This window comes from Chryseobacterium sp. R2A-55 (assembly GCF_021401085.1).
Classification (GTDB): domain Bacteria; phylum Bacteroidota; class Bacteroidia; order Flavobacteriales; family Weeksellaceae; genus Kaistella.
This window is the reverse complement of record NZ_JACBFP010000006.1, coordinates 1-115343: the sequence shown is the minus strand read 5'-3', so window position 1 is coordinate 115343 and position 115343 is coordinate 1. Positions and strand designations below refer to the sequence as shown.

General features: G+C 40.8%; 107 protein-coding genes, 2 tRNA genes, 1 pseudogene and 1 riboswitch (1 of these 111 running past the window's edge). Of the genes and pseudogenes, 68 read left to right on the top strand and 42 right to left on the bottom strand.

Annotation, left to right across the window (positions count from 1 at the left end):
* On the bottom strand, positions 1–760 hold the 5' end (the start) of the coding sequence (locus L0951_RS08495) for a putative LPS assembly protein LptD (protein WP_234110803.1). The gene continues 1832 nt to the left of window position 1, outside the view; the window shows 760 of its 2592 coding nt (coding positions 1–760); the start codon lies at positions 758–760; its stop codon lies beyond the left edge, outside the window.
* Between the two features lie 55 nt (positions 761–815).
* On the opposite strand from L0951_RS08495, the gene L0951_RS08490 reads away from it, so the two are divergent.
* The 7 genes from L0951_RS08490 (at position 816) to L0951_RS08460 (ending at position 5254) form a co-directional block, all read left to right on the top strand.
* Complete coding sequence (locus tag L0951_RS08490) at positions 816–2093, top strand: N-acetylmuramoyl-L-alanine amidase (protein ID WP_234110802.1); 1278 nt, start codon at positions 816–818, stop codon at positions 2091–2093.
* Between the two features lie 52 nt (positions 2094–2145).
* Positions 2146–2217: transfer RNA gene (locus L0951_RS08485), tRNA-Glu, on the top strand.
* Positions 2218–2473: 256 nt separating this feature from the next.
* A complete protein-coding gene (gene rpsT, locus L0951_RS08480) occupies positions 2474–2728 on the top strand; it encodes a 30S ribosomal protein S20 (RefSeq protein ID WP_234110801.1) in 255 nt (84 codons plus the stop codon).
* A 17-nt stretch (positions 2729–2745) separates the two neighbouring features.
* Positions 2746–2817 (top strand) — tRNA-Glu (locus L0951_RS08475).
* 62 nt (positions 2818–2879) lie between these two features.
* Entirely contained in the window at positions 2880–3290 is a 411-nt protein-coding gene (gene aroQ / locus L0951_RS08470) for a type II 3-dehydroquinate dehydratase (RefSeq protein WP_234110800.1), read from the top strand.
* Between the two features lie 56 nt (positions 3291–3346).
* Positions 3347–4723 (top strand): alpha-amylase family glycosyl hydrolase, encoded by a 1377-nt coding sequence (locus L0951_RS08465; protein WP_234110799.1) that lies wholly within the window; start codon positions 3347–3349, stop codon positions 4721–4723.
* A 42-nt stretch (positions 4724–4765) separates the two neighbouring features.
* On the top strand, positions 4766–5254 hold the full coding sequence (locus L0951_RS08460) for a hypothetical protein (RefSeq protein ID WP_234110798.1): 489 nt from the start codon (positions 4766–4768) through the stop codon (positions 5252–5254).
* A gap of 58 nt (positions 5255–5312) precedes the next feature.
* Here the strand turns inward: L0951_RS08460 and L0951_RS08455 are convergent, their stop codons facing one another.
* Together L0951_RS08455 and L0951_RS08450 are read right to left on the bottom strand one after the other, a co-directional pair.
* A complete protein-coding gene (locus tag L0951_RS08455; protein ID WP_234110797.1) occupies positions 5313–7154 on the bottom strand; it encodes a monovalent cation:proton antiporter-2 (CPA2) family protein in 1842 nt (613 codons plus the stop codon).
* On the bottom strand, positions 7151–7672 hold the full coding sequence (locus L0951_RS08450; protein ID WP_234110796.1) for an NAD(P)H-dependent oxidoreductase: 522 nt from the start codon (positions 7670–7672) through the stop codon (positions 7151–7153). Before L0951_RS08450 ends, L0951_RS08455 begins: the two co-directional genes overlap by 4 nt.
* Before the next feature lie 79 nt (positions 7673–7751).
* On the opposite strand from L0951_RS08450, the gene L0951_RS08445 reads away from it, so the two are divergent.
* Positions 7752–8903 carry a hypothetical protein gene (locus tag L0951_RS08445; protein WP_234110795.1) on the top strand — a complete coding sequence of 384 codons (1152 nt, stop codon included), beginning with the start codon at positions 7752–7754 and terminating at the stop codon, positions 8901–8903.
* A gap of 37 nt (positions 8904–8940) precedes the next feature.
* On the opposite strand, the gene recJ is transcribed toward L0951_RS08445, so the two are convergent.
* The gene (recJ, locus tag L0951_RS08440) at positions 8941–10692 is read right to left on the bottom strand and encodes a single-stranded-DNA-specific exonuclease RecJ (protein ID WP_234110794.1); all 1752 of its coding nucleotides are present in this window, start codon (positions 10690–10692) and stop codon (positions 8941–8943) included.
* A 115-nt stretch (positions 10693–10807) separates the two neighbouring features.
* Entirely contained in the window at positions 10808–12430 is a 1623-nt protein-coding gene (locus L0951_RS08435; RefSeq protein ID WP_234110793.1) for an ABC-F family ATP-binding cassette domain-containing protein, read from the bottom strand.
* A 183-nt stretch (positions 12431–12613) separates the two neighbouring features.
* On the opposite strand from L0951_RS08435, the gene smpB reads away from it, so the two are divergent.
* From smpB to L0951_RS08420, 3 genes are all read left to right on the top strand, one after another.
* Positions 12614–13072 carry an SsrA-binding protein SmpB gene (gene smpB, locus L0951_RS08430; RefSeq protein WP_234110792.1) on the top strand — a complete coding sequence of 153 codons (459 nt, stop codon included), beginning with the start codon at positions 12614–12616 and terminating at the stop codon, positions 13070–13072.
* Positions 13073–13149: 77 nt separating this feature from the next.
* Entirely contained in the window at positions 13150–14655 is a 1506-nt protein-coding gene (locus tag L0951_RS08425; protein WP_234110791.1) for an OmpA family protein, read from the top strand.
* A 97-nt stretch (positions 14656–14752) separates the two neighbouring features.
* The gene (locus L0951_RS08420) at positions 14753–15493 is read left to right on the top strand and encodes a YebC/PmpR family DNA-binding transcriptional regulator (protein ID WP_234110790.1); all 741 of its coding nucleotides are present in this window, start codon (positions 14753–14755) and stop codon (positions 15491–15493) included.
* 36 nt (positions 15494–15529) lie between these two features.
* Here L0951_RS08420 and L0951_RS08415 read toward each other — a convergent pair whose 3' ends face one another.
* Complete coding sequence (locus tag L0951_RS08415) at positions 15530–15820, bottom strand: GNAT family N-acetyltransferase (protein WP_234110789.1); 291 nt, start codon at positions 15818–15820, stop codon at positions 15530–15532.
* A 66-nt stretch (positions 15821–15886) separates the two neighbouring features.
* Complete coding sequence (locus L0951_RS08410) at positions 15887–16636, bottom strand: RDD family protein (RefSeq protein ID WP_234110788.1); 750 nt, start codon at positions 16634–16636, stop codon at positions 15887–15889.
* A gap of 22 nt (positions 16637–16658) precedes the next feature.
* Between L0951_RS08410 and L0951_RS08405 the strand changes: the two genes are divergently transcribed.
* From L0951_RS08405 to L0951_RS08380, 6 genes are all read left to right on the top strand, one after another.
* Positions 16659–17636, top strand: a complete 978-nt coding sequence (locus tag L0951_RS08405) for a stage II sporulation protein M (protein WP_234110787.1) — start codon at positions 16659–16661, stop codon at positions 17634–17636.
* Positions 17637–17644: 8 nt separating this feature from the next.
* Positions 17645–18430 (top strand): DUF4129 domain-containing protein, encoded by a 786-nt coding sequence (locus L0951_RS08400; protein WP_234110786.1) that lies wholly within the window; start codon positions 17645–17647, stop codon positions 18428–18430.
* 8 nt (positions 18431–18438) lie between these two features.
* Positions 18439–19596, top strand: coding sequence for a DUF4350 domain-containing protein (locus L0951_RS08395; protein ID WP_234110785.1), 1158 nt, complete (start codon positions 18439–18441; stop codon positions 19594–19596).
* 17 nt (positions 19597–19613) lie between these two features.
* The gene (locus tag L0951_RS08390; RefSeq protein ID WP_234110784.1) at positions 19614–20642 is read left to right on the top strand and encodes an AAA family ATPase; all 1029 of its coding nucleotides are present in this window, start codon (positions 19614–19616) and stop codon (positions 20640–20642) included.
* An 82-nt stretch (positions 20643–20724) separates the two neighbouring features.
* Positions 20725–22047 carry a DUF58 domain-containing protein gene (locus L0951_RS08385; RefSeq protein WP_234110783.1) on the top strand — a complete coding sequence of 441 codons (1323 nt, stop codon included), beginning with the start codon at positions 20725–20727 and terminating at the stop codon, positions 22045–22047.
* A 41-nt stretch (positions 22048–22088) separates the two neighbouring features.
* Complete coding sequence (locus tag L0951_RS08380) at positions 22089–22508, top strand: OsmC family protein (RefSeq protein ID WP_234110782.1); 420 nt, start codon at positions 22089–22091, stop codon at positions 22506–22508.
* Positions 22509–22538: 30 nt separating this feature from the next.
* Here the strand turns inward: L0951_RS08380 and L0951_RS08375 are convergent, their stop codons facing one another.
* Positions 22539–25151 carry an MGH1-like glycoside hydrolase domain-containing protein gene (locus tag L0951_RS08375; RefSeq protein ID WP_234110781.1) on the bottom strand — a complete coding sequence of 871 codons (2613 nt, stop codon included), beginning with the start codon at positions 25149–25151 and terminating at the stop codon, positions 22539–22541.
* A gap of 109 nt (positions 25152–25260) precedes the next feature.
* Positions 25261–25367: riboswitch (SAM riboswitch) on the top strand.
* Positions 25368–25425: 58 nt separating this feature from the next.
* Between L0951_RS08375 and L0951_RS08370 the strand changes: the two genes are divergently transcribed.
* The 4 genes from L0951_RS08370 to L0951_RS08355 all read left to right on the top strand — a co-directional run bounded on the left by L0951_RS08370 (position 25426) and on the right by L0951_RS08355 (position 31783).
* Positions 25426–26430, top strand: a complete 1005-nt coding sequence (locus L0951_RS08370; RefSeq protein ID WP_234110780.1) for a homocysteine S-methyltransferase family protein — start codon at positions 25426–25428, stop codon at positions 26428–26430.
* Positions 26431–26924: 494 nt separating this feature from the next.
* The gene (locus tag L0951_RS08365) at positions 26925–30047 is read left to right on the top strand and encodes a vitamin B12 dependent-methionine synthase activation domain-containing protein (RefSeq protein ID WP_234110779.1); all 3123 of its coding nucleotides are present in this window, start codon (positions 26925–26927) and stop codon (positions 30045–30047) included.
* A 283-nt stretch (positions 30048–30330) separates the two neighbouring features.
* Complete coding sequence (gene metF, locus L0951_RS08360; RefSeq protein ID WP_234110778.1) at positions 30331–31287, top strand: methylenetetrahydrofolate reductase [NAD(P)H]; 957 nt, start codon at positions 30331–30333, stop codon at positions 31285–31287.
* Between the two features lie 52 nt (positions 31288–31339).
* On the top strand, positions 31340–31783 hold the full coding sequence (locus L0951_RS08355; RefSeq protein ID WP_234110777.1) for a hypothetical protein: 444 nt from the start codon (positions 31340–31342) through the stop codon (positions 31781–31783).
* A 123-nt stretch (positions 31784–31906) separates the two neighbouring features.
* On the opposite strand, the gene L0951_RS08350 is transcribed toward L0951_RS08355, so the two are convergent.
* The 6 genes from L0951_RS08350 to L0951_RS08325 all read right to left on the bottom strand — a co-directional run bounded on the left by L0951_RS08350 (position 31907) and on the right by L0951_RS08325 (position 37340).
* Complete coding sequence (locus tag L0951_RS08350; RefSeq protein WP_234110776.1) at positions 31907–32584, bottom strand: hypothetical protein; 678 nt, start codon at positions 32582–32584, stop codon at positions 31907–31909.
* 85 nt (positions 32585–32669) lie between these two features.
* A complete protein-coding gene (locus tag L0951_RS08345; protein WP_234110775.1) occupies positions 32670–33461 on the bottom strand; it encodes an SDR family oxidoreductase in 792 nt (263 codons plus the stop codon).
* 44 nt (positions 33462–33505) lie between these two features.
* A complete protein-coding gene (locus L0951_RS08340) occupies positions 33506–34738 on the bottom strand; it encodes a 3-phosphoshikimate 1-carboxyvinyltransferase (RefSeq protein WP_234110849.1) in 1233 nt (410 codons plus the stop codon).
* A 26-nt stretch (positions 34739–34764) separates the two neighbouring features.
* A complete protein-coding gene (locus tag L0951_RS08335; RefSeq protein ID WP_234110774.1) occupies positions 34765–35097 on the bottom strand; it encodes a nucleotide pyrophosphohydrolase in 333 nt (110 codons plus the stop codon).
* Positions 35094–35915 (bottom strand): alpha/beta hydrolase, encoded by an 822-nt coding sequence (locus tag L0951_RS08330; protein ID WP_234110773.1) that lies wholly within the window; start codon positions 35913–35915, stop codon positions 35094–35096. The genes L0951_RS08335 and L0951_RS08330 overlap by 4 nt, the downstream gene beginning before the upstream one ends.
* A 39-nt stretch (positions 35916–35954) precedes the next feature.
* A complete protein-coding gene (locus tag L0951_RS08325) occupies positions 35955–37340 on the bottom strand; it encodes a hypothetical protein (RefSeq protein WP_234110772.1) in 1386 nt (461 codons plus the stop codon).
* A 184-nt stretch (positions 37341–37524) separates the two neighbouring features.
* Between L0951_RS08325 and L0951_RS08320 the strand changes: the two genes are divergently transcribed.
* The 11 genes from L0951_RS08320 (at position 37525) to L0951_RS08270 (ending at position 46790) form a co-directional block, all read left to right on the top strand.
* Complete coding sequence (locus L0951_RS08320) at positions 37525–37776, top strand: type B 50S ribosomal protein L31 (RefSeq protein ID WP_048499968.1); 252 nt, start codon at positions 37525–37527, stop codon at positions 37774–37776.
* A gap of 91 nt (positions 37777–37867) precedes the next feature.
* The gene (locus L0951_RS08315; protein ID WP_234110771.1) at positions 37868–39028 is read left to right on the top strand and encodes a GlmU family protein; all 1161 of its coding nucleotides are present in this window, start codon (positions 37868–37870) and stop codon (positions 39026–39028) included.
* 157 nt (positions 39029–39185) lie between these two features.
* Positions 39186–39590, top strand: a complete 405-nt coding sequence (locus tag L0951_RS08310; RefSeq protein ID WP_234110770.1) for a hypothetical protein — start codon at positions 39186–39188, stop codon at positions 39588–39590.
* 4 nt (positions 39591–39594) lie between these two features.
* Positions 39595–40860 carry a hypothetical protein gene (locus tag L0951_RS08305; protein WP_234110769.1) on the top strand — a complete coding sequence of 422 codons (1266 nt, stop codon included), beginning with the start codon at positions 39595–39597 and terminating at the stop codon, positions 40858–40860.
* 5 nt (positions 40861–40865) lie between these two features.
* Complete coding sequence (locus tag L0951_RS08300; protein WP_234110768.1) at positions 40866–41756, top strand: hypothetical protein; 891 nt, start codon at positions 40866–40868, stop codon at positions 41754–41756.
* 4 nt (positions 41757–41760) lie between these two features.
* Positions 41761–42393 carry a hypothetical protein gene (locus L0951_RS08295; protein ID WP_234110767.1) on the top strand — a complete coding sequence of 211 codons (633 nt, stop codon included), beginning with the start codon at positions 41761–41763 and terminating at the stop codon, positions 42391–42393.
* Between the two features lie 383 nt (positions 42394–42776).
* Positions 42777–43064, top strand: a complete 288-nt coding sequence (locus L0951_RS08290; protein WP_234110766.1) for a DUF6804 family protein — start codon at positions 42777–42779, stop codon at positions 43062–43064.
* A gap of 157 nt (positions 43065–43221) precedes the next feature.
* Positions 43222–44580 (top strand): rhodanese-related sulfurtransferase, encoded by a 1359-nt coding sequence (locus L0951_RS08285; RefSeq protein WP_234110765.1) that lies wholly within the window; start codon positions 43222–43224, stop codon positions 44578–44580.
* The gene (locus L0951_RS08280; RefSeq protein WP_234110764.1) at positions 44577–45824 is read left to right on the top strand and encodes a peptidase U32 family protein; all 1248 of its coding nucleotides are present in this window, start codon (positions 44577–44579) and stop codon (positions 45822–45824) included. The genes L0951_RS08285 and L0951_RS08280 overlap by 4 nt, the downstream gene beginning before the upstream one ends.
* Positions 45824–46054 (top strand): ferredoxin, encoded by a 231-nt coding sequence (locus L0951_RS08275; RefSeq protein ID WP_234110763.1) that lies wholly within the window; start codon positions 45824–45826, stop codon positions 46052–46054. The genes L0951_RS08280 and L0951_RS08275 overlap by 1 nt, the downstream gene beginning before the upstream one ends.
* 148 nt (positions 46055–46202) lie before the next feature.
* The gene (locus L0951_RS08270) at positions 46203–46790 is read left to right on the top strand and encodes a 5-formyltetrahydrofolate cyclo-ligase (protein WP_234110762.1); all 588 of its coding nucleotides are present in this window, start codon (positions 46203–46205) and stop codon (positions 46788–46790) included.
* On the opposite strand, the gene L0951_RS08265 is transcribed toward L0951_RS08270, so the two are convergent.
* Together L0951_RS08265 and L0951_RS08260 are read right to left on the bottom strand one after the other, a co-directional pair.
* Entirely contained in the window at positions 46727–47308 is a 582-nt protein-coding gene (locus tag L0951_RS08265) for a hypothetical protein (RefSeq protein ID WP_234110761.1), read from the bottom strand. The two genes, L0951_RS08270 and L0951_RS08265, sit on opposite strands and share 64 nt — an antisense overlap.
* Entirely contained in the window at positions 47295–48461 is a 1167-nt protein-coding gene (locus L0951_RS08260; protein ID WP_234110760.1) for a hypothetical protein, read from the bottom strand. Before L0951_RS08260 ends, L0951_RS08265 begins: the two co-directional genes overlap by 14 nt.
* Positions 48462–48641: 180 nt before the next feature.
* On the opposite strand from L0951_RS08260, the gene L0951_RS08255 reads away from it, so the two are divergent.
* Entirely contained in the window at positions 48642–48923 is a 282-nt protein-coding gene (locus L0951_RS08255; RefSeq protein ID WP_048500743.1) for a hypothetical protein, read from the top strand.
* A 51-nt stretch (positions 48924–48974) separates the two neighbouring features.
* Here L0951_RS08255 and L0951_RS08250 read toward each other — a convergent pair whose 3' ends face one another.
* The 10 genes from L0951_RS08250 to L0951_RS08205 all read right to left on the bottom strand — a co-directional run bounded on the left by L0951_RS08250 (position 48975) and on the right by L0951_RS08205 (position 57706).
* On the bottom strand, positions 48975–49742 hold the full coding sequence (locus L0951_RS08250; protein WP_234110759.1) for a TrmH family RNA methyltransferase: 768 nt from the start codon (positions 49740–49742) through the stop codon (positions 48975–48977).
* The gene (gene rmuC, locus L0951_RS08245) at positions 49739–51253 is read right to left on the bottom strand and encodes a DNA recombination protein RmuC (RefSeq protein ID WP_234110758.1); all 1515 of its coding nucleotides are present in this window, start codon (positions 51251–51253) and stop codon (positions 49739–49741) included. Before rmuC ends, L0951_RS08250 begins: the two co-directional genes overlap by 4 nt.
* Positions 51254–51318: 65 nt before the next feature.
* Positions 51319–52170 (bottom strand): hypothetical protein, encoded by an 852-nt coding sequence (locus L0951_RS08240; protein ID WP_234110757.1) that lies wholly within the window; start codon positions 52168–52170, stop codon positions 51319–51321.
* An 87-nt stretch (positions 52171–52257) separates the two neighbouring features.
* Positions 52258–53436: a nicotinate phosphoribosyltransferase gene (gene pncB / locus L0951_RS08235; protein ID WP_234110756.1), complete on the bottom strand. Its 1179-nt coding sequence runs from the start codon at positions 53434–53436 to the stop codon at positions 52258–52260.
* Positions 53437–53958: 522 nt separating this feature from the next.
* A complete protein-coding gene (locus L0951_RS08230; RefSeq protein ID WP_234110755.1) occupies positions 53959–54141 on the bottom strand; it encodes a hypothetical protein in 183 nt (60 codons plus the stop codon).
* A gap of 63 nt (positions 54142–54204) precedes the next feature.
* A complete protein-coding gene (locus tag L0951_RS08225) occupies positions 54205–54654 on the bottom strand; it encodes a transposase (RefSeq protein WP_234110754.1) in 450 nt (149 codons plus the stop codon).
* 269 nt (positions 54655–54923) lie between these two features.
* Positions 54924–55691, bottom strand: a complete 768-nt coding sequence (rpsB, locus tag L0951_RS08220; protein WP_234110753.1) for a 30S ribosomal protein S2 — start codon at positions 55689–55691, stop codon at positions 54924–54926.
* A 176-nt stretch (positions 55692–55867) separates the two neighbouring features.
* Complete coding sequence (gene rpsI, locus L0951_RS08215; RefSeq protein WP_234110752.1) at positions 55868–56254, bottom strand: 30S ribosomal protein S9; 387 nt, start codon at positions 56252–56254, stop codon at positions 55868–55870.
* Between the two features lie 5 nt (positions 56255–56259).
* Positions 56260–56715 (bottom strand): 50S ribosomal protein L13, encoded by a 456-nt coding sequence (gene rplM, locus L0951_RS08210; RefSeq protein WP_048500806.1) that lies wholly within the window; start codon positions 56713–56715, stop codon positions 56260–56262.
* A gap of 658 nt (positions 56716–57373) precedes the next feature.
* On the bottom strand, positions 57374–57706 hold the full coding sequence (locus L0951_RS08205) for a hypothetical protein (protein WP_234110751.1): 333 nt from the start codon (positions 57704–57706) through the stop codon (positions 57374–57376).
* Between the two features lie 219 nt (positions 57707–57925).
* Between L0951_RS08205 and L0951_RS08200 the strand changes: the two genes are divergently transcribed.
* The 27 genes and pseudogenes from L0951_RS08200 to L0951_RS08075 all read left to right on the top strand — a co-directional run bounded on the left by L0951_RS08200 (position 57926) and on the right by L0951_RS08075 (position 84950).
* Entirely contained in the window at positions 57926–58396 is a 471-nt protein-coding gene (locus L0951_RS08200; RefSeq protein ID WP_234110750.1) for a regulatory protein RecX, read from the top strand.
* Positions 58397–59269: 873 nt separating this feature from the next.
* On the top strand, positions 59270–59911 hold the full coding sequence (locus L0951_RS08195) for an outer membrane beta-barrel protein (protein WP_234110749.1): 642 nt from the start codon (positions 59270–59272) through the stop codon (positions 59909–59911).
* A gap of 75 nt (positions 59912–59986) precedes the next feature.
* On the top strand, positions 59987–60802 hold the full coding sequence (locus tag L0951_RS08190; protein ID WP_234110748.1) for a polysaccharide biosynthesis/export family protein: 816 nt from the start codon (positions 59987–59989) through the stop codon (positions 60800–60802).
* A 2-nt stretch (positions 60803–60804) separates the two neighbouring features.
* Complete coding sequence (locus L0951_RS08185; RefSeq protein WP_234110747.1) at positions 60805–63129, top strand: GumC family protein; 2325 nt, start codon at positions 60805–60807, stop codon at positions 63127–63129.
* A gap of 183 nt (positions 63130–63312) precedes the next feature.
* Entirely contained in the window at positions 63313–64278 is a 966-nt protein-coding gene (locus L0951_RS08180) for an SDR family oxidoreductase (protein ID WP_234110746.1), read from the top strand.
* Positions 64279–64293: 15 nt separating this feature from the next.
* Positions 64294–64416 (top strand): hypothetical protein, encoded by a 123-nt coding sequence (locus L0951_RS13695; RefSeq protein WP_262908468.1) that lies wholly within the window; start codon positions 64294–64296, stop codon positions 64414–64416.
* The gene (locus L0951_RS08175; RefSeq protein WP_234110745.1) at positions 64403–65764 is read left to right on the top strand and encodes a nucleotide sugar dehydrogenase; all 1362 of its coding nucleotides are present in this window, start codon (positions 64403–64405) and stop codon (positions 65762–65764) included. Before L0951_RS13695 ends, L0951_RS08175 begins: the two co-directional genes overlap by 14 nt.
* A gap of 69 nt (positions 65765–65833) precedes the next feature.
* Positions 65834–66169, top strand: a complete 336-nt coding sequence (locus tag L0951_RS08170; protein ID WP_234110744.1) for a DUF1016 N-terminal domain-containing protein — start codon at positions 65834–65836, stop codon at positions 66167–66169.
* Positions 66170–66187: 18 nt separating this feature from the next.
* Positions 66188–67183: a glycosyltransferase family 2 protein gene (locus L0951_RS08165; RefSeq protein ID WP_234110743.1), complete on the top strand. Its 996-nt coding sequence runs from the start codon at positions 66188–66190 to the stop codon at positions 67181–67183.
* Positions 67180–68340, top strand: a complete 1161-nt coding sequence (locus tag L0951_RS08160; protein ID WP_234110742.1) for a polysaccharide pyruvyl transferase family protein — start codon at positions 67180–67182, stop codon at positions 68338–68340. The genes L0951_RS08165 and L0951_RS08160 overlap by 4 nt, the downstream gene beginning before the upstream one ends.
* A complete protein-coding gene (locus L0951_RS08155; RefSeq protein ID WP_234110741.1) occupies positions 68337–69521 on the top strand; it encodes a glycosyltransferase in 1185 nt (394 codons plus the stop codon). The genes L0951_RS08160 and L0951_RS08155 overlap by 4 nt, the downstream gene beginning before the upstream one ends.
* A gap of 3 nt (positions 69522–69524) precedes the next feature.
* Entirely contained in the window at positions 69525–70715 is a 1191-nt protein-coding gene (locus L0951_RS08150) for a glycosyltransferase (RefSeq protein WP_234110740.1), read from the top strand.
* The gene (locus L0951_RS08145; protein WP_234110739.1) at positions 70715–71872 is read left to right on the top strand and encodes a glycoside hydrolase family 88 protein; all 1158 of its coding nucleotides are present in this window, start codon (positions 70715–70717) and stop codon (positions 71870–71872) included. Before L0951_RS08150 ends, L0951_RS08145 begins: the two co-directional genes overlap by 1 nt.
* A gap of 481 nt (positions 71873–72353) precedes the next feature.
* Positions 72354–72503, top strand: a pseudogene (locus L0951_RS13790) (DapH/DapD/GlmU-related protein); the annotation flags it as partial.
* Between the two features lie 51 nt (positions 72504–72554).
* On the top strand, positions 72555–74078 hold the full coding sequence (locus tag L0951_RS08135; protein WP_234110737.1) for a lipopolysaccharide biosynthesis protein: 1524 nt from the start codon (positions 72555–72557) through the stop codon (positions 74076–74078).
* Positions 74079–74081: 3 nt separating this feature from the next.
* Positions 74082–74285, top strand: coding sequence for a hypothetical protein (locus L0951_RS08130; protein ID WP_234110736.1), 204 nt, complete (start codon positions 74082–74084; stop codon positions 74283–74285).
* Positions 74275–75711 (top strand): MBOAT family O-acyltransferase, encoded by a 1437-nt coding sequence (locus L0951_RS08125; RefSeq protein WP_234110735.1) that lies wholly within the window; start codon positions 74275–74277, stop codon positions 75709–75711. Before L0951_RS08130 ends, L0951_RS08125 begins: the two co-directional genes overlap by 11 nt.
* On the top strand, positions 75711–76622 hold the full coding sequence (locus L0951_RS08120; protein ID WP_234110734.1) for a hypothetical protein: 912 nt from the start codon (positions 75711–75713) through the stop codon (positions 76620–76622). Before L0951_RS08125 ends, L0951_RS08120 begins: the two co-directional genes overlap by 1 nt.
* Positions 76623–76797: 175 nt before the next feature.
* Complete coding sequence (locus tag L0951_RS08115; RefSeq protein ID WP_234110733.1) at positions 76798–77193, top strand: hypothetical protein; 396 nt, start codon at positions 76798–76800, stop codon at positions 77191–77193.
* Positions 77194–77196: 3 nt separating this feature from the next.
* Entirely contained in the window at positions 77197–77337 is a 141-nt protein-coding gene (locus L0951_RS08110; protein ID WP_234110732.1) for a hypothetical protein, read from the top strand.
* A 337-nt stretch (positions 77338–77674) separates the two neighbouring features.
* On the top strand, positions 77675–78451 hold the full coding sequence (locus tag L0951_RS08105) for a glycosyltransferase family 32 protein (RefSeq protein WP_234110731.1): 777 nt from the start codon (positions 77675–77677) through the stop codon (positions 78449–78451).
* On the top strand, positions 78451–79560 hold the full coding sequence (locus tag L0951_RS08100; RefSeq protein WP_234110730.1) for a glycosyltransferase family 4 protein: 1110 nt from the start codon (positions 78451–78453) through the stop codon (positions 79558–79560). Before L0951_RS08105 ends, L0951_RS08100 begins: the two co-directional genes overlap by 1 nt.
* Before the next feature lie 126 nt (positions 79561–79686).
* Positions 79687–80730: an EpsG family protein gene (locus tag L0951_RS08095; RefSeq protein WP_234110729.1), complete on the top strand. Its 1044-nt coding sequence runs from the start codon at positions 79687–79689 to the stop codon at positions 80728–80730.
* A complete protein-coding gene (locus L0951_RS08090; protein WP_234110728.1) occupies positions 80727–81866 on the top strand; it encodes an acyltransferase family protein in 1140 nt (379 codons plus the stop codon). The genes L0951_RS08095 and L0951_RS08090 overlap by 4 nt, the downstream gene beginning before the upstream one ends.
* 20 nt (positions 81867–81886) lie before the next feature.
* On the top strand, positions 81887–82777 hold the full coding sequence (locus tag L0951_RS08085) for a glycosyltransferase family 2 protein (RefSeq protein ID WP_234110727.1): 891 nt from the start codon (positions 81887–81889) through the stop codon (positions 82775–82777).
* Positions 82774–83898, top strand: coding sequence for a glycosyltransferase (locus tag L0951_RS08080; protein ID WP_234110726.1), 1125 nt, complete (start codon positions 82774–82776; stop codon positions 83896–83898). Before L0951_RS08085 ends, L0951_RS08080 begins: the two co-directional genes overlap by 4 nt.
* Before the next feature lie 413 nt (positions 83899–84311).
* Positions 84312–84950, top strand: coding sequence for an acetyltransferase (locus L0951_RS08075; RefSeq protein ID WP_234110725.1), 639 nt, complete (start codon positions 84312–84314; stop codon positions 84948–84950).
* Positions 84951–85417: 467 nt separating this feature from the next.
* Here the strand turns inward: L0951_RS08075 and L0951_RS08070 are convergent, their stop codons facing one another.
* Positions 85418–85840: a helix-turn-helix domain-containing protein gene (locus tag L0951_RS08070; protein WP_234110724.1), complete on the bottom strand. Its 423-nt coding sequence runs from the start codon at positions 85838–85840 to the stop codon at positions 85418–85420.
* A 144-nt stretch (positions 85841–85984) separates the two neighbouring features.
* On the opposite strand from L0951_RS08070, the gene L0951_RS08065 reads away from it, so the two are divergent.
* The 5 genes from L0951_RS08065 to L0951_RS08045 all read left to right on the top strand — a co-directional run bounded on the left by L0951_RS08065 (position 85985) and on the right by L0951_RS08045 (position 90650).
* Positions 85985–87550: a hypothetical protein gene (locus L0951_RS08065; RefSeq protein WP_234110723.1), complete on the top strand. Its 1566-nt coding sequence runs from the start codon at positions 85985–85987 to the stop codon at positions 87548–87550.
* A 685-nt stretch (positions 87551–88235) separates the two neighbouring features.
* Positions 88236–88391 (top strand): hypothetical protein, encoded by a 156-nt coding sequence (locus L0951_RS08060; protein WP_234110722.1) that lies wholly within the window; start codon positions 88236–88238, stop codon positions 88389–88391.
* A gap of 921 nt (positions 88392–89312) precedes the next feature.
* Positions 89313–90071, top strand: coding sequence for a hypothetical protein (locus L0951_RS08055; RefSeq protein ID WP_234110721.1), 759 nt, complete (start codon positions 89313–89315; stop codon positions 90069–90071).
* A gap of 166 nt (positions 90072–90237) precedes the next feature.
* A complete protein-coding gene (locus L0951_RS08050; protein ID WP_234110720.1) occupies positions 90238–90456 on the top strand; it encodes a hypothetical protein in 219 nt (72 codons plus the stop codon).
* Positions 90453–90650: a hypothetical protein gene (locus tag L0951_RS08045; protein ID WP_234110719.1), complete on the top strand. Its 198-nt coding sequence runs from the start codon at positions 90453–90455 to the stop codon at positions 90648–90650. Before L0951_RS08050 ends, L0951_RS08045 begins: the two co-directional genes overlap by 4 nt.
* A gap of 430 nt (positions 90651–91080) precedes the next feature.
* Here L0951_RS08045 and L0951_RS08040 read toward each other — a convergent pair whose 3' ends face one another.
* The 11 genes from L0951_RS08040 to L0951_RS07990 all read right to left on the bottom strand — a co-directional run bounded on the left by L0951_RS08040 (position 91081) and on the right by L0951_RS07990 (position 105079).
* Positions 91081–91326, bottom strand: coding sequence for a hypothetical protein (locus L0951_RS08040; RefSeq protein WP_234110718.1), 246 nt, complete (start codon positions 91324–91326; stop codon positions 91081–91083).
* 4 nt (positions 91327–91330) lie between these two features.
* Positions 91331–98236 (bottom strand): RHS repeat-associated core domain-containing protein, encoded by a 6906-nt coding sequence (locus L0951_RS08035; RefSeq protein ID WP_262908467.1) that lies wholly within the window; start codon positions 98234–98236, stop codon positions 91331–91333.
* 85 nt (positions 98237–98321) lie between these two features.
* Positions 98322–98807 carry a hypothetical protein gene (locus tag L0951_RS08030; protein ID WP_234110716.1) on the bottom strand — a complete coding sequence of 162 codons (486 nt, stop codon included), beginning with the start codon at positions 98805–98807 and terminating at the stop codon, positions 98322–98324.
* 3 nt (positions 98808–98810) lie between these two features.
* Positions 98811–99905, bottom strand: coding sequence for a hypothetical protein (locus L0951_RS08025; RefSeq protein ID WP_234110715.1), 1095 nt, complete (start codon positions 99903–99905; stop codon positions 98811–98813).
* 758 nt (positions 99906–100663) lie between these two features.
* A complete protein-coding gene (locus L0951_RS08020) occupies positions 100664–100867 on the bottom strand; it encodes a hypothetical protein (RefSeq protein WP_234110714.1) in 204 nt (67 codons plus the stop codon).
* A gap of 210 nt (positions 100868–101077) precedes the next feature.
* Positions 101078–101725 carry an SOS response-associated peptidase gene (locus L0951_RS08015; RefSeq protein ID WP_234110713.1) on the bottom strand — a complete coding sequence of 216 codons (648 nt, stop codon included), beginning with the start codon at positions 101723–101725 and terminating at the stop codon, positions 101078–101080.
* Between the two features lie 434 nt (positions 101726–102159).
* The gene (locus tag L0951_RS08010) at positions 102160–102453 is read right to left on the bottom strand and encodes a helix-turn-helix transcriptional regulator (protein WP_234110712.1); all 294 of its coding nucleotides are present in this window, start codon (positions 102451–102453) and stop codon (positions 102160–102162) included.
* Positions 102454–102624: 171 nt separating this feature from the next.
* On the bottom strand, positions 102625–103122 hold the full coding sequence (locus L0951_RS08005; protein WP_317207199.1) for an ATP-binding protein: 498 nt from the start codon (positions 103120–103122) through the stop codon (positions 102625–102627).
* A 51-nt stretch (positions 103123–103173) separates the two neighbouring features.
* Positions 103174–103659 carry a type II toxin-antitoxin system VapC family toxin gene (locus tag L0951_RS08000; protein ID WP_234110711.1) on the bottom strand — a complete coding sequence of 162 codons (486 nt, stop codon included), beginning with the start codon at positions 103657–103659 and terminating at the stop codon, positions 103174–103176.
* Positions 103649–104431 carry a hypothetical protein gene (locus L0951_RS07995; protein ID WP_234110710.1) on the bottom strand — a complete coding sequence of 261 codons (783 nt, stop codon included), beginning with the start codon at positions 104429–104431 and terminating at the stop codon, positions 103649–103651. The genes L0951_RS08000 and L0951_RS07995 overlap by 11 nt, the downstream gene beginning before the upstream one ends.
* Positions 104432–104791: 360 nt before the next feature.
* Positions 104792–105079: a helix-turn-helix domain-containing protein gene (locus L0951_RS07990; RefSeq protein WP_234110709.1), complete on the bottom strand. Its 288-nt coding sequence runs from the start codon at positions 105077–105079 to the stop codon at positions 104792–104794.
* A gap of 670 nt (positions 105080–105749) precedes the next feature.
* On the opposite strand from L0951_RS07990, the gene L0951_RS07985 reads away from it, so the two are divergent.
* From L0951_RS07985 to L0951_RS07975, 3 genes are read left to right on the top strand one after another with little or no spacing between them, the layout of a single operon-like run.
* A complete protein-coding gene (locus L0951_RS07985) occupies positions 105750–108749 on the top strand; it encodes a SusC/RagA family TonB-linked outer membrane protein (RefSeq protein ID WP_234110708.1) in 3000 nt (999 codons plus the stop codon).
* A 10-nt stretch (positions 108750–108759) separates the two neighbouring features.
* Positions 108760–110130 (top strand): RagB/SusD family nutrient uptake outer membrane protein, encoded by a 1371-nt coding sequence (locus tag L0951_RS07980; protein WP_234110707.1) that lies wholly within the window; start codon positions 108760–108762, stop codon positions 110128–110130.
* Positions 110131–110132: 2 nt separating this feature from the next.
* Positions 110133–112631 (top strand): alpha/beta hydrolase family protein, encoded by a 2499-nt coding sequence (locus L0951_RS07975; RefSeq protein WP_234110706.1) that lies wholly within the window; start codon positions 110133–110135, stop codon positions 112629–112631.
* Positions 112632–112737: 106 nt separating this feature from the next.
* Here L0951_RS07975 and L0951_RS07970 read toward each other — a convergent pair whose 3' ends face one another.
* From L0951_RS07970 to L0951_RS07955, 4 genes are read right to left on the bottom strand one after another with little or no spacing between them, the layout of a single operon-like run.
* Entirely contained in the window at positions 112738–113007 is a 270-nt protein-coding gene (locus L0951_RS07970) for a DUF6520 family protein (RefSeq protein ID WP_234110705.1), read from the bottom strand.
* 28 nt (positions 113008–113035) lie between these two features.
* Positions 113036–114541 carry a DoxX family protein gene (locus L0951_RS07965; protein WP_234110704.1) on the bottom strand — a complete coding sequence of 502 codons (1506 nt, stop codon included), beginning with the start codon at positions 114539–114541 and terminating at the stop codon, positions 113036–113038.
* A gap of 17 nt (positions 114542–114558) precedes the next feature.
* Positions 114559–114717 carry a hypothetical protein gene (locus tag L0951_RS07960; protein ID WP_234110703.1) on the bottom strand — a complete coding sequence of 53 codons (159 nt, stop codon included), beginning with the start codon at positions 114715–114717 and terminating at the stop codon, positions 114559–114561.
* Between the two features lie 7 nt (positions 114718–114724).
* Positions 114725–114937, bottom strand: a complete 213-nt coding sequence (locus L0951_RS07955; RefSeq protein ID WP_234110702.1) for a hypothetical protein — start codon at positions 114935–114937, stop codon at positions 114725–114727.
* Positions 114938–115343 lie beyond the last annotated feature (406 nt).

Here is a 115343-nt window from a genome sequence, read left to right as displayed (position 1 = left end):
CCACATCTTCTCTTTCCCCGAAACTTGGAATCAGGATTCCCGCACTTCTTTTGTCGGAAAACGGCAGGATTGCAAAAGGCATGATCAAAGGTGTGGGAACCTGCTCAATATACATCTGAATTGGTCCGGTGATCACCTGCGATTTGTTTTTGCCTTTAATGAGTTTAATGTTTGGCGCCAACAAATAATAATCGGCAATGGTGTCCTTTTTCTGGATGAAGTATTCGTCTGTGGTATATTTCCCGCGGCGCATAAAGAAAACCGAGTCGTTGTATTTTTTGGTCTTTTCTGCCACGATAACTCCCTCGCTTTCTTCCGTTCTGGCGTTGATTGCGATGGCCTGTCTGGTTTTGATGTTGTACGTAAATTCGTCGTATTCGTATTTTTTACCACCTTGAGTGGCGAGCGCCGGAATTTTGATTTTCCCTAAAGAATCCAGTTCGCCTCTTGCATAGATCAGTGACTTGCTCCAGTCTATGGAGATATAGTCTGCGTCAATCTGCATGTCCTGGTATTTCACTTGAGCCTTTTTGTTCAGGAAGGTCATCTTTTTCGGGATGTCGTTTCGGATGTTGTCGGCTTTGGTTTGCACCACATCTTCCAGTTGCTCCTTGTTCACCGCTATAGTGTCTGATTTGGGAACACCCTCATTAATCCTCTTATTTTCAGGCAATTTCTGAGCGTTTAAAACTGCTAAAAAACTGTTAAAAATTAGGATAATTAAAATAGGTATTATATTTTTGAAGCCGGTTTTGAGCAATACAGTATTGTATGTAATTTGGGCTCAAAATTACTATAATTTTTAAAATTTAAAGATGAATCAAAGTTTTTCTTTTAAAAAATATCTTCACTTCATTTTCTTTTTTCTGTTTGTTTTTTCTGGTGCTCAAAAGAAGTTTACCGTGGTTTTGGATGCGGGTCATGGCGGTTCCAATTTTGGGGCAAACCGATTTTACAGCGAAACAGGAAGGCTCAATGAAAAAGATGTTACCCTTGCCATTGTGCTCAAACTTGGAAGAATGCTCGAAAAAGACAAAGACTTCAAAGTTATTTATACCAGAAAAATTGATGAGTACCCGTCGCTATTAGACAGAACGAATCTTGCCAACAGAAGCAAGGCCGATCTGTTCATCTCTGTGCACTGCAACGCCAACACCCGTTCCGCTCCCTATGGAACGGAAACTTTCGTGCAGGGACCCGATCAAAATAAAACCAACCTTGAAGTTGCCAAAGCTGAAAACGACGTGATTTTTCTAGACGAAAAAGACCGGGAAATGTTTGCGTCTTATGACCCCAAATCACCTGAATCCCTGATTGCCTTAAAGATCCAGCAAAGTAAATATTTGGAGAGCAGTCTGTTGTTCGGAAGCTTTGTGGAAGAAAATTTTGAAAAGAAAGACAAACGGTTTTCACGCGGGGTGAAGCAGCAAAACCTGCACGTTTTAAGACTGAATGCAATGCCTTCAGTGTTGATTGAAACAGGATTCATCAGTAATTATGATGATGCGATGTATCTGGCTTCCGAAAAAGGACAGTCCGAAATTGCAAACAGTATCTACGACGCAATCATCAGCTACAAAAAAACGCGGGAGCGAAACGCTGTGAAAAATGCGGAGCCCGAAAAACCGGTGGAGCAGCCTTTGAAAAATGATTTCAGGATTTTACTGATGTCGTCTCCTTCAAAATATGTAGCCGGAGATCCCGCTCTGAAGGGATTAAATTATATTCTCACGATTAAGGAAGGCGGGTTTTATCGCTATTATTATGCGGTGACCAACATGGCGTCCGTTCGTGACAATAATCTCAAGACGGCTAGAGAAGCAGGTTTTAATAATGCAACTTCGATTTCCTTCGTCCCGAACCAGAAACTGGGAATTGGCTATTACAATATCGAACTTGCGGTGACCGATCAGAAATTAAGTTCAAATTCGCCGATTCTGAATACGTTGAAGGATGTGGAACGAGACAAAGTGAATGGTAAGTTTTATTACACGTATGGCAAGTTTTCCAGTCTTGAAGAAGCAGTAGCGGCACAGAAAGAGCTTGAGGAAAAAGGGGTTAAAAATACCGTCATTCAAAAAGTGACAAAATAGAGTATCGTTTTGTGGAATAAAAGATAATTGATAATTTTGCAGTCCCAAAAACGGCCTATTCGTCTAGTGGTTAGGACTCAAGATTTTCATTCTTGCAACAGAGGTTCGATTCCTTTATAGGCTACATTTTATGGAGAATACAACTTTGCAGAAGTGCACTAATATTCCGATTGTGGCTTGCAGATTCTTAAGAGTGGTATTTTTTCCATAATTTTGCAAAAGCGATTTTAATGGAGTAATACCATGCTTTAGCAGAAGTTCATGAGTTTGAACGCGGTGCCATTTGAAAAATCAGTGACAACTTTTTTTAGAAATTTTTAAAAAATATTTGTGGGAATAAAAATAATTTATATCTTTGCACCCACATTTCAGAAACAGTTATGGCAAATCATAAATCAGCACTAAAAAGAATAAGACAAAACGCGGTAAAAAGAGCGCGTAACAGATACTATCACAAAACTGCTAGAACAGCTGTGAAAGTACTGAGAAATGAAGAAGACAAAAAAGTTGCGACTGAGCAATTGCCAAAAGTGATCTCTTTGTTGGACAAATTGGTGAAGAAAAACATCATCCACAAAAACAAGGCGGCAAACCTTAAAAGCAAATTAGCTAAGCACGTGAACAAACTTGCTTAATTAGATAAAAAGCGTCCGGCCCGTTCGTCTATCGGTTAGGACCTCAGATTTTCATTCTGGTAAGAGGGGTTCGATTCCCCTACGGGCTACTTAAACTTCCGAATTTTTTCGGAAGTTTTTTTATGTGTACCTTTAATGACTCTTAAAAGCTATGAAAATCCTTATCCTCAACGGACCCAATCTCAACCTTCTCGGAACACGCGAACCTGAAATCTATGGAAATATCTCCATGGAAAACTTTTTGGAATCTTTGAAAAACAAATTTCCACAGCATGAAATCCGGCATTACCAATCCAATGTGGAAGGCGAAATCATCAACAGAATACAGGAAGATGATTTTGATGCACTGATTATTAATCCTGGTGCTTTTACTCATTATTCTTACGCAATTGCAGATTGCCTGAAAAATATTTTAAAACCAAAAATAGAGGTCCATATTTCGAATATTTACAAAAGGGAAGAATTCAGACAGAAGTCGGTCACCGCTCCAAATACGGATGGAGTATTGAGCGGGTTTGGTTTAAATGGCTATCAGCTTGCGATTCAAAGTTTAGATTTTTAAAGTCGATTCCTGTGGAATGAACTCGTTTTTTTCCTAATTTTGAGGAAACAATAAGAATGAGACCTTCCTTTTTTTTAATCGTTTTTTTTCTGTTCGGATTCGTCACGCTTTCTTCGCAAACCAAAGATCCGCGTTATCAACCTAAGGATTATGTGGAAATCAAGCATCCGGAATGGAGCAAAAATGCCACAATCTACGAAGTAAACATTCGCCAATACACCAAAGAGGGAACTTTCAAAGCATTTGAAAATCATCTGCCCCGACTCAAAAAAATGGGTGTGGACATTCTTTGGTTGATGCCGATTCATCCGATTGGCGAAAAAAACCGAAAAGGCCGTCTGGGAAGTTATTATTCAGTCAAGGATTTCAGGGGAATCAATCCGGAGTTCGGGACGATGCAGGATTTTAAAGATCTGGTACAAAAAATCCATTCGATGGGAATGTATGTGATCATCGATTGGGTTGGAAACCACTCTGCATGGGACAATCCGCTTGCGAAGGAACATCCGGATTGGTACACCAAGACACGTTCTGGAAATTTCCAGCCGACTCCGTGGTACGATTGGGATGATGTGATTGACTTTGATTATGACAATCCTGATTTCAGAAAATACATGACCGAATCACTTAAGTATTGGCTGAAAGAAACCGATATCGACGGTTATAGAGCAGATGTTGCCGGATTTATTCCCATTGATTTCTGGGAAAATGCAAGAGCCGAAATGGATCAAATCAAACCCGTTTTCATGCTTGCCGAATGGGAAAGCAGGGACCTTTACAAAAAATCTTTTGACATGACTTATTCCTGGACTTTGTGGGATCACCTTCGCGAAGCGGTCAATCATCAGAAATTGGGCGGATTGGTGGAATATCTTGCACACGATGTGAATTCGGTCCCCAGAAACGCGTACCGGATGACTTTCACCGATAATCATGACAAAAATTCCTGGGAAGGAAATCCATACCTCAATTTTGGTGATGGACTGAAAACGGCAATCGTGATGACCGGAGTGGTGAATGGAATGATGCTTTGCTACAGTGGTCAAGAGGCGGGCTTAAACAGAAGTCTAAAGTTTTTCGACAAAGATCCAATTGAGTGGAGACATGATGAAAACGAAATCCTCTTCACCAAACTTTTCCACCTCAAACATGAAAACCAGGCACTTTGGAACGGGAAATATGGCGGCGAAATGATTCGGGTAGTCAATAATGATCCAGGCAAAATCATTTCTTTTTACCGCGAGCAAAATAAGGACGCTGTTTTTCCGATTTTGAATTTTTCCGATAAAGAAGTGGATGTGGAGTTAGATACCAAATATTTTCAGGGAAATTACAGGGAGCTTTTTACGGACCAAGTTCTTAAGCTTAAAGAAAAAACCAACCTGAAATTAAAACCATGGTCCTATTTGGTTTTGGTAAAACAGAAATTTTGAAGGCAGAGTAATTGTTGCACAAGGACTTTTAACAAAAGAACAATGAAAAATTTACTTGCAGTTGTGCTGATTTTCTCGATGGTGGTTTGCTGTACGAAAGATAATGAAGCTGGTTCCGCAAACAGCACCTCAGAGAGCTCCATGATCACAAAAAGTGATCGTTTGCAAATTCCCACCATTGAAAATCCAGATTCACCAGCGGTTTTTGAGATCAATCCGCAGGATATTTCTGCGGGAAGAGCTCGTTCCATTTTCACCAAAGATGGATTGACCTTGTTTTATTTTGACCAAAATTCAAACAGGGGAAATATCAGAATTGACGGGCGCAATTATCTGCTGACCGGTTACGATTTCAACGAAAATAACTACAAGCTTTCCGGGAACGAGGTGAAAATTGAAGCATCAAACGGTGATTTCAACGACCAAACCGGAGATTGCATGGAAGGAACTTTTCCTGATGTGAAAGTCACCTTGAAAGATAAAACCTTAATCCTTTCGAACGTTCAACTAAAAGATTGCCCGGATTACTAAAGCTTTTTTCATATAAATAATTCCATTTTGTTGGAAATGAAGAAATGGGAGTCTCTTCTCAATTCATATACTCTTCATTATCATTCCATTGCGTTTCGTCAAAAGAATGGCTGTCTTCTGCGAGGAGTTCTGCTTCTTTTTCCAGGGATTTCTTCATGGTAAAGGTCACTTTGTCTTTAAGTTGCTCTTTAGCCAGTTTTCGCACCATCGCTTTATCGATCAGCATGAATCTTCTTCCCAGTCTTCGGGCAGCATAAGCACGCATTCCTGTTGCCTTTAACACGTCTACCGCCATATCAACTGCCGTTCCCAAAGTTTCCCGGTAGATGTTTTCCACATTGTTGTTGATGAAATCGTAAGCGTCGAGCCGGTTTTTGGCGCGCACGAAAATCTTCAGCTGCGGAAAATGTTGTTTGGCGTATTCGGTAATGAACTTATTGCTTTCAATATCGTCTAAACAAAGAATCAGCAAATCTGCTGTTTCAGCACCTGCCGAACGAAGGGTTTCAGGTTTTGTCGCATCACCGTAATAGACCTTGAATCCATTTGACCGTAACAGATTTATCCTTTCAGGATCATTATCCAAAATGGTTGGCTTGATTCCGTTTACTCTAAGCAATCTTCCCACCGTGCTGCCAAAATGCCCGAAACCCACGAGTATGATTTTCTGTTGAGCGACGTGAAGCTCAGGATAATCATTTAAATCATTTATCTTTAAAGTCCTGGGTTCAATGAATTTTTCATTGATGATCAGAAGAATGGGAGTGATACACATGGTGATTGCGGTCACCGCCATGAGTTGTGCATTTAATTTTGGACTCAAAAGATAGAGCTTTGTGGAATAGTTCACCAGAACGAAGGAAAATTCTCCCACCTGCGAAAGCGCAAATGCAAGCAAAAAATTCTGATCGATTCTCAGTTTCGAAAATTTCCCAATTCCAAAGAGTACCAGAAATTTTACAACTAAAACCACCAGTACCAAGGTGAAAATAAACATCGGATCCTGTCCGATTACTGAAAAGTTGATGGTGGAGCCCACACTCACGAAGAATACCGCTAGAAGCAGTCCTTTGAATGGATTGATTTGGCTTTCCAGTTCATGGCGGAACTCACTGTTTGCCAACATTACACCGGCGATGAATGCCCCCAAAGCTGGGCTCAAACCAACCGCATACATCAGTTCAGAAACGCCGACGACCAAAAACAGAGATGAAGCGGTGAGCAGTTCCGGCATTCCCGACTTCGAGACGTAGCGTAAGAAGGGGACGAAAATATACCGCCCCAAGAAAATCAGTACCGCCACACCCAGTATGATTGAAAATGGCTGCAGCCAGTCGGGAAGATATTGCAGTAAAATCTGATTCTCATCCTCTGGCGACTTTTTGGCTAAAATCGGCAACAAAGCCAGAATGGGAATCACAGAAATATCCTGGAACAGCAGAATTGAAAAGGAGGCAGTTCCCGCATCTGTTCTGAAAATGTTTTTTTCCTTCAAAGTCTGCAGAACAATCGCCGTGGAAGAAAGCGCAAAACACAGTGCCGCTACAAAAGCCTGGTCAGTCCGCCATTGGGCAAGATAGAAAATGAGGAACAGAACTGCGGATGTGATCACCATTTGGCTCAGTCCCATTCCGATAATTTTTTGTCTGATCATCCAGAATTTTTTTGGTGCAATTTCCAGACCCACCAAAAAAAGAAGCATGATTACCCCGAATTCTGCAGCATGCATGATATCGTCTGTATCTTTACCGGTTAATTTCAGACCAAAAGGACCGATGATCATTCCACCTATGATATACCCAATAACAGAGCTGAGTCCCAACCTGCGAACCAGCGGAACCATGATGATTGCGGCACCCAAAAAAATCAGCGTGGTGTATGCAAGTGAGGTATCATTCATCCTGTGTTTAGCTTTCTCCTTATTTGTTCGGTTATTTCTTGTAGGGCATGTTGCGTTAAATCATCTGCGTTGTGAACGGCGATGATCTCCTTTACCTCAATGTTGTTCACTTTCAGGGCAAGTCGGAGCGGAAGCATCAGTTGGGAAATCGTGGCGCCGTAAAGACCTTTTTCCGTGTAGTTCTGTTCTTTTCCTCCGGTGGTTACAATGATGAAGGCATCTTTGTTGGATAATGGGTCATTTTCTTTCGCGATCCAGTTCATATCAAAAACTTCATCAATCCAAAGCCGCAAAAGTGGTGGCATTCCGAACCAAATCAATGGAAAGTGAAAAATCAAACGGTCATAGTTCACGATCCTTTTTCTTTCCCGAAAGGTGGCGATATGGAAATCGGGGTACTCTTCGTATAAATCTTTGAACTCAAAATCGGCAGAATCTTTGTAAACCTTTATCAGTTCCACATTGGTGGTGGAATACTCAAAATAAGGGTGTGCAAAAATAACTAGCGTCTTTTTCAAGGGTCTGAAGTTTCAATAAAGTTAATGAAAAATGTGTTTCCATTTTTATTCCCATAGAAATATTTTTTATTTTTGAAAAATGAGGGCTATACATGTTGTTTCCGATCTGCACAGGAAAGAATTTCTCGATTTTCCGGCGAGGATATTTTTGGGGGATAAAAATTATATCCGCCCTTTAGATAAAGACGTGGAAGCAGTTTTTGACCCACGTAAGAATAAGAATTTCCGGCACGGCGAATGTGCACGTTTTCTCTTTGTCAATGACCAAAATGTGACCGTTGGTAAGATAGCGGTCTTCATTAACAAAAAATACAAGCAGAAACAACCAACCGGCGGAATCGGTTTTTTTGATTGTGTCGATGATCAGAAAACGGCAGATTTCATTTTTGATTTTGCAAAAAATTGGCTTCAGCAGAGAGGAATGGAGGCGATGGACGGACCCATCAATTTTGGGGAGCGGGACAAATTCTGGGGACTTTTGACCGAGGGATTTTTTGAACCGCTGTTCTGCATGAATTACAATCCACCATACTACAAAATGCTTTTTGAGAATTATGGTTTTCAGGTTTATTTTAATCAGCTCTGTTTCGGGAGAAAAGTTCACGCCTCGGTTGCAGAGAATTTCCTGGAAATGCACCGAAGAGTTTCAGAGAATAAAAATATTTCAGCAAAAAGGATGAAGGTGAAAAAGCTGGAAAAATTCGCAAAAGATTTCACCGAGATTTATAACAAAGCCTGGGCAAATCACGGCGAAGGAAAACAGTTGACAGAAACTCAAACCTTGAAACTGTTCCATACCTTAAAGCCAATTATCAATGAGCATATATCCTGGTTTATTTATGAAAATGAAAAACCAATTGCGATGTGGATGAATATTCCCGACCTGAACCAATGGTTTAAATATCTGGATGGGAAATTCGGATTTTGGGAAAAACTGAAATTTGTTTTGGCTAAAAAATTTAAAAAAAACAAAAAAATGGTGGGTTTGGTTTTCGGAATCGTTCCGGAATGGCAAAAAAAGGGAATCGACGGATACATGATTTGGGAAGGAACAAAACATTTTAGAAAAACCACCGATTTCGAAGATTATGAAATGCAGTGGATCGGCGATTTCAACCCTAAAATGCTGAAGATTGCCGAAAACCTTGAAACGGAAGTTACGCGGAAATTAGCGACTTACCGCTACCTTTTTGACCGAACTAAAACTTTTGAAAGGCATAAAATAGTGTGATCCGCCCCAAAATATTGGTCGTGAACCTCCAATCAAATTAACTGGTGATTTCTTTAAAATCTACATGGTCACTTTCCTTTTCGTGAAATCTCACATCGCGAATGTTCAGGTAGTAGGTGACATTGCCTTTCCAGTGATTTTCTTCTGCAGTAAAAGCAATATCGAAGGTTTTTTCCCTGAAATCATCCGCAAATTTCCCCAATTTGAAACCGACACATTCTATATTTCTTCCGGTGGATTCCTGTTTGATGTAGAATTTCAAGTGGCTACCGTCTTTTCCCATTGTTTTTACATAGCCTGAAACTTTTTGGTTTTTCAATACCAAAATCGGTTTCATATTGTGTGGTCCGAATGGTGCCAGTTTTCTGTGGAAATTGAAGAACTCCTTATTCAGCTCGTCAATCTGCACATCTGAATCTATTTTTACGCTCGGTTCTTTTTGGTGTTCCTGAATTTTTTCGGCAACTACTTTTTCAAACTTTTCCTTGAAAAGATCAAATTTGTCTTTCTCCATGGAAAGTCCTGCGGCAGCTGGGTGACCCCCAAATTTCAGGAACAGGTCCGAACAGTATTCCAAAGCATCATGCACATCAAAATCTGAAACTGAACGGGCAGAAGCTACCAGTTCTCCGTTGTTCCCATCAGTGAAAACCAGGGTAGGTTTATAATACGTCTCTGTCAATCTGGACGCCACAATTCCAATCACTCCTTTATTCCAGTCAGGCCCATAAACCACAGTAGTGAAATTGGAGATTTGATTTGTGGAAATGATTTGTTCCAAAGCTTCTGTGGTAGAGCTCATATCCATTTCTCTGCGCGAATCGTTCAGGTTCACGATCTCGTCTACAATTTGGTGCGCCTGCTTCAGATTGTCGGAAACCATCAATTCCACTGCCGCCTTTCCGTGCGAGATTCTTCCTGCCGCATTAATTTTAGGGGCGATTTCAAAAACGATATTGGAAATTTCGAAGGTGGCCAATTTGTCTTCGGGAATCAGTAATCGCAATCCGAGGTTTCTGGTTTTTCTTAAAATCTTCAATCCCATTTTTGCTAAAACCCTGTTTTCACCGGTCATCGAAACAATGTCTGCCGCAATGGAAATCGCGAGTAAATCGGTAAGCTCAAAGAGTTCAGACTCCGGGATTTTGTAGATGGTATTGAGACCTTGACAAAGTTTAAAACCGACTCCACAGCCGGAAAGTTCTTTGAAAGGATATCTGCAGTCAACTCTTTTCGGATCCAAGACGGCTACAGCTTTCGGAATTTCTTCGCCAGGTAAATGGTGGTCACAAATGATGAAATCGATTCCCAGCCGAGTGGCATAGTCAATCTTGTCTAAGGCCTTAATTCCGCAGTCCAAAGCGATAATCAGCGAAAAATCATTTTCTTTGGCAAAGTCTATCCCTTCCGTGGAGATTCCGTAACCTTCTGAATTTCTGTCGGGTATGTAAAAATCGAGATACTTTTTATCAACAATTTTGCTGAGGTACAGGTACATCAAAGCGACTGCGGTAGTTCCATCTACGTCATAATCGCCATACACCAAAATTTTCTCGCCGTTTTCGATAGCGGTTGCAATCCGGTCGACCGCAATCTGCATGTCTTTCATCAGAAATGGACTGTGAATGTCTTCGATTTTTGGTTTGAAGAATTCTCTGGCCTTCTGATAATTGTCGATTCCGCGCAGAACGAGGATTTTTGATTCGAACGTTCCAAATCCAAGTGACGAACTGAGCGCGTCTACTACGTCTTCATCAGGTTCCGGTTTGTAAATCCATTTTTGGTTCATAGTTTACAAATTTAATGAAAAAAGTCCGAAGTCCGATTTCGGCAGAATAAAAGGGGAATCAAAAAACCGCCCAATTTCTGGAGCGGTTCTTTTCTTGGTTCTTCCAATTTGGGACTTAAGAATACATTTGCTGCTGCAGTTCTTTGATTTTTTTGTCCTGCAGGTATTCGTCATAGGTCATTTCCCGGTCTATAATTCCTTTCGGGGTCAGTTCGATCACTCTATTACAGACTGTTTCCAGCATTTCGTGGTCATGGGAAGCGAGCAGGATCGTGCCTTTGAAACTGGAAAGTGAGTTGTTCAAGGTGGTGATGCTCTCCAGGTCTAAGTGGTTGGTCGGTTCATCCATCAAAAGAATATTTGCTTTTTGAAGCATCATTCTGGAAAACATGCAACGCATTTTTTCACCTCCGGAAAGCACGGTGCAGGATTTTAAAGCCTCATCACCTGAAAAGAGCATTCTTCCCAAGAATCCACGCATGAACTCTTCATGTCTTTCTTCGTCGTTTTTTGTAAACTGTCTGAGCCAATCCACCAAATTGATGTCTTCTTTGAAGAAATCGGAGTTGTCGAGTGGCATATAGGATTGTGTGGTGGTAACACCCCAGTTAAAAGTTCCTTGGTCTGCGTTTGAATTTCCGGAGAGGATTTGGAAAAACTCAGTGACTGCCAAAGAGTTTTTTGAAAGTACGGCCACCTTGTCTCCCTTCTTCAAATTCAAATCTATGTTCGAAAAAAGAAGTTCGCCATCTTTTGTTTTTTCAAGTCCTTTGACTTCCAAAATCTGGTCACCAGCTTCTCTTTCGGTATCGAAAATAATGGCCGGGTATCTTCTGGAAGTTGGTTTGATATCTTCAATATTAAGTTTGTCGATCATCTTTTTACGTGCGGTTGCCTGTTTTGCCTTTGCCACGTTTGAAGAGAATCTTGCGATGAATTCTTGAAGTTCCTTTTTCTTTTCCTCGGCTTTTTTATTCTGTTGCTGTCTTTGTCTTGTTGCCAATTGGGAAGCTTGATACCAGAACGAATAGTTTCCAGTATAAAGGTTCAGTTTCGAATAATCGAGGTCGCCGATATGGGTACAAACGGCATCCAGAAAGTGACGGTCGTGGGAAACCACAATGACCGTGTTTTCGTAATCGGCCAGGAAGTCTTCTAGCCAGGAAATGGTTTCTATATCGAGGTCGTTCGTAGGTTCGTCCAAAATAAGTACATCGGGATTTCCGAACAATGCTTGAGCCAATAGGACTTTTACCTTGTCTTTGTTTTCCAGCTCGCCCATCATTTGGTAATGCATGCTGTCTTTTATGCCTACATTTGAAAGCATGGTCATGGCATCGGATTCGGAGTTCCATCCACCCATTTCGTCATAGATTACGCCCAGTTCTCCAGCTTTGATTCCGTCTGCATCTGAGAAGTCCTCCTTTGCGTAGAGTGCATCCATTTCCTCTTTGATTTCGAAAAGTTTTTTGTTTCCGCGCAAAACGGTTTCTAAGACGGTGAAATTGTCATAAGCAAAGTGGTCCTGCTCCAAAACCGACATTCTTTTTCCGGGTTCTAAAGAGACGTTTCCGGAGGTGGCTTCTTGTTTGCCGGTTAATATTTTGAGGAAAGTGGATTTTCCGGCACCATTTGCCCCGATAATTCCGTAGCAGTTTCCTTTGGTAAACATGATGTTTACTTCATCGAAAAGCACTCTTTTCCCGAATTGTAGGGATAGATTAGATACTGTTAACATATAGTTTTGTAAATTTGCGGCAAAAATACGAAAAGAAATCGGGTTTTTCTGTTCAGAAGATCAGCTCTATTTTTTGCGGTTTTAAAAAACGGCATCAAATTTGTGTACCAGAAAAATTGTGACGAAAAAGTTAAAATTTAATAATTTTTAACAATAAAATAATCATTTGTTTAAAGGCAGCCCATGAAGTTTGAAAAATCAATCAACATCCTCAACAAACGTGCAAGATTTGAGTATGAAATTTTGGACGAAATTGAAGCTGGAATGGTTTTGACAGGCACCGAGATCAAGTCACTTCGTTCTTCCAAAGCAAGTATTACGGAATCTTTCTGTCAGTTTATTGATGGAGAATTATACCTCATTAACATGATGATAGACGAATACAAATTAGGGACATTTTATAACCATAAAACTAAAAGGGAACGGAAATTGCTCTTGCACAAAAGAGAATTGCAAAAGTTTGAAAAGAAACTTAAAGATGTCGGCAATACAATCATCCCTCTGAAACTTTATATTAACGATAAGGGGAAAGCCAAAATTCTCATTGCACTTGGTCGTGGCAAAAAACTCTTTGATAAGCGGGAGAGCATAAAAGAGAGAGATACCAAAAGAAATCTCGACAGAATATTAAAGAAAAGTTAAAAAAACTCGGAAAATCTTTGTTTATAAAGAAAAATTATATTTATTTTGCATTATCAATTATTTAATCATTTAATTCTATGAAAAATCTAAAATTAGGAATTTCAGCATTGGCACTCACTGTAGCCTCTACTGTTTTCGCTCAAACGACCAGCAATCCGTGGTTAATCGGAGTTGGTGCGCATGGAGTAAATCACGTTGCTGTAGGAGGTGGTAACGCATTCAAAGTTGCTTCCAGTGCATTCGGTGGTGATGACGCTAACAGATTGTATAGTATTAACAACTTTACAATTACTCCACCATTATCTAAATTAACTGTTGCAAGAAACATCAACAAGTATTTGGTTCTTGACTGGCAGACTACTGTTGGAAATATTGACAACAAGAGAATCGGAATGGATAAGCAATTCTTCCTGCAAACAGGTTTAGGTTTGCAGTTCAAATTCAACGGACTTTGGAACGAAGAATCTTGGTTTGATCCATACGTAAGAGTTGGGGCAAACTACTTGAGACATGATTATTCTGGCGTTACTTTCCCAGTTACTGATCATTATCATAATGTTAATTATCCAGGTTTTTCAGATGGTCAAGCTTTTACGCAAAGAAAAAAAGACCACTTCACAGTTGCAACTGGTTTAGGGTCTAACTTCTGGTTTACTAAAAACTTCGGTTTGGGAATCCAGGGGGATTATGTAGCAACTCCAATCGACAAGTCAGATGTTGCTAACTTCTGGCAAGCTTCTGCATCGATCTTGTTTAGATTCGGAAATACGGATAGAGACAAAGACGGAATTCCTGATAAAGATGACAGATGTCCTGATACCCCAGGTTTGGCAGAGTTCCAAGGATGTCCTGATACGGACGGAGATGGAATCCCAGATATCGATGATCAATGTCCAGATGTTGCCGGTCCAAAAGAAAACAATGGTTGTCCTTGGCCAGATACAGACGGTGACGGTGTAATCGATAAAGATGACGCTTGTCCTACAGTTCCTGGTCCAGCTGAAAATAAAGGTTGTCCTTGGCCAGATACTGACGGAGACGGAATCCTTGACAAAGACGATGCTTGTCCTACAGTTTTCGGATTGAAAGAATACAACGGATGTCCAAAACCTAAATCTGTAACTGCCTCTGAAGTGGAAGGAGTATTGAAAAATATCTATTTCGATTTCAACAAAGCAACGATCACTAAAGAATCTTCTGAAAAATTAGACGAAGCTGCTAAAATCATCAAAACTGATGGTGGTAACTACCTACTTGAAGGTCAAACTGACAAAAAAGGTACTGAAGCTTACAACTTGAACTTGTCACAAAGAAGAGCAAAAGCTGTAGTAGATGCTCTAGATGCTAGAGGAGTAGATCCAACTGCATTGAAATCAATCGGTGTTGGTGAGTCTAAAGCTGTAGTTGATGAAAAAGCAAGTGATGCTGAAAGACAAAAAGATAGAAAAGTTGTTGTAACTGCTATCGAAGATGCTTCAGTTTGGGCTACTTATAAGAAAACTGACGTTGTAGAGCCTGTGAAAAAAGCTCCGGCGAAAAAAGCTCCAGCTAAGAAAAAAGCTCCAGCTAAAAAGAAAAAATAATTAAAAAGTTTTTCTAAATATTGAACACCTCCGGTTTTGGAGGTGTTTTTTTTATGCGCAAATTCGTATTTTTGCATACACAAATTAGCATAACATTATGGGACGCGCATTCGAATACAGGAAGGCAACAAAAATGGCTCGTTGGGATAAAATGGCCAAAACATTCTCCAAAATTGGAAAAGACATCGCACTCGCGGTTAAAGCAGGAGGTTCTGATCCCGAATCCAATCCTGCACTCAGAAGGTGCATCCAGAATGCGAAAGGAGCAAACATGCCAAAAGACAATGTGGAAAGAGCAATCAAGAAGGCGAGTGGAGCAGATGCAGACAACTTTGAGGAAATTACCTATGAAGGTTATGGACAAGGAGGTGTGGCTTTCTTTGTGGAGTGTACTACCAATAACCCAACGAGAACCGTGGCAAATGTACGTGCGGTTTTCAACAAGTTTGATGGAAACCTGGGAAAGAATGGGGAATTAGCCTTTATCTTTGACAGAAAGGGGATTTTTTCGATAGACAAATCCTTGATTACCATGGATTGGGACGATTTCGAAATGGAAATGATCGATGGCGGAGCCGAAGAAATAGACAGTGACGACGAGGAAGTACTTATTACGACAGCATTTGAGGATTTCGGCCATCTTTCGCACAAACTGGATGAATTAGGCATAGAAGTAAAAAGCGCAGAGCTCCAAAGAATTCCAAACATTACGAAGGAAGTCTCCACAGACCAATTCAGAATCAATATGAAAATGTTGGAAAGATTTGAAGAAGATGACGATGTGCAGAACGTCTATCATAATATGGAAATCACCGACGAGTTGATGGAGTCCATCTAGAAAAAAAACTCAGGAAATGCTCCTGAGTTTTTTCATTTAGCTTTGCAGCAAGATGTCTTTAGCGTCTTCCATCCGGTGCATTACGGAGCGAGCATAGGAGCAATGCGGATAGATCTTCCAGTGGTTTTCTCTGGCAAACCTGATTCCTTCTTCAACCAAAAATTTCCCCATTCCTCGCCCCTCAAATTTTGGGTGCACTAATACAAATGATATAATAAGCTTGTGATCCTCGGGAAAAATCGTGTAGGTTAACCGGCCAATTTCCTCACTCTCGTTATTCAATGTGATCACGCCGCCATTTCCTGATTTATTGTTTTCGAATTTCATTATAGTACTTTTTAAGGATATTAAATATACTGAAAAAAATCCATATCATGCACCATCGAATTTCGATTATTGTTCTCTGCCGGTAAAATAATTATAATCTTTAATAACCCGGCCTATGAACTGTTTTTCGGTAATTTTGGTCGGATCTGTTTCCGCTTTGATAATTTCCTTGATTTTACTCGCGAGGCGGCTGATGATTTGTCGGTCACCACTCTTGATGGCTTTCAAATAATTCTCTTTGATAATTCGCATATCATTATCGGTCAGCAAAATGACTTGTGGAAAAAGGGGAACGTAATCCTGGTTCAGGTTTTCAATTATGGTGTGGGAAATATTGACTTTGTTTTTAAGCGATATCACGGCGGTTCCGGAAGCCATGTCACCAAATCTCTGATGATTTTTGGAGATCATCACCGTGATGAGGCCAATGAGAAAAGTGATATAAATATCGACCAGCCGGAAAAGCCAGCGTATTAAATAGTCACCAAAGCTTGCTTGGTAACCGTCAATTTTTACCACCTTTATTTTGAGCAGTTTCTTTCCAAAAGTCTGTCCCTCCATCAGACTTTCGCAAACCAGAGTATAAACATAAACCGGAAATGTTACCACGATCAGGAATGCGCCTTTGGACCAACTGTCCCAAGTTCCAAAAACCTGCTGCATATTGATTACTTTAAACAGAACATAGAAAACAGCGACCAAATAAGCAATCTGAAGCAAACGGTCCACTAAGAATGCGAGAATCCGCTCACCGATATTGGCAATTGTGAAATTTATTTCCACATTTTGTGAGGTATTGATAGCAATTTGAGACATTTTTTTATTACTTTCGCTTGGTATGAGGGAAGTTGCATTTATTAAGCAAAATAAAGAAAAATGGTTGGAAGTAGAGCGCGTGATCGATGGAAAAATAAAAAAAAATCCAGATGAACTGTCGTCGCTTTATATTGATCTGATCAATGATTTGTCTTTTGCGCAAACGTATTATCCCAAAAGTAAGGTGACAGTCTTTCTTAATCATTTGGCAAGCCGTATTTTTCAGAAAATTTATAAAACCAGAAGGTTGGAACAGAACCGGCTGATGGCGTTTTTCAAAAGCGAGGTTCCGCTCCTGATATATCAGTATCGGAATTTTTTGCTTTATTCTTTCTTATTTTTTACGCTGTTCACCATCATCGGATTTGTTTCGTCTTACTATGACAAGGGATTTGTGAGCATGTTCTTCGGTGATGAATATGTCAACAAGACCCTTGAAAACATAAAGAACAGGAACGCCGTCGGTGTTTACCAGGAAGGTTCCAATTGGGGCTCTACCATTTCTATTGTGTTCAATAATCTGCTGGTGGGCGCCAAACTCTATATTTATGGTGTTTTTGGCGGTTTGGGAACGCTTTTCGTGCTGCTGCAGAACAGCATTATGTTGGGTGCTTTTCAATATTTTTTTCATGAGCATGGTGCTTTGAAAGACAGTTTGAAGGGGATTTGGCTTCATGGAGTTTTCGAGATTTTTGCAATGGGTATTGAAGCCATGGCGGGATTGATCTTAGGCGCATCCATCCTGCTTCCCAAAAGCTTTTCCAGATTGAATTCTTTCAAAATTGGTTTTAAAGACAGTTTCAAGATTTTTCTCAGCACGGTTCCTTTTACCATCATGGCGGGAATCATTGAAGGTTTCGTGACCAGATACGCCCTTAAAATGCCGATTTTGATTAATCTCATGATTATATTGGGAACACTTTCCATGATCGTCTATTACTATTTGATTTATCCTTTTATTTTGGCGAAAAAATCAAACAGAATAAAGTCACAGACCTGAAAAAAGCTATGATCAAGAGAACTTTTGCCATATTGGTCTTGTTGCATTTCCTTTTTGGGTTTTGCCAAAGCAATCATCGTGTGGATTTCAATCTTCCGAGCCATGAATTGCAAGAGGTGGTGACCACGGAACCAAAAGACAGCTCACAAGCAAAACATCCTGAAGATACCGAAATTTTTTACCCGAGATCTCTGCAGCAGAATTTTCGGGAAAAGTACAAAGGTCCCGAATTTCATTATCATACCGTGAAACCCAGTGAATCGTTTGGGGAAAGGCTGCAAAAGAGATTGATTCAGTTGATTCAATCCATTTTTGGCAAGATGGATCCCAATTCCGCAGGCAGTTTTGCAGCAAATTTCATACGTTTTTTGGCGATCCTGATTGCGGGTTTTGTGATTTATCTGGTCATCCGTTTTCTGACCCGGAAAAATGGAAATCTATTTTTCAGCAAGAAAAATACGACTTTGGATATCGATTCCGATGAATTGCATGAAAACATCCACGAAATTAATTTTATAGAGCGCATTGCTGATTTCGAATTGCAGAAAGATTACCGTTCCGCGGTGCGTTACCAGTTCCTTTCCGTCTTAAAAAAATTGAACGATCAGAAAATACTGGAATGGAACCCGGAAAAAACCAATAAAGACTATATTTCTGAGCTGAAGAACCCGCGCATGAAAGAACATTTCCGCGAGTTGGTCTATATTTTTGACTATGTTTGGTATGGCGAGTTTTTCATTGATGAGGCTGCTTATCAGATTTTTAAAAAGAAATTTCTTGATCTTAAAAATTAATTTCCGGCATGAATAAGAACCTCAAAATCTATGGAATCCTCTTCGCCCTCATTTTGGTGATTTTGGTGTTGTTCCAGCTCAGCAAACCCGATGAGACCGACTGGCAAAAAAATTTCGATAGGAAGGAAAAGTCCGCGTTTGGACTTTATATATTCGATCAGGAAGCCGATTCTCTGTTTAAAAATAAACTTTCCAGAACCGAAGATTCGCCTTATAATTATTATTCAGGGAAAAAATATAAACCACAGAATATCCTGGTCATTGCCACGGAAATCGATGAGGAATCTTCAAAAAAAATTTTGCAGCAGGTAGAGAAAGGTGCCGACTTTATGCTGATTTCTGAAAAATTGCCTGCGCTGATTTCAGACAGTTTGGGAATTGTGACAGATCGATTTAATTTTAATCCCAGACAAATACTCTACCTTGAAAATGAAAATTTTGCGGCGGACACCTTACTTCTGAACAAATATCCGGGAGGATTTGGATTTTACGACGAACAGGAGGATTTTGAAATTTTGGGAAGTTCCTATGATATACAGAACGAAGAAAACTATAATTTCGTAAGGATCAATTACGGAAAAGGTCATATCTACCTGCATTCCGAACCGCTTTTTCTGACTAATTATTACCTGCTTACAGAAGGTTCCGAAAAATATTTGCAGGACGTATTTTCTTATCTTCCCGACCGGGAAACGGTTTGGTTGATGTCCAACTCAGAAATATCGTCCCATTCACCGTTGCGCTTCATTCTGTCCAAACCTGCTTTGCGCTACGCGTGGTATTTGTTTTTGGGCGGACTTTTATTATTTGTAATTTTCAATGTGAAAAGAAAACAGCGCGTTGTTCCAATTATGGAGCCGCTGAGGAACAAATCGGTAGAATTTGTGAAAAGCATTGGCAATCTTTATTTGCAGGAAGGCGATTTTCATGATATGATGTCGAAAAAAGCGCAGTATTTCCTAAATAAAGTCCGGATAGATTTGATGATTGATACCGGTAGCTTAGATGAAAATTTCGCACAGAAACTTCAATTGAAAACGGGGCAGCCCATCGAGAAAATTAATGAAGCAATCGACTTGATCAAGAGAGGACAAAATCCTTATTCATCGGTTATGAAAGAGGATTTGATTAGAATGAACCGACTGTTAGATGAATTATTTAGATAAAATAAACGAAAAAAATTATGGAAAATCAGCATCCGGAAAACCACTTCAGTGATGACCAGCCAAAAGAAAATCCTGGAACTGAATTCAGTTCAAGAATTGATCTGAATGAATTGCAGCAAAGTTTGGAAAAAGTGAAATCCGAAATGGGCAGAGTGATCGTGGGTCAGGAATCCATGATCGAGCACCTTTTGGCGGCGCTTCTTTCAAACGGGCACGTTCTGATTGAAGGTGTTCCCGGAGTAGCAAAAACCATCACCGCAAAACTTTTGGCGAAAACCATCGATGTGGGTTTCAGCAGAATTCAGTTCACGCCGGATTTGATGCCTTCTGATATTTTGGGAACCTCGGTTTTTAATGTTAAAAATTCCGAATTCGAATTCAAAAACGGACCGATTTTTTCCAACTTCATCCTGATTGACGAAATCAACCGCTCGCCGGCAAAAACCCAGGCTGCACTGTTTGAAGTGATGGAAGAAAGACAGATTACATTAGACGGAAACAGTTATCAGTTGGAGGAACCATTTTTGGTCGTCGCCACACAGAATCCGATCGAACATGAAGGAACTTACCGACTTCCGGAAGCTCAGCTTGACCGGTTTTTGTTTAAGATCAACGTGGGCTATCCAAATCTACAGCAAGAACTGGAAATCATTAAAAACCAGCACGAAAGCAAACTGGAGGATAAAACAGATGCGGTTCAGCGCGTCATCACCGGGAGTCAGCTGAAAAATTATCAGCAGGTAGTCAAAGAAATTTTCGTAGAGCCGCAACTTCTGGAATATATCGCAAAAATCATTGTCAATACCAGAGAAAATCAGTTCCTTTATCTGGGTGCTTCGCCCAGAGCGAGCTTGGCTCTATTAACTGCGTCAAAAGCTTTTGCAGCAATCCGAGGTAGGGATTTTGTGACGCCGGAAGATATCAAAGAGGCGAGTTTTGCCGTGCTTCGTCACCGGGTCATGGTTTCGCCGGAACGGGAAATGGAAGGTTTAACCGCCGATGAAATCATCAGACAAATTTTAGAAACCATTGAAATCCCCAGATAAATTTTAAGGAAAACTAAAGATGATCCATTCATAATTTTTTGCGCCTCGTTCAATCCATAATTTTTTAATATTAACTTTTATTTTGAGAAACCTGTACATCAATAACCGATTTTTCTTCGCTCTTTTTGGGGTAGGTTTTGTCTATGTGCTGTCGTTCTTCTTTCCTGGTTTCATGCGCATTGCACATGGAAGTTTGATTTTGGTTTTCATTGTTTTTATCATCGATTTTCTCCTTTTATTCAATGAGAAAAATGCGATAAAAGCACAGCGGATTTTGCCTGAAAAATTATCAAACGGAGATGAAAACCAGGTGAAAGTTGATCTGGTCAATAATTATTTTTTTAAGGTTAAAACTCAAATTATTGACGAAATTCCATTTCAGTTTCAGAAGCGGGATTTCCTCATCGAAAAAATAATCCAGCCCGGAAAAAATGTTTTCCTGCAATACGTTTTGGAACCGAAAGGACGTGGTGAATACAGTTTTGGAAGTCTGAATATTTTTGCTCAGTCGCCGATTGGATTGGTTTCGCGCAGGTTCACCTTCCAGAAAGACGCCATGTTGCCGTGTTATCCATCCTTTATCCACCTTCGGAAATATGAGCTGATGGCGCTCCAAAATGAGTTTTTAATTGGTGGGATCAAAAAAATCAGAAAGTTGGGTCACACGATGGAATTTGAGCAGATCCGGGAATATGTGCAGGGAGACGATCTTCGGACCATCAATTGGAAAGCAACTTCCAAACGAAACCAATTGATGGTGAATCAGTATCAGGATGAAAAATCTCAGCGGATCTATATGTTGATCGATAAAGGAAGAACCATGCAGATGCCTTTTAATGGACTGAGTCTGCTGGATTACTCTATTAATGCAACGATGGCTTTGAGCCATATCATCCTAAAGAAATCTGACCGGGCGGGAATCATGACTTTTTCTAAAAAGACCGAAAACAAAGTGGCTGCAGAGAATAAATCCGGCCAGCTGAAAAAAATTTCAGAAGCACTGTACAATGTCCAAACCAATTTCTACGAGAGTGATTTCAACCGACTTTATCAGGATGTGAAGTTCAGTATAGGCCAAAGAAGCCTGATTTTGATGTTTACCAATTTTGAAACATTGGATGCGGTGAAAAGACAATTGAAATACCTCCGCGGAATCGCGAAAAACCATTTGCTGGTGGTGGTTTTCTTTAAAAATTCAGAACTTGAGGAATTGATTAAAAAAAATCCGGAAAATATGCAGGACGTTTATGACGAGATTGTGGCAGAAAAATTTGAATTCGAGAAGAAGTTGATCATTCAGGAATTAAGAAAGTACGGGATTTTTACCATTTATACTTCGCCTGAGAATCTGAATATTGAGGTGATCAATAAGTATTTGGAAATAAAGGCAAGAGGAATCCTTTAGATCTGTGTACTTTTTAATCTACCGTTAAACAAACCCATTTTATGAAAATAACATTAAACAGAATTAACGACGATTATTTATTCGAGTGTACGAACAGCGCTGGAAATTCGATTTTGCTTGATAATACCTCTGAACCTGGCGCGAAAGGCGTCTCACCAATGGAAAGCGTCTTAATGGCAGTCGCTGGATGCAGCGGAATTGACGTGGTCTCCATTCTAAAAAAACAAAGACAGGAAATCACCGGATTCTCTGCCGAAGTGGAAGGCGAAAGAGTTCAGGTAGATGAAGCAAAACCTTTCAAATCAATCACCGTGAAATTCCTTTTGGAAGGAGAAATCGACCCGAAGAAAGCATTGAAAGCAGCGGAATTATCATTTGAAAAATATTGCTCTGTTTCCAAAACTTTGGAGCCCAACGTTCAGGTGGATTATCAGGTTTTTGTGAACGGAATCCGGGTTTAGTAGCGTTTCTGCACCAAAGCACTCAATCAGCTACTTCCATCTTGGCTGAATCAGTTTCGCCACCGTGGCGGTCCATCCGCATTGGTGGGATGCGCCGATTCCCTGTCCCGTATCCCCATTGAAATATTCATGGAACATGATGTAGTCCTTGAAGAATTCGTTGTGGTTTAAAAGGTCGTTTCCGCCATTGAAAGGTCGGTTTCCGTTTTTATCTTTAATGAAAATAGACTTCAGTCTCTGGCTTAAATCTTCCGCCACAAAATCAAGGTTTCTCATTTCACCGCTTCCTGTCGGATATTCAATCTGCATGCTTTCGCCATAATAAAAATGGTAGCGCTGCAAACTTTCCACAATCAGAAAATTGATCGGAAACCAAATCGGTCCGCGCCAATTGCTGTTGCCGCCAAACATGCTGCTGTCACTTTCTGCAGGCATATATTTCACCACGAATTCTTGGTCATCGGTAGAGAAATGGAACGGTTTTTCCTCATAATATTTTGACATCGAACGGATGCCATAATCAGAAAGAAATTCATTGGGATCACTCATTCTTTTTAAAACCCTTTTGAGACGCGTTTTTCGAAGGATGCTCATCAAATGTTTTCTACCTTTTCCCTCTACTTCCCAATGGGAAACCAAGTTGGCCAATTCAGGCCGGTTTTTCAAAACCCACTCCATTCTCGCGGTGAAATTGGGCAGTTTCTCCAAAATATCGTGTTCAATGATTTCTACCGCAAACATTGGAATCAAACCTACAATGCTTCTTAATTTTAACGAGATCGATTCGCCGTTATTCAACTGAAGGACATCATAGAAAAAGCCGTCTTCCTCGTTCCAAAGTCCGTTGATTCCATCGCCCAGATTTTCCATCGCTTCGGCGATATAGAGGTAATGTTCAAAGAATTTGATCGCCATGTCTTCATAGACCGGATTATACAAAGCCAGTTCCATAGAAATCCGCATCATATTTAAGGCAAACATCGCCATCCAGCTGGTTCCATCTGCCTGTTCCAGATGGTCTCCGTTTTTGAACTGCATATTCCGGTCAAAAGCACCTATATTGTCAAGCCCCAAGAATCCGCCGCCAAAAACATTGTTCCCTCTTTTATCTTTTCGGTTGACCCACCAGGTGAAATTCAGCAATAATTTTTGGAAAACGCTTTCCAGGAAAGGGATATCTGCTTTTCCATTGACTTTTTCATCAATTTTGAAAACCCGGAAAGTGGACCATGCGTGCACCGGAGGATTCACATCGCTGAAATCCCACTCATAAGCAGGAAGCTGTCCGTTCGGATGGATGTACCATTCTTTGGTGAGCAATCTCAATTGGTGTTTCGCAAATCCCGCATCAATCAATGCAAACGGGACACAGTGAAACGCCAAATCCCAAGTCGCAAACCACGGATATTCCCATTTGTCGGGCATGGAAATCACATCCTTATTCTGCATGTGTTCCCATTCCGTGTTTCTCACATAATGGTGAAAGTTTCGTGGGGCTTCATGTTTCGGGTCACCTTTAAGCCATTTTGAAACTGCATAATGGTAGAACTGCTTGTTCCACAAAAGTCCGGCAAAGGCCTGCCTTTGGATTTTTTTTTCTTCCTCCGTTTCAATTTCGCGCTGTAATTCATCATAGAATTCATCTGCTTCCTTTTTCCTTAAACTAAGAACTTCGTCGAAATCAAAAAATGCATTATCCATCTCATGCGGACTCAGCCGGAAGTCAAAAGTTTTGCTTTCTCCGGCCTCAATTTCAATGTCGATGAAGAAACTCGCTTTTGTGCCGAATTTTTCTGGGTTGACAGCATCTTTATCCCCTTTGACCAAAAAATTATTGATTCCGTCTTTGAAATATTTTGCGTCCGACTCTCCATTGGAAACCACTTCCGGATTACTTTCGTTATTGCAGAAAAGTGTTTCCGTATCCGGATTTCTCGAGTAAAGTTTTTTCATGGCGATGGAATCATGATCGATGTTGATGATCCCATTTGCCGAAGATTTTAATTTGGGTTGATAGGTTCCATATCCCCATTTCCAGTTGTTCCGGTACCAAATCGTGGGGAGTATGACCAGTGGTGCTTTCCGGTCGCTTCTGTTACACGCCGTCACCCGAATCAGTAGATCGTCATGGTTGATTTTTGCATATTCGATGAAGATGTCGAAATACTGATTTCTGCTAAAAATTCCGGTATCAGTAATTTCAAATTCCGGCTGCGTTTTTGACCGCCGTCTATTTTCATGAATCAGTTCGTCATACGGAAACGCATTGATCGGGTATTTGTAAACCATCTTCATATAGGAATGAGAGGGCGTGTTGTCCAGATAATAATAAATCTCTTTGAGGTCTTCGCCATGGTTTCCTTCATAGTTGCTCAATCCGAAAAAGCGTTCCTTGATCATTTTATCCTTTTTGTTCCAAAAGGCAAATGAAAAACACAGCCGCTGCTTGCTGTCGCTGATTCCGGCAATTCCGTCCTCGCTCCATCGGTATGCTCTGCTCATCGCGTCGTCATAGGTGGTGTGCCCCCACGCATTTCCGTTGTGGCTGTAATCTTCTCGCACGGTTCCCCACTGTCTGTTGCTCACATACGGTCCCCAGTTTTTCCACTTTTCATCCCGCAGTCTTTCTTTTTCCGGCATCATAATTTAAAATTCTGATGCGAAATTATGAAATTAATATTCTTTCCAAATTCCTGAAGATTCAAAAAATAGACTATATTTGCATCTTGATTTGTTCTTTTACATATTGAAAATGTTATCAGGAAAGGTGGAGAGATTAGACTCTATGAAACCTTGGCAACCCTTCGGAAACGGAGAAGGTGCTACGTTCTATCCCGAATTTTAGGGAACAGATAACACGGACTCAATCACCAATTCTTTGGTAGCATTTTCAATTTTAATTTTATGATTAATTGAAATGCTTCAAAATACACTCAAGCTTTACGATCAATTAAGTTCCCGAATCCTGGTCCTGGACGGAGCTATGGGAACCATGCTGCAACGTTACCATTTCACCGAGGAAGATTATCGCGGCGAACGGTTTAAAAACTGGGAACATCCCCTGAAAGGAAACAATGATTTGCTTTCTTTAACACAACCACAGGCGATTGAGGAAGTCCACCGGAAATATCTGGAAGCGGGAGCAGACATCATTGAAACCAACACGTTTTCCGGAACAACCATTGCAATGGCTGATTACCACATGGAAGAATTGGTTTCGGAACTCAATTTTGAATCCGCAAAAATTGCCAGAAAGATCTGCGACGAATTCACTGCGAAGAATCCGGCCAAACCGCGATTTGTGGCGGGTTCCATCGGACCCACCAACAAGACAGCCTCACTCTCGCCAGACGTGAATGATCCGGGATTTCGGGCAATCACTTTTGATGAGTTGAGAATCGCCTATAAACAACAGGCGGTAGCACTTTTGGATGGTGGTGCAGATATTCTTTTGGTGGAAACAATCTTTGACACACTTAATGCGAAAGCCGCATTATTCGCAATTGACGAAATCCAGGAAGAAAGAAAAATCCAGATTCCAATCATGGTTTCGGGAACGATTACTGATGCTTCTGGAAGGACTCTGAGCGGACAAACCGCAGAAGCCTTTCTGATTTCGATTTCGCATTTGAATTTATTGAGTGTCGGATTCAATTGCGCTTTGGGAGCACAGCAGCTCACTCCATATCTGGAAACACTTGCCAACAATTCGGATTTTTATGTTTCCGCATATCCAAACGCCGGATTGCCCAATGCATTTGGACAATACGACGAAACTCCCGAGTTTATGGCGGAACAGATCCGGGAATATGTAGAGAAAGGTTTGGTCAATATCATCGGCGGCTGCTGCGGAACGACCCCTCCACATATTAAAGCCATTGCCGATTTGGTCAAGGATTTTCAACCCAGGAAAATTAAGTGAACAATCCAGAAATCTATCAAGGTAGCAATTGATTGGTTGAGGTGAAATTGAACCCGGTCAATCAAGAACCGAAGCGGCGAAATCAACAGGCAGAGGTGAAGTCCTTGGAAAAAGGGACCCAAAACGACAAAGCCACGAAGTGCCAATATCAATTAATATAAGATGACCCTTAGGAAATTTGAAAAAATCACCCAAAAACAAATCCCAATGTGGACAGTCAGTAACAAAAATCTATGTGCACTTTCTGTGTATCCAAGGGAAATAAATGGTGTTGAAACTTACCTTTTGAATCAGAAAGAACAGCATGAAAAACTGACTTTTCAGCAAGAGTTTAGAGCATTTTAAAAGAAATATAAGGTGGAATATGATGAAAGAAATATCCGGGATCAGGATGTCGTGCCTTCAACGCTCCACAATTCCGCCACCTGTTTTTTCAGGGGCTCTATCTTTGGCTAATGTTTAAGGTCTTTCAGGCCTGCAAAAAAAATTGAATTATGAAATCGAATCAAAAAATACTTAAACTCTCCGGTCTTGAACCGTTAATCATCACCCCGGAATCCAACTTTATTAACATTGGGGAAAGAACCAACGTGGCCGGTTCCAAGAAATTCCTTCGATTGATTAAGGAGGAAAAATATTCGGAAGCATTAGATATTGCCCGACATCAAGTGGAAGGTGGCGCGCAAATCCTGGATGTGAATTTTGACGACGGTTTGCTCGACGGTAAAGCTGCGATGGTAAAATTCTTAAACCTGATCGCTTCCGAACCGGATATTGCCAGAATTCCGATCATGATCGATTCCTCGAAATGGGAGATTTTGGAAGCGGGATTACAGATCGTTCAGGGAAAATGTGTGGTGAATTCCATCAGCTTAAAAGAAGGAGAAGAGGAATTTATTCAACATGCCAAAACCATTAAAAGGTATGGAGCAGCAGTGATTGTGATGGCGTTTGATGAAGAGGGACAAGCCGATAATTACGACCGAAGAATTGAAATCTGTAAACGTTCCTATGATATTTTGGTGAACAAAGTCGGTTTTCCTTCAGAAGATATTATTTTCGATTTGAATATCTTCCCGGTGGCGACCGGAATGGAAGAGCACCGCAGAAACGCCCTGGATTTCATCGAAGCCACAAAATGGGTGCGTGAAAATTTACCGAATGTTTCGGTGAGCGGCGGTGTTTCCAATGTTTCGTTTTCGTTCCGTGGGAATGATTCTGTGCGCGAAGCGATGCACTCGGTTTTTCTGTATCATGCCATTAAAAATGGAATGAATATGGGGATTGTAAATCCCGCAATGCTTGAAGTTTACGATGAAATCCCGAAAGATTTGTTGGAGTTGGTGGAAGATGTAATGCTCAACCGAAGAGACGATGCCACCGAAAGACTGCTTGATTATTCTGAACGGAACAAAGGCTCAAAAAAGGAAATCGTCCAGGATCTGGAATGGCGAAAAAACCCGCTTCAGGACCGCATTACTCATGCTTTGGTGAAGGGAATCGACCGGTTTATCATTGAAGATGTGGAAGAAGCGAGACAGGTTTCCGAAAGACCTTTAGATGTCATTGAAGTCAATTTAATGACCGGAATGGGCGTAGTGGGCGATTTATTCGGAAGTGGAAAAATGTTTTTGCCACAAGTGGTGAAATCTGCAAGGGTGATGAAAAAAGCAGTTGCCTATATTGAGCCATTTATTCGCCCCGGTTCCTCCAAAGGCGAGCAAATCTCTACCAATGAACCGGGGAACCAAACTCGGGAAAAATCCTGGGAAACTGCAAATCCCGTCCTTTTTTCTGAATTAAAAGTTCGCGCAGAAGAATTACGGGATCAGATGACCGAAGCGGAGACGCTCCTGTGGAATGTTCTGAGCGGGAAGAAATTTGAAGGATATGAATTCCAAAGAAAGCATATAGTTGACCGGTTTATTGTGGATTTTGTTTGTCTGAAACAGAAACTTATTGTTGAACTGGATGGCAAATTGCCTCATGAACAGGAACAAGCCGAAAAAGATAAAATCCGAACAGAAATCTTAAATTCAGAAGGCTTCAAAGTCATAAGTTTTCAGAATAAGGAAGTCTTACACCATCTTGACTCTGTTTTAAACAGGATCATGGAAGAACTGAAAACTCCAGGAGAAGCAGTTCATATCAGCGATGCTCCTTCCTCCGGGAGAGAGAGGGCCGGCAAAATTGTAATGGCCACCGTAAAAGGCGATGTGCATGATATCGGAAAAAATATTGTTTCAGTGGTTTTGGGCTGCAATAATTACGAAATCGTTGATTTGGGTGTGATGGTTCCGGCGGAAAAAATCATTCAGACCGCAATTGAAGAAAATGCAGATGCGATTGGTTTAAGCGGACTGATTACCCCAAGTTTGGACGAAATGGTGCATGTTGCAGATGAACTGGAAAGGAAAAATCTGCATTTCCCGCTATTGATTGGCGGCGCCACGACCTCAAAAGCGCATACGGCGGTGAAAATTGCGCCGAAATATTCGAATACGGTTGTTCATATTAACGATGCGTCCAGAGCGGTGGGAGTGGTTTCGCAACTTTTGGACCGGAATGCTGAAGATTTCAAGAAAGAGTTGAAAGAAGAGTATGACGAGTTCCGGGAAAAGTTTTTGAGCCGGCAAATCGACAAAGAATATATTCCCATCGGGGAAGCGAGAAATCAGAAATTCCAAATCGACTGGGAAAATGAGGAAATCTTTAAACCCAAAAAATTGGGAATCCATATTATTGAGGACCTGGATTTGAATGAACTTTTACCGTTTGTGGATTGGTCGCCCTTCTTCAGAAGTTGGGAACTCCATGGCAAATTTCCTGAGATCCTGCAGGATGAAATCGTGGGCGAACAGGCACGGGAGGTTTTCAAAGACGCCCAGAAAATGCTCAAAAAAATCATTGCCGAAAAATTACTGACTGCAAAAGCCATTTTCGGATTATTCCCGGCAAATTCCGTAAATCACGATGATGTGGAAGTTTATGACGAAAACGGAAAGGTGATTTCCACTTTCCACACGCTTCGTCAGCAACTGAAAAGATCAGCCGGAAAAGATTACCTCGCACTCGCCGATTTCGTGGCTCCAAAAGAAAGCGGAAAACAGGATTATATAGGATGTTTCGCAGTAACGACCGGTTTCGGAACTGATGAACTGGTAAATAAATACAAAGAGGACCATGACGACTATAATGCCATTTTGGCAAAAGCGTTATCGGATCGTTTGGCGGAAGCTTTCGCGGAATATCTTCACTATCAGGTAAGAACCGAATTCTGGGGTTATGCAGAAGACGAAAATTTGGACAATGAGCAGTTAATTGCCGAAAAATATTTGGGAATTCGTCCCGCTCCCGGTTATCCGGCTTGTCCGGACCATTTGGAGAAAAAAACGATCTGGGAATTATTGAACGTTTATGAACGTATCGGTTTGGAACTCACTCCGGGATTGGCAATGTTCCCCACAGCTGCAGTTTCTGGATATTATTTTGGAAATCCAAAAGCAAAATATTTCGGCGTCGGGAAAATCTCGGAAGATCAGTTGAACGATTATGCCCAAAGAAAGAATGTGGATGTGGAGTTTGCAAAAAAATGGCTGGCTCCGAATTTGGCCTGATAAAAGCAAAATTCAAAGAAAACCGCTGAACGGCAGCATCGCGAATGTACCGCAGTGAATCCCCGCCTGAACGATGAAAGAGAAAATCCGGGAACATACGTTGGAAAAAGCTTTGTCGAGAGGACTTGCAGCGGACGTAGCGAACCGGGTTACAGGATGTGCATTGGAGAGAGACGCACCCATTTTAAAGTAAAATTAAACGAAGTTGTTTGCAAAGTTAGCTTCACTTTGCTGGCAATAACAAAAAAACGGAGTTGGAGAATTGCTCTGCTCGAAATGAAATATGAAAATTATTGACCACCTGAAAAATGCCAATGGCAAAACACTTTTTTCCATCGAGGTAATTCCACCCACGAAAGGAACCGGAATCGAGGATTTATACAAAAACATTGATCCTCTGATGGAATTCAAACCGCCATTTATTGATGTGACTACTTCCAGGGAAGAATACGTGTACATCGAAAAAGGAAACGGATTGATGGAAAGGAAAATCACCAGAATGCGGCCAGGAACTTTGGGAATCTGTGCGTCGATTCAGCATAAATATGATGTAGATACCGTTCCGCATGTGCTTTGCGGCGGATTTACCAAAGAAGAAACGGAGTATCTTCTGGTGGATTGTCTCTATCTGGGAATCGACAATATCATGGCGCTCCGCGGCGATGCGATGAAAGGTCAGAACCACTATGTCCCAACGGAAGGCGGTCACGAATTTGCGATTCATTTGGTGGAACACATCAACGATATCGGGCGGGGAAAATATTTGACCGACGAAAAAAGATGCAATCAGGAGAACAAATTCTGCATCGGTGTCGCCGGTTATCCTGAAAAACACATCGAAGCACCGTCTATGAAATATGATTTGCAGCGTTTGAAGGAAAAAGTGGCAGCAGGAGCAGATTATGTGGTGACGCAGATGTTTTTTGACAACCGGAAATATTTTGAGTTTGTGAAAGAAGCCAGAAAAATCGGAATTGATGTTCCGATTATTCCGGGAATCAAACCGATTGCCACCAAAGGTCATCTCTCTATGTTGCCGAAAACTTTCAAAATAGATTTGCCGGAAGAATTGGTCGGAGAAATCGCGAAGGCAAAAGATAATACCGCAGTGAAACAGATCGGTGTGGAGTGGGCGATCAATCAATGCCGGGAACTTTTGGAGTTCGGTGTTCCGGTACTGCATTTTTATTCGATGGGGAAGAGCGACAATATCAGAAAAGTGGCGGAGGAAATATTTTAATTCTTTAGCTGTACTACATGAAAAAACAATTGTTTTTCTTTTGTTTTCCCAAATGATACTCGCGCAGAGTTCGCCCAGATGTGCCTTCTCCATAACTTATGATACAGGAAATATTTTCGAAACCGGCAAAGTCATTGCCCGCATTAAGAACACCGCCGCTGAGGTTTTGATCTTACCGGAAAGTTTTTCCTTCTGTAACTTATACATCGCTAAGGTTGAATTATGGAACAATGAAAAAGGACAGTATGAGCATTGGAAATCCCAAAAAAAAGACATTGACTGCTTTGCAAATCGGGAAAAAACTCAAAAACTGAAAAGTGGGAAATCAACATCTTTTATATTGAATTTGAAATCTGATTTAGACATGATGCTTTTCGGGGGTTTTTTTGAAAACAGTAAAGAATTAAAATATCGGATATTGCTTCATTTTCCGGTATATGGTAAAGCCTGTTCCAATGAGGTATCTGAAAATTCAGAATGGATTTACGTCAATTAAAATAGTAAGGTGAACCCAAAGAAGCATTTGTTTTTAAATGGTTTTTTCGGGTGCTCCATTGCAAAAGTAACTCCCCATCCGGTCATCAGGATGGGGAGGATTTATTTAATTGAAATCAGATTTTTAACTGTTCAGAAAAGCGGCCAGTTTGATCAGATCCGCTTCGTCATTAATTTTTATTTTATTGGATTTGATGAAAGATTCCAGTTCTGCTTTTCTTGCAGGAAGCAGTGCCGGAAGGTCTTTTGCGTTTTTCGGTAATCTGATGAATTCATCATCGGTCTTTAGAAAATAAATCGGTTTCTGGGTTTCAAACCTTGCAGGAATTGCAGAAATCAGACTGTTCGGAGCAGGAACTGCATCGTAGTATTTGGTCTGTATTTTCTTGAGGATGCGGTTTTTTCCGCCTGCGATTTCAAAGAAATAACCTGCAAATTCGTCGTATGTGTTTACCAGAACGAGTTTCAGATTAGATTTGTCAAAGGTGAATTTAGGATAGGATTCTTCCCTTGGAATTTCGTAAACTTCATTTTTGTCCATGATTTCAATCGTATCCAAAAACGAATTGTAACGAATGGGGACAAAGCTGGAAGTGTCACCGACTCTTGCATTCACAAAACCTGGCGTATAATAGGGAATTCCACTGATATCAGAGTACTTGATCTTGGTTTTTCCGTTGTTCACTTCGTCAATAACCTTACTGAACCGGGCTTGTCTGGCAAGGTCTCCCAATGTGATCTGTTGCGCCTGGAAAAAATGGCTTCCGATGAATAAAAGAACGGAACAGGTGATGATTTTCATAATGATATTCTATTTCTACAAATGTAGGTTTTTTTGTGTTTCCTGCTTCAATAATATTTTTGATAAAATGTTAAAATTTAGACATCTACTCATCTAACTTACTGTACTTTCTCATTAAATGCTCATACAAATTCTGAGGCAAGATCCATTTTAACGGAACTCCGATTTTCTGTCCGAATTTCCCAAAGTAATAGTGGGCTTTCCACGATTTTTTAGCTAAAAGTTTTTCAATGTAGGCCGCAACTTCCGAGGGTTCCGTGCCTTGGTCAACATGGGAGTTCATGACCTGGTGTATTTTTTCGAATATTCTCTGATAAGGCTGCGAAACGGCGGTCTGCACTCGGTTTTCTGCGATATTGGTTCTGATGTCGCCCAAATGAAGCGCGCAAACCTCAATATTCCAGGGTGAAACTTCATACCGTATCGCTTCCGTGACTTTGTCCAAGGCCGATTTCGATGCTGAATAAAAGCCGCGGAAAGGAAGTCCCATCTCTGAACCGATACTTGAAATATTGATGATTCTTCCGGATCTTTGTTCGCGCATCATCGGTAAAACGGCGCTCATCATTTGCACAGCACCCACTACATTCAGGTTAAATAAGCTTAAGATTTCCTCCTGCGAGGAATCTTCCACTGAACCCACCATTCCCATTCCGGCATTGTTGATCAGCAGATCGATTCTTTTTTCGGTTTTTAAAATTTCCGAAACGGCGTTTTGAACTTGGAAACGATCGGTAATGTCGGTCGGAATTGTGGTGAAAAATTTGGAATCTGCATTTTTTCTGCTCAATCCGAAAACCCGGTGTCCTTTTTTTCCGAAGAATTCAGCCAGTGCAAAACCGATTCCGGTTGATGATCCAGTGATGATTACGGTCATTTTCTATTTAATTGAAATTTGCATTTGGAAGCAAAGCTAAAGATTTAATACAGTACTTTCTGCAAGTCATTCCAAAATTCCGGGTATGATTTTTTGACCACCTCCTCATTTTCGATATTCAGTTCCTCGATCAGACAAAAAGGAGCAAAGCTCATGGCCATTCTGTGATCATCATAAGTCTTGATCGAAATGTGGTCATTGGGCTTGAAGAATTTTATTGAACGGATAGTATCTTCTGTGATTTCGCAGATGCATCCAATTTTGAAGAGCTCGTTTTTCAAGGCTGAAAGCCGGTCGGTTTCTTTTAATTTCAAGGTTTTCAAACCGGTAATTTCAAATGGAATTTTCAATGCCGTTGCAGTTACACAAACAGTTTGCGCCAAATCCGGGCAATCATTCATATTCAGGGAAACCTTTTCGGGGAAACGGAAAAAATGATCGGGCAAAAGTGAGATTTTGTTTTCGATCGCCTCCGAAATGGTATCTAGGCCGAAGAATTTCCAATAAATTTCCTTCAAAATGGAATCGCCCTGCAAAGAATATTGCCGGAAAGTTTTCAGATTTATGGCTTCGCGACCAATGGCGGCTAAAGAGTAAAAATAGGAAGCGGAACTCCAGTCGCTTTCTACCGCAAATTTGATCAGCTGAGAGCTTTTTTCGGTTTGTACGTCGGGAAATATTTTGATGAGGTTTCCTTCCCAGCTGTTTGAAATCCCTGCGTTTCTCAGGATTTTCAGCGTCATTTCCAGGTAGGGCCGCGAAGTGATTTCGCCCAGCAGATTTATTTCCAGACCATGTTCCAGCTTTCCGCCGATGAGCATGAGCGAAGAGATAAACTGGCTTGAAATATTTGCCGGAATCGTCAATGAGTTTTTTTCGAGTTTTTTTCCAACAATTTTTAAAGGTGGAAATCCTTCTTTTTCCACATAGGTAATCTCTGCCCCCAATGTTTTCAATGCATCGACCAAAGGTTTTATCGGTCGCTGTTTCATCCGTTCGGAACCCGTTAAAATAATTGTTTTCCCTTCCTGGATTGCGAAGTAGGAAGTCAGGAAACGCATTGCTGTTCCCGCATGATGGATGTTGATGATTTCAGAATCGCTTTCCAGCGCTTTCCGCATCACGAAAGTGTCCTCGGAATCCGACAGGTTTTCAATCAGCAGGTTTCCGAAGAGTTGCTCCAAAATCAAAAGCCGGTTCGAAATGCTCTTCGAACCGTTGATCTGGATGGTTTCGTTGGGTTTTAAAGTGGATTTTTTTAGCTTCAAATGGAAAATATTTTAATCTTATTTATGGTGTGCAGCTATTTTAATTTTTCATTATTCTGATGCCGTTCAGAATCCCGCTCCGTTTTCTTCTTCATTTTTTTATCGAAAGCTGCCTGCAGATCGGTTCCGGTTTGGTTGGCTAAACATAAAGTTACAAAAAGTACATCAGCTAATTCTTCACCTAAATCTTTCGACTTATCGGATTCTTTTTCGCTTTGTTCGCCATATCTTCTGGCAATAATTCTAGCGACTTCTCCCACTTCTTCGGTCAGCATCGCCATATTGGTCAGTTCATTGAAATAGCGGACTCCGACGGTTTTGATCCAATCATCCACTTCTTTCTGCAAATTGTTTATTTCATGATTCATTGCGCATTATTTAAGGCAAAAGTCCAAATCAACGCTTTTTCCTTCGTTGCCCGGAAAATGGTGTTGTGTTTTTCATTTTTCTCGGGGGAATAATTCCATTTTAAGTTCGGCAGATTTTCTGATTTCAGGATATCGGCGAGTTCCTCAGTATAGGGCAAGATATCTGTGGTGCCGGAACCGGCAAACCAAAATTTTCGCTCGGTTTCCGGAAGTTTTATCAAAAGTTCCTTTGCATTTTTCACCAGAAATTGGTTGTTCCACCACAAGGAAGGATCGATCGCGATATAGTCGTCGAAAATATCTGGTCTGGTGAGAAAAGTTTCCACCACGAAAAGTCCGGCAGCAGATTCACCGATAATCGCTTTCTGCTTTGTGGTCCGGTAATGTTTGTTGATGTGCGGAATCAATTCGTCCTTGATAAATGCCAGAAATTTTTCTGAACCTCCCACAACCGGTGCTGTTTTTTTATCTGATTCCACTGCTGTATAACCGGTTAAATCCCGTCTTCGCTGCGTATTTTCAATACCTACTAAAATGAGGGGCGAAATTTTTTTCGACTTGATGAGTTCCGCAACGGTATTTGCAAGGTGTGGGAAATCTTCCTGGATTCCGCCATCCGGCATATACAGTACAGCGAGAGAATCTTTGCTTTGCGCATATTCTGGCGGTGTCCACACATTGATGGTTCTTTTTTCCGCCACATTTTTAGAAAAAACAGGAAAGGATTCATGAGGTGGAACAGGATCTTTTTTTTGAGCAAAACCATTTCCACCCGATATCAGGAAAATCAGCAGTAAACAATATGATAAGTTTTTCATTTTTTCCGGCTTACAATGATTGATTACTCATTATTCTTTTCACTGATAAGCTCCAATCGTAGGTGAAACCAATCGTGAAACCCCCACAATGTCTGCCGGAACAGACGCTGCCACTGCGTTATTTCCTTTTCCTTTCGCCGGCGAATCGGCTTTTACCCGCAAGTTCATCTTATGTGTGAAGTAATTCTGGAATTTTGGATCCTGGTTTTTGATGGAATTCGCATCCAGATTATAGCCGGGATTTGTTCCCTGTTTCACGAGGCAGTTTTGGAAAGTATAGGTAAAAGGCTGTCCCTGAGTTGGTTTGAACTGGATGGAATTCTCTTTTTCACCGTAAATAATGGAATTTCCAATGGTTAAAGTCAAAGCTCCCTGTTCTGTGTTGGTGCCGTTTTGGTAGGCATTGGCCGCATAAATTCCAAGTCCCGGAAGCGAGCCGTCCATCGACCAGTAATTAGCGAGCGTAGAATGGAGGATCTTGATATTTCCGCCTTTAAATATTCCAAAATCTGCTTCACCGCAATTGTTCATCACCAGGTTTCTGGCCACCACGGTGGAATTTACTGCGTAGATACCATATTCCTGATGGGTGTGGATCATCGTGTTGTCAATCGTTGCATTGGTTTGAGTCATTTCCAGACCACGTGTACCGCCGAAAACTTTGGCATAATTCATGGTTAAAGAGGAGTTGGGTTCAAATGAAATCCCGTTCCAGTTCTTGGGGATGGTATCATAGCGGGTATCGTTCCGGTCGCCCCGGAAAGTCACTTCGTTCCCTAAATTGCCGTTCACATTCAAAACTGAATTTTTCAGGATTTTCAAACCGCTGTTTTTATGGAAATACACTTTTGTTCCCGGCTGTATGTTCAAGGTTTTTCCTTCAGCCAAACTCAGGTCGCCAAAGATAATTTTGGCTTTATCATTGGACCAGGTCGTATTTTCGGTCAAAATATTGGGATTGGTTTCGGTTTTGATGAAAAACTCAGCATCCTGAACCACGGAGAACAGCGTCACATGCTGTGTTCCCGCCGGAGACTGAAAGATCACGCGGTCTTCAGCAATTGCTTCGGGAGCATTCGCCACCGGTGCAATTTCCACAAAAATATAAAGGGAGTCTTTTTTCCTCAATGCCACATTCGCGAATTCTGTCCCCGCTTTTCCGTCCACATTGATCCGGTAAAGAGACGCTGCGCCGCTTTCGAGCGATATTTTTGGAATCATTATGTCTTTGTCTTCATCATTGTAAATTTTCACGGCATAAGTCTCGGAGCGGACCTGGTTGTAAACCGTATCGCAAAAAACGGTGTCCGTAGAGAAGCGCAACAGCTGTGACGGTGCATCAAAACTGATCTCGTCACGGTTACACGCAATAGCGGTCAAAAGAAACCAAAAAGAAACACCAAGTAGGAGTTTGAAATTTTTCATCGGAATAGATATAGAGATTTCAAATTTAACTAAAATTATGGAACGGGAAAATTTTAAAATTATGTATTTGAGTATTTGCGGATTGAAAAATTAATTGTACTTTTGCAACCTAAAATTCAGCAGAGAAAAATCCATTACTACTTTCAAAGCGAATTTTGTATAAAAAATTTAAAAAGAATTTATTATGAAAAACGGAATTCACCCAGAAAATTATAGATTGGTCGTGTTCAAAGACATGAGTAACGACGAGATGTTTCTTTGCAAATCTACTGCAGAAACCAAAGATACCATTGAATTTGAAGGAGCTACTTACCCATTGATCAAAATGGAGATCTCTTCAACTTCTCACCCTTTCTACACCGGAAAAGTGAAATTGGTGGATACTGCAGGTAGAGTTGACAAATTCATGAACAAGTACAAGAAATTCGCAAAATAATTGCTGAATTTAAATGATATTTAAAGTCTTTCGGATTTCTGAAAGACTTTTTTTATTGTAAATTTGACCTTCCAACATAAAATCAATTTCGATGCAACTCGTTTTTTCTGACGCCCAATTCTGGGAAGATTTTTTGCCTCTAACATTTACAAGACCAGTCGCTGAGATGCGTTGCGGAATGCTGACCTTCTCGGAAAGATGGCAGAAACTTCTGGATACTTCGGAAATCTCTTTCATTACCGAGGATTTCCTGCAGGAAAAATTCAGGAAACCTGAACCTGTGGAAAGTCTGTTTATTGTTCCGAATTTTTTGCCGACTGAAAATGTTTTGGTTCAAATCAAAGATTTAAAAGCCGGTGAAGCCCTGGTTTACGAAAATGAATTGCTCGCCGCCAAAGTGAATATGGACCGTTTTTCTTTGAACCAAATCGGGAAAATGACGGACATTCATGAAGAACTTCTGTTTTTTAAACAACCGACTGACTTATTTTCCTATAATGAAAAGGCGATTGATTTCGATTTTGAATTGCTGACCAAAGGAAGAAGATCCCAGGAATTATCGGAGACCAACGGTTTTTTAGGAAATGCGGATGATTTGTTTATTGAGGAAGGTGCATCAGTAGAATTTTCAACCTTGAACACAAGAACCGGAAAAATCTATATCGGTAAAAATGCGGAAGTGATGGAAGGCTGCAATCTCCGCGGTCCGATTGCACTTTGCGAAGAATCGAAATTTAATCTCGGTGCGAAAATTTATGGAGCCACCACGATTGGTCCCCATTCCAAAGTAGGCGGTGAAGTCAATAATATTGTGATTTTTGGGTATTCCAATAAAGCTCATGATGGATTTTTGGGAAATTCCGTGATCGGCGAATGGTGTAATCTCGGTGCAGATACCAATTCTTCCAACCTCAAAAATAATTATGCCACCGTAAAACTTTGGAACTACCGGAGCAAAAGATTTGCAGATACCGGACTTCAATTCGCCGGATTAATAATGGGCGACCATTCCAAAACAGCGATTAATACTCAGTTTAATACTGGAACGGTTGTTGGAGTTGCCGCGAATATTTTCAAAAGCGGATTTCCGCCGAACCTGATCGAAAGTTTTTCCTGGGGCGGAATGAAGGGCGACGAAAAATTCAAACTTGAAAAAGCCTGCGAAGTTGCGGAAAAAGCGATGGCGAGGAGAAAAATTCCCTTTACCGAAGTGGACAGGAATATTCTGAAATATATTTATTTGGAGTATTAAAAAGATTTACGAATTTTAAAAATTACAAACGTCTGTGCTATAAGTGCAGACGTTTGTTTTTTGCATTGTTTTTTTTGCGTTTTACGGAAAACCGTATTTTGGAATAAAAAGATGGTTATAACTTGGCATCGAAAATAAATAATAAACAAAATTTTATATGGAAAAAAATCAACTCAAACATCATTTTATTAATCTTTATCTTATTGCATTGAGCGACGGGAGTTTTGATAAAGAAGAATTGGAAGTTATTCTGAAAATTGCTTCCGAAAAAGGGATCAGTGAGGAAGAATTTAAAGAATTTATTACTGATCCTACCAATGTAACGATGGAAATTCCAGAAGATTTTCTATCAAAAATCAAATTGCTTTACGATTTTACAAGAGTAATTCTGGCTGACGGAAAAATTGAAGACGATGAGAAAAAAGTCTTTATGAGATTGTGTGGTAACTATAATTTTGACCATGAAGAAAGCGAAGAACTTTTTGACTGGCTGATTGATTTAGCCAAGAAAGATTTGCCAACCAACCGCATTGATGAAGAATTACAAACTTTAATAAACTAAAACTATGGCACTCGCAAAATTAAAAGCTTTGGTTAATAATAATATGAAACCAAGCAAAGAAGCTCAGGAAGTTTCATTGAATGAAACTCAAAATAATTCAGAAAACAACAGCCAAAGAATAACATATAAAAATTGGGGATTTCAGTCAGCTGGAAACCATAACGGAAGAGAAATTCCTTTTGGTGGAATGTTGAATCTGGTAAGGCAACGTTTTCGAAAAGAAGTTTTAGAAGATGAAAATGAGACAAAAAAAATAATTAACGATGCTCAAATCGAGTTGGATAAAAGGGAGTTGCAGATTTCAAATAAAGAAAATGAAATCGGTAATATCAACCAAAAGAAAATATCGGTTTTAAAAGAGAAAATTGAAAATCTGAAAAAAGATATTATCCGTATTAAAGAAAATCCCGAAGAATTATTGAAAGATAAATTGGGAAAAGCGGGTTTAATAATCGGAATTTTAATTCTTTCAGCACTTACGGTTTATTTGTTTGTTTTTTACAGTTCGGCAAGCTATTCTGCCTTTTTTAAACAATTTACCATTAATAGTAATTTGGGAATGGCGAGTTCTATTTTCGATCCGAAAGCAATAGAAGTTGCATCTGAACATATTACAGAATTGATTCTGATTCTTACCATTCCGTTTGTGTTTTTGGGATTAGGTTATTTAATTCATAGGTTTCAAGAGAAGAAAAACTTTAAAAATTACTTTAAAATTTTCGGGTTAATCGTGGTTACATTTATTTTCGATTTTATTTTGGCGTATGAAATTACCGAGAAAATCTACAATATTAAAAAAGGGGGATCCTTTCAGGATATGCCAGATTATTCTGTTTCGTTAGCTTTTCAAGCAGTGAATTTTTGGCTTATCATTTTTGCGGGATTTGTGGTGTATCTGATTTGGGGTTTTGTTTTTGATTTCGTGATGGAATCTTATGACAAATTAGATATTGTGAAACAAGCAATAAAAGCCAAAGAAACCGAAATTAAATTATATGAAGAAGATATTGTAAAAAACCAGAATGCAATAGACTCTTTAAATAAAGAAATTGCGGAATTGCGTTTGGAATGTAAAGATTATGAAAAAATCATTAGTGGAAATACCATTATTATTAATTGGGAAGGCTATGAGCATAGTATTTTTGAATTTACCTCGGGTTGGACACATTGGATGTCAGCAAGAGGACAATGGCAAAATAAGATAGATCAAATTCACGATTTGGCACAAGAATTTTTAAATAAAGACAAAAAAACTGAAAACCTAAAATAAATAAAATGAAAAAAATAATTACAATTATAGGAACGGCGATTTTGTGCCTAATTTTGGTTCAATGTAAGAAGGAAGGAAAAGGAACAAACACACCACCGCCAACTCAAGAAAAACAACTCAATATTACTTTTCTCTTGGATTTATCCGACAGAATTGAACCCTCAAAATATCCTGCTTCGCCCGAACATTATCAAAGAGATGAAGCAATTGTAAAAACCTTTGTGGATATTTTTAAAAATGATATGAATAAAAAAGGCGGATACAAAGCAAAAGGAAAAATGAAAGTGATTTTCAGTCCACAACCGCAAGATCCAAATATCAACAAAATTGCTTCTGAATTGAATATTGATCTTTCTGCAATGCAAACCTCTCAAAAGAAAAATGTTTTTGATAATTTGGAGAGTAAGTTTTCCGGAAACCTTTCAAAAATTTATGATTTAACACTTGCACAGAAAAACTATATAGGTTCTGATATTTGGCGTTTTTTTAAAAATGATGTTAAAGATTATGCAATAACAGATGATCCGAATTACAAAAATGTTTTGGTGATTATAACTGACGGTTATATTTATCATAAAGATTCCAATTCACGATCAAATAATAGAACAACCTTCTTAACTCCCGAATTGATAACGAAAGAGAAGCTAAGATTCGGAAAATGGAAAGATAAATTTGATAATAATGATTATGGATTTATGACCACAAGAAAAGATTTGGGAAATCTGGAAGTTTTGGTTTTGGAAATTAATCCTGAAGGGAATAATTTAAAAGATGAAGATATTATTAAAGCCTATCTTTCAAAATGGTTTAAAGAAATGGGAATCAAAAAATTCGAGATTTACAATTCGGATTTGCCAGTAAATACAAAATCGAGAATTGAAAAATTTTTAAAGTAAAAGAATGAAAAAAACAAAATACGCTTTTTGTTTAGGGATTTTTGTACTCGTATTGTCTTGCAAAAAAACAGAAACCGATTACAATAATAACGGCTGGGCTTTTGATTCCGCGGCTGCAGTTATTGATTCTGCCGCAGCAGTTGCAGATAATTATCAGATAAATAATGATTCTGCAATAGCAGAACCTATTGAAGTTGCCGAACCGCAAAACAACAAATATCTCGATAATTCTTTGCAAACTGGTGCAACTCCTTATTCCAAATATTATGGTAAAAACTCTTCTTGCGATGATAATGGTTGTTCCCAGATAAAAGTAAAAACACCCTACAATTCCGATGTTTTGGTTACCATAAAAAAGAATAATGAAGTGGTAAGACATGCTTATATTAAGGCAAACGACAGTTTTACATTTTCTTTTCCAAACGGAAATTATCAGGCATTTTTCTATTACGGAAAAGGCTGGAATCCTGAAAAAGAAATGAAAAACGGAGCAATAAAAGGCGGTTTTGTAGCCGACGAAAGTTTCGGTAAAGATGATGAACAGTCTTTATATAATAATATTTTGTCTTATGAACTAATTTTACAACCCAACGGAAATTTCAGTACCTCGCCAAGTAATCCTGAAGAAGCATTATAAATAATTGACTATTCTAAATACGAATAATTGAAGTTCTTTAAATGAAACACTTTTTAACGATATTATTTTGCTTTTTTCTAAGTGAGAGTTTACATTCACAAATGGTTTACAAAACGCCGTCGGGTAAAAAATATCACCTGGCTTCTTGTCGAATGGTTAAAAATGTATCACAAAAACTAAGTGTAACAAATGCTGTAAATGAAGGATTGCAAGCTTGTAAAATTTGTAAACCTGCAATAATAACTTCGCAAAACCCAGTAGGTAAACGAACGCAAGGACAATCTAATACTCAACAATGCAATGGCAATACCAAAAAAGGTACTCGTTGCCAACACAGAACAAGTATTGGAAATGGTTATTGTTTCCAACATCAACCTTAAATTATGGAAAAGCTCATCAAACTCATCCTCGCTATTTTATTTTTCCTCTGCCTTCTAAAAATGCCTTATGGATATTTTCAATTGGTTCGGTTTCTGGCTTTGACAGGATTTGGGATTTTGGCATTTCAAGCGAATCAACAAAACAAACAAACGGAAATGTTCGTTTTTATTGCTCTGGCTTTGCTGTTTCAGCCATTTTTCAAAATCGCTCTCGGAAGAGAAATCTGGAATATGGTAGATGTAATTGTCGGAATAGGACTTCTTATTAGCTTGTTCACAAAAAAACCTTGATTTTCTGAACCCTTTCAGCGTTTCACCTTTAGAAAAATAAGTTTTCAATTTAACAAACGCTGAAAGGATTGAGCGTTGGCAAAAGAAAAAGCGGGATCGCAATGACGCCGAAAATTCTTATCTTTGCAAAAATTTTCTCACTTAAACCGTTTATAGCATGCAACTGTACAACACCTTAAGCGCAGAAGAAAGAGCTCGGTTAATTGATGAAGCCGGTAAGCAGCGCCTTACTTTGTCTTTCTATGCGTACGCCAAAATCTCAGATCCCAAAAAATTTCGCGACGAATTATTCATAGCCTGGAACGCACTCGATGCACTGGGTAGAATTTACGTGGCCCACGAAGGAATTAATGCACAGATGAGTATTCCGGAAGAAAATCTGGGAGCTTTCCGCGAAACACTGGAAGTTTACGATTTCATGAAGGGAATCCGTTTGAATGAAGCCGTGGAACATGATGATCATTCTTTCCTGAAACTGACCATCAAAGTCCGGAATAAGATTGTTGCCGATGGTTTAAACGACGAGACTTTTGATGTAACCAACAAAGGAATTCACTTAAAGGCCAAAGAATTCAATGCTTTGCTTGAAGATCCAAATACGATTGTAGTTGATTTCAGAAATCATTACGAAAGTGAAGTCGGGCATTTCGAAGGAGCAATTACTCCTGATGTGGAAACGTTCAGAGAGAGTTTGCCGATTATCAATGAAAAACTACAGGATTTCAAAGAAGATAAAAATCTTTTGATGTATTGCACCGGTGGAATCCGTTGCGAAAAAGCGAGCGCTTATTTTAAACATCAGGGTTTCAAAAATGTGTATCAGCTCGAAGGCGGAATCATAGAATATACGCGTCAGATCAAAGAAGAAAATATCAAAAGTAAATTTATCGGAAAAAACTTTGTCTTCGATCACCGTTTGGGAGAGCGGATTACCGACGATATCGTTTCGCAGTGTCACCAATGCGGAAAACCTTGTGATGATCACACCAATTGTGCAAACGACGGTTGTCATTTGCTTTTTATTCAGTGTGACGAATGTAAGGCGGCGATGGAAAACTGCTGTTCCGAAGAATGTTTAAATGTCATTCATTTGCCTTTGGATGAGCAGATCAAATTAAGAAGGGGAGTTCAGGTGGGAAACAAGATTTTCAGAAAAGGAAAATCCCCGGCACTGAAATTCAAAAATTCAGGGGAGCTGCCCAAACAGCCATTGGCAAAAGCTGAAGCCAAAAATATCCGCCAGAAAATTGCGGTAAAAAAAGTTTTGGTGGGCAAAGCTGAACATTATTATACCAAATCGAAGATTGCCCAGTTTTTAATGGAAAACGGAGAACTTTCGATCGGCGATAAAGTTCTGATTTCCGGACCCACAACCGGTGAGCAGGAAATGACCATCACTGAAATATTCGCCAACGGAAATTCATGTGAAAACGCAAAACCGGGAGATCAGATCACTTTCCCGACTCCATTCAGAATTCGTCTCAGTGATCAGTTATATAAAATTTTGGCATCATGACCGCATCAGGAAAAATAGAATTAATGTCACCTGCAGGTGATTTTACCTCAATGCAGGCGGCTTTGGACAACGGCGCAGATTCCATTTATTTTGGCGTGGAACAGCTGAATATGAGAGCGAGAGCTTCCATGAACTTCACCATCGATGATTTGCCGGAAATCTCCAGAAGATGTTCTGAAAAAGGGGTGAGAACCTATCTTACCTTAAACACCATAATTTACGACCACGATTTATCCCTCATTAAAACCCTTTTGGATAAAGCAAAAGCGGCGAATCTGACGGCGGTGATTGCGATGGATCAGGCGGTAATCGCCTACGCAAGACAAATCGGGTTGGAAGTCCATATCTCCACCCAGATCAATATCACGAACATTGAAACCGTGAAATTCTATGCGCTTTTTGCCGATACGATGGTGATGAGCCGTGAACTTTCAATGACTCAAATCAAAAAAATCTGTGACCAGATCGTTAAGGATGATGTCCGCGGACCTTCCGGTAATTTGGTTGAGGTCGAAATTTTCGGTCACGGCGCGCTTTGCATGGCGGTTTCGGGGAAATGCTATCTGAGTTTACATGCCCATAATTCATCTGCAAACCGGGGTGCCTGCAAACAGAACTGCAGAAAAAAGTACACGGTGATTGATCAGGAAACCGGTTTCGAGATCGAATTGGATAATGAGTACATGATGTCACCGAAAGATTTGTGCACCATAGGATTTCTGGACCAAATCGTGGATGCAGGTGTGAAAGTCTTAAAAATAGAAGGGCGCGGCAGAGCCCCGGAATATGTGGCAACCGTGACGAAATGTTATCGGGAAGCCATAGACTCTATCGAAGATGGAACTTTCTCCGAAGAAAAAGTGGAGGCGTGGATGAAACAGCTCGAAACCGTTTACAACAGAGGTTTTTGGGCAGGTTATTATCTCGGGCAGGAACTGGGGGAATGGTCTTCAGCCAATGGTTCCGCTGCAACTCAGAGAAAAGTCTATATCGGAAAAGGACGGCATTTTTATCCCCAATCAGGTATCGCGGAATTTCTGATCGAAGCCTACGATCTGAATGTGGGTGACAAAGTTTTGATTCAAGGTCCTACCACCGGTTCTCAGGAAATGGTGGTGGAAGCAATGCGGGTGGATCAAAAACCCGAAGCCGAAACGGCAACCAAAGCAGATGTGATCACCTTCAAAACTGATTTCCGGGTGAGACCGAGCGATAAACTCTATAAATTAGTAGCAAACAGCTGATGGTGATTGTAACGCTTCAGCGGGACAAGTGCATCGGCTGTAATTACTGTGCAGAATTTGCGCCGGAATATTTCCGGATGTCAAAAAAGGACGGGAAGTCGGTCTTGCTGAAATCCCTTGATAAGAAAGGATTCCATACTTTGAAAACTCCCCATCACCAGGCGGCTGAATCCTGCGAAAAGGCGGCGAAAGCCTGTCCGGTGAAGATTATTTCGGTGAAGGAGGTATAAGATGTTTGATTATAAACATCAAAGACATTTTTGCAGCGAAGGTTTTAAATAAAAAGGGCATTCTCCGGGAGTGCTTTTTTTTGTAAATTGTAGCCACGAATTTGCGGACCTCCCATTTGAACATTCCTCCATAGACCATTTGATCGCCATGACAAAATCAGAAATCAGAAAAAAATACCTTCAAAAGCGGGAAACGCTTTCTCAAAGTGAAGTGATTGATTTTTCGAAAAAAATCTTTCAGAATTTCATTTCCCGATTTAAGCCTGTTGAAAATCAGAAAGTTCATATTTTTCTGTCGATTCCTGAAAAAGGCGAGGTGGATACGAAATTATTCCTGGATTACTTTTTTGAGAGCGGGATCCGGGTATTTGTGCCAAAGATTGTGCATAAGAAAATGATTTCGGTGGAAATTACTGAGGAAACTCCGCTGATTAGGAGTTCATGGGGAATTGACGAACCGGAAAGCAACGAGGATTCCGGTGAAAAGGATTTTGATTTCGTGGTCACGCCCCTGCTTTATTGCGATCAGAATGGAAACCGGGTAGGCTATGGAAAAGGATATTACGATGGTTTTTTTTCCGCCATCAGTGCAGCTTCGCTCAGAATAGGTGTCGGATTTTTCAATCCGGAGGAAGAAATTGAAGATTTGATTGCACGGGATGTGCCGCTCCGCTATTTGGTGACTCCCACCGAAGTGCTGTCTTTTGGCGGTTTCACATCAAAATCTACGAAGTAGAACGTGAATTCTTTCTTGAATTTCACAGGGGAAAGTTTCAGGGTGTATTGCACATTCTTTTGAAAATTCCCGATGAGTCTGTCCCGGCTGTCATAATATTCCACGTTGAATTTTGCAAAATCCAGCGTATCATGTCCTATGATTTCCTTTTTCACCTCTATATTTCCTACTTTGGCGGTTTTCACTTTGAAACTGTCAAGCTGTTTCAGAATCGGTTTCAGTCTGTCTGAGTCTTTTTCAGCAAAATAGCTCCTCATCTGAGCATAAATTACGGAATCAATTTCTGTGTCCCGGTTTCCGGCGGTATAAAGCGTGGAAAGATCCAGTAGTTCCTGAATTTTCTGCTTGGTGATGAACGAAATCGCCTGCGCGCTGTCCATTTTGGTGACGGGGTAGGTTTTCCTGTTATTGTTATTTCTGACTTTCTGAAGGTCAGATAATTCGGTGGATTCCTTGTTGCAGGCTGCTGCAGAGAACAGGAGAGAAAGCAGCATCAGCAATAAATTATTTCTTCTCATCGGTCGCGATTTTAAATTTGATCATGTTGATTTTTCCTGCTTTATCATCTTTTGTTTCAATGACCTGCAGGTTTTCCAGCGATGTTGACGGCAAAGTAACCAGGTTGATGTACCTTTGTTTGTCCATGGTTTCCACTCCATAAGTCTCATTGTCGTAAACCTGGTAAATCAGGGCGTTATCACTGATCAGGTAATTGAGGCTTTCCCGTTTTTTCTTCAGATCTTTAAGGGATTTCGAATAATAGAACAGCATAATCGCATAATCGTTGGGTTTCAGTTCTATATTTTCAGCTTCCGGAGCGGTTTCCAGGTTTCGGTAAATGGTGTCTGTGCGGTAGTAAGGCGACGAAACCACCATGGTCAGTTTTTTTGATTTCGTGGTATAAACGAAAGGTTCATTGGGTTTCGCCACATAAAGTATGGGGGACTCGTTGTCCTTCAAAATTTGAACCTGCAGCTCTGCATTGATCTTGGAATTTCGGTCCGCATCAATGAAACTGTAGTAGAATTTCCTGCTGAAGAGTTCATCTTTAAAACCCAGAAGGCCAACCGAAACCGCCAGAATGGCAGAAATTCCCAACCAAAGGTATTTTTTCAGAATGGAAAAAGTGGGCTTTTGCTCTGTGGTGTCGTAGGTTGAAAATGATGAACCTGTTTTATTAATCTGCTGATTGTCAGTAGTTGAAATTTGTAAATCAGATTTTTCAGGCAGATGTTCAGTGCTTTTTTTTGTTTCGGCAGCACGGGTTTCGGAATTTTTTTCCTGCGGATCTGCAGGTGGTGATTTTTCCGCAATCCTTTCCAATTCCCCGATCTGTTCCCCGTCGGGTTCGTCGGTTTCTGACAGGATTTCATTGGCGAACAAATGATTTTTCTTAAAGTCGTACCAGGACATGTAGCCCGCATAAGCACTGAGAATGTTCAGCATATCGATGCGGGGCAGTTTGGTGACGGGGGAAGTTTTGAAATAGGTGTAAAAGGATTTTTCAGAGATATTTCCTTTTGCTCTTTTTCGCAGATCTTCCTGAAAATAGATAATATCGATACCCTTCCACTTCGAAATATCGTCGTCTGAAGGGGTATAATTTTCTAAATACTGAGTTTGGACCTCATTTTTTAGCTGTTCGAAGTGTAATAAATCTAAATCGCTCAATTGCCAGGTTTATATAATCGTTTGATTATCAATAATGTTTTTTTGTAAAACAATTTTACAAATATATTACAATTAATTTTCGGAAACAAATTTATTTGCTGCTCTACCTTTGTCCCGTTCAAATGAATGAACAGAACAATCGAAATTGAAAACAAACAAAACAATTAAATTTAATTTATTATGAAAAAGTCATTCTTCGTAGCTGCTATCGCTGCTGTAGCTCTTGTAGCTTGTAACAAATCTGAGTCTGTAGAAAACGCTTCAACAACTGATTCTGCAGCTGCTGCTGTGGTTGATTCTGCTGCAACTGTAGTTGATTCTGCTGCTGCTGTAGTTGATTCTGCTGCTACTGCTACTGCTGGTGCTGCTACTGACGCTGCTGCTGCTACTACTGAAGCTGTTAAAGGTGCTGCTACCGATGCTAAAGAAGCTGCAAAAGATGCTAAAGAAGCTACTAAATAATTAGTAACCGCTTTGAATAATAAACCGTTTCTCCCTGAGAAGCGGTTTTTTTTATGCCCTTTTTTGCCGCAAGATCTCATAGCAGGTGATTGCCACGGCATTACTCAGATTCAGGGAATCTATGGTTCCCGCCATTGGAATCAGGGTATTCTCACCTCTGCCGATCCAAAAATCGCTCAGTCCCGAATGTTCCGTCCCGAAAAGAACTGCTGATTTCTTTTTAAGATCCCTTTTGTCAAGATCTTCTGCACGCTCATCCATCAGAGTGGTGAATATGGAGTATTGGTGGGCCAGCAAAAATTGGTGAAGCTCTTCATTGGAGGTTTGAAAGACATTCATTCCGAATAAGCATCCCACGCTTGAGCGGATTACATTGGGATTAAAAAAGTCCGCTTTGGTGTCGGTGATCATTACGGCGTCTATGCCAAAAGCTTCGCAGCTCCGCAGGATGGCGCCCAGATTTCCCGGTTTTTCAACACTTTCCAGAATAATTACCGACGAATCGGATTGGGGTACAAAATCTTTTAATTCGGCCGTTTTCGTTTGGTATATTCCGATGATTCCTTCGGAAGTTCCCCGGTATGCTATTTTTTGATAAACATTTTCGGAAACCAGACTGATTTTTCCTTTAGGGAAATCCTCGTCAAAGATGCTTTCACAAATGAAAAATTCCCTGGCCTCAAAACCGAACTGAAGCGCCCGATCGTTTTCCTGCCTTCCTTCCACGACGAAAACTCCGGATTTTTTCCGGAACCGGTTGTCTGCGACTAATCTCGAAAGGTATTTGATCCTGTCGTTTTGGGGGCTCTCAATCATCATGATCCGGATGGTGAATTTTCGGTTTCTTCATCGAGCAGGCTGATTTCAGACTGGTCATTCGCGCGTTCCAGGAGCGATTCCGGAAGGTGCTTTTTGGTGGATGCACCCAATTGCTTTATTCGCTGCACGCTTCCCACCAGATTTCCTCTTCCTGTCGAAAGTTTTTTCATGGCGTTCTCGTAATCGCCTTTTGCATCGTCCATTTTCCTTCCAATTTTCAGCAAATCGGAGACAAATCCTTCAAACTTGTCAAACAAAGCTCCCGCCTGTCTGGCGATTTCTTCGGCATTCCGGTTTTGGTCTGCCCTTTTCCAAACGTCGGAAATAAGTTTGAGGTAAGCGATCAGATTGGTGGGACTCAGTAAAATAATATGCTTCTGGTATGCATAGTTCCAAAGATTCTGATCGTACTGAACTGCGGTCAGGAAGGCCGGTTCCACGGGAACAAACATGATGGTGAAATCCAGTGCGTCCTTCAGGTTATCATACCTTTTCTGGGCAAGGGTGTCTATGTGTTTTTTCACCGCGGCAATGTGCAGCTGAAGATTTGATTTCCGGTCGTCTTCATTTTCAGCAGAAACCATCCGTTCATAAGCGTTGAGTGAAACCTTGGAATCGATGATCACCAATTGGTTTCCGGGAAGTTTCAGTACAAAATCCGGTCTTTGATTTTCTCCGTCCTCGTTTTTAATGTTGTATTGCGTAAAATATTCGCGGTCTTTGGTCAATCCGGAATCTTCCAGAATTCTTTCTAAAATCATTTCGCCCCAATCGCCCTGTGTTTTGGTCTGACCTTTCAGCGCAGTGGCCAGATTATTGGCTTCCTGACTGATTTTGTTGGTTTGTTCCATCATCATTTTGATGACGGTATTCAGCGAACTTCTTTCCCGGGTATCCTGTTCATAGACTTCGTTGACCCTTTTCTTAAAACTTTCCAGGTTTTCTCCAAGAGGTTTCAGCAACAGATCCAGATTTTCCTTATTGGTTTCTGTAAATTTCTTCGTCTTTTCGTCCAGGATTTCATTGGCCAGGTTTTTAAACTCATTTTTCGCGGCTTCCTGAAGTTTGATGATTTCCTCTTTTTGTTCTTCAAACCGTTTTTGAAGATTTTCGTTTTGGGCAGAAAGTTCAGATTTGATGGCGATCAGATTTTGCTTTTCCGCATTGATGGCTTCGATTTTTTCTTCCTGTATTCTGTTGATTTCCTGTTGTTCGGTGATTTTCCGGTTTTGGGAATCATTCACCGCGTTGATCTGTGCGATTTCTTTTTCGAGTTCAGACTTCAGCTCAGAAAGCTCTTTGGTAAGATTTTTTTCCTGATCAAAATACTTATTCAACTCGTTGATTTTCAGATTTGAGTTCTCTAACTCGGAACTGGTGCGGATGAAATTATTATTGAGTTCTTCAAAATCCTTTCTTGAAACATTTCCGGATTTCAGCATAAAATAGAGCATCACAGCGCCCAGTACGGCGCCGGAAATAAATCCGGTAATCAGGTAGATGGTTTCCATTTCCCAAAAGTAGTTTATTATGGAATTAATTACAATTTTTTGGCAATCATTTACGGTTTTTCCGTTTAATATTGATACACCATTTCGGTAATGAAAATGGGGGCTCCGTTGACCATGAAGGTTTCTTTGATCACGTTTTTCCGGTCATCATAAATATAGGAAACCGAGTTGCTGTCCTTGAATTTTTTTTCGCCGGTTTCGGGGTCGAAAGTATAGGCATCGCGCGAGAGGAGGTTTCCGTTTTCATCATATTTAAAATTCGTCACCAGACTGTGTGGTATTTTGTCCAGGCCTCTGTAGGTGAAAGATTCCGTGATTTTATTCTGGCTGTTGAATTTTTGTTCCACGGTATATTGAATGGCGTCATTTTCGTCGAATCCCACAATATTGGTAATATTTCCCTGGTCATCGCGGGTGATTAAAGATTTCGTTCTTCCTTTTTCGGGATCGGTTACGGTTTCATAATAATGATTTTTGTCGATGAACTCTATTTTTTTAGAAGATAATTTCTGATTGGTTTTCGCTTCGGTTTCGAAGAGGTCTTTATTCTTTTTATAGGTTGCAGTGAAGTGGCTGATCTGGAGAGAGTCTTTATTGAAATCCAAATTTTCAAGGGTGTTCGGCGAAGTTTGCCTGATCAGCGATGAACCTGTTTTTTTATCTTCGTGGTCAAAGAATATTTTTCTGATCTCTTTTTTGTGTGGAAAATAGTAGGTCGCAATATGGTAATTCAGTTTCCTGGCCTCTGTTTTTCCGTCGCTCAGAATGGTCGGGGTGAAATTCCTGGTATGCAGCGATTTTGGTTGGTCTTTCCAGTCCGGAAATCCTGCCTGTGTGATGATGGATGAAGTGGTGCTGCAGCTTTGCATAAAGAGCAGTGCAATGAATAAGATGAAATACGTGCCGGTCTTTTTCATGGAATAAAGAAGTAATGTTTATTTTGGGTTTAAAATGGAACAGAAAAGTGATGGGGTGGTGAACTTTTGTCCTTAAAGATAATGATTTCAGTCTTTAATCCTTAAAAATCTTTTTGCGAGTTCAATCATTTCCGGATCGCCGGTATATTTTCCTTTTTCGTCAGAAAGTTTCACGGTGGGAGTCCAGTCACCGTGGGCTGATTTGGCAGCAACAAGCTTCATGACGATGTTCATGGGTTGAAGACCGACGTCATTGGTCAGGTTCGTTCCAATGCCGAAGGAAATTCCAATCCGGTCTCTGCAGGCATTGGTGATTTCTTCCACTTTCTCCAGATTCAGGGCGTCTGAAAAGATGATGTATTTAAACAAAGGGTTGATTCCATTTTCCTGGTAGTGTCTGATGGTTTTGTTGGCAAATTCTATCGGATCACCACTGTCATGCCGGACTCCATCGAAGAGTTTGGCAAATTTCTTATCAAACTGCTGAAAGAAGACATCGGTGGTATAGGTATCCGAAAGCGCCACACCCAGATCACCGCGGTACACATCCACCCAGTGTTCCAGTGAAAGTGCGTTCGCCATTTTGAATCCATATTCGGCGGCATGGAACATGAACCATTCGTGGGCATGGGTTCCGATGGGTTTCACTCCATATTTCATGGCGAAGTGCATATTAGAGCTTCCGATAAATTTAGAGTTTTTGGTTTTCACCAATGCTTCCACCACGATATCGTGGACATGATAGGAGTGTCTGCGGCGCGTCCCGAATTCCGCGAAAGTTACCCCTAGTCGGTTGAGTTGTTCTGCTTTTTCCATGGTCCTTTGGATGATTACTTCATTGGAATCTCTTTCCAGGTGTTTCATCTCATAATGAAGTTCGGAAATCAATGCCAAGAGTGGAACTTCCCACAAAATGGCTCGATACCATTCTCCTTCCACGGTTACTTCCAGGTGATTTCCGGATTGTGAGATGTGCACTTCTGCGGGATCGTAGTGATAGCCGGCCAGGAAATCCAGGTACGGCATATCCAGATAAGGGCAGGTTTCTTTTAGGAACTGTTTTTCAGCTTTCGTGAGTTTCAGTTCGGCCATCGCGTTGACAGCTCTCCGTAGTTCGTCTGCAAAGCCATCGGGGAAATGGTGTTCGCCACGGTTGATGAACTGGTATTTTACCTTTTCGTTGGGAAACTGCTTGATCACCGCGTTCTGCATGGTGATTTTATAGAAATCGTTGTCGAGTATTGAATTTAGTCGGACCTCCTTCATGAATAAATGGGTTTAAGCAAATTTAGAAAATTCAAAATAAAGAATTGGGTTAAAAGAATGGTCGCAAGGTAATTCCAAATGATTTTCATTTGGATTGGAGTCTGGTGCCGCTCTCCGAGTGGGTGGTCCATAAGATGTATCTTGCTGATACCACATTCCGCTCTCCGAGCGGATTCCCCCTGTCGCATTATGACCATAAGATAGATCTTATGGTTAATCACATATCGTCCTCCGGACGATGAGTACGTTGTCGCTGTTCCTCCATAAGATGAATCTTATCGTTAATCATATGTCATCCTCCGGACGATGAGTACGTTGTCGCTGTTCCTCCATAAGATGAATCTTATGGTTAATCACCTATCGTCGTCCGGACGATGAGTGCGTTGTAGCTGTTCCTCCATAAGATGAATCTTATGGTTAATCACATATCGTCCTCCGGACGATGAGTGAGTGTGGTAGCTGTTCCTGTATAGGACTAATCTTATGGTTAAGCAGATCTGCTCCTCCCGGACGATTGGTGGGTTATCTCGTCCGCGAGATCATCAAAATGAATCTTATGGATTTCACATTCGGTCCTCCGGAAGGCTTCTTGGCAGAGCATAATCTTGCAAGGATGCTGGTCGTGGTGCCCATATCCGGATATGGCTGAAGCGGTCTGCAAAAACCGGGAACGGCTTGTCCGGAGGACAAGATGTGATTAGCCATATGCGCAAGCATATGGTGACCATCGACGCAGACTCCACGATGTCCGTCGGACATCAGATCAATTCAATCCTTCAGGAAGTACTGCTCATCGATCTCAATTCCATTTTCCTCAATAAGTCTGCGATATTCGTCTTCAAAGGATTCGGTTTTGTGGTGCTCTCTTTGGTTCTTGATATATTCGATCAATGAATCCTTCTCTTGGTAACGAATCGTGAAAGCTCCATACTTTGCTCCCCAAGAAGTGAATTTAGGAAATTTGCCGCTGCTTTTTATCCAAGGATTTGCGGAGGTTTTTAATTCTTTGACGAAGTCAGCTAGCGAAATGGTGGAGTGAATTCCGACCAGAATATGGATGTGATCTGGCATCCCATTAATTCTGTATAAAAATGATTTTTTGTTTTTGATGTATCCGGCGATGTAGCGGTATAATTCCTCCGAATGTTCGTTTGACAAAACGTTTTTGCTGTGTTTCGTGCGAATGATAAGGTGATGAAGTGATTGGATGTAGCTCATGGTTTTATTTTTGTTCCACTTTCTGGGCGGAGGTTATCAGTAGGTTTGATGACATAAGATAAATCTTATGGTTAATCACCTATCGTCCTCGAGATGGGTTCGCGATTCAAAAAGGTAAAACTTATCATTAATCGGATGTTGTTTTTCCGAAAGTGATTTCGTAAAGTTACCATAAAATTAATTTGCACGTAGTTGGATTTCGGAAGTTGCATCCACAAAAAAAGGCCCAGAAAATATCTGAGCCTTTTATTATTGCTAAGAGTAAACCCTTATTCAGCAGCGTTATCGAAATCTGCATCAGCATCTGCTGATACTTTTTCGCCTTCTTCTTTGGATTTTTCTTTGTCAGCTTTTCTTTGAGAAAGTCCTTCTTTGATGGAATCAGAAACCACGTTCAGGATCATGTCGATTGCTTTGGAAGCATCGTCGTTTCCTGGGATTACGAAGTCTACTTTTCTTGGATCAGAGTTGGTGTCCACGATGGCGAAAACTGGGATGCCTAATTTTTTGGCTTCAGTTACCGCGATGTGCTCGCTCATGATGTCCACTACGAAAAGGGCAGAAGGAAGACGAACCATGTCTGCGATGGAACCCAAGTTTTTCTCCAGGTTCGCTCTTTGACGGTCCACTTGCAATCTTTCTTTTTTCGACAAAGTTTCGAAAGTACCGTCTTTCTTCATTTTGTCGATGTGGTTCATTTTTTTCACTGCTTTACGGATGGTGACGAAGTTGGTCAACATTCCTCCCGGCCATCTTTCAGTGATATAAGGCATGTTCAGTTCGGTAGCGTGTTTTGCAACAACCTCTTTAGCTTGTTTCTTAGTTGCTACGAAAAGGACTTTTTTGCCCGCAGAAGTGATTTTTTCCAAAGCGTTACAAGCTTCGTCTAATTTCACAGCTGTTTTATGTAAGTCTATGATGTGAATACCGTTTTTCTCCATGAAGATGTATGGAGCCATATTTGGATTCCACTTTCTGGTCATGTGACCGAAGTGTACACCTGCCTCTAAAAGGTCTTTAACATTTGCTTTAGCCATGTCTCTTTTTTGTTTTTAGTTTACGTTCCGCTTTTTTGCAATCAACTCGTCTTTAGATGGGAGAAGAGTTTGGATGCTAAACTAAACGGGGCTATTTTGTTAGATAATAGATTAATAGACATGAGGCATGAGATCATAGTCTCCACGCTCTTGTCTGAACATCTCGAATCTCGAGATTAACGTTTCGAGAATTGGAATCTCTTTCTCGCTTTTTTCTGTCCTGGTTTCTTTCTTTCCACCATTCTGGCGTCTCTGGTAAGAAGACCGTGAGGTTTCAACATTCCTCTGAATTCTTCGTTGATTTCGCATAGTGCTCTGGAAAGTCCCATTCTGATTGCCTCTGCCTGTCCTGTGATTCCACCGCCGAAAACGTTAACCGTCACATCATACTGACCTACTGTTTCGGTAAGGATGAAGGGTTGGTTGATTTTGTAAACCAACACATCAGTTCCAAAGTACTCTTTAGAGTCTTTTTTGTTGATGGTGATGTTTCCAGTTCCTGGTTTCACGTAAACTCTGGCAACAGAAGTTTTTCTTCTTCCGATTTTGTGAACTATTGACATATTAATTATTTGAATTCGTTAATATTGATTACTTTTGGCTGTTGCGCTTCGTGTTTGTGCTCAGTTCCTTCATAGAGATAAAGGTTTTTGAACAAAGTAGAACCCAGTTTGGTTTTTGGAAGCATTCCTTTTACGGATTTTTCCAATACTTTCAATGGATCTTTCTTTTGAAGTTCAAGAGCAGTCATCGACTTTTGTCCACCAGGATATCCGGTGTGCCAAATGTAAGTTTTGTCGGCCCACTTGTTTCCGGAAAGGGTCACTTTCCCAGCATTCAAAACGATTACATTGTCGCCACAGTCAACGTGTGGGGTGTAGTTCGTCTTGTGCTTTCCTCTCAAAATCTTGGCAACCTGAGAAGCCAATCTTCCCAAAGGTTGTCCTTCAGCGTCCACCACGACCCATTCTTTATTCGCAGTAGCTTTGTTCGCTGAAATAGTTTTGTAACTTAATGTATTCACACTTTTTCGTTTACGGTTAAACATAATTTTCCCAATAAGGGTGTGCAAAGGTAGGGATTTTTTTTAAACGGAGAAAATTGTTCGCCCTTTATTTTTTAGGTGTTTTGGTTTTGGGATTTCCAATCTTTGTTTGGTGGTTTTTGGCTTTTTTTGGCGCGAACAACGTGCTCATTAAAGTGGGAGGTTGATTGTTTTTGAAGTTTCATCCGGCGCCTGAAAACCATCAATTTAATGAAGACCAATAATGATGATTCATAAATTAGTGTGAGTGGAGGGGTGTTGTTACGATCCTATTCTTCTATTCCCTTTGTTTTTGAAATCATAGGATTAACGGTGCACTTCTGCGAAGTGCTTTTACCTTGTTTAATGTTTTTTTCTACAAACCTGTCTGCAGTCAGCTTTGTAGCAAATGTTTACGAGTGGGTAAGGAGTGAGAATGGTTAATAGACCTCCGCAGGAGTAACCAGCCTGCTTGTCTACAGTCAGGTTTGTGGATAAATAGTTGTCGCACGAAAATCACTCCGTAGGAGTGACAGGTTTGTGGCAAATGGGTACAAGTGGGTAAATCACTCCGTAGGAGTGAACAGTATGCATGTCGGCAGACAGGTTAATAGACCGTTTTCCCTAAAAATTTCATCTATTGGTGATGATACGGAAATTATTTCCGCAAGGATTTAGTGGCCCGGAAACTCGCGATCAGATAATAGGCGACGAAAACAGTGGAGAATTTGAGGATTGAAGGAACCGCAAGCTCCAAACTGAAAATCAATGTCCCTATTCCGACCAATACCGCCATCGCGGCAAATGAAATCATGAATTTTTTTGCCAATGAAAACCGTTCGTCATCCAAAAAGTAGGCGATTCCCCAAGCCGCACCGAATGAGAACCCGTAATAAAGATCGAGTTTCCAGCCCTGGCTTCCGAAGAAAAAATAATTCAGGAGGAAACTGATGACGGTCCCTAACAAAAAGTAGATCAAAGCGCGCTTCATAAAAAAAGATTTTAGCAAAAATAGAGATATTGTTTGAGATTGTTTGGGAGGTTTTGAGTTTGTTTGAAACTATTAGAAATGATTTGGGTGAAAGAAATTCCGCCCTTGAAAGGGGATTGTTTACAGGTAACGACAATGAAATGGACCTTAATGAAAAAATATCGGTTGATCTTAATTCCAGAACTGTCGTATCTTGCAGCCTGAAAATCTTTTCCCGGAATGGAAAAAAAATCCTACACCTTCGCCGAAATCAAGCAGAAACTGATGAACTACTGCAGTTATCAGGATCGTTGCCACAGCGAAGTGGAGCAAAAGATGCGGGAGTTCCTGCTGATCCCGGAAGCCAAAGATGAGCTGCTGCTCTTCCTAATGAGGGAAAACTACCTCAATGAGGAGCGGTTCACCAGAAGCTATATCCGTGGGAAGTTCTATATCAAATCCTGGGGGAGAAACAAAATCAGGATGCAGCTGAAATTCAAAGGGGTCCCGGAGAAATTGATCAACCGCTGTTTTGATGAGATTGATGAAGCGGATTATCAGAAAAAGTTACACCATATATATAAGGACTACTTTCAAAAACAAAAAGGCTTGAAGGAATACCAGAAGAAGTCGAAAACCATCAAGTATCTCCTTAGTCGGGGTTATGAATATGAGGAGGTTTTGGAGGTTTTGGGAAGTTCAGAGGAATGAAGAGATGATCTTGTTCCGCTCTCCGAGCTATGGCCATAAGATGAATCTTATGGTTAATCAGATGTCGTCCTCCGGACGATGAGTGCTTCTAGTTGCTACTTAATCACATGTCGTCCACCGGCGCAGTGATCATGTCCCCGGGATCATCAAAATGAATCTTAAGGATAGCACATTCGGTCCTCCGGAAGGCTTCTTGGCTGAGCATGATCTGGTAAGGATGCCGGTTATGGTGCCCATATCTGGATATGGCTGAAGCAGTCTGCAAAAATCGGGAACGGCTTGTCCGGAGGACAAAATGTGAATAACCACGGGTGCAACCTGTGGTTGCAGGTGAATGCACGCACCCCATGTCCGTAGGACATCACGTGTTCTTGCCTCCACGTGCTCGCCCTAAGATGGGGCTTGAGGATACAGGATTCCGCTCTCCGAGCTATGGCCATAAGATGAATCTTATGGTTAATCAGATGTCGTCCTCCGGACGATCAGTGAGTGGGAATCACCTCGACGGGATTGCTGAAAGTTGAATTTTAAGAATTGAGAATGCTTACCATCCGTCTTTAGAATGGCAGAGCATTTGGAATTTGCGATGATGATCATGGGCGAACTGCGCCAGGTGGAAATTGTTGCAGTTCAGAATAATAGATGGGATGCAAAATAAGCCTTTTTTGGCTTGCTTGAGCCGCAGGTGGACAATCCCCATTCACATCAAAAAGCACCTGTTAATATAAAATTCAAATCCAATCTTGAAAAAAGGGTGATTAATTAAAATAATTTTAATTAATTTGCACCGTATTTTATGGATACCTAATTATTTATGGATTGAAGCCATCAATTGGGAAAACCAGTAGATTTAATACCATCATTATATACTATATGAAAAAATTGATCACGCTTATTGCGGTTTTTCTTCTGTTCACCATGAACGCCCAGGATTTCAAATATGGTATCACCGGGAATTTTCACAAAGGATCGATCGTGGGGGTGCATGATGTATCCAAAGGAAGTTACGGAGGAGGTTTGGGTTTTTTGGCACAGATTCCATTGGTGGAAAACGATATTTTTGACTCCGCTTGGCTTTATCTTCAGGGACAGTTGGAATACAGTATGCAGGGAGAGTTTGCGGAGGTGGATACAGATCTCTATGGTAAGCAGAAATATTTTCATGACTACGTGGCGTTTCAGGTTTACCTGAAGTATTTCTTCCACAAGGGGAATATGAAGCGTGACGTGTATGCATTCGCCGGACCCAGAATTGAGTATCTGGTAAGACAGGAAAAGAGTGTTTCCCCTCAATATGACCTTGATTACTTTAAATATAACCAAGATGATGTGATCAACAAATTTGGCTATGGAGCGTCTTTCGGGATCGGGATGGCGGTTTCCCACCAGGTGGAGGTTTTCATGAGATACGATTGGGGTTTCAGCAAAGTGTATCCGAATAACAAGTCGCACTTTACCTACAACCGACTTTTGGGGATAGGGATCAACTATTACCTGAACGAAAACTGGTGGTAGAAACCATCTAACCTCCCACCTTAAGATTACCTTTTGGTCAAAATATCTTTACACATGTAATCTTAATATTAAGAAATGAGAAAATACTTCAAGGTATTTATTACGATATTCACTTTAATTGTACTCTTTTCATGCAGTCCGAAGAAGAACATCGTTTACCTGTCGAACTACAACTTTGAGCAGGAGGTTTCCGAAGCCAGATATACCGGTTTGCACATTCAGGAAGGAGATCAGCTCAATATTCTGGTTTCTGCATTTGATGAAATCGCGGTGCGGCCTTTCAATATGAATACCATGTCGCGCACCAGTTCTGCCGCTACCGGCAATAGTACTGCCAATCCGAATATGACGGCTGTCGCCGGGAGCCTTTACACCGTCAATTCAGACGGCACGATTATTTTTCCGGTATTGGGAAGCATTTACTGTAAAGGGATGACCAAGCAGCAGCTCAAAGATGACCTCGAGCTCCGGCTGAAAAGATACCTCACCGATCCATTGGTGACGGTGAACCTTGCCAATTTCAACTTTTTTGTCTTGGGGGAAGTCGGTTCAAAAGGTTTAAAAACTGCGGCCACGGAAAAAGTGAATATTTTGCAGGCACTCGCGATTGCGGGGGATATTAATGTAGGCGGCAATAAAACCAACGTGAAACTGATCCGGTATTCTGAAAAGGAAGGAAAGGACAATGCTATTTCGCTTGATTTGACCGATGCCGGGATTGTGAACTCGCCTTATTACTATATTCAGCAGAATGATATCATATATGTAGAACCCGACAAAAATCAGCAGATTGCCGTGAATAACAGTGCGAAACTTGACAAAGCCCTAAAGTATGTAGGGGTGGTATCAGGGGTTTTGGCGCTTTTTATCACGATCTTGCGCATTAAATAGAAATGGAACTTCTAGAAAATTCGTTGCCTCAGCAGCGAACCCGGCCCATCAATATCAAAAAGGAAATCGTAAGGTATCTTAGGAAGTGGCCGTACTTTTTGCTCAGCATGATTCTCTTTTATACCGGTGCCAAGATTTATTTAAGATATTCCGTTCCGCAATATTATTCCAAAACTACCCTGAAACTTCAGGAAACCAAAGGCAAGACCACCGCATTAAGCGACCTGAAAAACCTGGGAATGGGAGTGAGCGGTGATAATGAACTGCAGGGCGAAACTACCGTCATTGTTTCCAAACCCATTTTAGGGACGGTGGCTAAAAACCTGAATTTGGAAGTGAGTTTTTTCAGTATGGGAACGATTAAGGAGGTGGAACTTTATGAGGACTCACCGCTCACCGGAAAAATCATCAAATTAAATCAGCCAGACCGTTTTTGGGGCCAAACCTTGGAAATCATTCCGGCGGGAAAAAACGCATTCCGACTTGCTAACGGTAAAACGGTCTATCCTCTTAATACCCCGGTCATGCTCAGCTTCGGTTTGGTTCAAATCAGTACCAAGCCCGGAAGCCGGCTCACTTATCCGCTCAAGGTGCAGTTTCGGAATCTGAAATCAGTGGTCTCCGGATTGGAAGGGGCCATCAACGTGAACCTGCCTGAAAACAAAGGACTTCTGATGGAGCTTTCCATGGTGGGTCCGGTGCCCAAAAAATCTGAAGATATTCTCAATGAACTCACCAAGCAATATTTGATTGAAGGGGTCAATGATAAAAACGAAGAGGCACAGAACACGCATAATTTCATTAATGACCGTCTCGCGATCATCAGCGATGACCTCTCGGACATCGAAGGCGAAAAAGAAAGATTCAAACGGTCCAATCATATCGTTGATTTACAGACCCAGGCCAATATGGCTTTGAGCAAAGCCGACGACAACACCAAATCCATTGTCAGCAATTCTATGCAGCTTGATCTGGTGAACTCCCTTTTGAACATGACCACCGGCGAGCAACTGATTCCCACCGGAATGGGTCTAAACAGCGCTGCGGAAAATAATATTTCAGAGTACAACGCTTTACTGCTGACCAGAAACCGGGTATTGAAGCAGGCGACCTACGAGAATCCATCGGTCATTGAAATGAATAAGCAGATCACCGTACTGCGGGGTCTCATTAAAAAGAATCTTCTAGAATCCAGGGAAACCCTTCAGCTTCAGATTGCACAGGCCAATGCGCAGCTTAATTTGGCCAAAGGAAATATCAGCAAATACCCTTCGCAGGAAAAAATTTTCCGGGGTATAGACCGGCAGCAGACCCTGAAGGAACAGCTCTACCTCTACCTGCTGCAAAAAAGAGAAGAAAACGCCATCACCTTGGCGGTCACTGCTCCGAAAGCGAAAGTAGTAAATCCCGCATTTACTACCGGAATCGTGAAACCGCTGTACCGCCAAATTATTTACGGATCAGTAGCGGCCGGTTTTTTACTGCCGCTCCTGCTTTTTGTAGGCTTGGATTTGATGGACACGAAAGTGCATACCAAACAGCATATCCTTTCCGTCATTCCGGATGCCTCCGTTATTGCAGAAATTCCTGTGAATAAGACTGAAAATGCCATGGTTCATCCCAATGATTTTTCAGTATTTGCCGAATCGTTCCGGATTCTGGGCTCTAATCTGAAATTTGTACTGAAGGCGAAAGGCGTGGAAAAAGGAGGCGTTATTTTGGTCACGTCCTCGGTGAAAGGGGAGGGGAAAACTACCATCGCCATGAACACCGCACTCACTTTAGGCGGAAAAAGCAAAGTGATCATTGTGGGAGCAGATATCCGTAATCCGCAACTGCACCGGTTTGTAGAGGGAAAAAATGTTGGGTTAACCGACTATTTGGTTTCGGAGGATCATCATCCGGACCGGTATGTCGTGAAATCCGGTGTCCTTGAAAACCTGGATGTGCTCTTCAGCGGACAGATCGCCCCCAATCCGAATGACTTGCTGGATATGAAGAAGTTTGACGACATGATCGCATACCTCAAAACCCGATATGACTATATTGTGATCGATAGTGCCCCAGTCATGCTCGTCAGTGACACGCTTCATCTGGTGGAAAATTCAGATGCAGTGCTGTATGTGGTCAAATCTGATTTTACCGAGAAGGAAATGATTGATTTCGCCGCAGGATTCCAAAAGGAAAATTTGATCAAAAATATGGCCTTTGTCCTGAACGGGGTAAAGCCGGAAAATACCCGGTACGGAAAAAAATACGGTTACGGATACTATTCCTATACGCATGATGAGGGGAATATGAAGTGGTGGGAACGGTTTAGGATTTAATGGTTCAATAGTGTTCCAATAGTTCAATTTTGTTCAATTTAATCCCATCTTTGTAGGGACAGATCGCGATCTGTCCGGCTGCGTAGCAGAAATCATGATGAATTCATGCTTAGGTAAATATTTCATTACCCTGATCTGAAAAAAACCATGCCGATTGCCACCGGGAACCAAAAGTAAATATCAATGAAAAAGATTTTAATAACAGGAGGAGCGGGTTTCATCGGTTCCAATCTGTGTGACTACTTTATCCGGAAAGGATATGAAGTCACCTGTCTCGATAATTTCTCTACCGGATTCCGGCACCATATTGAACCCCTTTTACCGCTGCCCCATTTTACGCTGATCGAAGGCGATATCCGCGATCTGGAAATCTGCCGAAAAGCCTGCGAAGGTCAGGATTTCATCCTGCATCAGGCGGCATTGGGTTCGGTTCCGAGATCCATCCATGATCCAGTCACCACCAATGCGGTCAATGTGGACGGATTCCTCAATATGCTGATTGCCACTAGGGACTCCGGAGTAAAGCGTTTCATCTACGCGGCAAGTTCTTCCACTTACGGGGATTCCGAGATCTTGCCCAAAGTGGAAGAGGTGATCGGGAAACCGCTGTCGCCTTATGCCGTCACCAAATACGTGAACGAGCTCTATGCCGATGTTTTCAGCAAGGTTTATGGTTTGGAATGTATCGGACTCCGCTATTTCAATGTATTTGGAAGGAGGCAGAATCCTAACGGAGCCTATGCCGCGGTGATTCCCAAGTTCGTGATCCAGCTGATGAATCACGAAAGTCCGGTGATCAACGGTGCCGGAGATTACTCCCGGGATTTCACCTATATCGACAATGTGATCCAGATGAACGAAAGGGCGATGCTCACTGAAAACCCGGAAGCCATCAACCAGGTTTACAATACCGCCGTGGGAGACCAGACGACCATCCAGCAGATGGCGGAACTCCTGCGAAGCCTGCTCTCAGCATATGACCCGGAAATCACTTCGGTAGCCATCAAACACGGGCCGCTTCGGACGGGAGACGTGCCCCATTCCAAGGCGAGCATCGAAAAGGCGAAAAAATTATTGGGATACTCGCCGACGCACCGTTTTGAGGAAGGCCTGAAAGAGGCGGTGAAGTGGTATTGGGAGCATCTGTGACTTAGACTCCGGTGAATGAGCGCAGTCGAAGTCACGGTGCAGAATTCATCTGGAGTTAAAAACCAAAAACAAAAAATAGAATATCTTTACACGATAAAAATTACGACGGCAAAAGCAGCAGAACATGAAGCAACATAAAATAGCAATAATCGGTTTGGGATATGTGGGATTGCCTTTGGCAAGACTGTTTGCGACCCAATATCCGGTGGTTGGATTCGACATTAACGAGAGCCGGATTGCCGAACTGCGCCGCGGCGAAGACTCCACCTTGGAAGTCTCCACCGAACTGCTCCAATCCGTCCTCCTTACAGAAAATCCGTTGACCAACCCTCAACCTCAACCTGAACCTCAACCTGAACCTCAACCTCAACCTGAACCTGAACCTCAACCTCACCCTCACCCTCACCCTTCAGGCTTATACTGCTCTTCCAACCTTCAGGACATCGCAGATGCCAATATCTACATCGTCACGGTGCCCACTCCGGTAGATAAAAATCAGCGGCCGGTGCTCACGCCTTTGATCAAGGCCAGTGAAACGGTGGGAAAAGTCATCAGGAAAGGAGATGTGGTGATCTACGAATCCACCGTGTATCCGGGAGCTACCGAGGAAGACTGCATTCCCGTGGTGGAGCAGATTTCCGGGTTGAAGTTCAATCAGGATTTCTTTGCCGGGTATTCGCCGGAGCGCATCAATCCGGGAGACAAAGAACATACCGTAGAAAAAATATTAAAGGTTACCTCCGGTTCCAATCCAGAAACAGGAGCGTTGGTCAACGATCTTTACCGATCGGTGATTACGGCGGGGACCCATCTGGCACCCAGCATCAAGGTGGCGGAAGCGGCGAAGGTCATCGAAAACTCGCAGCGCGACATCAATATCGCGTTTGTCAATGAGCTGGCGAAAATCTTTAATTTAATGAATATTGATACCCACGACGTTTTAGCGGCTGCCGGAACGAAATGGAATTTCCTCAACTTCAAACCCGGATTGGTTGGCGGCCACTGCATCGGGGTGGATCCCTACTATCTCGCCCAGAAGGCGCAGGAATTCGGCTACCATCCGGAAATTATTTTGGCGGGCCGGAAAGTGAACGATTCCATGGGGGAATATGTGGCTTCACAGGTGATCAAGACCATGATCAAAAAAAACATCAAGGTCAATGGTGCGGAAATTCTGATGCTCGGCTTCACCTTTAAGGAAAACTGTCCGGACGTGCGCAACACGAAGATCGTGGATGTGGTGAAAGCGCTGCAGGATTATTCGGTGAAGGTCACTACCTTCGATCCATGGGCCAACCCGGATGAGGTGAAACATGAATACGGACTAGAAAGCACAAAGGAACTTTCGTCTCAAAAATACGACGCCGTCATCCTCGGAGTTGCCCACCAGGAATTCCTGGATCTGGACTTGAACCACTATCTGAATGAAAATTCGGTGGTGTACGACGTGAAGGGGATATTACAACATTCAGATCAATCGCTATAGTTGTTCAAAACGATCTGAAAATTAAACTTGATATTTGTAAAGTCTTAATTCCTAATAAAAAAACTCAACTTGTTATTTGAACAGTTAACATATTATATTAAAGAGACCCATAATGTTTTGCAGCATTATGCAGTGAAAGCGATTAATATTGGATTGACCACAAGGAATTATCTGATTGGCTTTTACATTAACGACTATGAACTGGGTGGAGAGAACCGTGCACAATATGGGGAACAATTAGTAGAGAAGCTGGCAACTGAATTGTCCAAGAAAGGTCTGAAGAATATTTCTGCACCTGAATTATCAATATTTAGACAGTTTTGTGATGCTTATCCGGAGATTCTTGGGACTTTGTCACAAAAATTCTTCTGCAAACTGCAGACATCAATCTATAAGAAATATTAATAGTTTTCAATGATAGCAATGTCTGTAATAATACCTGTTTTCAACACCGCGATTTATCTTCGTGACTGTCTCGAAAGTATTTTGGCACAAAGTTTCCATGATTTCGAAATTATTTGCATCAATGACGGTTCAACTGATATGTCATTGCAAGTTCTAAAAGATTTCGCCGAAAAAGACCCCCGAATTGTAGTTATTGACCAGAATAATCAAGGTGTCTCCGCCGCAAGAAATGCCGGATTGGAAATGGCGACGGGAAAATATGTGGGCTTTGTGGATGGTGATGATACCATTGAAAAGGATTTTATTCTAAAACTTTTTCAAAAAGCAGAAGAAAGCGAAGCAGATGCAGTGTACACAAGACTCACCCGTAATCATCATTTTGGTAGGTTCACTAACGTGATAGACCGTCAAGAAATTGTAGATGATTTACTACCTCTGTTTTTTTGGCAGGATAATTTTAATTCAGTATGTATCAAAATTTTCCGCTTAGAAATTATTCGTGAACATCAAATCAGATTTCCTTCGGGAACCCAACATGGTGAAGACGCACAGTTCAACATCGAATTTTTAATGAAAGCACAACGAATTTCCATTCTGGATTACTGTGGCTATCATTACCGGGAAGTGGAAGGTAGCGCGACCAGAAATATAGTTAAATACGACTATCTGCAAAGGATCGTGGAAGTATATGAAACAGACTGGACCACCATTATAGGAAATGCTATTGATCAAAATACACTGGGAAATCTAAAAAGGATACGCTTTATAAATGCGGTAATTTCGCTGGTTTATATTTACGGTAATCGGGGAAATGATTTTACAGATGCACAGCGGTTTTCTAAACTAAGGGAGATTGTGCAGCATCCGACCGTAAAGAAAGTTTTTTCGGATCACCAAATTTTACGTGAACTGAAGCTGGGAAAATATCCCGCGACCATTTTCCACCACCTCCGAAAACAAAATGTTTTAATGTTATATTTGCTTACTCAATATAGCTACTACAGAAACAGATGAGAGTTTTATTATTTTTCCATGGTGGAAGCCAAAATAGAGGTTGTGAAGCGATTGTTAGAACCGCTGTAGGTCTTTTAAGGAATGAAACAAAGATTTCCAAAATAGGATTGGCTTCCATGCAGCCCAATTCAGATCAACACATTTTAGGTATCGATGAGATTATTTATCACAATCAGGAAAGAAGCTTTTCCAGATTTTCACCCATTTGGTTTCGCAACTTGATCGAGCAGAAATTCCTTAACCGTCGCACGTCAACTTACCGATGGATGCATCAGGACATTATTTCGAAATTGGAGGATTATGATGTTTTTTTGTCAATTGGCGGCGACAATTACTGTTATGGGGAATTACCGGATTATTATGAATTGGACAGGGTCATCAAATCCACAGGAAAGAAACTGGTTTTCTGGGGAGCTTCGATAGGCGAGGAGGATTTGACCGACGCCAAAATCAAAGACTTGAAAACTTTTGACCTGGTTTTGGTGAGGGAATCACTGACCGAGAAAATCCTGAACGATGCCGGAATTCCCCATGTGAAACCGGTGGCAGACGGCGCTTTCCTCATGAAAAAGACAGAATTGCCTTTACCGGAAAACTGGAAAGATGGAAGAACGGTTGGGTTCAACTTCTCACCTTTGGTCTTCAAGAAAAATCCAGGTTCCAAGAAAGCTGCATTCGATTTGGTGGAACATATCCTGAATACGACGGATTTTAATATTTGCCTCACTCCGCACGTGATCATCAACGGAAACAATGATCATGATATTTTGCTTGAGTTTTACCAAAAATTTAAAGACACAGGTCGAATGATTCTCCTTCCAGATCATTTGAATGCCACCGAATACAAAGGATATATTTCCAGGATGAGGTTTTTCATCGGAGCGCGAACTCATGCTACAATTGCGGCGTATTCCACCTTAGTTCCCACTCTGGTTTTAGGCTACAGCGTGAAATCGAGAGGGATTGCCAAAGATCTGTTTGGCGAGGAGAAACTGGTTTTGTCCTTGGATGAAATTTCAGATGCTGAAAAACTGATTGCGAAGTTTGAGGAAATGAAGGCGGAAGAGGAGCAGCTTAGAAAAATTTTAGTTGAAAAAATTCCCGACATAAAAAAGATGGCAGAAAAAGCAAAAGGTTTTGTTGTCCAAATGAAATGAAGAAAAAACTACTTTTTGTAATCCCAAGTCTTGAAATTGGCGGAGCGGAAAAAAGCCTCGTTAATTTACTCACTGCTTTGGACTACCAACTTTATGAAATAGATTTACTCCTGCTTTCAAGGCAGAATGAGCTGCTAAAAGATATCCCCAAGAATGTGAACGTGATCTTTCCTGGTGAAAATTATTTTATTTTCACATCCGGTATTTTTTCAGCAATGATGAAGTTCTTATTTAAAGGAAACTTCGGGTTATTATCTTACCGGCTACTCTACTCTATATATCTCAAGGTTTACGCTAAGAACAAAAATAAAGCGGAGCAGTACAGTTGGAAGTTTCTACGGAAAAGTATAGGGTTAGAAAACAAAATCTATGAAGCGGCTATTGGTTATCTGGAAAAAACATCTATTTACCTCGTTGTAGATTCTGTATGCGCTAAAAAGAAAATTGGTTTTATACGTGCAAATTATGAGTTTTTCAATTTGGATAAGACTTTTGACAGCAAATACTTTGCAAAGCTAGATGCGTTATGTGCCAATGGACTTAAATCCCTGGAAATTCTTAAGAAGAATTTTGCTTCTCATAATATTAACATCCAGCTCGTCTATAATATAACTCCGGTTAAAAAAATCATGGAAATGAGCAAGGAACAAACTGGTTTTGAAAAATCTGAAATTGATATTATTTCAGTGGGCAGGTTACATCCTCAAAAAGGATATGATTTGTCAATTGAAACTTCAAAAATTCTGAAAGAAAGAAATTTTGATTTTAAATGGTATGTTTTGGGAGAAGGGTCACAGAGGAGTACACTCGAAAAAAAAATAGTAGAGTCGAGCGTGCAAGAAAATTTTATTTTGTTAGGGGCGAAAGATAATCCCTATTCCTATATAAGACAATGTGATATTTTTGTGCAAAGTTCTCTATATGAGGGCAGAAGCAATACACTTATTGAAGCCAAGCTTCTTTGCAAACCTATTATAGTTACTAATTTTGAATCAGCATCAGAACTTATTGAAAACGGTACCAACGGTTTCATTTGTGAAAGAAACGCGAAGGAACTTGCAGACCAAATAACAAGTATTGCAAAAGATGTTGAAGTTCGAAATTTGCTGGTAAGAAATCTCAAGGAAGAAATGAAAACGGTAGAGAGTTCACTCCATGTTTTTTTACAACTTATTAATTAAGTAATGAAGCCAAAGAAAAACATACTTTTCGTGATGAATAATCTGGGAGTTGGTGGTGCAGAAAAGGCATTGGTTTCTATGCTTCAGGTGTTTGATTTTTCCAGGTACGAAGTAGATTTGTTACTCTTTAAGCAGGAAGGACTTTTCCTGAAACAGCTTCCGGAAGAAGTAACCCTGCTTCCTGAACCGGAAAATTGGAAATATTTCGACATGCCTTTTTCACAGGTAGTTAAAGAAAATTTTTTTAGAGGAAAATGGAATGTAATCATCCAGCGTATTATTTTCAAGTTGGTACAAATAAAAGCAAAGAATACATCAGAAAAGGAGCAATTTGGATGGAATGCGGTGGCAAAAACTATGATTTCGTTGTCTAAAAAATATGATGTTGCAATTGGTTTTTTACAAAACAATCCAAACTATTTTGTTGTGGACAAAGTAAATGCAGACAAAAAAATTGGATACATTCATACAAATTATGAAGCTCTAAAAATCGATACTAAATTTGACCAAAAATATTTCGAATATTTAGACAAAGTAATCACGGTTTCAGATGATTCCCGGGAAGTATTAAATAAATTGTTTCCATATATGAAACAAAAGTTTGCAGTTATTAAGAATATTTCATCGCAGAAAACCATTCGTGATTTAGCGCTTGCGGCAATTGATGATGAGGCGTTTCAAAATTCAATATTGACAGTTGGACGGTTAACGAAGGTGAAAAATCATCAGTTAGCAATTGATGCCTTTGAAATTCTAAATAAAAGAAATATTCCCTTTTTCTGGTATGTTTTAGGTGATGGAGTCTTAAGAAGTCAGTTGGAAGAAAGTGTCAAAAGAGCCGGCTTAATTGACAGAGTGTTTTTTTTGGGTGCGAAAGAGAATCCGTATCCCTATATTTTAAAGTCCGAGATTTTTTTACTTACTTCACTTTTTGAAGGCGATGGAATTGTGGTTCGGGAAGCGAAAATCTTGAATAAGCCAATTATATTAACGAACTTTAATACCGCTTCTGCACATGTTGAAAGTAATGTTAATGGCATCATTGTAAAATGCAATGCAGAAGAATTGGCTGATTCAATTGAGGATTTAATTGTGAATTATGATAAACGAATGGCGTTTTCTAAAGAATTGTCGAAATCCAATTGGGGAACGGAAAACGAAATCGAAAAACTTTATCAACTAATTGAAGATTAATGAGCGCTGTACTTTTCATAATTATTTTTTTCTTCGTCATCATCTTCCTCATAGATGCGATTCCCCAATTCAACACCTGGCAATCCCGCATCAAAATCGGCAGATTCCAGGACCGCCAATCGTGGAGTGAGAAGGTTTTGAAGGTCGCAGGGAAATGGCTTAAATCCACCCCTACCATTAAACTGACGGATCATTCCCGGCTCATCATCTTGGATATGGTAAAGGGTAATTATAAGCGAAGTACCATCCAGTCTTGGCAGGAAGCCGCGTTGGTTCTGGGTTTATATGAATATGTTTCCAAAACAGGAGATGCTGCTGTAAGAAATGCCATCCAGAATTTTTTCGATTCTAAAATAAATCAAACAGGATGGAAAGTGAAACCTACCGAAAGTGACCACGCCATTTTGGGATATGCTTTACTCCATGCAGATTTCATCGACCATTCCAAATATAAGACTGCGCTGGATGAAACGTATCAAATGATTCTTTCCTTGAAGGGGGAAGACGGAACAGTGGCGTATAAAAACCATAACCGCGATTACCGGTTTGTAGATACTATCGGTTTTATCTGCCCGTTCCTGGTGAACTATGGCTTACTATTCAATATTCCCGAAGCGGTTGATTTGGCAGTAAGTCAAATTACGGAATACCAGAAATACGGGATGATGAATGAGGAGAATATTCCCTGCCACACCTACAACGTTCACACCAAAATCCCGACCGGGCTTTTCGGTTGGGGGAGAGGAATCGGATGGTTCGTCATCGGATTGATTGATTCCTGGAATATACTTCCAAATGATCATCCGCAGAAAAAAACTTTAGAGGAAATCATCGTGAAGACTGCAAAATCGGTTTTGAGGTTTCAGCGGGGAAATGGAGGATTCAACTGGCTTGTTTTTGTGAAGGAATCAAGAATAGATTCTTCCACGGTGGCCACTTTGTGCTGGTTTTTCACTTTGGCGTACCAAATCCCGGAAATTTCAGAAGCCTGTCTTTTGGCGAAAGAAAAAGGCCTGGATTATTTGCAGTCAGTGACCCGAAGAAATGGTGCGGTGGACTTTTCCCAAGGCGACACCAAAGCGATCGGGGTGTATTCACACAGTTTTGATATTCTGCCTTTTACGCAGGGATTTGTACTAAGAACTATACTAAATTGATAAGATGATGTCAATATTACTTTTAAAAATTTTCATCAGGAATTTTCCATATATTTCATTAAGGTCATTAATGCTAAATAGAATTGGTGGAAGACGCAATTCTGATTCTGTAATTGTTGCTTTTGGAAAATTTAAATATAAGTTTTATAAAGGGGCAAAAATCAATATCCAAGGTGGGCAGTTAACATTTAATCAAATTTTTTCGCATCCGGAATTGTCAGAAGGATTATTGAAAATGCTTGAAAATTCCCAGATAAATGTAACGAAAGGGTTTAGTATTTTTGAAGGAAGTCATATTATTTTAATGGAAAATGCCAAATTGAATCTTGGGAGCGGTTATATCAATAGAGGTGTAAAAATCCGCTGTTTCAAAGAAATCAGCATCGGTGAGCAGGTGGCGATATCTGAAAATGTAACCATTTGGGACTCGGATGCCCATGCTATTATCGGGAAAGAAGATGAAATGACTCAACCAGTGCGAATTGGGAACAAAGTTTGGATTGGAACCAACAGTGTTATTTTAAAAGGAGTAACAATAGGAGACGGAGCCATCATTGCGGCTGGTTCTGTTGTGACCAGAGATGTTCCGGCCGGTTGCCTTGCTGGAGGGGTACCAGCAAAAATTATCAGAAAAGATGTAAACTGGGACTAAATGAATACGGGGAGTCGAACATCTAATTCATTGAAAAATATTTTATTTGGGATTACTTCGCAGGTGCTGCAGATTGTGCTGAGTTTTGTCGCACGTACGGTTTTCATCAAATATTTGGCCATTGAATATTTAGGAATTAATAGTTTATTCAGTAATATCCTGATGATGCTTTCACTGGCAGAACTAGGTGTGAGTGCGGCTTTTGTCTATTCGCTTTACAAACCTTTAGCAGACAAAGATGAGTTCACTATTTCTGTAATCCTAAAGTTTTATAAGAAAGTTTATTGGATTATTGGGCTATTTATTTTCTTTTCTGGACTTATCTTAATTCCTTTCTTAGACCACTTCATCGCTCAGAAACCGGCTGCAATCAATGAAGATATCCGTATAATTTATTTTATTTTTCTATTTAACACGTCGTCTTCGTATTTCTTCTCTTACAAGATTTCGCTTCTTAATGCTGACCAACAAAATTCGGTTGTTACCATCAATCAAATGAAGTTCCTTATTTTGCAAAATATCTTGCAGATTCTTGTACTTGTGTTTAAAACGAATTTCATCGCATACTTGTTGGTACAGACTTTGACACAATTTGCCTCTAATTATTATGTTTCTCATTTGGTTGATAAAAGATATTCTTTCCTACGGAAGTTCAAAACAGGGATTATTGACCGGAACTTAAAAAAAACTATTATTTCAAATACTAAATCAACATTTTTGATTAAAGTTGGCGGGGTAATGGTAAACGGAACTGACAATGTTTTTATTAGCTATTTTGTGGGACTAGCGATATTGGGAAAATTTTCAAACTATCTGATGCTGGTTGCGCTGGTCTCAAATTTCACGGCGATCATATTCGCAAATTTAAGTTCAAGCATCGCCCATTTGATTGTGACAGAAAGGAAAGAGCAGCAACGGAAGATATTTTATTCGCTTAATTTTCTCAACTTTTGGATTTTCGGAGTTTGCGCATTAATGATTGTTTTCCTTGTGAATGATTTCATCAAACTCTGGATTGGCGAACAATTTTTGCTCGGCCGCGAAATTTCGATACTGCTGGCGGTTAATTTTTTTATGGTCGGAATGCAGAGCGGATTTTGGACATTTAAAGGAGCATACGGTTTTTTCAAACAGGGAAGGTATGCTGTTCTGGGAACGGCTTTAATTAATTTGGTTCTGTCTTATTATGGTGGGCTGCATTTTGGTATTTTAGGAATTATTGGAGCCACTGCCATCGCGCGGCTGGTGACCAATTTTTGGTACGATCCTTATGTGGTCTTGAAATTAGGATTGAATGAAAATCCAATGAGGTATCTACTAAAATTTGTGAAGTATCTTTTGGTTTTGGGCATTGCAGCCGTGGTGACTTTTTTTGCCAGCTCATTTTTATCCTTCAGTGGACTGGTTAATTTTGTTTTAAAAGCGACCATTTGTTTTACGTTGGTAAATTTATTTATCATCCTGGTTTTCAAGAACTCCCCAGAATTCATTGCATCATTGGAAAAACTTAAACAAGTCCGAACGATACTGTTTGCAAAAATTATGAAAAAATAAACAATGAAACTCCTCTATATTACCAATGGCATTACTGGTGCAGGCAGGCTCGAAAGGGCACTTTCAGTAAAGCTATCAATGCTTGCGGTAGATTTTTCCCTAGGTGACACGAAAGCAATCGGGTTGTATTCCCAGAATTTTGACATCCTGCCTTTTACCCAAGGTTTTGTATTGCGGACATTAAACTATTCCCTAGATGCTTTTTAATTCCATAAGCTTTGCCATATTTTTTCCAATAGTGTTTGTGCTCTATTGGTTTTTCTGCAGCAAAAATTATAAATATCAAAATTTATTGCTGTTAGTGGCCAGTTATTATTTTTATGCAAACTGGGACTGGCGTTTTATGTTCCTTCTGATCTTCTCCACGGTACTGGATTATGTTTCGGGATTAAAAATAGAAAATGCAGAAAGCCAACACTGGAGAAAGTTTTGGCTGTGGCTCAGCATCGGAATTAATCTGGGTTTCTTAGGCTTTTTCAAATATTATAATTTTTTTATAGAATCATTCGCCACCTTTTTTCAAAGCATTGGCTTAAGCGTAAATATTTGGACTCTGAAAATTATACTTCCTGTTGGGATTTCATTTTATACTTTCCACGGTCTGTCTTATGTTTTGGATATTTATAACCGTAAAATAAAAGCCGAGCACAATTTTGTTGATTACAGCGTTTTTGTAAGTTTTTTTCCGCTTTTGGTAGCGGGTCCAATTGAAAGGGCAACTCATTTACTCCCTCAGATTCAAAAAGCTAGAACTTTTAATTATACCAAAGCGGTTGACGGTTTGCGGCAAATCTTATGGGGACTCTTTAAAAAAATCGTCATTGCCGATAATTGCGCAGAATATGCCAATATGATTTTTAATGATTCTGCCCATCAGTCCGGCAGTAATTTGGTGATGGGTGCATTATTTTTCACGGTTCAAATCTATTGCGATTTTTCAGGCTACTCAGATATTGCCTTGGGAACTGCGCGACTGCTAGGAATCGAACTCTTGAAAAACTTTTCCTTCCCTTATTTCTCTAGGGATATAGCGGAATTCTGGCGTCGCTGGCACATCTCTCTTTCAACGTGGTTCAGGGATTACCTTTACATTCCTTTAGGTGGAAGTAAAGGAGGCACGTGGATGAAAATAAGAAATACGTTTGTTATATTTATCGTAAGTGGTTTCTGGCATGGCGCGAACTGGACTTTTATTGTTTGGGGATTTTTGAATGCGCTATACTTCCTACCTTTAATGTTAACTAATAAAAACAGAAATAATCTGCAAGTGGTCGCAATGGGTAAATTAATACCTTCGCTAAAAGATGCTTTTAAAATATTAATTACCTTTACTTTAACAGCTTTCGCATGGATTTTTTTTAGAGCTGAAGATTTAACGCATGCTTTTTCATTTATCAAAGGAATATTTAATAAGTCCACTTTGAGTTTTCCTACCGTTTTTCCTGTCGCAATCATAGGGTTATCTTTATTTTTCTTTGTGGTTGAATGGTTTGGTAGGGAAGATAACTTTGCAATCGAAAAGCTGTTTTTCAAATCTAAGCGAATAATGAGGTATATATTTTATTTTATTTTGATCATCCTAATTTATATTTTTGCTGGCAAAGAGCAGGAATTTATCTATTTCCAATTTTGATGATGAAGCTATTCTTGAAAAAGACGGGATTATTCTTATCCATAACGCTGGTAACAGTGCTTGTGGTCATTTTTGCATCAAAAGCCATCGCATTACGGCTTTTTAACTTTCATCAGCCCATGATTGAAACGGTTATTTTGGGAGATTCCCAAACTCAATGTGGTCTTGATGATAAAATACTACCTCATACTCTGAATTTATCTGAAAGTGCCGATACCTATTTCTATTCTTATGTAAAGCTGAAAAGAATGCTTGAGCATAATTCGCAAATCAAGAAAGTTGTCCTTGGATTTGCAGACCATAACTTAACCGAGAATCAGGATCGTTGGCTCCATGATAATGAAATAAACAGTTTTAAACTGCCGATTTATTTCTTCATGTTTGACAAAAATGATTTATTTGATTTTGCAAAAATAAATAAGGCACAGATCATTGTCCATTCCCATACAATATTGAAACGGAATTTCTCCCATTTATTAAGAATTTACAGACATGAAAAAATAGAAAAATTTGGAATAGGGGGATTTCTCGCGCTTAGTAAGGAGGCAAAGAAGGAAGAACAAAAGATTCAGAATCGGAATGTGCAAAAAACTTTACAGCCCAGTTCTTTAGATTCAAAATATTTGCTGAAAATCTATGCATTATGCCAAAGCAAAAAGATTTCTTTAGAATTAATTTCGCTTCCTCAATTTGAAAATACATTGCAAAAAAAGGCACATAATATTGATGAACTTCGTCCTTATAAAAAAAGAGCTGATCTCTATTGGCATGAAAATCTACCAAATGCAAATTATGTGGATTTCAGTAATTATCAATTACAAACGAAAGATTTTGCTGATGGAAGTCATTTAAATAAAAATGGTGCCGTCCTTTTTTCTAGAATGTTAATTGATTCTCATGTGCTTAATTGACTTTAGTGATCTATTTAATTCTGCCTTTGTATAATAATTTAAAAAAGATATTGAAACTCCCCTACATCACCAATATAGTCAAGTTCCAAATTAGACAAGATTCTAAACCTCAACCTCATTTGTTTATTTAATTAAACAATATCGCTTATTTTTGCTTATTGCAACAATCAAAACAATGGACGAAGTTCATTTAACCAAAAATATATTCAAAGAAAACACCGGAATCAATCTTCTTCAAAAACCCATGAAAATCTATTTGGAGAATACCAATTTGATGTATTTACTTGCGGAAAATGAGGTAAGCAAGGGAAATATACGCGAAAGCTTTTTTGCGAATCAGGTCGGATATCAAAACAGGCTTAACTATATTTCGAATACCGATTTTTTGGTCAATGGGAAATATGCTTTTGAAATTGGAGGCAAAAACAAATCTGCAAAACAACTTTTAGGAAAACTCAATTCTTTTGTGATCAAAGATGACATTGAAATCGGAAGGGATCAAAACCATTCCGTTATGGTTATTGGGTTTCCTGTATTAAAAAATGAATGGTCAAAAAAGTCCTACTTTTAGTTTATGAAACTCCACTACATCACCAACAGTATCACCGGAGCGGGCGGACTCGAAAGGGAACGTTGGGTGAAAGCATCCATGCGTGCGGAGGATGATTATGAGGTACATGTCCTTACCTTGAACAAATCAGGAAAGGAGCGCTAAGAAAAGAGCGGGCTTCACAATTGGTTCGAATTCTACCATGTGAACTGGAAGCTTTTCAAGAAAATCCTTTCCTGAAAATTTGATGATTAAGGGGCATAGAGCTAAGATAATTTATTGGTGAGAATTTCAGATCATGTGTAAAAAAAATCTTCAAAACCAGCCCAAATTTGGCAAAGAAAATAAATAGTCTGGATGAATAATCGCAGAGATAAAGGAGAAATTGATCAAAAAATAAATAAATTTGGCTTTTCTAAATCGAATATTTTTAGATGGTCTGGTATTTTTTATTATAAAAATACAGACGGTTGTTTTCTTGGTTCTTTTAAAACATGAAATTATGAACAGTAATATTCCAAAGATCATTCATTTTTGTTGGCTAAGCAATGATGCTTTTCCAAAAAAAATTAAAAGTTATATAGACGGATGGCGAGAAAAACTTCCGGATTACGAGTTTATTAATTGGAATTTTGAACGATTCCCTATCGAGAAAAGCAGATGGGTGCGCGAAGCTTTTGAAGAAAGAAAATATGCCTATGCGGCAGATTATTTACGTTTATATGCGTTATATCATCATGGAGGTATTTATCTTGACACCGATGTGGAAGTGGTAAAATCTTTTGATGATCTTTTACATTTGCCATATTTTATTGGCACAGAAGGTGATGAGTATATCGAGGCGGCAGTGATAGGTTCTCAAAAAAGCAACCAATGGATTGGCGAAGTTTTAGCCTATTTTGAAAACAGAAGTTTCATAAAATCAGACGGCAGCTATGATATGATCACGTTACCACGAGTCTTGCGAATGGTTACAGCGACGAACTATAAGACTCGGAAAATAACCTTGGACGAAGACTGTCAAAAGATACTAAGTGAAGATCGGCACCTAATTGGTCTCTTTCCAAAAGATTTTTTTTGTGCGAAGGATATGGGAACTGGCGAAATTCAAAAAACAAAAAACACCTATACCGTTCATCATTTTGCCATGTCTTGGGTCCCAAAAAATAAAAAAAGGATTTCAGATTTTAAAAGATTTTTGATGAAGACCTTTGGTGTAAGAAGAATTGAGACGGTTATTGATTTTCTAAAACTTAAGAAATTGAAAAGTTTTAGCTAATGAAAGTCCTATATCTTACAGATCAAACCTACTTGCATGGTGGAGTGGAGAAAGTACTTTCGCAAAAAGCGAACTGGCTTGCCAATCGCAGTGATGATGAGGTAATCATTGCCACCTATAACCAAAATGGTAATCAACCGGTTTATCCATTTAGTCCAAATATCAGAATGTTGGATATGGGGGTGAATTATGAAATAGGGAAAAGCTACTTCGATTCCATCAACCTCTCCAAAATACCAAAGCACCGGAGAAAATTGCAAGCATTATTCAATGAAATTCAGCCGGATCTGGTGGTAAGCTGCAGCTTTGGTCCGGATTTTTATTTTTTGCCATTTATTGGAAAAAGTATTCCTAAAATTAAAGAATTTCATTCTTCCAGATTTTTTTACCGGAAAAATAGATCTATTAAGGATAGAATACTTCACCGCCTCAGTAGTATCATTGAAAAGAAGTTTGAATGCATCGTAGTTCTAAATGAAGACGAAAGATCTTTTTACACTGGAGACAAAGTTGCTGTCATTCCGAACCCTACCGAACTTTCAGAATACCGCGCAGATGGTACTTCTAAAAAAATTTTGGCGGCCGGCCGGATTTCCCCAGTCAAAAATTTTGGCGATTTAATAGAATCGTTTGCAAAAGCGGCGAAGGAGATTCCAGATTGGGAACTTCATTTTTTTGGTGAAGATTACTTGGGTATTCAGGCCAAATTGCAGTCCCGAACAGACGAACTGGGTCTGTCACACCAAATAAAATTCATGGGGGTAACTGATGATTTAAAGAAAGAAATGCAGACTTATAGCATCTACGCCATGACTTCTGAGACGGAATGTTTTCCAATGGTTTTGTTGGAGTCCCTGTCGGTTGGGTTACCGGTAATTAGCTATAATTCACCAACCGGTCCAAAACATATTGTGACCGATGGTGAGGACGGCATGATGGTTCCTTACAAAAATTTGGATATTTTTACAGAAAAATTAAAACTCCTGATGTCCAATGAAAATTTGCGCCAAAAAATGGGTGAAAATGCCAGAGAAAATGCAAGACGTTTTGAAATTTCAAAGGTGATGAATCAATGGAAAAAGCTTTTTCATCACCTCACTCAACCTTAACCTTAACCTCAACCTCAACCTCAACCTCAACCTTAACCTCAACCTTAACCTTAACCTCAACCTCACCCCCCGCCCTTGTTCGACTGGATTCCCATATATAGTTATACGCCGGTATATTATCACCTGATGATGCTTTTCTTGCTCATCACTTTAGTGCACAGTTATACCAATAACCTTTTTGATAATTCCACGAAGACCTTTTCCTCAGTATTCGGTTACCTTTTGCTAATCTGGATATTGCTGTATCTTGGAACGAGACCGATAAGCTATGTATTCGGGGATATGGGGACTTATGGCAAAACCTATAACCAGATCGTTTCTGGAGGTCAAGTCATTATTAAGAAAGATTTCTTGTTTAATTACTTTATGGTTTTTTGCACAAAGATAATAAGCGACCGGGTTTTCTTCTTTGTGGTCGCATTGATTTATATCCTGCCATTGTACTTGTTTTCCAAGAAATATTGCGGGACTTATTGGTATTTCGTTTTCTTCATATTTGTCAGTTCGTATATGTTTTGGCCGTTCGGCACCAATGGGATTCGAAACGGGATGGCTACCTCACTTTTTGTACTAGGGTTGTTTTTCTACGAGCGTAAAATTGTGACGTATGCACTCATGGCTTTGTCATTCGGGATCCACAGTTCGTTGGTTATTCCAATTGCTGCGTTTGTGGTTTCCGGTATCTACAAAAATCCAAAAGTCTATCTGTCTATTTGGTTGGCGGCCATTCCATTGTCGTTGATAGGCGGAGGTTTTTGGGAGGGCTTTTTCGGAGGCTTGGGATTTGGTGACGATACCCGTGCTGAAGATTATCTGACGAAGGGGAATGTCAACAATGATGTGTTTGCCTATACCGGCTTCCGATGGGACTTCCTGTTGTATTCTTCTTTTGCAGTATTCGCAGGATGGTATTTTATTTTTAAGAAAAATATCACAGACCAATTCTATATTCATCTTTGGGGAATTTACATGATCGCCAACGCCTTCTGGATTTTGGTCATCCGTGCGAATTTTTCGAACCGATTTGCCTACCTTTCATGGTTCCTCATCGCGCCGATCATAGCCTATCCGACGATGCGCTATAAATTGTGGAATGATCAATATAAAATTATTGGTGGGATCTTATTTGTGTATTATTTATTTACCTATCTAATGTTTATAAGAGGATGATAGACAAAAAAATAGTTTTTTTTCCCGGTCTAAATGGTATTAGAGCACTTGCAGCGATCGGGGTTATGTTATCGCATATTGCGTTGTCATTTAAAAACACTGACGTTGGATTTTATCTGTTTGGCTCGAAGGATGGCAAGCCTAAATCTTGGGTACTTGGAGAGCATGGTGTTACTATGTTTTTTGTACTTAGTGGATTCTTGATCACTTACCTATTATTAAAAGAACGGCATACAAGTGGCAAGATACATATTGCATCGTTTTATAAGAGGCGGATTCTCCGTATTTGGCCACTTTATTATTTATATCTTTTCGTGGTTTTGCTCTATCTCTATATAGTAGGAGCTCCTGCTAATATAACAAGTTCAGGACCTTACTTTTACTTGTTTTTTTTGGCGAATATCCCTTTCATACTTGAGAAAGCTATTCCGTCGTTAGCACATCTTTGGTCTATTGCTGTGGAGGAGCAGTTTTATATTTTTTGGCCATTGTTTTTCAAAATATCAAACCAGCTATTGCTAAAAATAATTCTCGTATTTATAGTGGTATTATCAATTACTAGGGTAGTCCTATGGTATTATATGCCGTTTTCCGTTCCGGCTTTATTATCTGTCGTTAATAGATTCGACTGTATGCTTATTGGTGCCAGCGGCGCTGTATTATATTACAAGAAAAGCAGCGCTTTTTTAAAAGTTGTAGATAATAAGCTGACGCAATTTATTGCTTTAGGTATTTTGTTCTTAATGCTTATCAATAGATTTGTTTTTTTTAACTCTATCATTGAAGTTTTTGTTGTTGAACTCTTAACACTCGCGATTATTATTGGCCAAATAAATGTAAAAAATCGTCTTGTAAACTTTAATAATCGAACAATGGATTATATTGGGAAGTTGTCCTATGGTATTTATATTATTCATGTTTTAATCCTGCATTTGGTTTCCGAGTATATTGACTGGTCAGTAATAGAAAATGAAATATTTAAAATATTTGCTATTTATTTTACTGTAATTGTCCTCACGCTATTTTTGGCACATATCAGTTATAATTTTTTTGAATTAAGATTTTTACGGCTGAAAAATAAATATGCTTATGTGAAGTCCGCATCATCAAATACTTTCGATATTTTTAAAAAATAGTAATATGTCTTTTTTTACTAATGAAAAAACTCACCATCTTCACGCCCACCTTCAACCGCGCCCATCTTTTGCCGCGGCTTTATGAAAGTCTGAAAAACCAGTCTTGCAAATCGTTTATTTGGTTGGTCATTGATGATGGTTCAAAAGACGGCACTGGAGCGTTGGTTGGCAAATGGCAGAAAGAAGGTTTTGTACCTATTCAATATATCTTTCAAGAAAACCAGGGAATGAGTGGTGCGCACAACACCGCCTACAAAAACATTCAAACCCCATTTAATACCTGCATTGATTCAGATGATCAACTGGCGAATGATGCGGTTGCCATCATCTACAGCGAAATTGAAGATATTGAAAAGCGTGATGATATCGCCGGTATCATAGGACTTGACGCAGACTTTGACGGAAAAATTTTGGGCGATCGATTCCCGGATGATTTGAAATACACCACCCTCAACGATTTCTACAAAAAATACCATCTGAAAGGTGACAAAAAATTGGTGTACAAAACCCAAGTGATGCAAAGCATCGAAGAATACCCGCTGTTTAAAAACGAGAAATTGGTCCCGCTCAGTCATAAATACCTGCTTGCGGACCAGCATTTTCAGTTGAAAACCGTCAATAAGATTCTTTGCCTCGTGGAATACCAGGAAGATGGCTCTACGAAAAACATGCTGAAACAATACCGGCGACATCCCAGGGGTTTCGCCTATGCCAGAATTGCTAGGATCAATTTGGAGAGCAGTTTTAAGGATAAATTCCAAAATGCCATGCACTTGGTTTCATCCTCCTTTTTTACCGGCGATTTTGCTTCATGGTTCAAAACCCGATATACCATGTTGGTGCTTAGTGCAGTTCCTGCCGGCATTTTATTGAACCTTTATGTAAGGCTTAAAACCCAGAAAAATCCATGAGGGTACTGCATGTCATCAACAGTTTGAGGATGGGCGGTGCAGAGAAACTCATCGCCGAAACCTTTCCAAAATTGGCGAAGGCAGGAATCATGGTGGATCTGCTGTTGCTTCATCAGGAAGAAACTCCATTACTCCATGAACTGCGAGAATTAAACTGCTGTAAGATTTTTCAAACGGACGCCAAAAGTGTGTATTCACTTCGGAATGTAACCTGGATTATGCGTCACCTCAAAAATTATGATGTGGTTCACGCCCATCTGTTCCCCTCGACTTATTTTCTGGCCTTAGCCAAGAGAATATCGTTTTCGCCGATTCCAATCATTTTTACAGAACACAGTACCAGTAACCGTCGATTTAGAAATAAACGGTTGAAATGGTTGAACAAAGGGTTTTATCAGATATTTCAGAAAATCATCTGCATCACCGAAGAAGTAAAAAGTGCGGTTCAAAATCATGTGGGAATATCCGATGAAAAGCTTGAAGTCATCCACAACGGGATTAACATTGAAAAATTTGATCAGGCATTGCCCATGGATAGAGCGAATGTGGACCCGGGATTAAAAGATTCCGACTTCCTGCTCGTGCAGGTATCTTCATTTCGTCCGCAAAAAGACCAGGCCACCGTGATCAGATCGCTAGAGCTATTGCCTGAACATGTGAAACTGATGTTGGTAGGTGACGGTGATTTAAAGAAGGAACAGATGGAACTGGCTGCCGAATTAAACCTTGGAAATAGAGTGTTTTTTTTGGGGAATCGGTCTGATGTGCCGTCACTTTTAAAGACCGCAGATGCGGTAGTGCTGTCTTCAAACTACGAAGGATTTGGGCTTGCTATCGTGGAGGGCATGGCGAGTGGCAGGCCTTCTATTGCGTCCGAAGTCCCCGGTTTGGCGGAAGTTGTTGAAGGGTACGGGATTCTGTTCCCGAAGGGAGACGCAAGCGTGTTAGCCAACGAAGTTTCCCGTTTGATGAATGACCGGGCGTATTATGAAGAAACTGCTAAAGAAGGATTGGAAAGAGCGAAGCAGTTTGATATTACTCTGATGGTTGAAAAGACGGTTCAGCTTTATCGGGAATTATTGAAGATGCAAGTTAATTCTCCAACGGAAATAAGGGAATAAGGTTTAAGACCGGGGTGATTGAAGTTTTGTTACTAAGGGAATAAGGTTGGTACGAAGAATTTATTGACTTGTGGTATTCTTGAACAGTGCGGCACCACAAAGTTTGAATGTTACCGGAAAATAAAGATACCTCTCGGCTCATAATTCTTCGGAACTGCCCTGTTTTTAATGGAGCTCGAATCTCCGGTAATTTCTCTACATCTATGCCATTACATTTTTTAAAATATAGTGTTGATAAAAAACCTCGGGATACAAATGCGGGGTAGAAATATTGTTGTTAGAATTGGACTTTATTAATTTTATTTAAAAAATACTAGCGGTTATGGTTTTTTCATTTGCATGCAATCAATTAATAATCGGTTTACAAATCTCTAGTGAGAATTTATATCTTTGTTATCTACATTTATAAAATTATGAATCATAGAAAAATATGTATTGTGGGTGCGGGCGGCTTTGGAAGAGAGGTGTTCTGCGGGTTTAAGAATGATTTCCTGGCTACCGGTGTGGCTGTTAATGAAATCGTGTTTATGGATGAAAATATTGAGCTGAGAGGGAGTCAAATCTTGGGGGTTCCTGTCATCATGTTTGAGGATTTTGACCCGGCTGTTTATCAGGTCGTCATCGCGGTGGGTGAGCCGGAAACCAGAAAAAGAATAGTGGAAAGATTACCGGCCAACACCGTTTATAGTTCTTTGACTCATTCTAACGCAACCGTTATGGATTTGACTTCAGTAGGTGAAGGAAGCGTGATTACTTCTGGAAGTATTTTGACAACAAATATTACCGTGGGAAAACACGCGCATATCAACCTCAATACAACGATTGGTCATGACTGTGTAATTGGCGATTTTTTTACCACAGCTCCAGGGGTAAATATCAGCGGTTACTGTAAAATTGGCAACGGAGTATATTTCGGAACCAATGCTTCTGTGAAAAACGGCATCACCGTTTGTGATAATGTTACCGTAGGAATGGGTGCAGTGGTAACTAAGGATATTTTGGAAGAGGGGATTTATGTTGGGAACCCACTTCGAAAGTTAGAGCGAAAATAATCGCAAAAAATTTCATCTGGAAGGTTTCACGTCATCATGAATCTTTTCACCATAACAATTGTTGATGTTTTTTACCGAGAGGCGATTGTTTTTTTGAATATTCGTCTGCTAAGGAAATAAGGAAATAAGGTTCAAAACCTGGGTGCTTGAAGCCCTGTTACTAAAGGGATAAGGTTGGGAGGGAAGAATTTGTTTTTCCAGTCATGTCATCGGGCATGAGCCGTTATTTACCACGTTTTCATGAAAATACACCTAAAAACCTTATTCCCTTAGTAAAAAAAACGATAGGGTCATTTTTAACCTTATTCCCTTAGTAGAAAACCATAGCAGGATCGTTTTGACCTTATTTCCTTATTAAGCGGCAAAATCTGCTGAGACGATAAGTAGCGGTGCTTTTTCCACGCGATAAAATCGCGCGTTAGCAGTGTCCTCCATCAACTGCAAAAGCAAAAGCTTAACCGAACAGGTCAAGCTTTGGTTATTTTATGGATCAATTCTTCGATGAGCCTGCTTTTCTCTTTTTCTGTTTCCAATAAACGCTCATAAAGCTTTTTGTTCTCCTCAAAGGATTCGAGTAATTTGTCAAGTGGATTGAAGGTGCAATTTGGGTTGATTGCATTCAAGGTTGATTCATCATTACTGGTAAATGTATTGCTGATAATATTGAAAACCGCTTCTTCCGAAAAATTTTTCAGCGCATCCACCGAGATTTCCAACGCTTTGGCAATGGGTTCCAGTTTGGTGTCCTCCAGATCCTCCGCATTTTCATAAAGGGAAATTTTCTGCTGGCTCACCCCCAGCAGTTCGGCCAGGGTTTCCTGCTTCATTCCACGCATTTCCCGGATCCTCGCGATATTTCTGCCGATGTTTTTCTTGGTGGTAGTGCTCATTGATTCTAGTTTATGAAACCAAAGATAAGAAATTATTAGATACTCCGCCCCCTTGTTTTTTACATTTTATGCGTGGTAAAATACATCCGTCGGTGGTTCGGTACCCGGATGGGGAAGCTGAACTTGCGGTAAAATTTTATAATTATGCCACACCGAATCAACCTCCCCAACCATCATCCGCATCATCAGCAACTGACGGAGACCCTTAATTCTTTTGCAGCCCAGTACGATGTGCTGCGGGTGTTCCTGAGCTATTCGCAAGCTTCGCAAAAACACCTGCTCATCATCCATATCGGCAACCTGCGCGTCCCTGAAACGCTTTCAGAAAGTAAATGGATCAGAAAAGCATTGGAGCATTACCACACCCAGGTCATCATCCTGGGAAGCGTGGATATCCGCCGACATCTGAAGCTGGGAAGCCTGTGGATCAATCGGCACTGCAATGGGTCCTCTTTCATCTTTAAAAAAGAGGGACATGAGTGGACTTATCCCAACCTGGATAAGCAACTCAAAAAGCACCAGCGATTCCGGGAAGATTATTTCCGCCAACGCGATCTGCTCAGTACAGAGATCCAAAGGGCAAAAAACAATAATGCTCTGACGATGGCCTATCACCTGTACATATCGCTCTTTGAACACCATCTGCTTCATCTGGAACTTCTGTGCACAGGCAGATATTTTTATCAGGATCATCTCAATGAGCGTTTCCTGAGACTCGAAAAGTATTTGCCGGAGATCAAAAGGATGATGCTGAAGAAGACCGGAACCCGCTACTACCTGATCGAGGCGCTGTTTTCTGCAATAAAAGCGGATGAAGAGCAAGAACCCATGATGCTGGAAGAGGAGTTTGAAGGTGCGATCTCCACTTTTGAAGAACAGCTTTATGGCTTGGTACAGCGTACGTTTAACGAGACCAAAAAAGCGGTGAAGCCAATGATTGGCAGTGAAACGGGGATCCCAGAAAAGGTGCCGGCTTCTCCCTGCGAACCAGTGATCAGCATCTTGACCCAACACTACGCAATAGATGAGATTTTCCTATTTCATCAGGAGGAAATCTCTGAATCCGACCGTGGAACCACCGTTCTGTATCTTCTGCTCATCAGCAACAGAATCAGCCATCAAGATCTTTGCAACATGATGCAGATGGTTTTGCAACAAACCGAGGGACGATTCAGCATCGTGCCTATTGCCCACTCCAAAACCTGGATTCAGGAGCATCTCTGCGAGTACCAGCGGTTCTTCCAAAAAATAATGACTCCGCAAAATGCCATCTTTTTGGCTGATGTTCCGTCGGTAATCCATTGGCATACCGAGGCCATGATAATTGTTGCCGAGACCATCTACGATAGAAGCTGCCTACAACTGTATGAAAATTACAGGGCATTCCGTTCCCGGGAAGGGCAGGGGACCCATGAAGGATTGGGTCTGATGATCAGCGGTCTATTCTACCGCGCCTGTACCATGCTGATCCATTCCTCGCTTCACTACCGTCCAAACCCTATTAACATCCGTATTCTCTGGAAGCTTTGCCAATATGCCGAACCCAAGGTGAAACTCCTGGATTTCCTCATCCAAAAACTGCCCTTCGATTTCTTTGAGTTTCTGAATCCCTCTAAAAATCTGTTTAAGAATTTCTGCCGCCTCGAGGAAGAAGAGCTGTGCATCCTGGATGAGTTGGCGCAAAGTTTTTTTGCGCTTTTGGATCGCTGAGATGGCAGTGGGAGGGACGGAGGTCCTGATAGCGATCGGGAAGAGGGATGGCGTAGCAGTTTGTCTGTCAAAAGGTAGGGGATCCTGTTCCCGAAGGGAGACGCAAGCCTTTTAGCCAACGAAGTTTCCCGTTGGATGATTGACCGGGAGTATGATGAAGAAACTGCTAAAAAAGGATTGGAAAGAGCGAAGCAGTTTGATATTACTCTGATGATTGAAAAGACGGTTCAACTTTATCGGGAATTATTGAAGACGCAAGTTAATTCTCCTACGGAAATAAGGGAATAAGGTTTAAGACCGGGGTGTTGGAAGTTTTGTTACTAAGGGAATAAGGTTGGGGTGGGAAGAATTTGTTTTACCAGTGATGTCATCGTGCATGAGCCGCGTTTTGCTATGATTTTATGAAAAAAGGCATACCATAAACCTTATTTCCTTATTAACAAAATTTGCGAAGACGATAGTAGCGGTATAATTTCCACGCGATAAAATCGCTCGGTAGCGGTGGGAAGAATTTGTTTTTTCAGTGATGTCATCGTGCATGAGCCGTTATTTACCACGATTTTATGAAACGAGGCATATCATAAACCTTATTTCCTTATTTAACTGCAAAATTTGCGAAGACGATAAGTAGCGGTATTATTCCCACGCGATAAAATCGCGCGTTAGCGGTGAAGACGAATTCTTGATGCTGCTTTTCAGTGTAGGAGATGGGGAGAGTGATCCTGTCGGTAAAGCCGGATATTACCATACAAAAAGCCTTTTGGAAGAGCTTTATATGGATGATTTTTCGGTGGATGCCACCATTTTGAGACTTGAAAGAATTGCAGGAGGAAAATATTGAGCTGCTGATCAAAAGAGTCATCACCCAATACAGGAAAAAGAAGCCCAGCAGACCCTGAGAAAGTTCCGGGCTTCTACCATGGATGAAAGAGGTAACGCTGTATCCTGAAGATATGCAGCATACCCTGCTTGCAATGCAAATGTAGAGAAAAAGAGTTAAAAGAGTGCAGAATTATCATATTTTAACTTTTTTAAGGGACACGCATTTTCTAGGCACTCTCGGTAAGTCGAGCGACCGCGGTGACAAAACAAAATGCCACACGATAGATTCGCGGCAGCGGGGAGCAAAAAGCAGGTCTGAAGTGAGTGCGCTGCGGAGTGTGGAGGTAATGGGGTAGAGAGCTGTGCATTTCCCACTCGATAATATTGTGGTAGCGGTGAAAATGAAAACCTTATTGCCTTAGTAAACCCAAAGACAATAAGGAAATAAGGGAATAAGGTTGGGGTGGGAAGAATTTGTTTTTCCAGTGATACCGTTGAGCGTGAGCCGCGATTTGCGATGATTTTATTAAAAAGGCATATCATAAACCTTATTTCCTTATTTAACTGCAAAATTTGCGAAGACGATAAGTAGCGGTATTATTCCCACGCGATAAAACCGTGCGGTTTCCATGAACTATCCATGAAGTATCCATGAAGTATCCATGAACTATCCATGAACTATCCATGAAGTATCCATGAAGTATCCATGAAGTATCCCTTAAGCATCCTTCGTGGGATTTTGGAGGCGATATGGTTTTATTCGGCAAAAATGGACGGAAACGGCAGGTTCCGGAATAAGTTCTCGTTGGCGGAAAAAACGGCTGTGAGCGGCACGGACACTTGCTTTGCTGGGTTTTAATGACAAATTTTGCTCTGTGATCACAAGGGCTTGAACGGGTGTGCCTCAACATCCGAATGTTCATTTTAAAACTTAAAAACAATGGCAAGACAAAAAGGTATTGTTAAACTGAAAGGTACGATGGGCGACATCACGTTCTACCGTACGAGAGATGGCTACATGGCCAGAGAGAAAGGCGGCATTACCGCCGAACGAATGCGAAACGATCCCGCATTCCAGAGAACCAGAGAGAATATGGCGGAGTTCGGAAGGGCCGGCAAGGCCGGTAAGATGCTGAGGGCCTCCTTCCAGGCGCTGCTGCGGACCGCTGCAGATCCAAGGATGGTGGGCAGGCTGACGAAGGAAATGGTGAAGGTGATCCAGCTGGATCCGATCAACCCGAGAGGTCAGCGCACCGTCGTCGACGGGGATATGGAACGGCTCGCCGGTTTCGAATTCAACATCAACGCGAAACTGGGCACGACTTTCTACGCACCGTATGTAAGCACGCTGGACCGAGAGTCGAATACCGCAGGGGTGAGCATTGACCCGTTTGTTCCGACAGACAGCATTGCTGCACCGGCCGGAAGCACCCACTTTAAGCTGGTCTGCGGAAGTTCCGACCTAGATTTCCAAACAGGAGTGTACACCTCTGAAGTCGCAGAATCGGATACGCTGCCGCTGAGCAACGTGCCCACCACTTTGCTGGAACTGGAAAACGGTCTGCCGACGGGTTCGACCCATCCACAGTTCCTTATTTTGGGGATCAACTTCTACCAGGAAGTCAACGGCACGTTTTACGAGCTGAAGAACGGAGCATTCAATGCACTGCAAATCGTGAAAATCTCAGGAACGCCATAAAGCATGGTTCTTGAGCTGATCAGGACTTACCACAGCGGGGGAGTAAAAATTACTCTCCTGCTGCACGGTAAGGAACGGTGTGAAACGATAGCGCTTCCGGGAGGCCACGCTATAAAATCGCGCGGGAGCGTGGCGAATTATTGTTAACCATATAAAAAAAGAGATTATGAATAAGATTATCCGAAGGGTGCAGGAACCCACCCCGCGGTTTTTCCGCAAAATCAGAAATTTCGGGCTGCTGCTCACCGGAATTGCAGGTGCCATCACCACCGCACCGATTGTGCTGCCGGCAGTGCTGACGACCATCGCCGGATATGCGATGATTGCGGGAGCCATCGCAAGTGTGGTGAGCCAGACCGCCGTGGAGAATGAGGACGGGCTATGATGCCGTTCGATTCCACGCTTCGCCTCAGTACGTTCAGCGGGATGGCGCTTACCGTGCTGATGCAGTTGCAGCTTGGCAGTGAGGAGGTTTTGAAGACCGTGGTTTTGGCGGGGGTTGGCGGAGTTTCCAGCTACCTGTTCACGATCGGTTTGAAGTACCTGATTCACTATTACAAGAAAAAGTTTAACCAGTAGAGAAGGCCTCCGGAAGGGGGCTTTTTTGGGAGCTGATAATTTAAAACTAATAATTTTATACTTTAAAATTGTACTGTTTTCAAGGGAGGTTACAACCAGAGTAAACTTCTTCTTCAGCTTCATGCCGTCTGCACGGTAAACATACTCGGTCGTGTTCCCGTTCTGCAGGATCTGCCGCGGCAAATGCAGGTGGTTGTAGGTAATTCCAGAGATCCCCTTGTCGGGCATGACGGTCATTTTGCCGTTCGCGTTGTACGTCACTAACTTTGATACACGAGGGACGATTCACAATCATTTAAAGTATGTTTTTCTGTTAAAAATAACAAAAGCAGGAGTACCCTGCTTTTATTTATCAATTTTTATAATTTATTTTTTATTGACTATCAGTGATATACATTTTCAAAACAGTCCTATCACTAACTTAGGGACATTACCCAGAATAATATTTAAAATAATAAATAACTGCAACAATTATAAAAACAATTCCAGTAATTAGAATAAATTTAATCTGAACATAAAAAATGATTTTAAAGCCATCTTTAAAATAATCTTGGATTTTTTTTCGCTTTACGCCATAATTTGGTTTTCTATTTTTTCTATTTAAGAAATATCCTATAATAACAAACACTAATCCAAAAAGCAAAAACCTATTTGCTTGATCAAAAAATACATCCATCTTATTATTTCTTATTATTCGGAATTATAATTCGTTGTTCAATTTTAGGAGCAACAATTTTATCATATAAAAATGAATGTATTTTTAAAACTACTTTATCAGTTACATATTGCCCCCCAGGTATTCGATCTATTGCTTTACCCATACCTACAAAAACTACATATTTTGTACCCCTATATACTACCATCCTCCAGTTTCCATCAATTCCATCTAAAACCATATTTCCTAATGTCCCAGCAGCAGAAAAACGAGCACCAACATCAGTAAGTACAAAAGACCCTCCTTCCGTAACAGGAGCGAAAAGAATACCTGTTATTTCCATCCAACCTCCAACTTCTTCACTTGTATCAAATAACGATCTTAATTTGACTTTAAGTTTTTCAATCTGAGGATTTGATTTTGCTTTTTGTTTGTCGTCATTTTTCTTTGGTTTTGGATCATCACCTCCATCATCAAAAGACGAATCCATTTCATGCATGGTATGATTCAACCCTGCGACAATCCCCCCAATCACAGCACCCTGCCAGAAGTTTCCGCCAGTAAGTTCAGCACCAATACCGCCACTCAACGCTCCAAAGAAAATTTGTCCTCCTGCCTTTCCTGCCCAATCTCCTGCAACCGCTCCAAATCCTGCTGCTCCCAAGCTTCCAAAAAACCCTCCTGTTGCTCCGCTTAGAAAACCATTTCCCTGCACCAGACTCATTACTCCTTGCGATACGGCGTGCATTCCTGCGCGTACAAATTCCAACCCAACTCCTCCTATAGATTCTTTCAAACCTGATGCAAACTGGGTAAGCTTACCCGCTTCACCTGCCACACTAAATACACTCCCTATACCAAAGGTAACCGCAGCACTTATCCCTCCAATAAATGCAGATTTCAGAATGCCACCGATACCAATCTGCTGTCCCGTAAGACCTGCGGTTATTACGGCAGATGCCAAACCAACCGCTATTCCTATTCCCACCGCTTTCCAGAAAATAGCCAGAGCCAAAAACTGTAAAAACTCCCCACTCGGGTCATTATACATCAGCGGATTGTTCAGCACGTACCCGTACTTGTTGTAGTTCTGCGTATTGTGAGGATCCTGTATATTCTCGTCTGCATTTAAGAAACGTCTTAAAAGAGGATCGTACAGCCTTCCATTCATATGGATCAGCCCGACCTCCGCAAAATGCTCATGGCTGGTGTAGCCTCTGTCTACAATAAGATTTCCATTAGAAAGATAGTTTCTTATCTGCTCTTTATCCGTAACAATAGCGTTGCTGCCAATCTTTAAATGGGTAACATTTCCCCATGCATCAAAGTGTCGCTGCTCCAATTTGGTTCCCGCTTCATCGGTTATCGCCAATATACTTCCTAAATAGTCCTTGTGCAGAAATTTAAAAGAACCGCTGCTCTCCGTATAGTTCTTCAAATATACAATATTTGATTCATACGGCGTACCGCCGATATAGATCAGGTGCTTCTCCTGCCCAGAAATATTATCTTTAATTATTTCAAAACTTCCATCTTCGCTGTAATACTTCGTAAACTTCCCTTCGCTTCCCTCTATAAAGTTACCTCCGTAAGTCACCCTCTGCCGCATTGAGGTTAATCCGTACTCAAAAGCCACATCGCCTTTCAGCCCGTCGATGAAAACAGGGTCGTTGTTCTCGTTGTAGCTGATCTTCTGCAGCAGGTCGCCGTCGTAGTTCGTGGTCCCCACCGTGTTCAGCACCATCCCGCTCGGGCGGTACTTTTTGGCGGCGTTGTCGAACTTGATCGTCCCCACCTCGTCATTCTCGGTGATCCGCCCCTTGTTGTCGTAGAGGTTCCGTTTCTGGTTTTGCGTAAATATCCCCGTCACGGGGTCGGTCCAGTTATAAAGCCGGTTGTTGTCGTCGTACTGGAACTGCTCTATGATGTTGAAGTCGCCGCCGGTTGTTCTGCTGTTCAGCTCGTTCTTTATGGCGTTGAAGCTGTAGCCGATCTGTAATACTGTATTTCCGGTGCCGTTGGCGGCATGGTTGGTGTTGCTCAGAAAACCGCTCGCGGCATAGGTATTCAGGATGTTTACATTCCCCAGCATGGCATTGGTCACCTGCCCTTTGTCATTCACCTCGTTCAGCTGCCACAGGATCTTTCCGGTCCCTTTTTCTTTCACCTGATAGAGCTCGCCGCTCCATGCATCGTCATATATATTCTCAATAGATACTTTGGTCAGCACCCCGGACGAGTACAGCGACTTCTCGTAGGAGGTCACCCGCATCATCTCGTCGTACGTGATGCCCTTCTTCATGAAGTACTTGCCGTTGCTGTCCTCGTACGAGCTCAGCACCCTGCCGAAACCGTCGTAGGTGATGCCGCTGCTGTACGGTTTCCCCAGGGAGGTGCCGTATTTTTTAGTGACCGCTCCCTTATCATTGTACTCGAAGTGGATGGTTTTGTCCGTAACGTTCCCGGTGGTCGTCTTTTCCTTCTGGGTGATCAGCTGCCCCTTGCTGTTGTACTCGTAGGTCTTCTCGCCTTTCGGGCTTTTCACCTTGGACAGCGCGCCCATAAAGCCGCTGTACTGGTATTCGTAAACCCCGTTGGAAGGATCCTCGAACCTTACCTTGTTGCCCCACACGTCGTAGTCGGTCTTTACGATGTTTCCTTCGTAATTGGCCTCGGTATTCTCGCCCGCCGCATTGAACTTGAAGTTGATGATCCCGCCCAAATCCTCCGAAGAGATGATGTTCCCCAAAGGGTCCGCAGTCTGCTTCCTGAAGCGGTTGTTGGCGTTGGTTTCGGTGGTGGTTACCGTTCTGCCGTTATAGGTGGTCACTACTTCCTTTCCGGTAAATGAGGTTGCCTTCACCGGGCGGGAATAGTCGTCATACTCTATGGTATTCCAACGGGTAGCATAATTGGAATAGGGTTCCGATTCTTTGGTTTTCCTTCCTAATTCATCATAAACCGTAGCCACCGATGAATATTCCCCCTGCCCGAACTTCTTCACGGTAGTCCTGTAGTTCTGCCCGACCTTGTTGGTATAAGAGATTTTTATCCCGCCATCCGGCGCATACTCGGTAATTATGGCATCGCCGTTGGATTCCTTCCTGTACTGGTAGGTGATGGTTCCCCCCAGGTTGGTTTTGGCTTTCAGCAGCTTGCCCCAGCCGTCGTACTCGTTGGTGAGCGTATTTCCCAGGGGGTCGGTCTGGGTCAGCAACTGTCCCCAGTCGTTGTAGGTGATTTGGGTTTCCAGGCCCAGATTGTCTGTTTTTTTAATGACGAACCTGCCTTTCGGGTCGTACTGCGCCTTGTCGGTTTTGCTGTAGTTCAGGTCAATGCTGGTGGTGACCGTTTTCTCCGTAATATTCCCGAAGCCGTCATGGTCGTAGGTTTCCAGAAACCATCCGCTGTTGTCGCGGTTCATTGACATTTTGTATTTGAGCAGGTTTCCCTCGTATTCGTATTCCTCCCTTGCTCCCTTGCTATCGCCGTAAACGTTCATGGTTTCGGTTTTGAAGGCGGGTCGCCCGATATAGTAGTCCTTGCCGGTTCCGGATGGGTTGTGGATATAGGACAGCTCAGTGGTGGAAACGGCAAAGCCGTTATTGATGTTGCTGGCCGTCTGAACCGGCAGATAGTATTTTGTGCCGCCCGAAACATCCACATCGTAAATAATTGAACTTTCTGTACGCACATCCTTCAAAAAGTCTTTGCTAACAGACAGCGTAGGAACCGTGGCACTCACCATCTTCGGCTTATCCGCGGCAGAAACCGTGTTGATATCCACAGTGCTTCCGTTCAGCAACTTATCAAACCGGTAGGCGGTGGATTTGAAGGAAAGCAGCTGGGTGTTGCTCTCCGAGATATCCGCCGGGAAAATCTGTGATTCTGTATTGGTCTTAATGCTCCATTCCTTTATCGGGACACCATCGTTCAGCGGGTCGATCTCCGCGCCGCTCCATATCTTGGTATTCTCGAATCCGTCCGAATACCAGGATGAGCGCGCGGTCTGCCGGAAGCCCACCATTCCCCGACCCTGGAGATGGGTAATCAAACCGCGGTACCTGAAATCCTGCTTGCGGATTTTGTTCACGCTGTTTACAGGGATAACCTGGCTAAGCTGGGAAACGGCATAGGATTGTGGTATTTTATCTAGTTCCATATAAGGGAACAGCTCAGATTTCACCGGAGCATATACACCCGGAGAAACAGACGGATCAAGTTCCCTATAGTCAATCTGTGTAGTGACACCCCCCTGCGTTATGGAAGTAATATTTTTATCGAAACCCAAATTATAGTTTGTGAAGGAAATTATTCTTCTGTCCGATGAATTCTGATCAACAGGTTTACAAATAATTAGAATTTTTGAATTTGATGTGTTAATTCTGAAATCTCCATATATCGGATATAAAATATACTTTTGGCGCTCCTCATTGTATATTTGTTTATGATTATAACTCCACTTAATTTGTGAATTGGTTGGGTCGTATTTAAACTCTTTAATTAAGTTAATATATGTATTTGAATTTTCATTTGCTGGTCCATAATAATTGAGCATACTTACAAATTCAGATTTCCCATCATTATCCAGATCCAGCATAACCGGATAGTGAAATGTGTACCCCCAGAAATCAGGCCCATTTTTATAGTTCCATGTAAAGCCTTGTATATCCTCTGTTAAAGAGTTTCCTTTATTAAGATAGAAAGACCATCCATCATTATAATAATCTCCGGAACTTGGATCACGATAATTTATTGGTGCTAAAATTTCAATATTTCCATCTCCATTCAAGTCTCCAAACATAATACGTTCAGTAAGTCCCTTAACTTGGTGTAAATTTTTATAGGTTATTGTATATTGGTCACCAACTTTCTTGATCTCATATTGATAAATATTATTAAGCGGGGTAGAATGGGATCTTATGATAGGAGGTAATGTGCTTTCAATTTGTCCATATTCGGATGGTCTTGTATAAAAACTTACATTGACGTTAGTTCCTGTTTCCTTTATATACATAATATCCTGATTCCCGTCATTATCAAAATCCATGACGGTAGTCTTGCTAAGGATATTCATCTGCAGAGGTGGACTAATAGTGTGGACGCCGCCTGTCACCAGGTCGCCACTATCGATTACCAAATAGCGGTATCCAAGAGTCCTGCAGTCCCATCTTGTCTTTAAAGGATCTTCAACAATTACCTGATTAAAACATTTAGAATCCTGAATAGCAAGTACTGTCTCCGAGAGTCCGTCGGAATCTATATCGATTTCCTTTGTCCCTTGCAGTGCCGACCGGCTTGCCTCACCAATATAATTGTAAGTTGGATCGGGAAGTGGTGGGTAGGTCGAGGGAGAGTACTCATAGTTTGCTGCCGGTATTATTTTAGAGTATTCCAAAACCAGCGGATTATTAAAGGTATTAAGTATGGAGCTGTCTGATTTGATGGAATAGTAGTGTAGTTCGATATCTCCGGTTTCAGGGGGGACATACCCCGTCAAGTGTTTTGCTACAAGTATTCCTTGCCTGGGTTTAATAATATTATCTGCCGGCTTTATATTAAAGGTATAAATAAGAGAACTCGGGAAATAGCTCGAAGTAGGACCAAGATATACAAAGGAAGGTGCCGAATTATTTACTGCATCAAAGTAGATATAATATCCTTCGGGTCTCCCGTTTTGTGCCGGCTGGCTTACCATAAAATCTATCAAGCCATCCCCATTATAATCACCTGACATGATAACATCTTCAAAATTAAAAAATGGCTTTTCTTCTGTCTTGGTTGTAAGGCTTTTGGAAGCGAAATCGATGGCATTCGCAGCATTTCCTTCAGAATTATATTCTGTTATTTTACTTGGGAATCGATAGGCTATAGTATTTGAGGTATCACCATTAATGTTAGCATTCGTATATGTAATTTGGTATCTTTTAAATGTTGATCCGTTTGCCTTAACCATAATATAATTAAGTACATTATTTTGTTCAAAATATGCTCCTCTTAAATATGATGTTTCTTTTAAACCTCCTCCATAGTATGAAAATACAATCTCATTAAAATGCACCTTTCCTAACGTCTCATTCCCACCCCACTGGATGGAGGAAATAACCGCCACATTATTGGCCTGTGTGTAACTGTAGTTAATATAATTCCCCTGCGCGTCCCTCCATTTTACGATGTTGTACTCCACGGGTGTCCTTGCTGAGATATACCCGCCCTCAGGAGTCGCCCCATACCACGCCTGCGATCCGTCCTCGAAGGTCACCTCCCAATATTCCGGGCCTTTCCACTGCTGGCCCGTGATGGCGCCCATGCTCCTGATTTTAACGTTAGAGAACTTCTCCGTCACGTACTCGGCGCCGTCCTTCCCGTACTCGCCGGATTTAAGGATCAGCCGCTGCCCGTTGAAGCTGTAGTAGTCCGAGTAGTCCAGCTGGACGCCGCGGGCCTCGCCGTCCTTATCGATATTCCTGCCGACCCTCGATATGGCGGTGATCCCAGAAATATTCCACCCATAACCCGCAATCCCGTTCCCCGAGCCGCTCGTATAGACCAGGTTGATCTGCGGGGCTACGGATTTTACACCCGGCGGTAAGGCGATGGGGAGGGTGAACTGCAGCTGCCCGCCGCCGTTCACCTCGATGTTCCCCCGGGTGTCGTGGAAGCTTGTACCCTGCGGCGACGTGGTGCCGCTCGGGTTCCCCGATCCCGCCGTTGACGGGCCGGTCGGGCCGCCGCCACCGTCCTCGGTGGCCGCGCCGATCTTCGCCACAAACGGGTCGGAGATGGAGGAGGTGGCACGGAATCCCGGCGCAAGGACCACCACGTTGGGGTCCTGCACCGTGCGGCTCGCGCCTTCCTGCTGGTTGAGGATCGTTTGGGAAAATAGGGATCCTGTAATAAGGATATACAGAAGGGAATAGATCTTTGTCATTACATAAAAAATGGGGTGTGTAAAACTTTGCTCTTGTGGTTTCTTTGCTTTCTGCCTGTTGTTCGGGGCGGGCGGTGGCCTGTCCCTACAGCCTGGTGATGTTCCTGGAGATCGTCCTGCCGTCCCTCAGCCGGAACGTCAGTACATATACGCCCATATAATAGCCGTGCATATCGATCCGGATCTCCCGGTTCAGATTCGGGAGGTTCTTCTGCCTGAACTTCCAGTGGACCGTGTTCTGCTCGTAGAGGCTCACCTCGGCGACCAGGTCGTCCACCTTCTCCGTCCATGCCACCGTCAGCACATCCCTCACCGGCACGGGGTAGATATGGATCTCCCCGGAAAGCTCGTCCTCGGTCCCGGTGGCCGCCGTGGCGGGCCCCTCATTGGTTTCGGGAGCGGGCCTGCCGACGCAGGTGGGGCAGAAATACCCCCTGAAAACCTGGTTGCCCGCATCGTCATACTGGAAGATGATGGACCCCGTGGGCTGCGGCACCGCGGTGGTGCCGAACTGCGCATCCAGGCACAGGGAAAAGATCATTAGCGGGAAAAGCAGGAGTGGTCTCTTCATGGCTTATGGCTTGTCGTTTTTGTTTACCCTGTTCTCCAGCTGCTCCAGCCTGTCCTGCTGCGCCTTGATCGTCTTGTCCTGCGCGATGATGTAGAGGGTTAGTTCTTCAATTTTCTGTAAAAGCCTGATCTGGAATTCGCCGACATTCACGCCGTCCGTCTCCATCTCCTTCGCGGAGGCGATCTCCGGCAGGTGCCTCTTCTCCCTGATATGCCTCTCCACCTCCTCGAGCTTGGGCAGCTTATAGTCTTCATCGAAGACGAAGTCCGCCGTCGGGGTGGTGGTGACCTTGACCTCCCTGGCCTCGAATTTTCCAAGTAGCGCCATGTTGCCGTCATCCGACAGTTTGAGGCGCGGCGCCACGGTGCTGCCGTCTGCCGAATAGCTCCAGAATTGCAGCGAGTTGCCGTATCCTCCGGTCATGTTATAGATCTTCCAATTATTGATCAGGGTACCAGTCTTCGATGGATTGGCTAGGCTGATGCTCCCTCCCGCGGCGCTCGATTCTGAACTAATCAGCCCCCCGCCGTTTGCCACTACTACTCCATCTGTTGCAATCCCGGAAGATGATACCGTAAGCCTCTGTCTTTTTTCCCCGGTATTGGAAACAAGATTGAAATTAACCTCGTTTTCCAGCAACCTCATGTAGGAGCCTCCCCGTGAATTATTGACGCGGGTGAACGCCGTTCCGTTTGCATAATTGGTAATGTTGTTACCGACTCCCACACCGGTATAGGACGCCGATGGTTCGGATGCCCACAGCACAAGATTGGCGGGCTGGTCTGAACCGTTTCCCTCGGAGCTCAATAAGATCCTGCTGTTCTCATGGTTCCCGAAAACGGTAAGCTTTTCCTGCGGGGTCTCGGTCCCGATCCCGATATTGTTGTTTCGCAACACCTGCAATGCCGTCGAGCTGGTCGTGGTAAGCCGTATGCCCCCATCCCATTTGATAAGCAGGCCATCGTTGCCGGGGATAGGATAGTGGCCTATGGAATAATATTCGGGTCCGGAGTTCCCATAAAGCATATCAAAGGCTATACTTTGTGCCCGTAATAGCGTCGTGAAAATTACGGCTGCAAATAATAATGTTCTTCTCATTGTCTATTTTTTTTGTGATGAAATATTAACATTTTGTTTTGATGATATAAACAAGCTTTTCATAGATGAAGATTAAGGCCTAATATTTATGGGCGTTCAGACGCCATCCAAAATAGTTTCGCATCCCATATGCCGGAGAATCCCCTCCAGAAAGACCCAGGCCTGACCCCTTCTGCGAAATGAGGAACGAAATCCCAGTTTCTCACAGAGCAGGGGCGGTGAGACTTCGGAAAGTGCTTTGTCTTGGATCCCTGTGCTGAGAGGTGCATTCCGGGGGTTGCGGATACCGCGTAGATCAAAAGCTTCTTCATGGAGGGGGTGGTTTTTAATTCCCTACCAAGTTAACATATTTTAAGAGTCGAAATTCAATTGGCCGATAATTATGTTAAATTTTCCCAAAATTTGGAATGAGTTTAAATAAGGTTCCGAAGTGGTGAGGATTTTTTTTGGGGGCGGAAAGGGGAGTGGAGGAGGGTTGGGGAGTGGTTGAGTGGGGAGGTGGAGAGTTGGAGGGTGATTGAGTAGTTGATTGGGGAGTGGTTGAGTTGGGAGTTGGAGAGTTGGATTGGTGGGGTGAGGAGTTGGATGGGTGGACGGGTGAGTGAGTAGTTGAGGAGGGGGAGAGTTGGATTGGTGGGGATCCCGATAGCTATCGGGAGGAGGGGTGGAGAGTGGGGAGTGATTGAGTCGGGAGAGTGAGTAATTGTGCTTGTCCGCCTACCGGGAGGGGTCCCGATAGCGATCGGGAGGAGGGTTTTTTAGTCGCGGATGATTTCTTTGACGGATTCGTGGGGGATGCCCATGTAGGTGCAGAACTCTTGGAAGGTGAGTACCTGGTGTTCGGGTTTGTTGAGGTGCTTTTTGATTTTGTGGATGAGCTCGCGGCTGTATCGCTCACTTTTTCCGGTGATGAGCTGGATGTCCTTGGGGTAGATGCACAGCCGGAGGGTCCGCGGTTTCATGGTGTCGGTTTTTTGGTTGGCATTACAAATATTGGGAAATTATCTGGAAGGATTTCGGTAGTGGCTCGGTAGTACCGAAAGATTTTTTTTCGATTGACTATGCGATGCAATCGAGCGGGATCGGGGAATCGTTCTTTCCATCGTAGCTAACAGAGGATTGACCACGCGATACAATCGCGCGGGATCGGGTGGATGCTTCGGAAAGCGGACTTAAAATAAGGTTGCGGTTCCTTCGATGTTGGTGAGGTTTTCGGCTTCCAATGGCGGATCGTATTCGGGGTAAAGGAAGTATTCGACGGGAATGTCATCGAGCCAGGTGTATTGGTTTTGTTTCGATAAGAGGATGGGCATCCTCTTTTTGGTATTGTGAATTTCCGCCATCAGCGGATTGGCGTCCGTGGTACCGATGGTCACGGTCAACAATTCTTCGTCTGTTGAGGGGTCTGTCCAGATATTGTAGAGTCCCCCGATGGTGAAGATTTTCTGGTTTTTGATTTTGATCAAATAATTATCTTTCTGTTTTCCTTTAGAGTCCAGATGTTTCCATTCGTGGAATCCATTTACGGGGATCAGGCAACGGTTGCTTACCGAATTTTTGAAGGTGGGTTTTTCGTGGACTTCCTCCATTCTGGCATTCAATGTTTTTTTGGCGAATTCCTGATCCTTTGCCCAGGACGGTAAGAATCCCCACTGCGCGGGAACAATTTGGCTGGGTTCGCGATCCAGAATCACCGGTATTTTTGGGTTTGCAAAACCATTGATTCTAAATTCCTTGTGGTAAGGTTCTCCATGATATTCCGCATCGAAGAACTCTTCCAGCTCCTGCGCTTCGGATAATAATGAAATGTAGTAGCACATCACTTAAGTTTTAGCTAATTTAGAGAATTTCTGACAAATGAAGCCTGTACCATGCTCCGTATGTGCAAACTAATCTTCTGTTGGTGATGTCATGGGTTTTGGGTAATATAGGGGCAAAAAGTGGTTTAGTGGGGCTTCTGATAGCCTGTGGTAAATGGATTGGCAAAAAAATGAGTGCGTGCTTATTTGTCAGTTGCGAAATTACAAACTTCGCAAAGTGGGCTCTAAAGTGGGGCTGTTTTGGAGCGCTGGTAACGCGTTAGTGGTAGAGTATTTTGTGGGTGCGGTGGGATTTCAAAAAGTGGCTCCGAATTGAGGTTACTTGGGAGGGTGGGCGGATACTTCGGAGAGCGAGGTTTTACAGTTCCTAAAATTTCCCAGAATAACTTTTGAACTTACACACTTGGCGGGATAGTGTCGTTTTAGAATATTTTTCAGAGATTTATAATAATTTTGTTTTCTTTTGTTAATTTCTTTTCAAGTTTTAAACATGATTCTGCTATTTTTAAATTCTCTTCCAATGATTTTAACTGAAATAGGGATTCATACTTTAGTCCTACTGCTTGACAAATTTTCAACAAGTTTTGCCAACTAGTTGAAATTTCAGCACGTTCAATTCGTCCAACCATCATTCCATTTGAACCTATCGTTAATCCAATATCCTCTTGGGAAAGATTCTTCTTTAGCCTTTCTAATTTGATAATACAGCCTATTTGTAAACCAAGCACATCTATCAACTCTTTCAGTAAATTTATCTATTCTTTTAAGAGTAGTAGAAATAATTATTACTCCTCTTATTCTTTAGCATAGACATCAGTATTGTCTATCTGTCTATGTTTTATTAATTTTCTCTTTGAGTTATCATCAACATAGACATTACCATTGTCTATGTGTCTATGTTAATCAATAGGTAAGTACCTAAGTTTAGGTGATTTTGGATTTTCATTATTAGTTTTAATAAGTCCTAAATCTAACATCTTAGCAAGATGTCTGCTGGCAGTACGTTGTACAATACCTAACTCTTCAGAATAATATTTAGCAGATACGTCTTGTTGTGTTCTTATCCAATTATAACCTCTTAACTCATCAGGATTAAGTTCTTCAATAGCTTTATTATCTGACACAGTTCTAAGAGATTCATTACTTCTTGGAAATTTAATTACCATATAAGGTTCTTCATAAGAAACTAATGGAAGGGGTAAATTATGTTTTTCGGGTAGCTCTTTGAGAGTTTGAAATCCAAGACCTCTTTGTTCAACCAAACCTAATTGGTCAAAAGCATACATAATTTTTGGATTTCTACTTAATGAAGGAGCATTGAATCTCTTTATTTGCTCCAGTTTTAATGGTTTTACAGCTTCGCCCGGTGATTTAATTATAATGGCATCGTTGTTAATTTCAAAAAGTGGCTCCGACGTGGGGTTGCTTGGGAGGGAGGGCGGAAATTTTTATTTGAGGTCTAAAAATCCAAAAAATTCATTTGGTGGAACTTTTAAATCGATGAATCTGAAGTTTAATTTATGTTTTTCATCTTCCAATAATTTATAAATCTTATTACTTTCTGAATCAGAAGATAAATAGAAAGAGATTGTATTTTCTACATCTGCTTGAGAAAATAATTTTGAATCATTTGGTATAAGTTTTCTTTCTCTTAATTGAAGTTTTCCTTTATTTGTAAAAACAATTCTTGCAATTTCACCAGTTTTGACAGAGTGATTCAAATTAAATGGTAATATTGCTAAATTTCTCAAGGGTAATTCTGTAATGGAACCGCCCACACAATATTCAGCGACTGAAATTGTGGAAATATACATTTTCATTTCTTCCCGCAGAAAATATTTATAATATTCTAATGCGTTTTCAAATAATGGATCATCATCATTAAGAAAACGTATGAAAAAACTTGTATCTAAAAGGACGCCATTAACTTTCATAACTTCCTCTTATCTGTTTCAGCCATTCATCTGCATTTAAATTTGAAAGCCATGATTTTTTTGCTTTGCTTCTCAAGTTTTTCAAATAATTTTCATCATACATTGGATTGTAATCTATCAATTCTATAAAATCCAAATTAGAAAAATCAATATCTCCATTTTCTGAATGTTGTTTCCCTTTCGCACGTATTCCTAAATGCTTATATAAAATATTTTCTTCTTGTTGTTCAAGAAAAGCAATAGGAGTTTGTATTCTCACAGTTCCATACTCATCAGTAAGCAAATGAATATTCGCTTTATCTTTTCCGCCGGCATTTGTTATTTTTCCGTAAAAATAGAATTCTGCTTCTGCCCAAATTGCTTCACTTCGTCTAAAGTCAGAGTTTTTATCTATTCGTATAGAATTTGTTCCATTAACGGATGTATTAATATCAAATATAAAATCTTTTTTCTTTGCTAATTCTTGTAGATTTTCGATTGCTTTCGCTGTTCCTAAATCTAAATAATCAATTGAGTTTGTCGTAGAAACAAGTCCTAAAACTGCATTAAAACTAACGATATATTGGATTCCGGTTTTAAAAATATTTCTTACTGAACCTTCTTGAATATCATACGAAATTAATGGCCTGTTTTTTTTATCGCCATTATATAAAAGGTCATCTACATTTTCCAGAATAGAAATAACTTCCCTGATATCAAAGTTATCAGGATTTATATCAACGTTTCCAATTTTTCCAGAAACTCTTATTTCTATTTGACCATTTTTCTCCACCTTACAAAAATAAGCAAATTTTCATACTTTGATATGTACGTTTTGGCCCAACAAGTAGTAAACATCTAAAAACGCCGCTACCGCCCGATTTTATCGTATGGGAAAAGCTTCGCTACCGCCTAATTCTAACAAAGCTGCTGCGTGATTTTATCGCGTGGTCTAATCGATTGACTCCGCAAGGAGTAAACATGTAAGAAAATGTATCTAGCTCAGCTTCACGATATTTTATGCGGCGTAAGGGTGTCTTTTTTCATAATTGGACCCTGCTTTGGGAATATTTCGGAGAGCGGGAGCTAACGGAGGATTGACCACGTCTGGAATCTCGCAGGAGCGTAGCGAAAGATCGAAACCAAATCAGCATTATTTTTTCTTTTTCCTGCTAACTTTAAGGATATTGTTTTCCTTCATATAAGTTTCAAAATCAAACTTTAAGGCAAACAGTTGTTGCGGCTCGATTCCTGCTGCTAAAGATATTCGAACCAAGGTCGACAATTTCGGGATGTGCTCTTTATTTAGTAATCGATAGACTTGCCTTCGATCAAGATTAGCTGCTGCCGCTAGGTCTGCAACATCTATTTCTTTGGCGTCAAGTATGGTCTTGATGTGATCGGCTAGTGCCGTAAAATATTTATCTTCGATTACTTTCATTTGTTAAAAGTGACATTTATGTCAAAATATTCATTGACATATTTGTCACATTGAAAAAGTATTTATATATTTGACCAATAAATTATGCAATGCGTAATTTTGCGATACTTCAAAGAATTAATTAGAAGCTATTGCTTAGAATCCCGATTCGAAAACTGGTAATTTTTAACATGCGGGAGGATAAGTAAAGTAGCTCACGACCTAGGCGTGGGCTCACTTATCTGCATGTAAGGTATGCCAGTACCCCGAATCGGATTTGTTGAGTTCCACGCTGTTTTGTGTTCAGCACTCACCATTTCCTAAGCAAAAGTTTCAAAGACGACGACCTCTACAGTAGCGTGCACAGCTACTGCGGCCTAAGCGCTCACGTGACCACTATTTTTTTTTTTTTTTTCATATCAACAGTTTTGCATTTGGGCAGGGCGGCGTCTGGTATAGCGCTGCCTCCCGGTGCAAGATGCCCGAAGAACGAAGGCCGGATCACGAAACCAAAGACTGGACACCTATAAAAAGATTGCCACCTCATTTTCCTCCGCTATGTTCCTCGCAATAACCATAAATGCCTATGTAACATAAAATTCTACAAAAAAACTCTTCCGGCGAAGTTTGCAGACCTGCACGGAAGAGCGAGTGCTAATTAAAAATCTTTAACTAAAACCTAAACAAAACTATGGAAAAAATTTCACCCTTTCTAAGGGTAGGGGCATTTTTTACGATGCTGCTCACGGGCTGCCTCCTTTCCGCCCAAAACACCGTCACCGGACGGGTGCAGCAGAATGGAGAGCCCATAAGCGAGGTGTATGTTTCCCAGGAGGGAACAAACACGGAGACACAAACCGACAAGAACGGAAATTACCAGATCAAGACCGAGGGAGCAGATCCCGTGCTGGTGTTCCGACATCCGGATTACGCGGAAGAGAAAACCAAGGTGAACCAAAGAAAGCAAATCAATATCTCCCTGGGCGAAAGGATGCATAAGATAGAGGAGGTGGTGCTGAATGCAGGATACTACAAGGTGAAGGAGCGGGAGAGTACCGGAAGCATATCGAAAGTGACCGCGAAGGATATTGAGAATCAGCCGGTTACGAATGTCCTTTCTGCTGTACAGGGACGAGTTTCCGGCGTGAACATAACCCAAAATTCCGGTGTTCCCGGCGGAGGGTTTGATATTCAGATCCGAGGAAAGAACAGTCTCAGGACGCGTGATACTGGTAGCACAATTGATGGCAACCAACCGCTCTATATTATTGACGGAATGATAATAGGTGGAGAAATGACATCACTGTATTCACAGGTAGTTTTGCCGGGAAGGAGTATTAATCCACTAAACAGCATCAATCCTAATGATATAGAGAAGATCGAGATCCTTAAAGATGCAGATGCAACCGCAATTTATGGTTCCAAAGGAGCCAATGGCGTAGTGCTTATTACAACCAAACAGGGAAAAAATAAGAAATTAAGCCTTGATTTTAATACTTCTTACGGTATAAGCAATGTAATTTCCAATCTTACAATGATGAACACAGGGCAATATCTTGCGATGCGTAAGCAAGCATTTGTCAATGACGGAATCAGCAATTACCCCGCAACAGCCTATGATGTGAACGGTACTTGGCAGCAGGACAAATATACCGATTGGGCAAAGACCTTAATTGGTAATTCGGCAACAACGTCTAATACACAACTATCTTTGAACGGCGGGAGTGAAACCACTAGTTTTTTATTAAGCTTGTCTAATAACGAGCAGACAACAGTTTTTGGCAAAAATTTCAGGTATGTTAACAAAAGTATATCCAGTCACATTTCGCATAGGTCTGTGGACAAAAAACTTCTGATAAACATAGCCAATAGCTTTTCAATACAAAAGAATAATGTCTTACGAACAGATATCACAAGACAAGCATATTTCATCAGTCCCAATTCACCTGAGTTGTATAACTCAGATGGAAGCTTGAACTGGGCAAATAATACTTATGCCAATCCTGTAGCCGCCTTCAACAGCACGTATAGGAACGAAAACAAGCAGTTTCTTAATAGTATCAATGCTCAGTATGAAGTGTTCAACAAATTTTACCTGAAACTTAACGGCGGGTTTAATTATCAGACTTTTGAAGAGCTCTCTTTGCAGCCAAATACGATTTATAATCCTGCCTATGCCGCCGGGCAATCGAGTGCAACATCTATGGCTTCTAAAAACAATCAGGAAAGGTTCTCTTTTTTGATAGAGCCACAGGTAAACTGGAGCTTTCAAAAAGATAGGCATAAAATCGATGTGCTTGCAGGTGGAACATTTCAAAGGGATACCAATAAGCAAGGGTCTATTGTGGGAATAGGATTTGAAAGTAATGCATTCATCACTAATATCGGAGCTGCAAGAACAAAAACGGTATCAGATCAGGTAGAAACGGAATATAGATATGCAGCCTTCTTCGGAAGAATCAATTACCAATATGCAGATCGTTATATTATTAATATTACAGGTAGACGAGATGGTAGCAGCCGTTTTGGTCCCAATAAAAAGTTTGCCAACTTCGCTGCAATTGGCGGTGCGTGGCTTTTTTCAAATGAAAGCTTTACTAAAGATGTTAGCTGGTTGAGTTTTGGAAAGCTTAGAGGAAGCTTTGGAACCGCTGGAAGTGATAATATTGGTGATTATCAGTATTTGGATACTTATACGGTATCTTCTGCGTATATCTACAATTCAATCACAGGTCTGATACCATCGAAGCTCTATAATAAAGATTACAGCTGGGAAAAAACTAAAAAACTGGAAGTTGCATTGGAGTTGGGGTTATTTAAGAACCGTTTCAATGTAAATGCAGCTTGGTACCGTAACCGTTCGAGCAATCAACTTGTGGGTTATCAACTGCCATCCACTACAGGCTTTACAAGTGTTATCGCGAATCTCGATGCCATAGTAGAAAATAAGGGCTGGGAATTTGACGCCAATGCCAAGCTATTCTCCAGTGGCTCATTCAAATGGGAAACAGGTTTCAATATTAGCTTTCCAAAGAACAAACTGGTCTCATTTCCAGGTCTGGAAGGTTCAACCTATGCTAACCAATTTGTGGTTGGTCAATCTACTTCGATTATCAAGGTTTACCAACTTGAAGGTGTTAATCCACAGACCGGATTATATCAGTTCACTGATTACAATGGTGATGGAAAGATATCTTCGCCCGATGATAATAAAGTAATTGAAGATATAAGTGTCAAATATTATGGAGGATGGAGCAACAGTTTCAGATATAAAAACTGGGATCTTTCATTTTTATTGCAGTTTGTCAAACAAAGAAACCGTAATTACAATAGTATAATGCCAATACCGGGCAGTATGAACAATCAACCTGTTGAAGTAATGAATGTATGGTCTGCTGAAAATTCAAACGGGGTATATATGCCATATAAAACAGGAGCTAATCCATCACATATATTATTTCAGAACAGCACAGCAGCCGTTTCTGATGCGTCCTTTGTCAGATTGAAAAACGTGCAGCTTGAATACAAGATACCTTTACAAAACAGTACTTTCAAAAATGTAAAGATTTATTTCCAGGGACAAAATCTGTTGACATTCACCAAATATTTTGGTGTTGATCCTGAATTTGCAGCCCTTGGCTTTTTGCCAACTTTAAAAACATACTCATTTGGAGTTCAGTTTAATCTGTAAAAAATAGAAAATGAAAAACATACGAAACTATATAAGAACTATCCTTTTTTTAAGCATCACAAGTATAATTTCCTGCGAAAAAATGCTGGAGGTTGATATTCCTCAAAATCAGATTGACAGGAATCTTGTTTTTACCGATACACAGACCGCTAATGCAGCTTTAGCGGCTTTATATTCGGGAGTCAGAGATAATTCATTAGTAGCTGGAGACGAAATCGGTGTATTTATGAGTATTTACACAGATGATGTTGATTGCTATGCGACAACGGCTACAAATGGAGTCTATGAGCTTTACAAAAATCAGCTGATATCAAGTAATCTGAGCATCTATGCAGTCTGGGCTAATACATACCAGCAAATCTATCTTGCCAATTCCATTTTGGAGGGTGTACAGAATTCCTCATTAGCAACTGCTGACAAAAACAGGATAACAGGTGAAGCATTGTTAGTACGCTCAATACTGCATTTTTACCTTCAACAGATCTACGGCGATATTCCCTATGTAAATAGCACGGATTATCAAACAAACAGTTTTATAGGAAAAACTTCGTATTCGGACGTGTTGGCAAAGCTAGAAAGCGACTTGGGTACCTGCATTACATTGCTCAATGATGATTATAGTAATGTTGAAAGGATTTTTGTAAATCGTAAAGTAGCGGAACTGATGCTTGCAAAAGTATATATGGCTGAGCTTCGGTACGGTGATGCAGAAACAAAACTAAAAAGCATCGTTCAAAGTCCTTTATATACTTTTGAAAATGATATTACTAAGGTATTTCAAAAATCAGGTAAACATATCTTATGGCAGCTAAAGCCAAAAAATTCAGGGGATGCGACAAAGGAAGCCGGTATTTACTATTTTACAAATGTAGCGCCATCAAACTATGCATTATCAACAAATTTGGTAAACTCCTTTGCTTCTTCTGATCTCAGAAAACAGAATTGGATGGCAACTGTAACTGTAGGAGGGAATACTTGGTATCGTGCTGATAAGTATAAGAACCGATCCAATAATACTTCTGAATATTCGATCGTATTCCGTTTGGAAGAAGTTTATCTCCTACTGGCGGAAACATTGGCAAAGCAGGGCAAGCTTGGTCAGGCACTACCTTATATTAATTCCACGAGACAACGGGCAGGGCTTTTGGCTTTACCTGTCGGTACTTCACAGGCAATACTATTATCTGAGATTAGTAATGAGAACCGACGAGAATTTTTTACGGAAATGGGGCATCGTTTTTTTGATCTGAAACGAAACGGAAATTTAAGCAACCTTGTTTCTGCTAAACCGAATTGGCAATCATTTCACCAATTATGGCCTATCCCGCAGAAAGACCTGCAACTCAACAGCAACTTAAATCCTCAAAATCCCGGATATTAAATATGAAAGCAATCGCATATTTGGCGCTCTTTACCTTATGCTTTTTACAGATGTTCAATAGCCAGACAAGGAGGGATAGCCTTGAATACCAGATGAATCATCAATACAGGCTAAAAATTCTTAGCCTGTCGGGTAAAGGTGAATGGGTACTTGCTGCTAAGTACTATGATCTTAACAGGGATTCACTCTTGATCTTAAGTACGAAAAAATCTGTACTCAAACCAATATCTCTGGTTGGGTTTAATATGTCGCAGGGGTTTTTAAAAGAGGAAGCCATAATTGCAGCTTCTCTTAATAAGGCAGTATATCGGAATTTAAAAAGCGACAGGAACATCATCTATAATGACATAAAAAAAGTAACGACTCTCGAACAGTCCGGCAGGTATTCCATTCTGAACAACAACAGTACATTTACAGTGTATGATATATCCGGAAATGAACTATACAGGCTCGACAGTATTCAGGGTTTTCCCCAAACGGATAATCAAAATAAGATGTATGTTCTGAGAAAAACAGGAAGCCTATATGAAGTTGATGATGTTTCGGGAGCCGGCCCAAGAAAACTATATGCAGGCACTCTTAAAATTAAAAGATTCGAGCTGAGCCAGTCTGGGAAATTGCTCTATGTGATCGAAGAAAAGCAAGATGATTTGGCAGAGCAGGCAGTGATTATCAATATTGTTTCGGGTGTGGTTTTAAAGCCGATTATTCATCCGATTAACAAAGAAGATTACCTTTCGGTTAATGAAATTGGCGATAAAGGAAGCTATCTGATTAAAGCACAATCTAAAATTAAGAGAAGTAAAAATGTTGAGATATGGTACGGGAATGACGGGAACCTTATTAATCACCAGCTGGAATTTGATGCGGTCAATACCTATTGGCTTGTTGATGCTTCAGGAAAAGCTACTCTATTGCCGACAGCTAAATTCCATACTCTTTTGTGTACCGGAAATGATAGGTATGTTCTGGCATTTACTGATGGTGAACTGCAAAATTATGTCACACGGACGCAAGACATAAAGATATCTCTTCTCAACCTTTATTCTTTAAAATGCGAGGAATTCGATATTGTGAAAGATTCATCGCTTTATCTCTCAATGAAAGGAGAATATCTTTTGTATCTTAATATGAACAGCGAATGGGTTTTGTGTGATATGGTATCTTCAAAAAAAAGAGTCATTGCAAAGGATTTTCTTAAAAACCCTGTTTTTAATTTCGATTGCCGTCTGATTTATTTTGAGAGCGATAATGGTCTTTTAGTATATGACGTGCTAGCAAATGAATTTAACGCTCAATTGTGTGGAAAAGAAAACTCGACACGAATATTGAATAAGGCACGAACAGGATTGATGGCTAGCTATTTTCATATATACCGTTCAACTTTGAACAAGAATGAACCATTGCTGGTACAGGCTAAAAATACTTTCACGGATTCGTCGGCTTATTTTTCTGTTAGGGATAAAATTCAGAAACCAATCATCAAAAGCACTCCTAAATTTATTCGGGAATTTTATTATACTGCTGATAAAAACAGATTTGTCTATACCGAGGAAAGTTACAATGACCCGATACAGCTTGCATTCCGCGATATCGAAAGAAAAAAAGAGGTTAAAATCTATAAAGCTGTCGGTAATAATGTTGATAAGACTTTAAAACGTGAAATGATATATTACAAAAATTCCGATCATAAGGAGTTAAAGGGAATATTGTATTATCCGAAAAATTTCAACCCTGAAAAGAAATATCCTGTTGTTGTAAGGATCTACCAGATTCAAAGCGATACCTATAACCAGCATCTCATATTGGGATACAATAATGATATTGCGTTTGATATCCGTGCCCTTGTTGAAAGTGGATATTTTGTTTATTTACCGGATATAGTTTATGGAAAGATGGGAACCGGACTTTCGGCTTTAGACTGCGTTAACAAAGCTTTGGATGCTATTGAAAACAGAAGTTATATCAACAAAGAAAAAATTGGATTAACAGGTCACTCACATGGTGGTTACGAAACCAATTTTATTGCAACGCACTCCAATCGTTTTGCTGCCTATATTTCCGGAGCTGGGAATAGTGATTTGGTTCGTTCTTATTTTTCCTATAATTACAATTTCCATAGTCCGTTTTACTGGCAGTATGAAAATGGACAGTATGAAATGAAGATCCCCTTCAGTGAAAATAAGAAATTGTATTTTTCGAACAGTCCGATTAATTACTGTGAAAATGTTATTGCACCTATGCTGTTATGGGCAGGGAAAAAGGATGAAAATATTGCTTGGGATCAGGTAATGGAGTTCTACATAGGATTAAGAAGAAATAACAAAGATGTAATTGCTTTGTTCTATTCTTCGCATGGGCATAATTTAGATTTTAGTTCTGCTGAAAGAAAAGACCTGTATTACAAAGTTCTGGAATGGTGGGATTATTTTCTGAAGGATAAAAAGAATGCATTATGGATTGATAAACAAATGAAAAGAGTCCGTCTCACAACTAAATGATGTGGGTTGAGAATCCGCGAAACGAAATACATTCTCATATAGGGGTACAGGAAAAATAACAAAAAAAGCCGTCTTTCACGAGTTGTGAGACGGCTTCCTTTTTTTGTTACGGTTTAAAGAATAATTCTTGTCCACACATTGTAGGATTATCCGAGATTTTCTCCACTAAGTGTGTGCCTCCATCACCGCTCCATACACACGGAGCCGTGCCTGATGTCTCACATTGTTGCTGAGCGTCAACACATGCTCCTGTAAGAGCGTCGATTCTGTACGCATTAACAGCAACTCTTGCTGATGTACTTTTTGCTGCCTGAGTACCGAAAGCAGCACCTGTGCCAAGTAAAACTGTAACAACAGGTAGAATTAATTTTTTCATATTAAAAAAATTTGAATGAGTGCCTACTCTATTTAAGGTTTTCGGCTTTCCCTTTATAAAGGTTAATGATTGGTCTGGTAAATTTGTATTTTACTATTTCACTACCGATGATAACAAACAGGTTGGTATCCGTGGCATACATATCCGAAATTGATTTATCATTTCTTTTCTTAATATAAAAGCTGCCGACATACTCTTGTTTATCTATACGGTAGATATCTATAACAGAATTGAATTTCCAGGATTTAGCAGGCTCATATTTCCCCATTAATCCTGATTCCACAAATAATAAATTTTGATTGGCAACAGAATTTATATTTCCCTTAATTGCAGGAACCGTCATTTTATGTCTCCCGTCTTCCATTGCTTTCACAGTAATTTTAGTTTGATTCACTGTGTCGATTGTTTTAAACCGTCCAAAGAGATTAAAGTTCGAATCGGCAAGTAGATACTGGTTTCGATAACTGTACACATATGCAAACTTCTTTTCACTGTGGCTTAAAATTAACTTTCCGTCACTATCAAAAACACCGTCGACCTGTTTCTGCAATAAGTTGGGGTATAAAATGGTTTTTGGCTTTCTGTTAAGGTATAGGCTGGCTAAGGTATATTGTTGCGTATATTTGCTCTGAGTCCTTAATGCAAATCTTGTCGAATCTAAAACAGCCATTTGGGTGAAATAAGCATCACGGTAACTGATGATTTTAACGGAATCTTTGCTGATGCTTCCTTTAAAAATCACAGGTACACTGCCGTCAGAAATAAAAAAATAATTTCTCCAAGTTTGCACCTGCAAATTTCTAAATGGAAAATCAGTGCGTGGAAGCTTAATTCTCTTTTGATTTATTGCAGACAGATTTTGATCTATCGTTGTGAACACAAGAGGTGCGGTAACATTTCCCAAATAGAGTTTCTCATCATTTTGACCTGCAAAATAAAATGAATTTACTTTTAAGTCAAATACCTTTTCTTCTATGACCGGATGTATCAAGAATCTTCTTGTAAAATTGTTTTCTTTCTTGATAATATATTCTGATGAATAAAATAAAGATAGTACTAAAATTGAGCAAATGCAGATCACGGAACCAATTACAATTCCATATTTTACAATTTTTCTGTTGCTGTAGGTTTCTACACAGGCAATTGCTAAAGCTGCTAGCAAAACGCAACCTATATTAAAGACCAAATGCTCCGTCCATCCCATTTTCTCTAAGATTCCACCACAAGAGCACGGTACGAAGTCGCTGTAATTGAGAATCAGGTAAATATAGACGGTGAAAGCGGTCATCAGGGAAAGCGAGCCATATAAACCCAATCGATTGGTTTTTTGGATGAGTAACAATATTACGATTGCAAGTTCGATAATGATAACCCCATAAGATATGGTTCCCGCATAGGCGCTGAGCAAAGGCGATTGCGCAATCTGCACCTGGAAGTTTTCGAAATCCAGTATTTTGCTTACCGCTGCGTAGGTGAAGAGTAGTGCGAAAAAGTAGGTCGTCATTTTTGGAAACCAAAATAAGATTGTTTTCATGAGTTTACTTTTTGTCGTTAACCTGAGTACAGTAGGGTCCAGGTTGCTTTTCTTTCTCCGTAGAGGGGCATCACCTGTCCCTTGGCGATGGGCATGGTGGTGGACCATGCGCCTTTTACTTTCCAGATACCGCTCTCCGGGCATTTCTGCCCGGAAGTTGCGGTGATTTCTTTCATTTCCATGTCACTTTGCCGGGGCCGGTCTCCAATTGTCGCGGTCCTTCGGTTTGTCTTTTGGTGGCGGGGGATTAGTGGGACCGCTGGTGTTGTTGGTTTCCATGGTTTCGGTACTATTGACTGTAAATTCGTTGACGGGGTGTCTTTCCTGCTCTCTGCAAGCGGAGAGTAATATTCCCAAAAGGAATGTCACCCATAAATACCCATTTAATTTTTTCATGATGGTAGGTTTAAGAGGTTAGACATTCCGGCCGGATATGATTTGAATTCGGGAACGAAGTTAGAGTGAAAGTGAACACTCGTGCAAGAGTTTGTTGGTACGATTTATAAATTTTTACGTAAAAATTTATAAATCGTACCCCCTAAATACCTTGTGTCAACTCGCTCTGGTATTGGTTTCTTTGATTTTGGAACTTGATGCGGCATCATGCTATGATCTGCAGCGAAAGCGGATGAGAATATGTTAAAAATATTGTGCTATATTTGGGTTATTATTAGTGATATTATGTTGAACTAAACCTCCGGTAGCTTTTCCCATTCGCCGTTTCATTAACTTTGTTTTCATTAACCTTTTAAAAACCCATAAAATGGCTACAAAAAAAAATCTCCGGAGGAATTAAGAACGA

Bases quoted from the DNA above. Each gene is read 5' to 3' on its own strand.
- L0951_RS08490 (WP_234110802.1), top strand. From the start codon at position 816: ATGAATCAAAGTTTTTCTTTTAAAAAATATCTTCACTTCATTTTCTTT.
- rpsT (WP_234110801.1), top strand. From the start codon at position 2,474: ATGGCAAATCATAAATCAGCACTAAAAAGAATAAGACAAAACGCGGTA.
- aroQ (WP_234110800.1), top strand. From the start codon at position 2,880: ATGAAAATCCTTATCCTCAACGGACCCAATCTCAACCTTCTCGGAACA.
- L0951_RS08465 (WP_234110799.1), top strand. From the start codon at position 3,347: ATGAGACCTTCCTTTTTTTTAATCGTTTTTTTTCTGTTCGGATTCGTC.
- L0951_RS08460 (WP_234110798.1), top strand. From the start codon at position 4,766: ATGAAAAATTTACTTGCAGTTGTGCTGATTTTCTCGATGGTGGTTTGC.
- L0951_RS08455 (WP_234110797.1), bottom strand. From the start codon at position 7,154: ATGAATGATACCTCACTTGCATACACCACGCTGATTTTTTTGGGTGCC.
- L0951_RS08445 (WP_234110795.1), top strand. From the start codon at position 7,752: ATGAGGGCTATACATGTTGTTTCCGATCTGCACAGGAAAGAATTTCTC.
- recJ (WP_234110794.1), bottom strand. From the start codon at position 10,692: ATGAACCAAAAATGGATTTACAAACCGGAACCTGATGAAGACGTAGTA.
- L0951_RS08435 (WP_234110793.1), bottom strand. From the start codon at position 12,430: ATGTTAACAGTATCTAATCTATCCCTACAATTCGGGAAAAGAGTGCTT.
- smpB (WP_234110792.1), top strand. From the start codon at position 12,614: ATGAAGTTTGAAAAATCAATCAACATCCTCAACAAACGTGCAAGATTT.
- L0951_RS08425 (WP_234110791.1), top strand. From the start codon at position 13,150: ATGAAAAATCTAAAATTAGGAATTTCAGCATTGGCACTCACTGTAGCC.
- L0951_RS08420 (WP_234110790.1), top strand. From the start codon at position 14,753: ATGGGACGCGCATTCGAATACAGGAAGGCAACAAAAATGGCTCGTTGG.
- L0951_RS08415 (WP_234110789.1), bottom strand. From the start codon at position 15,820: ATGAAATTCGAAAACAATAAATCAGGAAATGGCGGCGTGATCACATTG.
- L0951_RS08410 (WP_234110788.1), bottom strand. From the start codon at position 16,636: ATGTCTCAAATTGCTATCAATACCTCACAAAATGTGGAAATAAATTTC.
- L0951_RS08405 (WP_234110787.1), top strand. From the start codon at position 16,659: ATGAGGGAAGTTGCATTTATTAAGCAAAATAAAGAAAAATGGTTGGAA.
- L0951_RS08400 (WP_234110786.1), top strand. From the start codon at position 17,645: ATGATCAAGAGAACTTTTGCCATATTGGTCTTGTTGCATTTCCTTTTT.
- L0951_RS08395 (WP_234110785.1), top strand. From the start codon at position 18,439: ATGAATAAGAACCTCAAAATCTATGGAATCCTCTTCGCCCTCATTTTG.
- L0951_RS08390 (WP_234110784.1), top strand. From the start codon at position 19,614: ATGGAAAATCAGCATCCGGAAAACCACTTCAGTGATGACCAGCCAAAA.
- L0951_RS08380 (WP_234110782.1), top strand. From the start codon at position 22,089: ATGAAAATAACATTAAACAGAATTAACGACGATTATTTATTCGAGTGT.
- L0951_RS08375 (WP_234110781.1), bottom strand. From the start codon at position 25,151: ATGATGCCGGAAAAAGAAAGACTGCGGGATGAAAAGTGGAAAAACTGG.
- L0951_RS08370 (WP_234110780.1), top strand. From the start codon at position 25,426: ATGCTTCAAAATACACTCAAGCTTTACGATCAATTAAGTTCCCGAATC.
- L0951_RS08365 (WP_234110779.1), top strand. From the start codon at position 26,925: ATGAAATCGAATCAAAAAATACTTAAACTCTCCGGTCTTGAACCGTTA.
- metF (WP_234110778.1), top strand. From the start codon at position 30,331: ATGAAAATTATTGACCACCTGAAAAATGCCAATGGCAAAACACTTTTT.
- L0951_RS08355 (WP_234110777.1), top strand. From the start codon at position 31,340: ATGATACTCGCGCAGAGTTCGCCCAGATGTGCCTTCTCCATAACTTAT.
- L0951_RS08350 (WP_234110776.1), bottom strand. From the start codon at position 32,584: ATGAAAATCATCACCTGTTCCGTTCTTTTATTCATCGGAAGCCATTTT.
- L0951_RS08345 (WP_234110775.1), bottom strand. From the start codon at position 33,461: ATGACCGTAATCATCACTGGATCATCAACCGGAATCGGTTTTGCACTG.
- L0951_RS08335 (WP_234110774.1), bottom strand. From the start codon at position 35,097: ATGAATCATGAAATAAACAATTTGCAGAAAGAAGTGGATGATTGGATC.
- L0951_RS08330 (WP_234110773.1), bottom strand. From the start codon at position 35,915: ATGAAAAACTTATCATATTGTTTACTGCTGATTTTCCTGATATCGGGT.
- L0951_RS08325 (WP_234110772.1), bottom strand. From the start codon at position 37,340: ATGAAAAATTTCAAACTCCTACTTGGTGTTTCTTTTTGGTTTCTTTTG.
- L0951_RS08320 (WP_048499968.1), top strand. From the start codon at position 37,525: ATGAAAAACGGAATTCACCCAGAAAATTATAGATTGGTCGTGTTCAAA.
- L0951_RS08315 (WP_234110771.1), top strand. From the start codon at position 37,868: ATGCAACTCGTTTTTTCTGACGCCCAATTCTGGGAAGATTTTTTGCCT.
- L0951_RS08310 (WP_234110770.1), top strand. From the start codon at position 39,186: ATGGAAAAAAATCAACTCAAACATCATTTTATTAATCTTTATCTTATT.
- L0951_RS08305 (WP_234110769.1), top strand. From the start codon at position 39,595: ATGGCACTCGCAAAATTAAAAGCTTTGGTTAATAATAATATGAAACCA.
- L0951_RS08300 (WP_234110768.1), top strand. From the start codon at position 40,866: ATGAAAAAAATAATTACAATTATAGGAACGGCGATTTTGTGCCTAATT.
- L0951_RS08295 (WP_234110767.1), top strand. From the start codon at position 41,761: ATGAAAAAAACAAAATACGCTTTTTGTTTAGGGATTTTTGTACTCGTA.
- L0951_RS08290 (WP_234110766.1), top strand. From the start codon at position 42,777: ATGGAAAAGCTCATCAAACTCATCCTCGCTATTTTATTTTTCCTCTGC.
- L0951_RS08285 (WP_234110765.1), top strand. From the start codon at position 43,222: ATGCAACTGTACAACACCTTAAGCGCAGAAGAAAGAGCTCGGTTAATT.
- L0951_RS08280 (WP_234110764.1), top strand. From the start codon at position 44,577: ATGACCGCATCAGGAAAAATAGAATTAATGTCACCTGCAGGTGATTTT.
- L0951_RS08275 (WP_234110763.1), top strand. From the start codon at position 45,824: ATGGTGATTGTAACGCTTCAGCGGGACAAGTGCATCGGCTGTAATTAC.
- L0951_RS08270 (WP_234110762.1), top strand. From the start codon at position 46,203: ATGACAAAATCAGAAATCAGAAAAAAATACCTTCAAAAGCGGGAAACG.
- L0951_RS08265 (WP_234110761.1), bottom strand. From the start codon at position 47,308: ATGAGAAGAAATAATTTATTGCTGATGCTGCTTTCTCTCCTGTTCTCT.
- L0951_RS08255 (WP_048500743.1), top strand. From the start codon at position 48,642: ATGAAAAAGTCATTCTTCGTAGCTGCTATCGCTGCTGTAGCTCTTGTA.
- L0951_RS08250 (WP_234110759.1), bottom strand. From the start codon at position 49,742: ATGATGATTGAGAGCCCCCAAAACGACAGGATCAAATACCTTTCGAGA.
- rmuC (WP_234110758.1), bottom strand. From the start codon at position 51,253: ATGGAAACCATCTACCTGATTACCGGATTTATTTCCGGCGCCGTACTG.
- L0951_RS08240 (WP_234110757.1), bottom strand. From the start codon at position 52,170: ATGAAAAAGACCGGCACGTATTTCATCTTATTCATTGCACTGCTCTTT.
- pncB (WP_234110756.1), bottom strand. From the start codon at position 53,436: ATGAAGGAGGTCCGACTAAATTCAATACTCGACAACGATTTCTATAAA.
- L0951_RS08230 (WP_234110755.1), bottom strand. From the start codon at position 54,141: ATGGCTAATCACATCTTGTCCTCCGGACAAGCCGTTCCCGGTTTTTGC.
- L0951_RS08225 (WP_234110754.1), bottom strand. From the start codon at position 54,654: ATGAGCTACATCCAATCACTTCATCACCTTATCATTCGCACGAAACAC.
- rpsB (WP_234110753.1), bottom strand. From the start codon at position 55,691: ATGGCTAAAGCAAATGTTAAAGACCTTTTAGAGGCAGGTGTACACTTC.
- rpsI (WP_234110752.1), bottom strand. From the start codon at position 56,254: ATGTCAATAGTTCACAAAATCGGAAGAAGAAAAACTTCTGTTGCCAGA.
- L0951_RS08205 (WP_234110751.1), bottom strand. From the start codon at position 57,706: ATGAAGCGCGCTTTGATCTACTTTTTGTTAGGGACCGTCATCAGTTTC.
- L0951_RS08200 (WP_234110750.1), top strand. From the start codon at position 57,926: ATGGAAAAAAAATCCTACACCTTCGCCGAAATCAAGCAGAAACTGATG.
- L0951_RS08195 (WP_234110749.1), top strand. From the start codon at position 59,270: ATGAAAAAATTGATCACGCTTATTGCGGTTTTTCTTCTGTTCACCATG.
- L0951_RS08190 (WP_234110748.1), top strand. From the start codon at position 59,987: ATGAGAAAATACTTCAAGGTATTTATTACGATATTCACTTTAATTGTA.
- L0951_RS08185 (WP_234110747.1), top strand. From the start codon at position 60,805: ATGGAACTTCTAGAAAATTCGTTGCCTCAGCAGCGAACCCGGCCCATC.
- L0951_RS08180 (WP_234110746.1), top strand. From the start codon at position 63,313: ATGAAAAAGATTTTAATAACAGGAGGAGCGGGTTTCATCGGTTCCAAT.
- L0951_RS13695 (WP_262908468.1), top strand. From the start codon at position 64,294: ATGAGCGCAGTCGAAGTCACGGTGCAGAATTCATCTGGAGTTAAAAAC.
- L0951_RS08175 (WP_234110745.1), top strand. From the start codon at position 64,403: ATGAAGCAACATAAAATAGCAATAATCGGTTTGGGATATGTGGGATTG.
- L0951_RS08165 (WP_234110743.1), top strand. From the start codon at position 66,188: ATGTCTGTAATAATACCTGTTTTCAACACCGCGATTTATCTTCGTGAC.
- L0951_RS08160 (WP_234110742.1), top strand. From the start codon at position 67,180: ATGAGAGTTTTATTATTTTTCCATGGTGGAAGCCAAAATAGAGGTTGT.
- L0951_RS08155 (WP_234110741.1), top strand. From the start codon at position 68,337: ATGAAGAAAAAACTACTTTTTGTAATCCCAAGTCTTGAAATTGGCGGA.
- L0951_RS08150 (WP_234110740.1), top strand. From the start codon at position 69,525: ATGAAGCCAAAGAAAAACATACTTTTCGTGATGAATAATCTGGGAGTT.
- L0951_RS08145 (WP_234110739.1), top strand. From the start codon at position 70,715: ATGAGCGCTGTACTTTTCATAATTATTTTTTTCTTCGTCATCATCTTC.
- L0951_RS08130 (WP_234110736.1), top strand. From the start codon at position 74,082: ATGAAACTCCTCTATATTACCAATGGCATTACTGGTGCAGGCAGGCTC.
- L0951_RS08125 (WP_234110735.1), top strand. From the start codon at position 74,275: ATGCTTTTTAATTCCATAAGCTTTGCCATATTTTTTCCAATAGTGTTT.
- L0951_RS08120 (WP_234110734.1), top strand. From the start codon at position 75,711: ATGATGAAGCTATTCTTGAAAAAGACGGGATTATTCTTATCCATAACG.
- L0951_RS08115 (WP_234110733.1), top strand. From the start codon at position 76,798: ATGGACGAAGTTCATTTAACCAAAAATATATTCAAAGAAAACACCGGA.
- L0951_RS08110 (WP_234110732.1), top strand. From the start codon at position 77,197: ATGAAACTCCACTACATCACCAACAGTATCACCGGAGCGGGCGGACTC.
- L0951_RS08105 (WP_234110731.1), top strand. From the start codon at position 77,675: ATGAACAGTAATATTCCAAAGATCATTCATTTTTGTTGGCTAAGCAAT.
- L0951_RS08100 (WP_234110730.1), top strand. From the start codon at position 78,451: ATGAAAGTCCTATATCTTACAGATCAAACCTACTTGCATGGTGGAGTG.
- L0951_RS08095 (WP_234110729.1), top strand. From the start codon at position 79,687: ATGATGCTTTTCTTGCTCATCACTTTAGTGCACAGTTATACCAATAAC.
- L0951_RS08090 (WP_234110728.1), top strand. From the start codon at position 80,727: ATGATAGACAAAAAAATAGTTTTTTTTCCCGGTCTAAATGGTATTAGA.
- L0951_RS08085 (WP_234110727.1), top strand. From the start codon at position 81,887: ATGAAAAAACTCACCATCTTCACGCCCACCTTCAACCGCGCCCATCTT.
- L0951_RS08080 (WP_234110726.1), top strand. From the start codon at position 82,774: ATGAGGGTACTGCATGTCATCAACAGTTTGAGGATGGGCGGTGCAGAG.
- L0951_RS08075 (WP_234110725.1), top strand. From the start codon at position 84,312: ATGAATCATAGAAAAATATGTATTGTGGGTGCGGGCGGCTTTGGAAGA.
- L0951_RS08070 (WP_234110724.1), bottom strand. From the start codon at position 85,840: ATGAGCACTACCACCAAGAAAAACATCGGCAGAAATATCGCGAGGATC.
- L0951_RS08065 (WP_234110723.1), top strand. From the start codon at position 85,985: ATGCCACACCGAATCAACCTCCCCAACCATCATCCGCATCATCAGCAA.
- L0951_RS08060 (WP_234110722.1), top strand. From the start codon at position 88,236: ATGCTGCTTTTCAGTGTAGGAGATGGGGAGAGTGATCCTGTCGGTAAA.
- L0951_RS08055 (WP_234110721.1), top strand. From the start codon at position 89,313: ATGGCAAGACAAAAAGGTATTGTTAAACTGAAAGGTACGATGGGCGAC.
- L0951_RS08050 (WP_234110720.1), top strand. From the start codon at position 90,238: ATGAATAAGATTATCCGAAGGGTGCAGGAACCCACCCCGCGGTTTTTC.
- L0951_RS08045 (WP_234110719.1), top strand. From the start codon at position 90,453: ATGATGCCGTTCGATTCCACGCTTCGCCTCAGTACGTTCAGCGGGATG.
- L0951_RS08040 (WP_234110718.1), bottom strand. From the start codon at position 91,326: ATGGATGTATTTTTTGATCAAGCAAATAGGTTTTTGCTTTTTGGATTA.
- L0951_RS08035 (WP_262908467.1), bottom strand. From the start codon at position 98,236: ATGACAAAGATCTATTCCCTTCTGTATATCCTTATTACAGGATCCCTA.
- L0951_RS08030 (WP_234110716.1), bottom strand. From the start codon at position 98,807: ATGAAGAGACCACTCCTGCTTTTCCCGCTAATGATCTTTTCCCTGTGC.
- L0951_RS08025 (WP_234110715.1), bottom strand. From the start codon at position 99,905: ATGAGAAGAACATTATTATTTGCAGCCGTAATTTTCACGACGCTATTA.
- L0951_RS08020 (WP_234110714.1), bottom strand. From the start codon at position 100,867: ATGAAACCGCGGACCCTCCGGCTGTGCATCTACCCCAAGGACATCCAG.
- L0951_RS08015 (WP_234110713.1), bottom strand. From the start codon at position 101,725: ATGTGCTACTACATTTCATTATTATCCGAAGCGCAGGAGCTGGAAGAG.
- L0951_RS08000 (WP_234110711.1), bottom strand. From the start codon at position 103,659: ATGAAAGTTAATGGCGTCCTTTTAGATACAAGTTTTTTCATACGTTTT.
- L0951_RS07990 (WP_234110709.1), bottom strand. From the start codon at position 105,079: ATGAAAGTAATCGAAGATAAATATTTTACGGCACTAGCCGATCACATC.
- L0951_RS07985 (WP_234110708.1), top strand. From the start codon at position 105,750: ATGGAAAAAATTTCACCCTTTCTAAGGGTAGGGGCATTTTTTACGATG.
- L0951_RS07980 (WP_234110707.1), top strand. From the start codon at position 108,760: ATGAAAAACATACGAAACTATATAAGAACTATCCTTTTTTTAAGCATC.
- L0951_RS07975 (WP_234110706.1), top strand. From the start codon at position 110,133: ATGAAAGCAATCGCATATTTGGCGCTCTTTACCTTATGCTTTTTACAG.
- L0951_RS07970 (WP_234110705.1), bottom strand. From the start codon at position 113,007: ATGAAAAAATTAATTCTACCTGTTGTTACAGTTTTACTTGGCACAGGT.
- L0951_RS07965 (WP_234110704.1), bottom strand. From the start codon at position 114,541: ATGAAAACAATCTTATTTTGGTTTCCAAAAATGACGACCTACTTTTTC.
- L0951_RS07960 (WP_234110703.1), bottom strand. From the start codon at position 114,717: ATGAAAGAAATCACCGCAACTTCCGGGCAGAAATGCCCGGAGAGCGGT.
- L0951_RS07955 (WP_234110702.1), bottom strand. From the start codon at position 114,937: ATGAAAAAATTAAATGGGTATTTATGGGTGACATTCCTTTTGGGAATA.